The organism is Streptomyces sp. CLCI03 (assembly GCF_053615355.1).
In genome coordinates, this window is record NZ_CM132132.1 from 2,871,921 (window position 1) to 2,981,752 (window position 109,832).

109 protein-coding genes, 2 tRNA genes and 1 riboswitch (1 of these 112 only partly in view) are annotated in these 109,832 nt (G+C 71.5%); of the genes, 56 read left to right on the forward strand and 55 right to left on the reverse strand.

The window, feature by feature from the left end:
* The first annotated feature begins 79 nt into the window (after positions 1-79).
* Genes ACWG52_RS12870 through ACWG52_RS12880 form a run of 3 tightly spaced genes read left to right on the forward strand, consistent with a single transcriptional unit; the run spans position 80 to position 1,882 of the window.
* Complete coding sequence (locus ACWG52_RS12870) at positions 80-1,042, forward strand: zinc-binding dehydrogenase (protein WP_030764417.1); 963 nt, start codon at positions 80-82, stop codon at positions 1,040-1,042.
* Between the two features lie 58 nt (positions 1,043-1,100).
* Positions 1,101-1,310, forward strand: coding sequence for a helix-turn-helix domain-containing protein (locus ACWG52_RS12875; protein ID WP_030013034.1), 210 nt, complete (start codon positions 1,101-1,103; stop codon positions 1,308-1,310).
* A complete protein-coding gene (locus ACWG52_RS12880) occupies positions 1,310-1,882 on the forward strand; it encodes a Clp protease N-terminal domain-containing protein (protein WP_390137924.1) in 573 nt (190 codons plus the stop codon). The genes ACWG52_RS12875 and ACWG52_RS12880 overlap by 1 nt, the downstream gene beginning before the upstream one ends.
* Positions 1,883-2,036: 154 nt before the next feature.
* Here the strand turns inward: ACWG52_RS12880 and ACWG52_RS12885 are convergent, their stop codons facing one another.
* Both ACWG52_RS12885 and ACWG52_RS12890 read right to left on the reverse strand, forming a co-directional pair.
* Positions 2,037-2,936 (reverse strand): PadR family transcriptional regulator, encoded by a 900-nt coding sequence (locus ACWG52_RS12885; protein ID WP_390137922.1) that lies wholly within the window; start codon positions 2,934-2,936, stop codon positions 2,037-2,039.
* A gap of 1 nt (position 2,937) precedes the next feature.
* Complete coding sequence (locus ACWG52_RS12890) at positions 2,938-3,882, reverse strand: DUF4097 family beta strand repeat-containing protein (protein WP_390137921.1); 945 nt, start codon at positions 3,880-3,882, stop codon at positions 2,938-2,940.
* 148 nt (positions 3,883-4,030) lie between these two features.
* Here ACWG52_RS12890 and ACWG52_RS12895 point away from each other — a divergent pair, with 148 nt between their 5' ends.
* A complete protein-coding gene (locus ACWG52_RS12895) occupies positions 4,031-4,846 on the forward strand; it encodes a hypothetical protein (protein ID WP_390166242.1) in 816 nt (271 codons plus the stop codon).
* Between the two features lie 53 nt (positions 4,847-4,899).
* Here the strand turns inward: ACWG52_RS12895 and ACWG52_RS12900 are convergent, their stop codons facing one another.
* The 3 genes from ACWG52_RS12900 to ACWG52_RS12910 all read right to left on the reverse strand — a co-directional run bounded on the left by ACWG52_RS12900 (position 4,900) and on the right by ACWG52_RS12910 (position 7,725).
* A complete protein-coding gene (locus ACWG52_RS12900) occupies positions 4,900-6,024 on the reverse strand; it encodes a CU044_5270 family protein (protein WP_390137919.1) in 1,125 nt (374 codons plus the stop codon).
* Positions 6,021-6,650 (reverse strand): RNA polymerase sigma factor, encoded by a 630-nt coding sequence (locus ACWG52_RS12905; protein WP_390137917.1) that lies wholly within the window; start codon positions 6,648-6,650, stop codon positions 6,021-6,023. Before ACWG52_RS12905 ends, ACWG52_RS12900 begins: the two co-directional genes overlap by 4 nt.
* A 139-nt stretch (positions 6,651-6,789) precedes the next feature.
* On the reverse strand, positions 6,790-7,725 hold the full coding sequence (locus ACWG52_RS12910; protein WP_030711543.1) for a LysR family transcriptional regulator: 936 nt from the start codon (positions 7,723-7,725) through the stop codon (positions 6,790-6,792).
* 209 nt (positions 7,726-7,934) lie between these two features.
* On the opposite strand from ACWG52_RS12910, the gene snpA reads away from it, so the two are divergent.
* A complete protein-coding gene (gene snpA, locus ACWG52_RS12915) occupies positions 7,935-8,603 on the forward strand; it encodes a snapalysin (RefSeq protein ID WP_375939537.1) in 669 nt (222 codons plus the stop codon).
* Between the two features lie 241 nt (positions 8,604-8,844).
* Here the strand turns inward: snpA and ACWG52_RS12920 are convergent, their stop codons facing one another.
* From ACWG52_RS12920 to ACWG52_RS12935, 4 genes are all read right to left on the reverse strand, one after another.
* On the reverse strand, positions 8,845-9,432 hold the full coding sequence (locus tag ACWG52_RS12920) for a dihydrofolate reductase family protein (protein WP_390137915.1): 588 nt from the start codon (positions 9,430-9,432) through the stop codon (positions 8,845-8,847).
* A 156-nt stretch (positions 9,433-9,588) separates the two neighbouring features.
* Positions 9,589-10,182, reverse strand: coding sequence for a GNAT family N-acetyltransferase (locus ACWG52_RS12925; protein ID WP_390137913.1), 594 nt, complete (start codon positions 10,180-10,182; stop codon positions 9,589-9,591).
* Between the two features lie 141 nt (positions 10,183-10,323).
* Entirely contained in the window at positions 10,324-11,376 is a 1,053-nt protein-coding gene (locus ACWG52_RS12930; protein WP_390166390.1) for a family 2 encapsulin nanocompartment cargo protein polyprenyl transferase, read from the reverse strand.
* A complete protein-coding gene (locus tag ACWG52_RS12935; protein ID WP_453128733.1) occupies positions 11,373-12,779 on the reverse strand; it encodes a family 2B encapsulin nanocompartment shell protein in 1,407 nt (468 codons plus the stop codon). Before ACWG52_RS12935 ends, ACWG52_RS12930 begins: the two co-directional genes overlap by 4 nt.
* A 248-nt stretch (positions 12,780-13,027) precedes the next feature.
* Between ACWG52_RS12935 and ACWG52_RS12940 the strand changes: the two genes are divergently transcribed.
* The 3 genes from ACWG52_RS12940 to ACWG52_RS12950 all read left to right on the forward strand — a co-directional run bounded on the left by ACWG52_RS12940 (position 13,028) and on the right by ACWG52_RS12950 (position 15,546).
* A complete protein-coding gene (locus ACWG52_RS12940; RefSeq protein WP_390137909.1) occupies positions 13,028-13,492 on the forward strand; it encodes an RrF2 family transcriptional regulator in 465 nt (154 codons plus the stop codon).
* 138 nt (positions 13,493-13,630) lie between these two features.
* A complete protein-coding gene (locus ACWG52_RS12945) occupies positions 13,631-14,827 on the forward strand; it encodes a globin domain-containing protein (RefSeq protein WP_390137907.1) in 1,197 nt (398 codons plus the stop codon).
* 128 nt (positions 14,828-14,955) lie between these two features.
* The gene (locus ACWG52_RS12950) at positions 14,956-15,546 is read left to right on the forward strand and encodes an N-acetylmuramoyl-L-alanine amidase (RefSeq protein ID WP_390166236.1); all 591 of its coding nucleotides are present in this window, start codon (positions 14,956-14,958) and stop codon (positions 15,544-15,546) included.
* Between the two features lie 81 nt (positions 15,547-15,627).
* Here ACWG52_RS12950 and ACWG52_RS12955 read toward each other — a convergent pair whose 3' ends face one another.
* Positions 15,628-15,822, reverse strand: a complete 195-nt coding sequence (locus ACWG52_RS12955; protein WP_389805895.1) for a superinfection immunity protein — start codon at positions 15,820-15,822, stop codon at positions 15,628-15,630.
* A gap of 232 nt (positions 15,823-16,054) precedes the next feature.
* Here ACWG52_RS12955 and ACWG52_RS12960 point away from each other — a divergent pair, with 232 nt between their 5' ends.
* Positions 16,055-16,963: a 1-aminocyclopropane-1-carboxylate deaminase/D-cysteine desulfhydrase gene (locus tag ACWG52_RS12960; RefSeq protein ID WP_390137903.1), complete on the forward strand. Its 909-nt coding sequence runs from the start codon at positions 16,055-16,057 to the stop codon at positions 16,961-16,963.
* Positions 16,964-16,979: 16 nt separating this feature from the next.
* Here the strand turns inward: ACWG52_RS12960 and ACWG52_RS12965 are convergent, their stop codons facing one another.
* Positions 16,980-18,560, reverse strand: coding sequence for a Na+/H+ antiporter (locus ACWG52_RS12965; RefSeq protein ID WP_390137901.1), 1,581 nt, complete (start codon positions 18,558-18,560; stop codon positions 16,980-16,982).
* Between the two features lie 212 nt (positions 18,561-18,772).
* On the opposite strand from ACWG52_RS12965, the gene ACWG52_RS12970 reads away from it, so the two are divergent.
* The 3 genes from ACWG52_RS12970 (at position 18,773) to ACWG52_RS12980 (ending at position 20,689) form a co-directional block, all read left to right on the forward strand.
* Positions 18,773-19,033, forward strand: a complete 261-nt coding sequence (locus ACWG52_RS12970) for a UBP-type zinc finger domain-containing protein (protein ID WP_033218655.1) — start codon at positions 18,773-18,775, stop codon at positions 19,031-19,033.
* A 205-nt stretch (positions 19,034-19,238) separates the two neighbouring features.
* Positions 19,239-19,652 (forward strand): ATP-binding protein, encoded by a 414-nt coding sequence (locus ACWG52_RS12975; protein WP_033218654.1) that lies wholly within the window; start codon positions 19,239-19,241, stop codon positions 19,650-19,652.
* Entirely contained in the window at positions 19,649-20,689 is a 1,041-nt protein-coding gene (locus ACWG52_RS12980; RefSeq protein WP_030711586.1) for an RNA polymerase sigma factor SigF, read from the forward strand. Before ACWG52_RS12975 ends, ACWG52_RS12980 begins: the two co-directional genes overlap by 4 nt.
* 28 nt (positions 20,690-20,717) lie before the next feature.
* On the opposite strand, the gene ACWG52_RS12985 is transcribed toward ACWG52_RS12980, so the two are convergent.
* A complete protein-coding gene (locus ACWG52_RS12985) occupies positions 20,718-21,176 on the reverse strand; it encodes a hypothetical protein (RefSeq protein WP_030711589.1) in 459 nt (152 codons plus the stop codon).
* Between the two features lie 84 nt (positions 21,177-21,260).
* Between ACWG52_RS12985 and ACWG52_RS12990 the strand changes: the two genes are divergently transcribed.
* Positions 21,261-22,226, forward strand: coding sequence for a diacylglycerol/lipid kinase family protein (locus tag ACWG52_RS12990; protein ID WP_033219071.1), 966 nt, complete (start codon positions 21,261-21,263; stop codon positions 22,224-22,226).
* 324 nt (positions 22,227-22,550) lie between these two features.
* Complete coding sequence (locus tag ACWG52_RS12995) at positions 22,551-22,808, forward strand: WhiB family transcriptional regulator (protein WP_003953983.1); 258 nt, start codon at positions 22,551-22,553, stop codon at positions 22,806-22,808.
* 224 nt (positions 22,809-23,032) lie between these two features.
* Here the strand turns inward: ACWG52_RS12995 and ACWG52_RS13000 are convergent, their stop codons facing one another.
* Both ACWG52_RS13000 and ACWG52_RS13005 read right to left on the reverse strand, forming a co-directional pair.
* The gene (locus tag ACWG52_RS13000; protein WP_390137899.1) at positions 23,033-24,502 is read right to left on the reverse strand and encodes a sensor histidine kinase; all 1,470 of its coding nucleotides are present in this window, start codon (positions 24,500-24,502) and stop codon (positions 23,033-23,035) included.
* A 357-nt stretch (positions 24,503-24,859) separates the two neighbouring features.
* The gene (locus ACWG52_RS13005; RefSeq protein WP_390137897.1) at positions 24,860-25,456 is read right to left on the reverse strand and encodes a TetR/AcrR family transcriptional regulator; all 597 of its coding nucleotides are present in this window, start codon (positions 25,454-25,456) and stop codon (positions 24,860-24,862) included.
* A gap of 84 nt (positions 25,457-25,540) precedes the next feature.
* On the opposite strand from ACWG52_RS13005, the gene ACWG52_RS13010 reads away from it, so the two are divergent.
* Positions 25,541-26,302 carry an SDR family oxidoreductase gene (locus ACWG52_RS13010; RefSeq protein WP_389805905.1) on the forward strand — a complete coding sequence of 254 codons (762 nt, stop codon included), beginning with the start codon at positions 25,541-25,543 and terminating at the stop codon, positions 26,300-26,302.
* A gap of 6 nt (positions 26,303-26,308) precedes the next feature.
* On the opposite strand, the gene ACWG52_RS13015 is transcribed toward ACWG52_RS13010, so the two are convergent.
* The gene (locus ACWG52_RS13015; protein WP_453128739.1) at positions 26,309-27,175 is read right to left on the reverse strand and encodes a leishmanolysin-related zinc metalloendopeptidase; all 867 of its coding nucleotides are present in this window, start codon (positions 27,173-27,175) and stop codon (positions 26,309-26,311) included.
* Positions 27,176-27,407: 232 nt separating this feature from the next.
* Between ACWG52_RS13015 and nagB the strand changes: the two genes are divergently transcribed.
* Positions 27,408-28,193, forward strand: a complete 786-nt coding sequence (nagB, locus tag ACWG52_RS13020; protein WP_390166230.1) for a glucosamine-6-phosphate deaminase — start codon at positions 27,408-27,410, stop codon at positions 28,191-28,193.
* Positions 28,194-28,359: 166 nt separating this feature from the next.
* Here the strand turns inward: nagB and ACWG52_RS13025 are convergent, their stop codons facing one another.
* The 4 genes from ACWG52_RS13025 to ACWG52_RS13040 all read right to left on the reverse strand — a co-directional run bounded on the left by ACWG52_RS13025 (position 28,360) and on the right by ACWG52_RS13040 (position 33,154).
* Positions 28,360-29,841: a glycoside hydrolase family 3 protein gene (locus ACWG52_RS13025; RefSeq protein WP_390137891.1), complete on the reverse strand. Its 1,482-nt coding sequence runs from the start codon at positions 29,839-29,841 to the stop codon at positions 28,360-28,362.
* 8 nt (positions 29,842-29,849) lie between these two features.
* Entirely contained in the window at positions 29,850-30,728 is an 879-nt protein-coding gene (locus tag ACWG52_RS13030; RefSeq protein ID WP_078909183.1) for a carbohydrate ABC transporter permease, read from the reverse strand.
* Positions 30,725-31,744, reverse strand: a complete 1,020-nt coding sequence (locus tag ACWG52_RS13035) for a carbohydrate ABC transporter permease (protein WP_389805911.1) — start codon at positions 31,742-31,744, stop codon at positions 30,725-30,727. The genes ACWG52_RS13030 and ACWG52_RS13035 overlap by 4 nt, the downstream gene beginning before the upstream one ends.
* Positions 31,745-31,870: 126 nt before the next feature.
* Positions 31,871-33,154, reverse strand: a complete 1,284-nt coding sequence (locus ACWG52_RS13040; protein ID WP_390137889.1) for an extracellular solute-binding protein — start codon at positions 33,152-33,154, stop codon at positions 31,871-31,873.
* Positions 33,155-33,443: 289 nt separating this feature from the next.
* On the opposite strand from ACWG52_RS13040, the gene ACWG52_RS13045 reads away from it, so the two are divergent.
* From ACWG52_RS13045 to ACWG52_RS13070, 6 genes are all read left to right on the forward strand, one after another.
* Entirely contained in the window at positions 33,444-34,208 is a 765-nt protein-coding gene (locus ACWG52_RS13045) for a GntR family transcriptional regulator (protein WP_033218639.1), read from the forward strand.
* A gap of 152 nt (positions 34,209-34,360) precedes the next feature.
* The gene (locus tag ACWG52_RS13050; RefSeq protein WP_389805915.1) at positions 34,361-36,580 is read left to right on the forward strand and encodes a carbon starvation CstA family protein; all 2,220 of its coding nucleotides are present in this window, start codon (positions 34,361-34,363) and stop codon (positions 36,578-36,580) included.
* The gene (locus ACWG52_RS13055) at positions 36,580-36,774 is read left to right on the forward strand and encodes a YbdD/YjiX family protein (RefSeq protein WP_033218637.1); all 195 of its coding nucleotides are present in this window, start codon (positions 36,580-36,582) and stop codon (positions 36,772-36,774) included. The genes ACWG52_RS13050 and ACWG52_RS13055 overlap by 1 nt, the downstream gene beginning before the upstream one ends.
* 96 nt (positions 36,775-36,870) lie before the next feature.
* The gene (locus ACWG52_RS13060) at positions 36,871-37,368 is read left to right on the forward strand and encodes a GNAT family N-acetyltransferase (RefSeq protein WP_033218636.1); all 498 of its coding nucleotides are present in this window, start codon (positions 36,871-36,873) and stop codon (positions 37,366-37,368) included.
* 51 nt (positions 37,369-37,419) lie between these two features.
* Positions 37,420-37,541: riboswitch (cobalamin riboswitch) on the forward strand.
* 143 nt (positions 37,542-37,684) lie between these two features.
* Positions 37,685-40,075, forward strand: a complete 2,391-nt coding sequence (locus tag ACWG52_RS13065; protein ID WP_389805918.1) for a ribonucleoside-diphosphate reductase subunit alpha — start codon at positions 37,685-37,687, stop codon at positions 40,073-40,075.
* On the forward strand, positions 40,075-41,091 hold the full coding sequence (locus tag ACWG52_RS13070) for a ribonucleotide-diphosphate reductase subunit beta (protein WP_030385960.1): 1,017 nt from the start codon (positions 40,075-40,077) through the stop codon (positions 41,089-41,091). Before ACWG52_RS13065 ends, ACWG52_RS13070 begins: the two co-directional genes overlap by 1 nt.
* Before the next feature lie 103 nt (positions 41,092-41,194).
* On the opposite strand, the gene ACWG52_RS13075 is transcribed toward ACWG52_RS13070, so the two are convergent.
* Positions 41,195-41,422: a hypothetical protein gene (locus ACWG52_RS13075; RefSeq protein WP_051763104.1), complete on the reverse strand. Its 228-nt coding sequence runs from the start codon at positions 41,420-41,422 to the stop codon at positions 41,195-41,197.
* Between the two features lie 81 nt (positions 41,423-41,503).
* On the opposite strand from ACWG52_RS13075, the gene ACWG52_RS13080 reads away from it, so the two are divergent.
* Positions 41,504-42,469: a helix-turn-helix domain-containing protein gene (locus ACWG52_RS13080; RefSeq protein ID WP_389805920.1), complete on the forward strand. Its 966-nt coding sequence runs from the start codon at positions 41,504-41,506 to the stop codon at positions 42,467-42,469.
* Between the two features lie 14 nt (positions 42,470-42,483).
* Here ACWG52_RS13080 and def read toward each other — a convergent pair whose 3' ends face one another.
* From def to ACWG52_RS13120, 8 genes are all read right to left on the reverse strand, one after another.
* Complete coding sequence (gene def / locus ACWG52_RS13085) at positions 42,484-43,119, reverse strand: peptide deformylase (protein WP_375939584.1); 636 nt, start codon at positions 43,117-43,119, stop codon at positions 42,484-42,486.
* 82 nt (positions 43,120-43,201) lie between these two features.
* Entirely contained in the window at positions 43,202-44,191 is a 990-nt protein-coding gene (locus ACWG52_RS13090; protein ID WP_030011692.1) for a tetratricopeptide repeat protein, read from the reverse strand.
* 131 nt (positions 44,192-44,322) lie between these two features.
* Positions 44,323-45,591, reverse strand: coding sequence for an HD-GYP domain-containing protein (locus ACWG52_RS13095; RefSeq protein WP_453128744.1), 1,269 nt, complete (start codon positions 45,589-45,591; stop codon positions 44,323-44,325).
* Positions 45,588-47,162: an HD-GYP domain-containing protein gene (locus tag ACWG52_RS13100; protein WP_389805925.1), complete on the reverse strand. Its 1,575-nt coding sequence runs from the start codon at positions 47,160-47,162 to the stop codon at positions 45,588-45,590. Before ACWG52_RS13100 ends, ACWG52_RS13095 begins: the two co-directional genes overlap by 4 nt.
* Before the next feature lie 199 nt (positions 47,163-47,361).
* Entirely contained in the window at positions 47,362-47,667 is a 306-nt protein-coding gene (gene rsrA, locus ACWG52_RS13105; RefSeq protein ID WP_030012982.1) for a mycothiol system anti-sigma-R factor, read from the reverse strand.
* Positions 47,664-48,308 (reverse strand): sigma-70 family RNA polymerase sigma factor, encoded by a 645-nt coding sequence (locus ACWG52_RS13110; protein WP_030385954.1) that lies wholly within the window; start codon positions 48,306-48,308, stop codon positions 47,664-47,666. The genes rsrA and ACWG52_RS13110 overlap by 4 nt, the downstream gene beginning before the upstream one ends.
* Positions 48,309-48,596: 288 nt before the next feature.
* Positions 48,597-49,247, reverse strand: coding sequence for an alpha/beta hydrolase family protein (locus ACWG52_RS13115; protein WP_389805927.1), 651 nt, complete (start codon positions 49,245-49,247; stop codon positions 48,597-48,599).
* A 19-nt stretch (positions 49,248-49,266) separates the two neighbouring features.
* Entirely contained in the window at positions 49,267-50,085 is an 819-nt protein-coding gene (locus tag ACWG52_RS13120; RefSeq protein ID WP_389805929.1) for an SOS response-associated peptidase, read from the reverse strand.
* Positions 50,086-50,138: 53 nt separating this feature from the next.
* On the opposite strand from ACWG52_RS13120, the gene ACWG52_RS13125 reads away from it, so the two are divergent.
* The 4 genes from ACWG52_RS13125 (at position 50,139) to ACWG52_RS13140 (ending at position 53,742) form a co-directional block, all read left to right on the forward strand.
* Positions 50,139-50,852: a M50 family metallopeptidase gene (locus ACWG52_RS13125; protein WP_389805931.1), complete on the forward strand. Its 714-nt coding sequence runs from the start codon at positions 50,139-50,141 to the stop codon at positions 50,850-50,852.
* A 64-nt stretch (positions 50,853-50,916) separates the two neighbouring features.
* The gene (gene aroA, locus ACWG52_RS13130) at positions 50,917-52,296 is read left to right on the forward strand and encodes a 3-phosphoshikimate 1-carboxyvinyltransferase (protein ID WP_389805933.1); all 1,380 of its coding nucleotides are present in this window, start codon (positions 50,917-50,919) and stop codon (positions 52,294-52,296) included.
* A gap of 8 nt (positions 52,297-52,304) precedes the next feature.
* Positions 52,305-53,315 carry a ribosome small subunit-dependent GTPase A gene (gene rsgA / locus ACWG52_RS13135; RefSeq protein WP_389805935.1) on the forward strand — a complete coding sequence of 337 codons (1,011 nt, stop codon included), beginning with the start codon at positions 52,305-52,307 and terminating at the stop codon, positions 53,313-53,315.
* Between the two features lie 103 nt (positions 53,316-53,418).
* On the forward strand, positions 53,419-53,742 hold the full coding sequence (locus ACWG52_RS13140) for a DMT family transporter (RefSeq protein ID WP_030711657.1): 324 nt from the start codon (positions 53,419-53,421) through the stop codon (positions 53,740-53,742).
* Here the strand turns inward: ACWG52_RS13140 and ACWG52_RS13145 are convergent.
* Positions 53,708-54,250, reverse strand: a complete 543-nt coding sequence (locus tag ACWG52_RS13145; protein WP_389805937.1) for a TetR/AcrR family transcriptional regulator — start codon at positions 54,248-54,250, stop codon at positions 53,708-53,710. The genes ACWG52_RS13140 and ACWG52_RS13145 overlap by 35 nt on opposite strands.
* Positions 54,251-54,375: 125 nt before the next feature.
* On the opposite strand from ACWG52_RS13145, the gene hisN reads away from it, so the two are divergent.
* Together hisN and ACWG52_RS13155 are read left to right on the forward strand one after the other, a co-directional pair.
* Positions 54,376-55,179: a histidinol-phosphatase gene (hisN, locus tag ACWG52_RS13150; protein ID WP_389805939.1), complete on the forward strand. Its 804-nt coding sequence runs from the start codon at positions 54,376-54,378 to the stop codon at positions 55,177-55,179.
* A 182-nt stretch (positions 55,180-55,361) separates the two neighbouring features.
* The gene (locus tag ACWG52_RS13155) at positions 55,362-55,754 is read left to right on the forward strand and encodes a CBS domain-containing protein (RefSeq protein ID WP_383196603.1); all 393 of its coding nucleotides are present in this window, start codon (positions 55,362-55,364) and stop codon (positions 55,752-55,754) included.
* A gap of 69 nt (positions 55,755-55,823) precedes the next feature.
* On the opposite strand, the gene ACWG52_RS13160 is transcribed toward ACWG52_RS13155, so the two are convergent.
* On the reverse strand, positions 55,824-57,293 hold the full coding sequence (locus ACWG52_RS13160) for a catalase (RefSeq protein WP_390137881.1): 1,470 nt from the start codon (positions 57,291-57,293) through the stop codon (positions 55,824-55,826).
* 130 nt (positions 57,294-57,423) lie between these two features.
* Between ACWG52_RS13160 and ACWG52_RS13165 the strand changes: the two genes are divergently transcribed.
* Positions 57,424-57,840, forward strand: coding sequence for a Fur family transcriptional regulator (locus ACWG52_RS13165; RefSeq protein ID WP_365266712.1), 417 nt, complete (start codon positions 57,424-57,426; stop codon positions 57,838-57,840).
* A 129-nt stretch (positions 57,841-57,969) separates the two neighbouring features.
* Here ACWG52_RS13165 and ACWG52_RS13170 read toward each other — a convergent pair.
* A tRNA-Met gene (locus ACWG52_RS13170) sits at positions 57,970-58,043 on the reverse strand.
* Positions 58,044-58,090: 47 nt separating this feature from the next.
* On the reverse strand, positions 58,091-58,705 hold the full coding sequence (locus ACWG52_RS13175; protein ID WP_386014980.1) for a TetR/AcrR family transcriptional regulator: 615 nt from the start codon (positions 58,703-58,705) through the stop codon (positions 58,091-58,093).
* Positions 58,706-58,794: 89 nt separating this feature from the next.
* Here ACWG52_RS13175 and ACWG52_RS13180 point away from each other — a divergent pair, with 89 nt between their 5' ends.
* Positions 58,795-59,871: an FAD-dependent monooxygenase gene (locus ACWG52_RS13180; protein WP_389805944.1), complete on the forward strand. Its 1,077-nt coding sequence runs from the start codon at positions 58,795-58,797 to the stop codon at positions 59,869-59,871.
* A 208-nt stretch (positions 59,872-60,079) separates the two neighbouring features.
* Here the strand turns inward: ACWG52_RS13180 and ACWG52_RS13185 are convergent, their stop codons facing one another.
* From ACWG52_RS13185 to ACWG52_RS13195, 3 genes are all read right to left on the reverse strand, one after another.
* A complete protein-coding gene (locus ACWG52_RS13185) occupies positions 60,080-61,834 on the reverse strand; it encodes a tetratricopeptide repeat protein (protein WP_389805946.1) in 1,755 nt (584 codons plus the stop codon).
* Positions 61,835-62,143: 309 nt separating this feature from the next.
* A tRNA-Met gene (locus ACWG52_RS13190) sits at positions 62,144-62,217 on the reverse strand.
* A 49-nt stretch (positions 62,218-62,266) separates the two neighbouring features.
* A complete protein-coding gene (locus ACWG52_RS13195) occupies positions 62,267-65,146 on the reverse strand; it encodes a UPF0182 family membrane protein (protein ID WP_389806145.1) in 2,880 nt (959 codons plus the stop codon).
* Between the two features lie 130 nt (positions 65,147-65,276).
* On the opposite strand from ACWG52_RS13195, the gene ACWG52_RS13200 reads away from it, so the two are divergent.
* Positions 65,277-65,846, forward strand: coding sequence for a PPA1309 family protein (locus tag ACWG52_RS13200; RefSeq protein WP_030385939.1), 570 nt, complete (start codon positions 65,277-65,279; stop codon positions 65,844-65,846).
* 36 nt (positions 65,847-65,882) lie between these two features.
* On the opposite strand, the gene ACWG52_RS13205 is transcribed toward ACWG52_RS13200, so the two are convergent.
* The 4 genes from ACWG52_RS13205 to ACWG52_RS13220 all read right to left on the reverse strand — a co-directional run bounded on the left by ACWG52_RS13205 (position 65,883) and on the right by ACWG52_RS13220 (position 69,144).
* Positions 65,883-66,968, reverse strand: coding sequence for a YlbL family protein (locus ACWG52_RS13205; protein WP_389805947.1), 1,086 nt, complete (start codon positions 66,966-66,968; stop codon positions 65,883-65,885).
* A 146-nt stretch (positions 66,969-67,114) separates the two neighbouring features.
* A complete protein-coding gene (locus ACWG52_RS13210; protein ID WP_389805949.1) occupies positions 67,115-67,330 on the reverse strand; it encodes a hypothetical protein in 216 nt (71 codons plus the stop codon).
* A gap of 145 nt (positions 67,331-67,475) precedes the next feature.
* Positions 67,476-67,937, reverse strand: a complete 462-nt coding sequence (locus ACWG52_RS13215; RefSeq protein WP_030010759.1) for a molybdenum cofactor biosynthesis protein MoaE — start codon at positions 67,935-67,937, stop codon at positions 67,476-67,478.
* A gap of 145 nt (positions 67,938-68,082) precedes the next feature.
* Complete coding sequence (locus ACWG52_RS13220; RefSeq protein WP_051773389.1) at positions 68,083-69,144, reverse strand: SDR family oxidoreductase; 1,062 nt, start codon at positions 69,142-69,144, stop codon at positions 68,083-68,085.
* Between the two features lie 297 nt (positions 69,145-69,441).
* Here ACWG52_RS13220 and ACWG52_RS13225 point away from each other — a divergent pair, with 297 nt between their 5' ends.
* Positions 69,442-70,848 carry a zinc-dependent metalloprotease gene (locus ACWG52_RS13225; RefSeq protein WP_389805955.1) on the forward strand — a complete coding sequence of 469 codons (1,407 nt, stop codon included), beginning with the start codon at positions 69,442-69,444 and terminating at the stop codon, positions 70,846-70,848.
* Positions 70,845-71,375 (forward strand): NUDIX hydrolase, encoded by a 531-nt coding sequence (locus ACWG52_RS13230; protein ID WP_389805957.1) that lies wholly within the window; start codon positions 70,845-70,847, stop codon positions 71,373-71,375. Before ACWG52_RS13225 ends, ACWG52_RS13230 begins: the two co-directional genes overlap by 4 nt.
* Positions 71,376-71,453: 78 nt before the next feature.
* Here the strand turns inward: ACWG52_RS13230 and ACWG52_RS13235 are convergent, their stop codons facing one another.
* From ACWG52_RS13235 to ACWG52_RS13250, 4 genes are all read right to left on the reverse strand, one after another.
* Positions 71,454-72,209 (reverse strand): AIM24 family protein, encoded by a 756-nt coding sequence (locus ACWG52_RS13235; RefSeq protein WP_389805959.1) that lies wholly within the window; start codon positions 72,207-72,209, stop codon positions 71,454-71,456.
* A gap of 17 nt (positions 72,210-72,226) precedes the next feature.
* Positions 72,227-72,907, reverse strand: coding sequence for an AIM24 family protein (locus ACWG52_RS13240; protein WP_030011152.1), 681 nt, complete (start codon positions 72,905-72,907; stop codon positions 72,227-72,229).
* Positions 72,908-72,927: 20 nt separating this feature from the next.
* A complete protein-coding gene (locus ACWG52_RS13245) occupies positions 72,928-74,562 on the reverse strand; it encodes a TerD family protein (protein ID WP_453128752.1) in 1,635 nt (544 codons plus the stop codon).
* Positions 74,563-74,736: 174 nt separating this feature from the next.
* Positions 74,737-75,375: a M48 metallopeptidase family protein gene (locus ACWG52_RS13250; RefSeq protein ID WP_371588416.1), complete on the reverse strand. Its 639-nt coding sequence runs from the start codon at positions 75,373-75,375 to the stop codon at positions 74,737-74,739.
* 125 nt (positions 75,376-75,500) lie between these two features.
* Here ACWG52_RS13250 and ACWG52_RS13255 point away from each other — a divergent pair, with 125 nt between their 5' ends.
* Positions 75,501-76,634 carry a ThiF family adenylyltransferase gene (locus tag ACWG52_RS13255; protein WP_390137873.1) on the forward strand — a complete coding sequence of 378 codons (1,134 nt, stop codon included), beginning with the start codon at positions 75,501-75,503 and terminating at the stop codon, positions 76,632-76,634.
* Between the two features lie 72 nt (positions 76,635-76,706).
* On the forward strand, positions 76,707-78,035 hold the full coding sequence (locus ACWG52_RS13260) for an ABC1 kinase family protein (RefSeq protein ID WP_390137871.1): 1,329 nt from the start codon (positions 76,707-76,709) through the stop codon (positions 78,033-78,035).
* Positions 78,036-78,057: 22 nt separating this feature from the next.
* Here the strand turns inward: ACWG52_RS13260 and ACWG52_RS13265 are convergent, their stop codons facing one another.
* From ACWG52_RS13265 to ACWG52_RS13285, 5 genes are all read right to left on the reverse strand, one after another.
* The gene (locus ACWG52_RS13265) at positions 78,058-78,264 is read right to left on the reverse strand and encodes a hypothetical protein (RefSeq protein ID WP_030711716.1); all 207 of its coding nucleotides are present in this window, start codon (positions 78,262-78,264) and stop codon (positions 78,058-78,060) included.
* A 101-nt stretch (positions 78,265-78,365) separates the two neighbouring features.
* The gene (locus ACWG52_RS13270) at positions 78,366-78,695 is read right to left on the reverse strand and encodes a hypothetical protein (RefSeq protein WP_389805968.1); all 330 of its coding nucleotides are present in this window, start codon (positions 78,693-78,695) and stop codon (positions 78,366-78,368) included.
* Positions 78,692-79,063, reverse strand: a complete 372-nt coding sequence (locus ACWG52_RS13275) for a WhiB family transcriptional regulator (RefSeq protein WP_033218581.1) — start codon at positions 79,061-79,063, stop codon at positions 78,692-78,694. Before ACWG52_RS13275 ends, ACWG52_RS13270 begins: the two co-directional genes overlap by 4 nt.
* Before the next feature lie 197 nt (positions 79,064-79,260).
* Positions 79,261-79,584: a hypothetical protein gene (locus ACWG52_RS13280; protein WP_389805970.1), complete on the reverse strand. Its 324-nt coding sequence runs from the start codon at positions 79,582-79,584 to the stop codon at positions 79,261-79,263.
* Between the two features lie 353 nt (positions 79,585-79,937).
* Positions 79,938-80,732, reverse strand: a complete 795-nt coding sequence (locus ACWG52_RS13285) for a GntR family transcriptional regulator (RefSeq protein ID WP_453128756.1) — start codon at positions 80,730-80,732, stop codon at positions 79,938-79,940.
* A 163-nt stretch (positions 80,733-80,895) separates the two neighbouring features.
* Here ACWG52_RS13285 and ACWG52_RS13290 point away from each other — a divergent pair, with 163 nt between their 5' ends.
* The 8 genes from ACWG52_RS13290 (at position 80,896) to traB (ending at position 86,176) form a co-directional block, all read left to right on the forward strand.
* Positions 80,896-81,144, forward strand: coding sequence for a helix-turn-helix domain-containing protein (locus ACWG52_RS13290; protein WP_453128758.1), 249 nt, complete (start codon positions 80,896-80,898; stop codon positions 81,142-81,144).
* Positions 81,145-81,149: 5 nt separating this feature from the next.
* Positions 81,150-81,722, forward strand: a complete 573-nt coding sequence (locus tag ACWG52_RS13295) for a DUF6907 domain-containing protein (RefSeq protein WP_453129063.1) — start codon at positions 81,150-81,152, stop codon at positions 81,720-81,722.
* On the forward strand, positions 81,719-82,093 hold the full coding sequence (locus ACWG52_RS13300; protein ID WP_453128760.1) for a DUF6907 domain-containing protein: 375 nt from the start codon (positions 81,719-81,721) through the stop codon (positions 82,091-82,093). The genes ACWG52_RS13295 and ACWG52_RS13300 overlap by 4 nt, the downstream gene beginning before the upstream one ends.
* On the forward strand, positions 82,090-82,284 hold the full coding sequence (locus ACWG52_RS13305; RefSeq protein WP_326747605.1) for a hypothetical protein: 195 nt from the start codon (positions 82,090-82,092) through the stop codon (positions 82,282-82,284). Before ACWG52_RS13300 ends, ACWG52_RS13305 begins: the two co-directional genes overlap by 4 nt.
* The gene (locus tag ACWG52_RS13310; RefSeq protein ID WP_453128762.1) at positions 82,281-82,571 is read left to right on the forward strand and encodes a hypothetical protein; all 291 of its coding nucleotides are present in this window, start codon (positions 82,281-82,283) and stop codon (positions 82,569-82,571) included. The genes ACWG52_RS13305 and ACWG52_RS13310 overlap by 4 nt, the downstream gene beginning before the upstream one ends.
* Positions 82,568-83,485 (forward strand): hypothetical protein, encoded by a 918-nt coding sequence (locus tag ACWG52_RS13315; RefSeq protein WP_453128763.1) that lies wholly within the window; start codon positions 82,568-82,570, stop codon positions 83,483-83,485. Before ACWG52_RS13310 ends, ACWG52_RS13315 begins: the two co-directional genes overlap by 4 nt.
* A 159-nt stretch (positions 83,486-83,644) precedes the next feature.
* A complete protein-coding gene (gene traA, locus ACWG52_RS13320; protein ID WP_453128765.1) occupies positions 83,645-84,160 on the forward strand; it encodes a plasmid transfer protein TraA in 516 nt (171 codons plus the stop codon).
* A 21-nt stretch (positions 84,161-84,181) separates the two neighbouring features.
* Positions 84,182-86,176 (forward strand): plasmid transfer protein TraB, encoded by a 1,995-nt coding sequence (gene traB, locus ACWG52_RS13325; RefSeq protein ID WP_453128767.1) that lies wholly within the window; start codon positions 84,182-84,184, stop codon positions 86,174-86,176.
* A gap of 160 nt (positions 86,177-86,336) precedes the next feature.
* Here the strand turns inward: traB and ACWG52_RS13330 are convergent, their stop codons facing one another.
* Positions 86,337-86,828, reverse strand: coding sequence for a hypothetical protein (locus tag ACWG52_RS13330; RefSeq protein WP_453128769.1), 492 nt, complete (start codon positions 86,826-86,828; stop codon positions 86,337-86,339).
* A 216-nt stretch (positions 86,829-87,044) separates the two neighbouring features.
* On the opposite strand from ACWG52_RS13330, the gene ACWG52_RS13335 reads away from it, so the two are divergent.
* The 10 genes from ACWG52_RS13335 (at position 87,045) to ACWG52_RS13380 (ending at position 95,852) form a co-directional block, all read left to right on the forward strand.
* On the forward strand, positions 87,045-87,251 hold the full coding sequence (locus ACWG52_RS13335) for a helix-turn-helix domain-containing protein (protein WP_453128770.1): 207 nt from the start codon (positions 87,045-87,047) through the stop codon (positions 87,249-87,251).
* Positions 87,248-87,481: a helix-turn-helix transcriptional regulator gene (locus ACWG52_RS13340; protein WP_453128772.1), complete on the forward strand. Its 234-nt coding sequence runs from the start codon at positions 87,248-87,250 to the stop codon at positions 87,479-87,481. Before ACWG52_RS13335 ends, ACWG52_RS13340 begins: the two co-directional genes overlap by 4 nt.
* Before the next feature lie 298 nt (positions 87,482-87,779).
* Complete coding sequence (locus ACWG52_RS13345) at positions 87,780-88,025, forward strand: hypothetical protein (RefSeq protein ID WP_453128774.1); 246 nt, start codon at positions 87,780-87,782, stop codon at positions 88,023-88,025.
* On the forward strand, positions 88,022-88,918 hold the full coding sequence (locus ACWG52_RS13350; RefSeq protein ID WP_453128776.1) for a bifunctional DNA primase/polymerase: 897 nt from the start codon (positions 88,022-88,024) through the stop codon (positions 88,916-88,918). The genes ACWG52_RS13345 and ACWG52_RS13350 overlap by 4 nt, the downstream gene beginning before the upstream one ends.
* Positions 88,915-90,645 carry a DUF927 domain-containing protein gene (locus tag ACWG52_RS13355; RefSeq protein WP_453128777.1) on the forward strand — a complete coding sequence of 577 codons (1,731 nt, stop codon included), beginning with the start codon at positions 88,915-88,917 and terminating at the stop codon, positions 90,643-90,645. Before ACWG52_RS13350 ends, ACWG52_RS13355 begins: the two co-directional genes overlap by 4 nt.
* Positions 90,646-91,082: 437 nt before the next feature.
* The gene (locus tag ACWG52_RS13360) at positions 91,083-91,283 is read left to right on the forward strand and encodes a hypothetical protein (protein ID WP_453128778.1); all 201 of its coding nucleotides are present in this window, start codon (positions 91,083-91,085) and stop codon (positions 91,281-91,283) included.
* Complete coding sequence (locus tag ACWG52_RS13365; protein WP_453128780.1) at positions 91,280-91,876, forward strand: hypothetical protein; 597 nt, start codon at positions 91,280-91,282, stop codon at positions 91,874-91,876. Before ACWG52_RS13360 ends, ACWG52_RS13365 begins: the two co-directional genes overlap by 4 nt.
* A gap of 261 nt (positions 91,877-92,137) precedes the next feature.
* Complete coding sequence (locus tag ACWG52_RS13370; protein WP_453128782.1) at positions 92,138-92,620, forward strand: phage terminase small subunit; 483 nt, start codon at positions 92,138-92,140, stop codon at positions 92,618-92,620.
* Complete coding sequence (locus ACWG52_RS13375) at positions 92,601-94,250, forward strand: terminase (RefSeq protein ID WP_453129064.1); 1,650 nt, start codon at positions 92,601-92,603, stop codon at positions 94,248-94,250. The genes ACWG52_RS13370 and ACWG52_RS13375 overlap by 20 nt, the downstream gene beginning before the upstream one ends.
* 405 nt (positions 94,251-94,655) lie before the next feature.
* Complete coding sequence (locus ACWG52_RS13380) at positions 94,656-95,852, forward strand: site-specific integrase (protein ID WP_453128784.1); 1,197 nt, start codon at positions 94,656-94,658, stop codon at positions 95,850-95,852.
* Between the two features lie 104 nt (positions 95,853-95,956).
* Here the strand turns inward: ACWG52_RS13380 and ACWG52_RS13385 are convergent, their stop codons facing one another.
* Entirely contained in the window at positions 95,957-98,122 is a 2,166-nt protein-coding gene (locus ACWG52_RS13385; RefSeq protein ID WP_389805972.1) for an ATP-dependent DNA helicase UvrD2, read from the reverse strand.
* Positions 98,123-98,292: 170 nt separating this feature from the next.
* On the opposite strand from ACWG52_RS13385, the gene ACWG52_RS13390 reads away from it, so the two are divergent.
* Positions 98,293-98,553: a mycoredoxin gene (locus ACWG52_RS13390; RefSeq protein ID WP_030011087.1), complete on the forward strand. Its 261-nt coding sequence runs from the start codon at positions 98,293-98,295 to the stop codon at positions 98,551-98,553.
* A gap of 96 nt (positions 98,554-98,649) precedes the next feature.
* Here the strand turns inward: ACWG52_RS13390 and nudC are convergent, their stop codons facing one another.
* The 5 genes from nudC to ACWG52_RS13415 form a co-directional block, all read right to left on the reverse strand.
* On the reverse strand, positions 98,650-99,606 hold the full coding sequence (gene nudC, locus ACWG52_RS13395) for an NAD(+) diphosphatase (protein ID WP_199920688.1): 957 nt from the start codon (positions 99,604-99,606) through the stop codon (positions 98,650-98,652).
* Between the two features lie 53 nt (positions 99,607-99,659).
* A complete protein-coding gene (locus ACWG52_RS13400; RefSeq protein ID WP_453128787.1) occupies positions 99,660-101,072 on the reverse strand; it encodes a dipeptidase in 1,413 nt (470 codons plus the stop codon).
* A 10-nt stretch (positions 101,073-101,082) separates the two neighbouring features.
* On the reverse strand, positions 101,083-104,868 hold the full coding sequence (locus tag ACWG52_RS13405; protein ID WP_453128789.1) for a UvrD-helicase domain-containing protein: 3,786 nt from the start codon (positions 104,866-104,868) through the stop codon (positions 101,083-101,085).
* 84 nt (positions 104,869-104,952) lie between these two features.
* A complete protein-coding gene (locus ACWG52_RS13410) occupies positions 104,953-108,507 on the reverse strand; it encodes a UvrD-helicase domain-containing protein (protein WP_453129065.1) in 3,555 nt (1,184 codons plus the stop codon).
* Positions 108,508-108,708: 201 nt separating this feature from the next.
* Positions 108,709-109,071 carry an MGMT family protein gene (locus ACWG52_RS13415; RefSeq protein ID WP_161291671.1) on the reverse strand — a complete coding sequence of 121 codons (363 nt, stop codon included), beginning with the start codon at positions 109,069-109,071 and terminating at the stop codon, positions 108,709-108,711.
* 167 nt (positions 109,072-109,238) lie between these two features.
* Here ACWG52_RS13415 and ACWG52_RS13420 point away from each other — a divergent pair, with 167 nt between their 5' ends.
* On the forward strand, positions 109,239-109,832 hold the beginning of the coding sequence (locus tag ACWG52_RS13420) for a lysylphosphatidylglycerol synthase transmembrane domain-containing protein (protein ID WP_389805978.1). Its footprint extends 2,280 nt past the window's final position; only the first 594 of its 2,874 coding nucleotides appear in the window; it begins with the start codon at positions 109,239-109,241; its stop codon lies off the right edge, out of view.

Consider the following 109,832-nt stretch of genomic DNA (forward strand, 5'->3'; position numbering starts at 1 on the left):
GCACGGGTGCGACGAAGGCCTCACCCGTGCGGTCCCGAGAGGTCTGGAACCCGGACCTACCGAGCGGTAGCGTCGCCGCATGTTCGCTGCCTACGCCGCCCGAATCGACCGTGACCAGCCGCTGAACGGCCTTGAGCTGGGCGACCGCCCGGCCCCCGAGGCCCGGCCCGGCTGGGTGACCGTGAACGTCAAGGCCGCCTCCCTCAACCACCACGACCTGTGGTCGCTGCGCGGGGTCGGCCTCGGCGAGGAAAGACTCCCGATGATCCTCGGCTGCGACGCCGCCGGGATCGACCAGGACGGCAACGAGGTCGTCCTGCACTCCGTGATCGGCCAGAGCGGCCACGGGGTCGGCCCGGACGAGCCGCGCTCGATCCTGACCGAGCGCTACCAGGGAACCTTCGCCGAGCAGGTGACCGTCCCCGCCTGGAACGTGCTGCGCAAGCCCGCGGAGCTGACCTTCGAGGAGGCCGCCTGCCTTCCGACGGCCTGGCTGACCGCGTACCGGATGCTGTTCACCAACGCCGGGGTCCGCCCCGGGGACTCCGTCCTGGTGCAGGGCGCCGGCGGGGGTGTCGCGACCGCCGCGATCGCCCTCGGCAAGGCGGCCGGCCTGCGGGTCTTCGCCACGAGCCGGGACGAGGCCAAGCGCAAGCGGGCCGTGGAGCTGGGCGCCGTGGAGGCCTTCGAGCCGGGCGCGCGGCTACCGCAGCGGGTCGACGCGGTGATCGAGACGGTGGGCGCGGCCACTTGGTCGCACTCCGTGAAGTCCCTGCGGCCGGGCGGCACCCTGGTGATCTCCGGCGCCACGAGCGGCGACCGCCCCGCGCACGCCGAGCTGACCCGCATCTTCTTCCTGGAACTGAAGGTGGTCGGTTCGACGATGGGCTCGAAGGACGAGCTGGAGGACCTCCTCGCCTTCTGCGCGACCACCGGGCTGCGGCCGGTGATCGACGAGGTGCTGCCGCTGGACCGGGCGCGGGAGGGATTCGAGAAGCTCGCGTCGGGCGACCTCTTCGGCAAGATCGTCCTCACCCCCTGACCCCCTTGGATGTCAACCAGGGTTGACGAACCTCCCGCGTCAACCTACATTGACATCCATGACCGAAGCCACTGATCTCGCCGAGCGGGCCGGTGACCGTGACCCGCGCGTGGGCCTGCGTGCCGTGGCCGCCCTCCGCAGGCTGCTGGAGCAGCTGGAGGCCGTACAGGTACGCAGCGCCCGCGCGCAGGGCTGGTCCTGGCAGGAGATCGCGGCCGAGCTGGGCGTCAGCCGGCAGGCCGTGCACAAGAAATACGGGAGGCTCTGATGTTCGAACGCTTCACCCGCGACGCCCGGTCCACCGTGACCGGGGCGGTCACCGAGGCCCGGCGGAGCGGGGCCGCCACCGTCACCGAAGAACACCTGCTGCTCTCCCTGCTGGCCCTGGGCACCCTGGACCCGCTCGGCGTGGACCACGCGGCGGTGGCCGCCGACCTCACGGCCGCCCGCCGCCGGGGCGGCATGTCCCGTGCCGACGAGGAGGCGCTGGCCGGGCTCGGGATCGACCTCACCGAGATCGTCTCGCGCATCGAGGAGACGCACGGCGAGGGCGTCCTCGCGACCCCGGCGCCCCGCAGGCGGACCCTGGGCGCCTCACTCCGGTCCGCCCTGGGCCGAGCCGACACGGACGACCGCACCGGCAGCTACCACGTGCCCTTCACCGAGGGGTCGAAGAGGGTGCTGGAGCAGTCCCTACGGATCGCCCTGGGCCGCAAGGACCACCACATCGGCACCCTGCACCTGCTCCTGGCCCTGCTCTCCCGTCCCGGCACCGTCGCCGAGGTCCTGTCGGACCACGGCGTCACCTACGACACGGCCGAAACGGCCCTGGCGGCCTGACCGCCGACGCCCGAGCCGCCGGCCGGAGCCCCGCCCTTTCAGCCCCGCCGGCGTCCGCGCCGCCGGACCCCCGGGCGGAGCCCCGCCCTTTCGGCCCCGCCGGCGTTTGAGGCGCGGGGTCCGGGGCGGCGCCCCGGCAGCGCAGCCGCGCGGACTACGACGTGACCCCGAACGTGGTTCCCAGTCGGCCACAGGCGGCTTCGAGGTGCCGGCGGGCCTCGGCCACCTGGGCGGAGGTCACCCCCCGGTCCCGGGCCGCGTCGCGCACCTCGTCGCGGAAGCGGTCGAGCAGCCGGTCGAGGTCCCGGGCCGGATCGCCGGTGGCCGCGAGATCCGCGGCCCACGCCGAGGCCTGCCCCGCCTCCGCCGCGCCCGCGGCCGAGGCGTCGGCCGAGCCCGCGGCAGGCGCCCCGCCGAGCCAGGCTCCCGCCAGGCTGCCCAGCACTCCCCCGGACCTGGCGAACTGCTCCTGCAGCTGGCCCGCGATGCGCTGGACCTCCTCGCGGGCCCGCTCCTGGGCCTCCTTGGCCTGGCGGCGGGCCTGCTGCGCCTCCTCACGGGCCCGGCGGCTCTCGTCCTTCGCCCGGCGGGCCTGTTCCTTCCACTCCTGCCGCGCCTTGCGCAGGTCCTCCTTGGCGGCCTTCCAGGACTCGTCCTCGACCTGGGTCGCCGAGGCCGAGGCCGCGGCCCGCATCTCGCGGCGCAGGTCACCGGCCGCGCCCCGGACGTCGTCGCGGATCTCGGCGGCGAGTTCGGTCACCGAGTCGCGGATCTCCACCTCCAGGTCGGCCAGTTCGCCGCCCCGGTCGGCCAGTTCGGCCCGGCCGGCGTCGGTGATCGAGTACACCTTGCGCCCGCCCTCGGTGGCGTGCGTGACCAGGCCCTCGGCCTCCAGCTTCGCCAGTCGCGGGTACACGGTGCCCGCGGAGGGCGCGTACAGGCCCTGGAAGCGCTCCTCCAGCAGGCGGATCACCTCGTACCCGTGACGCGGGGCCTCGTCCAGCAACTTGAGGAGGTACAGGCGGAGTCGGCCGTGGGCGAAGACGGGCGGCATGTCAGAGCACCTTCTTGTCGAGCGTGAGGGGGGCCGCGGGGCCCTCGGCGTCGGCCTGCGGGCGGCGCAGCAGCGCGATCGAGCCCGAGACCGTGGTCGCCCGCAGGGTGCCCGCGCCGGAGCCGAGGGTTCCGGTGATCCGCTTGGCGCCCATCTGCCCCGAGACCCGCAGGTCCTCGAAGGCGTTCGAGACGCGCCCGGTGGCGGTGTTGGCCTCGACCTTGGCGTCGGCGGGGTGCGGGAGGCGGATCGCGACCTGCCCGGAGACGGAGTTGAGGAAGATGTCCACCGGCTCGGGGGCGGACGGGTCCGCGGCGAGGTCGATGAGCATGTCACCACTGACCGAGTCGGCCCGCACGTTGCCGCCCGAGCCGTCGACCACCGTCAGGCCGCCGGAGACGGAGTGGAAGCCGAACTCGCCGGAGACGGACTGGGCCTCGACGCCGCCGGACACGGTGTGCGCCTTGACCCGGCCGGACAGCCCGACCAGCGTGGCGTCCCCGGAGACCGTGTTGACGTCCGTGCCGCCGGAGATGCCGGAGGCGAAGACGGCGGCGCCGACCGCTGCCACGTGGACCTGCGTGGCGGCGGGCACGGTGAGGGTGATCGCGACGCTGCGCTCCCAGGCCTTGCGGCCGGAGGCGGAACCGGCCCAGGCCTTCCAGGGCTTGGTCTCGAACCACTGCTTGAGGCCCTGGGAGCCGTTCCAGGGCAGGTCCTCGTAGGAGACGGTCAGCGTGCCGCCGTCCTGTACGACGTACAGCGGCGGTCCGTCCACCTCGGTCACTTCCAGGCGGGCCGGTCCCTCCTCGGCGGCGACCACGTTCACCGTGCCGCTCACGAGGCGGACGCGGAGCTCGGTCACCGGCTCCCCGAAGGTGAGCTTCTGCGCTTCGGCGAAGTGCCACGTCGTCGGCGACGACGACTCGGGCGACTGCTCTGCCATGGTGCTGATCCTCCTCGTGCGTTCACGGACCGGGCTCGACGCACGCAACATATCGCGTCTTCTGTTAACACGATATATCGCGGTTGAGGGAAGTCAAGCGCCCTGCCGGAACCTCACCGATCGGTCCGTTTTGCACTATTGTGTGGGCATGTCAATATCCAGGGCCGCGACCGGCGGAATGCTGCTCTGCCGCGCCGAACCCCTTGCCGTCCGGCCCCCGGCACACCTGTTGCGCGTGCGCCTGCTGCTCGCCCCGGCGGGCGCCTGGAGCGTGCTCGTCCCCGAGGACAAGCCCTGGCGGGACGGCCCCGAGACCGTGGCGCAGGTCCTCACGGGCTGGGGCTCGGCGCTCGCGACGGGCACCACCTGGCCGGTCCTGAGCCTGTGGTGGGAGTCCGGCCGGGCCGGATTCGCCCTGGCCGGCGGGTTCCGGCGGTCCGTCGTCCACACCTGGGACGCGGCCGGGGGTCCGTCCGGCGAGCCCGATGCCATGCGGTCCCTGTCGGCGCGGCTCGGCCTGGACCCCGTGCTCGACATGGAGGAACTGGAACGCCTCACCCGCGCCGACCCCGACCCCGCCGTGGACGGGGAGGCCCGGCTGCTCGCGCTGGTCGCCCTGCTCACGCGTGCCGGGCTGGCGCTGCCGCCGGGGCTCGCCCCGGGCGAATCGGCCGACCGGCTACGGGCCGCGGCCCGGGTGGCGCCCGGCGTGGAACCGCTGGAGTGGTCGGGCTGGCGCGACGCGGTACGAGCCGAACTCGACGCGGCGGAACGGGGCCCGCTGGGCCCGTGGGTCCGCGGCCCGCGGGCCCGGCTGCTGGGCGCGGCTCAAGTGGCGGCGGGAGCGCCCCTGCTGGCCTGGGCGGCCCACCGCCGCAGCCCGGGCTGGGCGACGGCGGGGGCGGTCCTGCTCGCGCAGGGGACCGCGACCCTGGCGTACGACCGGGCCCGGGCGCGGCGCTAGGCGCGGCGCCCGGGCGCCGGGGGGTGTACCGGGCCCGGACGCCGGGTGGGTCGTCAGCGGGTCGCGGTCGGCAGCTCCTTCATCCGGTCGACGACCGTCCGGCTCATGACGGCGCTGGTGTACACGACCGTGCCGGGCTTGATCAGGCCCTGCTCGCCGGACTCGCCCTGCACCTGGACGCTGCGCTCGCCGAGGAAGGCGAGGGTCTGGCGGTCGAAGATCCACTCTTCACGCTGGCCGGAGTGCTCGTCGAGCCGGGCGACCGCGATCCCGCTGCGGCCCGCGGCGTCGACCGCGTCGTCCACCGTGACCACACCGGGGATCTTCGCCGCGGCCTTGTACAGCGCGGCCGTGAGCTCGGCCGGCGGATAGCTGCCGCGCAGGAGGTCGCCGATCGTGGTGAACGCCTCCTGGTCGGGGCCTCGGCCGTGGCCCTCGGTCTCCTGGTAGATGCGCTTCAGCAGCACGTCGGGGTCGGTGGGGAGCCCCGCGAGGTAGTTGTAGGTGGGTGCGTTGAGGTAGGGCGTCGGCACGTTGCCCTTCTCGTCGCGCCCCGCCAGGGTCACGCCCTCCGGGCCGGTGTTGCCGGGCTCGATCAGCCAGCCCTTGGTGCCGTCCGGGGAGTTCCACTGGTGGCGCATGTGCAGTTCTTCGCTGACCAGGGTGCTCTTGTCGCCGACGGTCTTCACGTACGTGTTGGCCGTCCTGCTCCCGATGTAGATGAACTGGTCCGCTCGCACCGCCGGGCCGGAGGCCGAGGCGGCGGACGAGGCCAGGGAGATGCGGTCCAGGAGCTGCGGCGTCCCCTGGGGGTCGGCGGCGCCGATCGGGGTGGTGAGCGCCGGGCCCGTCGCCATCGTGGAGCCGGGTCCGTCCGCGGCGCCCCGGTCCACGTAGGACAGGAAGCCGGCGGCGAGCGCGCCGGCCAGGGCGAAGGCCGCGGCGGGCACGAAGAACGCCCGACGCGAGAACGGGCTCCGCGTGCGGCCCGCGCGGGCGGGGCCGGCCGGGGCGGGCGTGGGGACGTCGGCGGCGCGGAGGTCTTCGTGGATCTGGGCCATCAGGCGCTCCTTGTGGAACTGGTGGCGGCCCGAGGGCAGTTCCCGTTCGACGAACGGCAGGAGGGGGGAGTTCTCCTCCTGGCCGGCCGGGCGGGGGCGGGAGAGGTCGGCGTTCATCGGGTTCCTTCCTGTGCGGACCGGACCGCGTTCGTGCGGTCGCCGTATGCCTGTCGGGGGCGAGCCGCGAGTTCCCGCTTTTTCTTCTTCAGTTCCGCATCGGCGAGTTTGCGGAGCTTCGTGCGAGCCCGGGACAGCCGGGAACGGACGGTTCCGACCGGGATGCCGAGGACCTGGGCGGCCTCGGCGTACTCCAGGCCCTCGCCCAGGCACAGCAGGAGCACTTCGCGCTCGGGTGCGCGCAGCGCGCTCAGCTGCCCGAGCGTGGCCGCGATCTGCCGCCGGTCGTCGAGGCGGCCGGCCACCTCCTCGGCGTGGTCGGGCACGGAGCCGGCGCCGGCCGCCGCCGTGGCGGCGGCCGCGGCGGCCCGGTAGCGCCGGTTGCTGCGGCAGTGGTTGCGGGCGAGGTTCGTGGCGATGCCCAGCAGCCAGGGCCGCAGCGAGCCGCCCTCGGCGTCGATCGTGCCGCGCAGCCGCCATGCCTCCAGGAAGGCGGCGGACATGACGTCCTCTGCGGCGGCCCAGTCGCCGGTCATCCGGAAGGCGTGGTTGTAGAGGGTGCGCGCGTAGCTGTCGAACAGCTCCGCGTAGGCGTCCGGATCCCCGGACCGCACCCGGGCTCGCATCTGTGTGGTCACTCCTGTCGGCTGTCCGGCACCCGGGGTGGAGTTCCCGTGACCCGCGTCACGTCCGATGCGGCGGGGTCGGCCGTCACCATGGTCCCGATCCGGAAGCCGCCCCCTGGGGGTGCCTTGCCGCGTGAGGCTACGCCACCTCCAGCAGGGGGCTGGCGTGGTGGTGCAGCCAGGCCCGGTACGGGGGCGTCCGCAGGGCGGCCTCGCGGTAGGCGGCGCGCAGGTCCTCGTAGACCTCAGCGTGCGCGCCGGGTCGGGTGGCCAGCAGCAGGCGTACGGCGAGCGGGTCCCCGCAGAGCGGCCGGATCGCCATGTCCTCGCGCGGCCCGGAGGTCGGCTGGCAGGGGGCGACCGCCTCACCGGAGATGATCAACGAGGCGGCCGTGTGGTAGTCGGCGTGCAGCACCGGCGGGTCGAGTCCGGCTCCGGCGAAGACCCGGCGCAGGCCGTCCCACTCGCCGTCGACCGAGGGGTCGACCATCCAGCGGTCGGCGGCCAGGTCCCGTAAGGAGACGACCGCCTGCCCGGCGGCCGGATGGTCCCGGGACATCGACACGAACTGCGGTTCCCGTTCCATGAGCACGCGCACCTGCAGTCCGGGCGGCACCCGTAGCGGGCTGCCCTCCACCTCGTGCACGAACGCCACGTCCAGCTGTCCCGCGGCGACCATCCGGAGCAGCGCGTTGGCGGAGACGTCCACGACCAGCGAGGTCTCGGTGTCCGGTAGTCGCCGGTGGATCCGCCGCAGCCAGCCCGGCAGCGCGCTGCTGGCGGTCGAGCCGATGCGCAGCCGCGAGGCGTGGGCCAGTTCGCGGGCCTCCGCGACCAGCGCGGCCATCTCGGCGAGGAGCGGGCGGGCCCGGCCCAGGACGGTCCGGCCGAAGGGCGTGGGGCGGCAGCCGGTCCGCTCACGCAGGAACAGCTCGCCGTCGAGGGCCCGCTCGATGCGGCGCAACTGGGTCGTCAGGGAGGGCTGGCTCACGCCGAGTTGCCGGGCGGCCTTGTGCAGGCTTCCGGCGTCGGCGATGGCGCACAGTGCGCGCAGATGCCTGACCTCAAGCTCCATGACCTGAGGGTAGGCCGGTCCCGGTGGACCGCACCAGCCACCGATAGCCCCCCGAATCCCGCCATTCTCACGCTAGTTGGGCTGCCGAAATCTTGCCGATAGGTCCGGGCTATCGGGGAGTGACATCATCCGCCGGGCACGTGGGCTCCCGCAGACTCCGGTTCGAAAGACCACCCCCCACCGCACCGGACGAGTAGGAGCTCCCCCACATGCGCCACTCCCGTAAGGCCATGCTGGCCACGACCGTCGGCCTCGGCCTCGCCGCCACCCTTGGTGTCGTCCCCACCGCCACCGCCGCGCCCGCTCCCGTCGGAAACGCCGTGAGCTACGCCGCGTACGAGCGTTCGCCGGAGAACGAGGCCGCCAACGCGGCCTTCTTCGAGGCCGTTCAGCGCTCGGTCGCCGAGCAGCGCGCCGCCAACCCCGGCGTTCTGGCCGTGACCGTCACGTACAACACCCGCAGTGCCCCCAGCTTCCGCACCCAGATAGCCCGCTCCACGCAGATCTGGAACAGCTCGGTGTCCAACGTCAAGCTGCAGGAGGTGTCCTCGGGCGGGAACTTCTCGTACCGTGAGGGCAACGACTCACGTGGCTCGTACGCGAGCACGGACGGGCACGGCCGGGGTTACATCTTCCTGGACTACCGGCAGAACCAGCAGTACAACTCCACCCGGGTGACGGCGCACGAGACTGGCCACGTGCTCGGTCTGCCGGACCACTACTCGGGCCCGTGCAGCGAGCTGATGTCGGGTGGCGGCCCGGGCACGTCGTGCACGAACGCCAACCCGAACTCCGCCGAGCGCTCGCGCGTCAACCAGCTCTGGGCCAACGGCTTCGCCTCGGGCCTGGGCGCGAAGGATCTCGCCACCAAGGGCTGAGTCACCTCTCCTCGGGGTCCGTGTAGTCACGGCAGTCGGGGTTCCGGCAGGGACCCCGACCCCACACCGGAATGAAGATCCCGAGGGACTTGCGCCGCCTGACCACTGTGTCGACGTGGCGTCCGCACGCCGGGCACGTCCGCTGTTCGTGCCCGGCCTGCGGGGCCACCGTCTCGTGCGTGTGGTGCTGCTGTTCACCGGCCATACCTCCACGGTAGGCCGGTTCCGTGCGTTCGGCGGGTCAGCCCTCGCGGACGGCGTACGTGCTGATGATCTGGCCGCCGCCGAAGGCCTTGACCCCGGTGAGCTCCAGGAGGCGCACGTCGAAGCCGGCGCGGGACATCGGCATACCGGTACCCGCGAAGACCGGGTAGGTCTTGACGATGATCTCGTCGATCTCGTCGATCAGCTGGGTGGCGAGGTCCGCTCCGCCGCAGAGCCAGATGCCGAGACCGTCCCGGGCCTTCAGCTCCCGGACCTGAGCCGTGAGGTCGCCGCTGATCAGCCGGACCTGGGGGTCCGGCGGGGTGGCGAGGGAGCGCGAGACGACGTACTGCTCGGGCAGGTGGCCGTAGGGGCTGGTCACGCCCTGCTTCAGGCCCGGCTCGTAGGTGTTGCGGCCCATGATCACCGCGTCGAAGCGCCGGGGTGCGGCGTCGGCGATGCCGAGCTGTGCGCGCCCCGGGGCCGAGATGGTCTCGGGATATTCGGCCACGAGGTGTCCGAGGAACTCGGCGTCGACGTGGCTGTAGAAGAAATCGCCGTCGCCGTTCGGGGCACCGATGAACCCGTCGACGGAGGTGGCGATGAAGTACGTGAGCTTGCGCAAGCGATTCTCTTCCACTGGGCAGTGCCACCGCACCGGGGCACGTCGAGTAAAGTACTTCGCCTGCAGTGGTTACGCAAGCCCTCGCGCCCCGCCTCGCCTTCCGGAAGGGCCCCGCCTCCCGGAAGGACCCCGCCCCCGAAGCGCCTCGCGCGACCCTCAGGCGCGCGGCTTGCGCCACATCGGCCACATCAGGGGCCCGTCCGGAAGCCGCACCGCCTCTCCCGTGAACTCCCAGCCGAGCCGTTCGTACAAGCCCCTGCTGCGCTCGCTGCTCGCCTCCAGGTACGCCGGCACGCCCTCGCGGTCGCAGCGCTCCAGCACCGGCGCGATCAGCTCGCCGCCGAGCCCCTGCCCCTGCCGGCCCGGTGCGACCGCGATCATCAGCAGGTACTCGTGCTCCTCGGCCGTCGGGTGCACCGCGCCCGTGAGGCGCCCGACCAGCTCGCACCGCTCGTTGTCCGGGTCCGCCACGGCCCGCATCCTGGCCGGGACCTCGTCCTCCCCCTCCGGTTCACCCGCCGGGATCCGCAGCCACAGCGCCGCCGCCGAGCCGTCGGCGGCATAGTCGATCCGGCCTTCCTCCAGCGCCACGTCCACGAAGACGCCCAGGAACTTCTCGTGCACCGCGGCCCGGTGCTCCGGGTCCGGGAAGACCCAGCTGCTCACCGGGTCGGTGCGGAAGGCCTCGTCGAGCAGCCGTGCCACCGCGTCCCGGTCCGACCGATCCGCCTGACGTATCTCCAGTGCCACTGGTCACACCCTTCACTCGTCTCTCAACAACCGCGAGTGATCCTAGAGTTGGCACAGGAATGCGGTAAGGCCCGTTCCGGCACCGTGCGGTACCGGAACGGGCCTCGAACCCCTTCCCCTCGCGTCGCCCCCCCCTCGGGCTCACCTCGTACGGCGCGTCACGAACTCCGCGAGCGCCAACAGCCCGCCCGCCGCCCCGAGGTCCGGTACGGCCCGGGACAGCTGCTGGACCGCGCGTCCCATCCGGTCGGCGGCCTGTGCCTGCGCCCAGTCGCGCCCGCCGGCCCGGTCCACCGCGTCGGCCGCCCGGCGTACGTCGTCCCCGGTCATGGGGCCGGCGTACAGCTCGGCCAGCTCCTTCCCGGCCGCGGTGCCCGAGGTGAGGGCGGCCACGACCGGGAGGGACTTCTTGCGGGCGATCAGGTCGGCCCCGGCGGGCTTGCCGGTGTGCCCCGGGTCCCCCCAGATGCCGATCAGGTCGTCGATCAGCTGGAAGGCCAGGCCGGCCTCCCGCCCGAAGGCGTCCATGGCGTCGACCTCGTCCGGGCCGGCCCCCGCGTACAGGGCGCCCAGCGCGCAGGCGCAGCCCAGGAGCGCCCCGGTCTTGGCCGTGGCCATGGCCAGGCACTCCTCCAGGGAGACCTCCTGGCGTTGCTCGAAGGCGCAGTCCGCCTGCTGCCCCGCGCACAGCTCGATGATGCAGGCAGCCAGGCGTGCCGAGGCCGCCGCGGCGGCCGGATGCGGATCCTCCGCCTGCAGCCGCAGCGCGAGCGCCATCATCGCGTCGCCGGTGATGATGGCGTCCGCTGTCCCGAAGACGGTCCAGGCCGTGGGCCGGCCGCGCCGCCGGACGTCCTTGTCGATGATGTCGTCGTGCAGCAGCGTGAAGTTGTGCGCCAGCTCCACGGCCGCCGCCGCCCGTACGGCCTCCTCGACCGGGCCGGTCCCCGGACCGCGCAGGGCCTGGGCCGCGGCCAGCACCAGGGCCGGCCGGATGGCCTTCCCGGCCCCGCCCGCGGCGGGGCTGCCGTCCTCGCACTCCCAGCCGAAGTGGTACATCGCCACGCGCCGCATCTGACCCGGCAGGCTCTCGACCGTGCGGCGCAGCTGCGGGTCGACCGCTTCCCTCGTCCGTTCCAGCAGGGCCGCGGCGTCCTGGCCCTCACCGGTCGCGATGGCGTTCACGGCGGTCAGCGCCAGCGTCCGATCTCGACGTTCTCCAGCACGCCGAGCGCGTCCGGAACCAGCACCGCCGCGGAGAAGTAGGCGGTGACCAGGTAGGAGATGATCGCCTGCTCGCTGATGCCCATGAAACGGACCGACAGGCTCGGCTCGATCTCGTCCGGGATGCCCGGCTGGTGGAGGCCGATCACGCCCTGCTCGTCCTCGCCGGTGCGCATGCACAGGATGGACGTGGTGCGGGCGTCGCTGATCGGGATCTTGTTGCTGGGGAAGATCGGCACCCCGCGCCAGGCCGGCACCCGGTTGCCGCCGATGTCCACCGACTCCGGGTAGATCCCGCGCTTGTTGCACTCGCGGCCGAAGGCGGCGATCGCCTTGGGGTGCGCCAGGAACAGCTTGGAGCCGCGCCGCATGCTGAGCAGCTGGTCCATGTCGTCGGGGCCGGGCGCGCCGTCGTGCGGCTGGATGCGCTGGTCGTAGTCGGCGTTGTGGAGCAGGCCGAAGTCGCGGTTGTTGAGCATCTCGTGCTCCTGGCGCTCGCGCAGCGCCTCGACCGTGAGCCGCAACTGCTGCTCGGTCTGGTTCATCGGGTGGTTGTAGAGGTCGGCGACGCGGCTGTGGACCCGCAGGACCGTTTGCGCGATGGAGAGTTCGTACTCGCGCGGGCGGGCCTCGTAGTCCACGAAGGTGCCGGGGAGGACTGCCTCGCCCTGGTGTCCGGCGGAGAGCTCGATCGCGGCCTCGCCGTAGCGGTTGGTCTCCCGGTCGGGTCGGGTCCGTACGTCCTCGACGTGCTCGCGCAGCGAGTCGACGCGGTCGGCGAGGAGCTGGAAGTCCTGGCGGGAGAGGGTGAGCGCGGTGCCGGAGGTGGCGGCGCGGGCGGTGTACTCCCAAATCGATTCTTCATCGGCGAGGGAGTCGTCGCCGAAGTACGCGCCGTCGGCGACGGTCGCCAGGACGGCGTCCTCCCCGTAGGGGCCGGGGCCGATCTGGTCGATGCGACCGTGGGCGAGCAGGAAGACCTGGTCGGCGGGGCTGCCGAAGGAGGTGAGCTCCTGGCCGGGTTCGAAGTCGATCTGCCGGCACCGCTGGGCGAGTTCACCGAGGACGTCGAGGTCCTCGTAGTCGCGCAGCAGCGGGAGCTCGCCGAGCTCGGCCGGGATCACCTGGACCTGGGTGCCGGTCTTGATGAACTCCACGACGCCGTTGCCGACCGAGTAGCTGAGCCTGCGGTTGACCCGGTACGTGCCGCCCTGCACCGACACCCACGGCAGCATCTTCAGGAGCCACCGCGAGGTGATCTCCTGCATCTGCGGCGCGGACTTGGTCGTGGTTGCCAAGTTCCGTGCGGCCGTCGTCCCAAGACTGCGCTGCGGTGTCTGGGCCTCGGACTCGGAACCTGCCTGGACCGACATGTCTTTCCCTTTCGATCACTCCATGGATCTGCGGGAGCAGCCTTTCAGTACGGAACGTGGTGGGACCATTACACAAAAGGGTGGGACTACTCCGTGTGGGTGCGGGGCACCCTTTGGGGTCACCCACCCCCCTCATGGGTCACCCCAGCCCCATGCACCCCATCGGTTTCGGCCATGCGCGCGAGGCCGACGCACACCCCGAGGGGTCTAACTTGCATCGGATATGCAAGTTTCCCTACGGTGTCCCCATGCGGCTGACCCGATTCACCGACCTGGCCCTGCGCGTCCTGATGCGTCTGGCCGTCGAGGAGACGGACCTCCCGACCACCCGTGACGTGGCGGCGACCATGGAGGTCCCCTACACGCACACCGCCAAAGTGGTCGCCAGGCTGCAGCACCTCGGCCTGGTCGAGGCCCGGCGCGGTCGTGGCGGCGGGCTCGCCCTGACCGCCGCCGGACGCGCCGCGCCGGTCGGCAAGGTGGTGCGCGAACTGGAGGGTGAGGGCGACGTCGTGGAGTGCGAGGGTGCCACACCCTGCCCGCTGCGCGGCGCCTGCGTCCTGCGCGGCGCACTGCGCAGGGCCCAGGAGGCCTTCTACGCCGCACTGGACCCGCTCACGGTGAACGACCTGGTGGCATCCCCCACGGGGCCGCTCCTGCTCGGCATTTCGAGCAGGGCGCCGACCGGGGTCGGGGGGCCCGGGGGCCCCTGACCCCGGGGCCGACCGAGAACCGCCGCACCCCGACGGCAGTCCGAACAGAAGTCCGCCTTCCGGCGGTCCTCTGCGATCAAAAATACGCATCTTAGATGCAAATTCACACAGTCACGAGCACCACGCGAGGAGTTCCGCATGCTGTCCGAGAAGTCGAGCGCGACCGTACGAGCCACCCTGCCCGCCGTCGGGGCGGCGATCGGCGACATAGCCGAGCTCTTCTACACCAAGCTCTTCGCGGCCCACCCGGCACTGATCCGCGACCTCTTCAACCGGGGCAACCAGCGCTCCGGCCTCCAGCAGCAGGCCCTCGCGGGCTCCGTCGCCGCCTTCGCGACCCACCTGCTCGCCCACCCGGACACCCGCCCCGACGTGATGCTCGGCCGCATCGCCCACAAGCACGCCAGCCTCGGCGTCACCCGCGCGCAGTACACGGTCGTCCACGAGCACCTCTTCGCGGCGATCGCCGAGGTCCTCGGCGAGGCCGTCACCCCCGAGGTCGCCCAGGCCTGGGACGAGGTCTACTGGCTGATGGCGAACGCCCTGATCACCCTGGAGGAACGGCTCTACGCCGAACAGCGGGTGGTCGCCGGCGACGTGTGGCGCGAGTGGACCGTCACCGGCCGGGCGGAGGAGACGGCGGACTGCGCCACCTTCCGGATCGCCCCCGCGGACGGCGCCCCCGCACCCGCCCACCGGCCCGGCCAGTACGTCTCGGTCCAGGTCGAGCTCCCGGACGGGGCCCGCCAGATCCGCCAGTACAGCCTCATCACCTCCCCCGGTTCCGCGGTGCGCGCGATCACCGTCAAGCGGGTGCACGGCCCGGCCGGCGCGGGCCCCGACGGCGAGGTCTCCAACCACCTGCACGCCCGGATCCGCACCGGCGACACCCTGCGGATCTCGGCCCCGTACGGCGACCTGGTCCTGACGGACCCGGTCGCCCCGGTGCTGCTCGCCTCGGCCGGCATCGGCTGCACCCCGATGCTCTCGATGCTGGAACACCTGGCCGAGACCGGGCACGCCGCCCCGGTGACCGTGCTGCACGCCGACCGCTCCCCCGCCGATCACCCGCTGCGGGGCGACCACCGGGCACTGACCCACAAACTGGCCGACGCCTCGGCCCGGTTCTGGTACGAGGAGGCGGCGGAGCCGGGCGACGGCGAGGGCCGCATGGACCTGGCGACCGTCCCCCTCGCCCCGGGCACCCGGGCCTACCTGTGCGGTCCGCTCCCCTTCATGCGGTCGGTGCGCGAGCAGTTGATCGCCAAGGGGCTGCCGGCCGCGGACATCCACTACGAGGTCTTCGGCCCGGACCTGTGGCTCGCATCGGCCTGATGGTTGGCCGGATCGGCTCGCTCACCGTACGAATGCACTAGCCGTGGAAGGGACGCCTCCGCTAAATCTGAGGGTGACGATACGGACACACAGGGTGTCCATCGCGCACCGCAACGAAGGAGGCGGCCATGGCCGCACCCATGTCCGCGGACCGTTTCATCAACGCACTGCGCAACGAAGGCCTGACCGTCGTCGAGGTCGGCGCCTGGCGCACCCACAACCGCAACCACAAGGGCCCCTGGGGGCCGGTGCACGGGGTGATGATCCACCACACCGTCACCCGGGGCACCGCGTACACCGTCGAGCTCTGCCGGGAGGGCCACAGCGCCCTGCCCGGCCCGCTCTGCCACGGCGTGATCGCCAAGGACGGGCGGGTCCACCTCGTGGGCTACGGCCGCGCCAACCACGCGGGCGCGGGCGACTCCGACGTACTGGCCGCGGTGATCGCCGAGAAGCGGCTGCCGCTGGACAACGAGACGGACACCGACGGCAACCGCTACTTCTACGGCTTCGAGTGCGAGAACCTGGGCGACGGCGCGGACCCCTGGCCGGCGGTCCAGCTCGACGCCATCGCCCGCGCCTCGGCGGCGATCTGCCGGTTCCACCGCTGGACGGAACGCTCGGTGATCGGCCATCGCGAGTGGCAGCCGGGCAAGGTCGACCCCAGGGGCTTCACGATGGACGCCATGCGCGCCCGCATCGGCGAGCGCCTGAAGTAGCCGGCCCCACGGCCGGCGGCTCCGGGCCCCTCCCCGGGCCGTCGTCCCCGGCACCACGCCGGGGACGACGACGGAGCACCGCTACCTGCTGCGCGCGGCCATGGCCAGCGCGATCACCCACCCCACGACGGACCAGCCCAGGAACAGGTTGACCACGAGGACGGACCCCTTGTTGGGCACCCCTCGCCCGAACGCGACCGCGGTGGGAATGAAATAGGCCAGGACGATGACCACGAGCCCCACCACACCGAACGGAATCGCATCACTGCTGCCCATGAATTCCCCCATGTTCAACGGATCTGACGTTCCATCATCACTGATGACCCACGACACGTGAAGAACCTCCCGGGCACCGCTCCCACCCCGGCCGCGCCCCGCCACAGCCGGTACGTGGTCAGCCGAGGTACGGAGCGCGGCGACGCTCCGAGAAGTGGCGGGCGCGCGGGTCGGACGCGCGGGTCGGACCCGGCGTGCGGCAGCGCGGGTGGGGGCGGATCACAATGGACGGGTGAAACCGCCCGTGAACGTCGACGTGCTCCTTCGGCCGCGACCGCCGTCGCCGTTGCTGGAGGTCCATGACGAGCGGTTCGCGGAGCGCGGCGTACGGCTCCTGCTGAAGCGGGACGACCTCGTCCATCCGGAGCTGCCCGGCAACAAGTGGCGCAAGCTCGCGCCCAATCTTCGGGCGGCCGTGGCGGGCGGTCACGAGCAGCTCGTCACCTTCGGCGGGGCCTACTCGAACCACCTGCGGGCCACCGCCGCCGCCGGGCGGTCGCTCGGGCTGGCGACGGTCGGGATCGTCCGTGGGGACGAGCTCGCCGGACGGCCCCTGAACGACTCCCTCGCCCGGTGCGTCGCCGACGGGATGCGGCTGCACTTCGTGTCCCGGTCGCGGTACCGCCGCAAGGCCGAGCCCCGGGAACTCGCCCGGCTGGTGGACGAGGCGGGCGCGGGCGGCGCGTACGTCGTCCCCGAGGGCGGCAGCAACGCCCTCGCCCTGGGTGGCTGCGCCGAGCTCGGCCGGGAACTGCGCGGCGCCGCCGATGTGGTGGCGGTGGCCTGCGGTACGGGCGGGACGCTGGCGGGCCTCGCGGCCGGGCTGGACACCGGGCAGCGGGCGCTCGGGGTTCCGGTCCTGGCGGGCGGCTTCCTGGCCGCGGAGATACGTTCCCTCCAGGCGGCCGCCTTCGGGGGCCCGGCCGGCGACTGGACCCTGGCCGAGGACTTCCACCACGGCGGCTACGCCCGGGTCCCGGCCGAGCTGGAGGCCTTCGCCGCCGACTTCGGCGCCCGTCACGGCCTGCCGGTGGAGCGGATCTACGTGGCCAAGCTGCTCTGGGCCCTGGCCGAGCTCACCGCGTCCGGCGCCTTCCCGCGCGGCACGACCCTCGCCGCCGTCGTCACCGGCCGTCCGTGACCGCGCCCGCCCTCGCTCAGCCCTCCTCGCGGTAGGCCGCGGCCTCCTCCAGGTCCAACCGGCGCAGCAGCGCCCGCAGCATCTCGTCGTCGATCCGCCGCTGGTCCCGCAGGGTCACGAAGACCTCCCGCTCGGCCGCGATCATCTCCCGCGCGAGCCGCCGGTAGATGTCGTCCGCCGACTCCCCCGTCTCCGGATTGACCTCGCCCAGCCGTTCCCACACCGCGTTGCGCCGGCGCTCCATGACCGTCCGCAGCCGGTCCGCCAGCGGCGGCGGCAGCGTGCTGTTCTCCGGCTCCTCCAGCAGCTCGGCCAGCCGCTCCTCGGCCGCCCGCGAGGCCTCGCTCTGCGCCTGCGCCTCCGCCAGGGTCTCGGCCTGCACGTCCTTCGGCGGCAGCTTCAGTGCCCGGATCAGCGGCGGCAGCGTCAGCCCCTGCACCACCAGCGTCCCGATGACCGTGGTGAAGGTCAGGAACAGGATCAGATTCCGGTGCGGCACCGACATCGGCACGGAGAAGGCGATGGCCAGCGAGACCACGCCGCGCATCCCGGCCCACCCCACGATCACCGGGGCCTTCCAGTCGGTCTCCGGCTCCCGGTCCCGGATCCGTGGCGACATCCAGCGGGGCACGAAGGTCGCCGGGAAGACCCACAGGAACCGGGCCACCACCACCGCGAGGAACACGGCGATCGCGTACCAGGCCGCGTGCAGGCCGTCGTACTCGCCGAGCCCCTTGAGGACCACCGGGAGCTGGAGCCCGATCAGCGCGAAGACCACGGACTCCAGCACGAAGGCGACCACCTTCCACACCGCCTCCTCCTGGAGCCGGGTGGCGAAGTCGACCTGCCAGTTCCGGTGCCCGAGGTAGAGCGCGACCACGACCACCGCGAGCACCCCGGAGGCGTGCACCCGCTCGGCGGCCGCGTACGCCACGAAGGGGATCAGCAGCGACAGGGTGTTCTGGAGCAGGGGCTCCTTCAGTCGCGTGCGCAGATGGTGGATCGGCACCATCAGCAGCAGGCCCACGCCGATGCCGCCCACCGAGGCCAACAGGAATTCCGCGATCCCGCCCGCCCAGCCGGCGCTCACCCCGACGGCGGCGGCCAGCGCCACCTTGTAGGCGGTGATCGCGGTCGCGTCGTTGACCAGGGACTCACCCTGCAGGATGGTCGTGATCCGGTTCGGCAGCTTGAGCTTGCGGGCGATCGCGGTGGCGGCGACCGCGTCCGGCGGGGCGATCACCGCGCCCAGCACCAGCGCCACCGGCACGGAGAGCCCCGGCACCAGCGCGTACGCCGCGTACCCGACGACGAGCGTCGCGAAGAGCACGTAGCCCACCGAGAGCATCGCGATGGGCCGGACGTTCGCGCGCAGGTCCAGGTACGAGCTGTCCACGGCGGCCGTGTACAGCAGCGGCGGGAGCAGCAGCGGCAGCACGATGTGCGGGTCGAGGGCGTACGCGGGCACCCCCGGCACGTACCCGGCCAGCAGGCCGGCGGCGACCAGCAGCAGGGGCGCGGGCACCGGGGTCCGGCGCGCCAGCCCGGCGACCGCCGCACTGCCGGCGATCAGCGCCACCAGCGGCAATACCTCCATCGAAGATCCACCTCAATCGTCGGCCGCTCGCCCCGAACGCGCGGGCTTGGCCGAGGAGATCCCCAGGACTCGCACGGCGGGAACGTATTCTGTACGAGATCGAGCTCCGGTCAAAGCGTGACGCAACGACACTCCGCCGCATCGCGGCTCCGGCCCGTGCGCGCGGTTCGTCCCGAGACCGAAGGCCGCGGTTCCGGTACAAGGAGAATGCGATGAGCGAGTGCACCCACGTTGCCGAACTGCCGCGTCCCGAACCGGTGCCCTCGGACCACACCTGCCCCGAGTGTCTGGCCCTCGGCAGTCACCCCGTGCAGCTGCGGATGTGCCTGGTGTGCGGGCAGGTGGCCTGCTGTGATTCCTCGCCCCACCGGCACGCCACGGCGCACCACCAGGAGACGGGGCATCCGGTGATGCGGAGCTTCGAACCGGGTGAGACCTGGCGATGGTGTTTTGTCGACGGTTCGATCGTCTGAAGCGGGGTAGTTCAACCCTCCGCCGGTTCCCCTGATTTGGGCCCCGCAGACCCCTAGCCACTGTGCGTACCCATGGGCTTACCATCAGTCACTGGCTCGCAGGCGGGGTGCTCGAAGCGGGCACCAAGAGGGGTGCCGCGACACGATCGCCCGGATCGCGATAGCGTCACCGGCGAACAGAGCTCGTACCACCTTGGAGGTGAGGGTGTCCCAGATCGCAGGCGAGCCCGGGACTCAGGACTTCGTGGAAGTCCGGCTGCCCGCTGCGGGTGCCTACCTGTCGGTGCTGCGGACGGCCACGGCCGGCCTCGCGGCACGTTTGGACTTCACCCTCGACGAGATCGAGGACCTCCGCATCGCGGTGGACGAGGCCTGCGCGATCCTGCTCCAGCAGGCCGTGCCGGGCTCCGTCCTCAGTTGCGTGTTCCGGCTGATCGACGATTCGCTGGAGGTGACCGTCTCGGCGCCGACCACCGACGGGCGCGCACCGGAGCGTGACACGTTCGCGTGGACGGTCCTGTCGGCGCTGGCCGGCAAGGTCGAGGCCACGGTCGAGGAGAACAAGACGGTGAGCATCAGCCTCTACAAACAGCGCGGCGCGGGACCAGGCCCGGCGTGAGCGGCGGGGAGATCCCGGTGCGGGGCGGGGATCGGCCCCGGGTACGGCACGAGGTCGACGGCGGCATCCCGGAGCAGCAGCACGCCCGGCCGCACCCGGCTGACGCGGATGCGGAAGACGGCTTTTTGGACTCGGCGGAGCGACGGGCGGGCCCTATGAGCGAGAACCAGCAGGAACAACCACAACCACCCCAGCCGACCACGACGGGAGCCGAGGCCGAGGCCGCGGCCCCCGTGGTGGTGCCGGTGCCGGTGTTCGCCGCGACCCCGGCGTTGCCGGATCCGCGCGACCGCAGCGGCGCTCGGGCCCTGTTCATCGAGCTGCGGGCGCTGCCCGACGGGTCGGTGGAGAAGGCCGAGCTGCGCAACCGCCTGGTACGGATGCACCTGCCGCTGGTGGAACACCTGGCGCGGCGCTTCCGCAACCGCGGTGAGCCGCTCGACGACCTCACCCAGGTCGCGACGATCGGCCTGATCAAGTCGGTGGACCGGTTCGACCCGGACCGCGGGGTCGAGTTCTCCACGTACGCCACGCCCACGGTGGTCGGCGAGATCAAGCGCCACTTCCGGGACAAGGGCTGGGCGGTGCGGGTACCGCGTCGTCTGCAGGAGCTGCGGCTCTCGCTGACGACGGCCACGGCCGAACTGTCCCAGCAGCACGGCCGCTCCCCGACGGTGCACGAACTGGCCGAGCGGCTGGGGATCTCCGAGGAGGAGGTGCTGGAGGGGCTGGAATCGGCCAATGCCTACAGCACGCTCTCCCTGGACGTCCCGGACACCGACGACGAGTCGCCGGCGGTCGCGGACACGCTGGGCGCGGAGGACGAGGCCCTGGAGGGCGTCGAGTACCGCGAGTCCCTCAAGCCGCTGCTGGAGGGTCTGCCGCCACGGGAGAAGCGGATCCTGCTGCTTCGCTTCTTCGGCAACATGACCCAGTCACAGATCGCCCAGGAGGTCGGCATCTCCCAGATGCACGTCTCCCGACTGCTGGCCCGCACCCTGGCCCAGCTGCGCGACAAGCTCCTCGTCGAGGAGTAGGCGAGCGCGGGAAGAACCGGACGACCGGTTATCGGGCCTGTTCCCCGGGCCCGATACCGAGAGCCTCGGTCGCCGTCGGATTGACCAGGAGCGCCACGACGGCCACCGCGGCCACGGCCAGCGCCACGGCGGCGGCGATCATCGCGCCGCCGGTGCTGTAGAGGGTCCAGGCCACCGGCAGCGCCATCAGCTGGGTGATCAGGGCCGGGCCGCGGCTCCAGCGGCGGCCCAGGCGCAGCCCCCGGGCCGCGATCAGCGGCAGCGCGGCGAGCGCGAGCAGGGTGATCCCACCCGTCTCGGCCTGCTGCGGGGAGTCGGGGTCGCCCGCGATCCCCACGAACAACATGTAGAGCCCGAGGCCGGCCAGGGCCAGGCCCTCCAGGGCGGTGAGCGCGGCGGCCGCGGTCAGCCGGCCGGGCAGCGCGGCGGTCGGGACATCGGCGGCGGGAGCGGGGGCGGGGGCATTCGCGGGCTGCTTCTTACTCACTCCAGCAGGGTAGCGGCGCGGCCCGGACCCCGGAGGGGACGGGCAGTAGGGTCGGCGTCCGAAGGGGTGGGTAGTCTGGCGCTCATGCGTGCACTTCTCGTGGCCAACCCAGCAGCGACCACCACCAGTGCGCGCACGCGCGACGTCCTGACCCATGCCCTGGCCAGCGAGATGAAGCTGGAGGCGGTCACCACCGAGTACCGCGGGCACGCCCGGGACCTGGGGCGCAAGGCCGCGCACGAGGGGCTCGACCTCGTCGTCGCCCTCGGCGGCGACGGCACGGTCAACGAAGTGGTCAACGGGCTCCTGCACAATGGTCCCGATCCGGAGCGGTTGCCGCGGCTGGCGGTGGTCCCCGGCGGCTCCACCAATGTGTTCGCGCGCGCCCTGGGACTGCCCAACGACGCGGTCGAGGCGACCGGCGCGCTGCTGGACGCGCTGCGGGAGCAGCGCGAGCGGACGGTGGGTCTGGGCCTCGCGGCCGGCACCCCGGGTACGGAGGACGAGTCGGTCCCGGCCCGCTGGTTCACCTTCTGCGCGGGCTTCGGCTTCGACGCGGGTGTGGTGGGTCGGGTGGAGCAGCAGCGCGAGCGCGGCAAGCGTTCGACGCACGCTCTGTATGTGCGACAGCTGATGCGTCAGTTCTGGGAGGAGCCGAACCGGCATCACGGCACGGTCACGCTGGAGCGCCCCGGCGCGGACCCGGTGACCGACCTGGTGCTGTCGATAGTGTGCAATACGTCACCGTGGACGTATCTGGGGAATCGTCCCCTTTACGCCTCTCCCGAAGCCTCGTTCGATACTGCGCTTGACGTATTGGCACTGGACCGTTTGTCAACTCCGGCGGTCGCGCGGTACGCGACACAGCTCCTGACCTCCACTCCTGAGCGGGGTCCACACGGCAAGCACGCGGTGTCTCTGCACGATCTGACCGACTTCACCTTGCATTCGAAGGTTCCGCTTCCCTTCCAGATGGACGGCGATCACCTCGGACTGCGGACCAGCGTTCGGTTCACAGGCGTACGCCGTGCACTGCGTGTGATTGTGTGAGTAGAAGGGCCCGGAGGCCTTTCACTCGAACGTTTACGCGCCGGTCCACCCTCACGATGTAGGGCTGTGACCTAGTAGACACCGACGAATCAAAAAAAACTTTCCGGAAGGGGTTGTATCCCCGTCCGAGGTTTGCGAATCTCTTCATGGCGATCGGGACAGCCCGCAACACCCGGCACCCACACAGACCGCCAGAACCCCTCCACGAATCTCTGATTGATCACCCGCGTGAAACCGGGCGGTCGCGCTTCCCTCACGGGGGGATTCGTGAAAGCGTTCACATTCACAAGCAACCTGTTCGCAATACAAGGAGATGGAGCAGCCATGGACTGGCGTCACAACGCCGTTTGTCGTGAGGAAGACCCGGAACTCTTCTTCCCCATCGGCAACACCGGTCCTGCGCTGCTGCAGATCGAGGAAGCCAAGGCCGTCTGCCGCCGTTGCCCCGTCATGGAGCAGTGCCTGCAGTGGGCGCTCGAGTCCGGTCAGGACTCCGGTGTCTGGGGCGGTCTCAGCGAGGACGAGCGCCGCGCCATGAAGCGCCGCGCCGCTCGCAACCGGGCGCGCAACGCCAGCGCCTGACAAACGACTTTCGAGCCTCGACGCGCAGCGCGTAGTACCGAACAAGCGCTCAGCACCGTGCTCTTGGGCCCCGGACCGAATCATTCGGTCCGGGGCTCAGTGCTGTTCGGGGTCCGATCCCGGTCCGCGGGGACCGGATGCCGGGTGACGGCCGGTGACGGCAGCGGCGCCCGGGCGCCGGCCCGACCGTCACGTTGAGTCACGGCATCGCTGCTGTCTCCGTGCTACTTCTGCGGGCTGGAGGGGATGTCCAGGACGACCTTGGTGCCGCGCGGCTCGGCCCGGAGCATGTCGAACGTGCCGCCGAGCTCACCCTCCACGAGGGTCCGTACGATCTGCAGCCCGAGATTGCCGGCCCGCTGGGGGTCGAATCCCTCGGGCAGACCGCTGCCGTCGTCGAGCACGGTGATCAACAGTCGGCCGTCGGTGCGACCGGTTCCGGTGCGGATCGCGGCCACCTCCACGGTGCCCCGCTCCCCCTGGGTGAAGGCGTGCTCCAGGGCGTTCTGCAGGATCTCCGTGAGCACCATCGACAGCGGGGTGGCGACCTCCGCGTCCAGGATCCCGAACCTGCCGGTGCGTCGGCAGTCGACCTTGCCCGGGGAGATCTCCGAGACCATCGCGATGACGCGGTCGGCGATCTCGTCGAACTCGACCCGCTCGTCGAGGTTCTGAGACAGCGTCTCGTGCACGATCGCGATCGATCCGACACGGCGCACGGCCTCGTTCAGCGCCTCGCGGCCCTGCGGCGAGTCCATCCGGCGGGACTGGAGCCGCAAGAGCGCGGCCACGGTCTGGAGGTTGTTCTTCACCCGGTGGTGGATCTCCCGGATGGTCGCGTCCTTGGTGATCAATTCACGTTCGCGACGACGTAGTTCCGTGACGTCGCGGCACAGCACCAGGGAGCCGATCCGGGTGCCCTTCGGCTTGAGCGGGATGGCGCGGAGCTGGATGACCCCGCCGTCGCCGTCGACCTCGGTCTCCCGGGGGGCCCAGCCGCTCGCGAGCTTGACCAGCGCCTCGTCCACCGGTCCGCGGGACGGGGCGAGTTCGGCCGTGATGTTGCCCAGGTGCTGGCCGACGAGGTCGGAGGCGAGGCCGAGACGGTGGTAGGCGGAGAGCGCGTTCGGAGAGGCGTAGGTGACCACACCGTCGGCGTCGAGGCGGATCAGGCCGTCCCCGACCCGCGGGGAGGCGTCCATGTCGACCTGCTGGCCGGGGAACGGGAAGGAGCCGGCCGCGATCATCTGGGCGAGGTCGGAGGCGGACTGGAGGTAGGTCAGCTCCAGCCGGCTCGGTGTACGCACAGTGAGCAGATTGGTGTTGCGCGCGATCACTCCCAGTACCCGGCCCTCGCGGCGGACGGGGATCGACTCGACGCGGACCGGCACCTCCTCGCGCCACTCGGGGTCGCCCTCGCGCACGATCCGGCCCTCGTCGAGCGCGGCGTCCAGCAGCGGGCGGCGGCCGCGCGGCACCAGGTGGCCGACCATGTCGTCCTGGTACGAGGTGGGACCGGTGTTCGGGCGCATCTGGGCGACCGAGACGTACCGCGTCCCGTCGAGGGTGGGCACCCACAGGACGAGGTCGGCGAAGGACAGGTCGGAGAGCAGCTGCCACTCCGAGACCAGCAGGTGGAGCCACTCCAGGTCGGTTTCACCGAGAGCGGTGTGCTGGCGTACGAGGTCGTTCATGGAGGGCACCTTGCGAGCGTACCCCGGGTACGTGCCATGACTTTCCCCACGGCGGTACTCAGGAGTATCCAAGCGGGGCGCGGGCCGCGTACTGTTGGAGGAAGTGACGGGTTTCCAGGCCCCGTCATTGGATGGACAGAACAGAATGGTCTAGTCCACAATTGATTTCAGAACTTCCGCCCTCCCCGCACAGGAGGACGGATCGAGGTAAGCCGCGCGCTCTGCCCTGACCGCGCAGGCACCTCCACCGGCCGTCGGGAACCGCACACCTGTCGGCCGTAAGTACTCCGGGCTACGGTGCCGGGCGGGTCGAGGGTCCCGTCCTGCACCGTGGCCCAGAGGAACTTCTCCGGCCGGTCAGGCCGCGGGCCAGGCCGCCAGGGCCCGCTCCCCCACCGCCTCCAGCTCTTCCCGGCTCGCGCCGTCGCGCGACTGCTGGGACATCCCCTGCAGCACCGCCCCGGCGTACCGGGCCAGCGCCCGCGCGTCCGTGTCCGCCGGCAGCGCCCCCGTGGCCATGTCGGCCCGGATCCGGCTCTCGAACATCACCAGGTTGGCGTTGCGGCGCTCGCGGAGCGCCTGTGCCACCTCGTCCGAGGTGGTGTTGATCGCGGCGCTGATCACCATGCAGCCCCGCGGGTGGGCGGGGTCGGTGTAGATCTCGGCGGCCTCGCGCAGGATGCGGGCGACGGCCGCCCGTGCGGTGGGCTCCTCGGCGAGCGCCACGCTCGCGAAGTCCCCGTACCGGCAGCCGTAGACCGCCACGACCTCGTCGAAGAGCTTGCGCTTGTCACCGAAGGCCGCGTAGAGGCTGGGCGCGCCGATGCCGAGCGAGGCGGTCAGGTCGGCGATGGAGGTCGCCTCGTAGCCACGCTCCCAGAAGGCGAGCATCGCCTTGTCGAGGGCGGCGTCGCGGTCGAAGGAACGGGGCCTGCCGCGCTGTCCGGTCACCATGGCCACATTCTATAGCGGGCGCTAGGGAATCTGATACGTTCCTTTCTGTAGCGACCACTAGCGATTACCGGAGGGGGGCGCGTCATGGGCGTGCTCAAGGGGAAGACGGCACTGGTCACGGGCGGCGGCCGGGGCATCGGACGAGCCGTGGCCGAGCGGCTGGCGCGGGACGGGGCACTCGTCGCCGTGCACTACGGACGCGACGAGGCGGCGGCGAAGGCGACGGTCGCGGCGATCGGGGCGGCCGGTGGACGGGCCTTCGCGATCGGCGCCGAGCTCGGCGTCCCGGGCGACGCGCGGGCCCTCTGGGCGGCGTACGCGGCCCATCCCGACCACACCGAGGGCGTGGACATCCTGGTGAACAACGCCGGGGCGGCGGTCTTCGCGGGGATCGGGGACACCGACGAGGAGATGTACGACCGGGCGCACGCGCTCAACGCCAAGGCCCCGTTCTTCGTGATCAAGTACGGGCTGGAGCGCCTGCGGGACGGGGGGCGGATCGTGAACGTGACCGGCACCCCGGAGATCGCCCTGCCGGCCATCCTGGCCACGGTCATGGCCAAGGGTGCGGCGAACGCGCTGACCCGGTCGCTGGCCGCCGAGCTGGCTCCGCGCGGGATCACCGTGAACTCGGTCGGCCCCGGCATCACGGAGACCGACCTGAACGCCGGCCTCCTCGCGGACGAGGCGACCCGGGCCCACCTGGCCGCCCGCTCCGTCTTCCACCGGGTGGGCACGGCCCAGGAGGTCGCCGACGTGGTGGCCTTCCTGGCCTCGCCCGACTCCCGCTGGGTGACGGGCCAACACATGGACGCGACGGGCGGCCTGCAACTGGCGCTGATCTAGTACCGGTCAGGGTCGGTCGGCGGGGACGCTGCTGGGGACGGTCGGGAGCATGACACCCCTCGGGGGTGCGGTCTCTCCGCCGCCGGCCATCGCGATGACGAAGGGGTCGGGGAGCGCGTAGGGCTCCGCCGCGTCGAGGTCGACCTGGTAGCCGAGGCCCCCGAGGCTCGCCACGGTCAGCCTGCTCAAGGGGTTGCCGGGGCCGCCGATGGTGGGCGACATCAGCTCGTTGCCGAAGACCCGTTCCCGCCGGTGGCCACCGGCGCTGCCCGCGCCGCCGACGTTCGCGACCGGTACGGGAGTGGGCTGCCCGGCTCCGATGAGGGTGCCGAACTCCTTCATGGCGCCGGGGCCGACGAAGGTGGGGTTGGGGCCGGGGAAGTCCTTCAGCAGACCGAAGGCGTCCCAGAGGGTCCCGATCCCCAGCACATGGCCCATCTCGTGCGTGATGACGTCCAGCAGTGAGCCGTCGTCCTCCATCCGTCCCAGGTCGGCCTTGTCGAACCGCATGATGCCCGTGGCGGGCAGACGCGCTCCGGTGGCCGCCGTCTCGCGCCGCAAGCGGATCGGTCCCGCCTCGCCGAGCGTGCCGAAGATCCCGTCGATCACGACGCCCTCGGCATCGATCAAGAGGTCGTCGATGACGACGTCGCCCGTGAAGTCGCGCAGGATCGCGGTCTCCAGGTCACCGACGATGACCCTCGCCCAGCGTTCGGCGGCCTCGGCGAAGACGTCCCGCTGGCCGCTCGTCAGCCCGCCGACGAACCGCACCTCGATCTGGAACGGGAAGGTGGTCGCGGCGAGCAGCTCGGCGCGACCGGCGTCCGCGACAGCCCTGTAGGTCTCGAAGGCGTAGGTGGTGCGCCTTCCCATGACGACCACTCCAATCGCATATACCATGATTTACCTACCAAAACCACCCTAATCACTCATGGAGTTGCAGACAGGGCAATCAACCGGTTGAAGGTTCCCCCGACCTCACCGGAGGCCGGGCGTCCGGATCCGGCCCACCATGGATGACGACGAGGCCCTGTCACGGACGGCGGCCTCTGCTAGATTGGTCTATACCACCCCACGTCATCCACTCCAGATCGGCAGGCCCCGCGTGGAAGTTGTCATCGTCCCGGACGCCAAGGCAGGCGGCGAGCTCATCGCGGAGGCCATGGCCGCCCTGGTGCGGCGCAAGCCCGACGCCCTGCTCGGCGTGGCGACCGGCTCTACCCCGCTGCCCATCTACGAGGCCCTCGCGGCCAAGGTCCGCGCCGGGCAGGTCGACGCCTCCCGGGCCCGGATCTGCCAGCTCGACGAGTACGTCGGCCTGCCGGCCGGGCACCCCGAGTCCTACCGCGCGGTCGTGCTCCGCGAGGTCGTCGAGCCGCTGGGTCTGTCCGAGGCCTCCTTCATGGGACCCGACGGTTCGGCCGAGGACATCGTCGGCGCGTGCGAGGCCTACGACCGCGCCCTGGCCGAGGCCGGTGGCGTCGACCTCCAGCTGCTGGGCATCGGCACGGACGGCCACATCGGCTTCAACGAGCCCTGCTCCTCGCTCGCTTCCCGCACCCGGATCAAGACGCTGACGGAGCAGACCCGCGTGGACAACGCGCGCTTCTTCGACAACGACCTGGAGCAGGTGCCGCACCACGTCATCACCCAGGGCATCGGCACCATCCTCGACGCCCGTCACCTGATCCTCCTGGCCACCGGCGAGGGCAAGGCGGAGGCCGTCGCGCAGACCGTCGAGGGCCCGCTGTCCGCGTTGGTTCCGGCCTCCGCGCTGCAACTGCACCGGCACGCCACGGTGATCGTGGACGAGGCGGCCGCCTCGAAGCTGAAGCTGGCCGACTACTTCCGCCACACCTACGCCGACAAGCCCGCCTGGCAGGGCCTGTAGCCGCACGGGCACGGCAGAAGGGCCGGACTCCCCGACGGGAGTCCGGCCCTTCGCCGTACGGAGGCGCCCGCCCCGGAGAGGATCCCGTGGCCGACACCTGACAACCCCCGCTCCGGAGGTGGTCCGGAGCGGGGGCTGTCGCCCTGGTCAGGGGTACGTGGCGGGATCAGACTCCCGCGATCACCTCGGCGGCGGCGCGGCCGCAGACCCGCGAGGCGCCGTGCGTGGCGATGTGCAGGGCCCCGCGCGGCCGGGCGCGCGGCAGGCCCATCTCGACCACGACCGTGTCCGGTCGGGCCGCGACCAGCGCGTCGAGGGCCTCGGTCATCCAGGGGTGCCGGTGCGCGTCACGGACCACCGCGACGACGGTACGGTCCCCCGCGGCCGCCAACACGTCCCCGGCGCCGGAGCCCTCGGGGAAGACGCCCGCCTCGGTGCCCGGGAGCAGTTCGACGAGTTCCGCCGCCAAGCCCCACGGGGTCTCGTCCCCCACCGCGATGTTCGCGACGGGCGCGAGCGTGGCGACGTAGGGCGCGGTGAGCGGCTTGGTCGAACCGGTGACGAGCACGGCGCGGCGGGCGGCCGTCAGCCCGATGCCGGACGCGCGGTTCCCCTCCGGCCGCGCGTCCGGCCGGGCTCCGCGGGTCCATGCGGCGAGCGCGCGGACGCGGGTGGCGGCGTCGGCGAGGCGCTCCTCGGGCAGTGCCCCCTCGCGGACGGCCGCGACCAGCGCGTCGCGCAGCCGCAGGACGGTGGCTTCGTCGGCGAGTCCGCCGCCGACGCAGATGGCGTCGGCGCCGGCCGCGATCGCCAGGACCGAGCCGCGCTCGATCCCGTACGTCCCGGCGATGGCGTGCATCTCCATGCCGTCGGTGACGATGAGGCCCTCGTAGCCGAGCTCCCCCCGCAGCAGACCGGTCAGGATCTGCGGGCTGAGGGTGGCCGGGCGGGTCGGGTCGAGGGCGGGCACCAGGATGTGCGCGCTCATCACGGCCTTGGTGCCGGCCTCGATCGCCGCCTTGAAGGGGACGAGTTCGCGGGCCTGGAGGGTGTCCAGGTCCACGTCGATGCGCGGCAGGGCGTGGTGGGAGTCGACGTTGGTGTCGCCGTGTCCCGGGAAGTGCTTGGTGCAGGCGGCCACTCCGGCGGCTTGCAGGCCCTGGACGTACGCGGCGGTGTGCCGGGCTGCGAGGTGGGTGTCGGCGCCGAAGGACCGTACGCCGATCACCGGGTTGTCCGGGTTGGAGTTGACGTCGGCGGACGGGGCCCAGTTGAGGTTGACCCCGCACTCGGCGAGCCGGCGGCCGAGCTCGCGGGCGACGCCGCGGGTCAGGTCGGTGTCGTCGACGGCGCCGAGGGCCAGGTTGCCGGGGAAGGAGGAGCCGCTCCGGACCTCCAGGCGGGTGACGTCGCCGCCCTCCTCGTCGATGGCGACCAGGACGTCGTCGCGCTCGGTACGCAGCTGCGCGGTCAGCGCGGCGAGCTGCTCGGGCGAGGTGATGTTGCGGCCGAACAGGCCGACGGCGGTGAGGCCTTCGCCGACCTGCCGGAGCAGCCAGTCGGGGGCGGTGGTGCCCTCGAAGCCGGGCTGGAGGACGGCGAGGGCGTCGCGGGTGAGCGTATCGGTGCGGTGCGCAAGGACAGTCATGGCGGCCGTTATCCCTTCACGGCGCCGGCGGTCATCCCGCCGACGGCCTTGCGCTGGAGGAAGATGAAGATGAGCAGGACCGGGACCGCGAAGAGCGAGGACGCGGCCATGGTGGCGCCCCAGTCGTTGCCGAAGGCCGACATGAACTCGGTCAGCCACAGCGGCAGGGTCTGCGCGCTCTTGTCCTTGTTCAGGATCAGGACCATGGCGAACTCGTTCCAGGCCGTGATGAAGCCGAAGAGCGAGGTGGACATCAGGCCGGGGGCCAGCAGCGGGAAGATCACCTTGCGGAAGGCCTGGCCGCGGGTGCAGCCGTCGATCTGGGCCGCCTCCTCCAAGGTCACCGGGACGGCGGCGATGAAGCCGCGCAGGGTCCAGATGGTGAAGGGGAGGATCATCACGAAGTAGATCGCGGTGAGCAGCGGGAGGCTGTTCAACATCTCTCCGTCGCGGGCGATCATGTACATCGCGATGACCATGACCTCCCAGGGGGCCATCTGGGCCATCATCACCGTGAGGACGAGGCCCTTGCGGCCCTTGAACCTCATCCGGGCGATGGCGAAGCTCGCGGCGAGGGCGACGAGCAGGGCCAGCGCGACGGCGCCGACGGTGACCAGGACGCTGTTGGTGACGTACGTCCAGAAGTTGGAGACCCCGGTGGCCTTGGTGAAGTTGTCGAGCGTCGGGGTGAAGACGAAGACCGGGTCCTTCGTGAGCATCTGGCTCGACGGCTTGAGGGCCGAGGAGAACATCCAGTACACGGGGAAGACGAAGACCAGGGCGAGGAGGAGCGCGCCGAGGTTCTTGACCACGGCGGCGGGGCGGACCGGTCGGCGCTTGCGGAGCTGCTGCGCGGGCTTGGGCGCGGTGGTGGTGGGGCTGCTCACTGCTCCTCCTCCTGCTTCAGGATCAGGCGGAAGTAGAAGGACATGACGACCACGAGGATCAGGATCGTCAGGACGGAGATCGCGGCGGCGAGGCCGTAGTGGGCCTGGCTCTGGCCCTCGACGTAGGCGAAGACCGGGAGGATCTCGGAGGCGCGGTCGGGGCCGCCCTTGTTCATCGCGTAGACCTGGGTGAAGGCCTTGAACACCCAGATCACTTCGAGGAACGTGGTGATGAGGAAGAACGGCCGGAGGTTCGGGAAGACGATCTTCCAGAAGGTCTGCCAGCCGTTGGCGCCGTCCATCCGGGCGGCCTCGTACAGCTCGGCGCCGACCGTGGTCAGTCCGGCGTACATGTTGAGGGCGACGAAGGGGATGGAGCCCCAGACCACCAGGACGGTGACGATCGTCAGGGTGGACAGGCCGGTCTGCATCCAGTTGTGCTGTTCGTACCCGGCGAAGCCGGCGCTGCGCATCACCCAGTTCATGACGCCGAACTGCTCGTCGAACAACCACTTGAAGACCTGCACGGAGGCGACGATCGGCATGGCCCAGGCCATCACCAGCGCCATCGACAGGACCAGCCGCATCTTCTTGCCGAGCCGGTTGAGCAGGATGCCGATGAGGCTGCCGAGCACCATGATCAGTGCGACGTTGGCCGCGGTGAAGGCGAAGCTGCGGGCGACCACGGTCCAGAAGTCCGCGTCACCGATCAGCTGGGTGTAGTTGGAGAATCCCGCGAAGGGGTACTTCCGCTGGATGAACTCGATCTTGTTGATGTCCTGGAAGGACAGGATCACGTTCTTGATCAGCGGGTACAGCAGCAGTGTCGCGAGGGCGAGCACCGCCGGGGCGACCAGCAGGTAGGGCAGCCACCCCGAGGGGAGCGGCTTTCTGCCCCCGCGAGGAGACGTGGGACCGGGGCCGGTCGGGGACGCGGTCTCCTCGGGCCGTCCGGCGGGCTTGTGTGGTGCGTCCTGTGGAGCGGCCGTCATCGCTCCCTGGGAGTGCACGGTCATGGCGTGGCTTCCTCGCGGTTGACTGTGGAGTCAAATGCCCGACCGGGGGCACGGCATGCGGCATGGCGCCTGCCGTGCCCCCGGTGCGATCACACTGCTGGGTGGTGCGGGAACTGCGGAGTGGGGCTACTTGTTGATGCGGTTCGCGATTTCCTTGTCCGCGTCCGCGCCCGCCTTGGCGGCGTCCTCACCGTTCAGGACCTTGGTCATGAACTCCTTGATGGGGTTCGGCTCGGTCTCGACGTTCGCCCAACCCGCGGTGACCGGGGTGATCTTGCCGTTGAGGCCGGCCTTGCCCATGGCCTCGGCGAAGGAGCCGGCGGCCGGGGTGAAGTTCGCGCCGACCTGGTTCGGCAGCAGGGCGCCCTTGGTCTCGGCGGCGTACTTGGTCATCTGGTCCTTGCCTGCGGCGAGGGCCAGCCACTCCTTGGCGAGCTCCTTGTTCTTGGAGCGCTCGGCGATCGCGAGGTTGGAGCCGCCGAGGAAGACGGTGCCGGTCTTGTCCGCGGTCTTGCCCGGGATCGGGAAGTAGCCGAAGTCGGCCTCCTTGCCCGCCTCCTTCAGCGCCTTCTCGGCACCGCCGGCCTCCCAGCCGAGACCGATCCAGGAGGCGACGCCGCCCTTGGGAACGATGTCGGTGGACTGCTGCGGGGTCGCCTCGTCCTTGTCCTTGGGGGCGGTGGAGAAGGACTGGAGCTTCTTGTAGAAGTCCATCGCCGAGGCGGCCTGGGGAGTGGCGAGGCCACCCTTCCACTTGGCGCCGTCCTTGACGGCGAGGTCGCCGCCCTCGTCCCAGACGAAGCCGGCGAGGACGTACCAGCTCTGGCCGGGCAGGTAGATCGGCTGCGAGGCCGGGTCGGCCGCCTTCAGCTTCTCCAGACCGGCGATCCACTCGTCGCGGGTCTTCGGCGGGGTCACGCCGGCCTTCTCGTAGGCCTTCTTGTCGTAGACGACGACGCGGTTGGCGGCGTACCACGGAGCGGAGTAGAGCTTGCCGTCGATCTCGGCCGAGGCGAGCATGCTCTTCTGCCAGGCGTCGGCGCCGAGTGCGGCCTTGTCCTTGGTCAGGTCGGCGAGACCGCCGGTGACCGCGTAGCCGGCGGTCTGCGTGTTGCCGAGCTCCAGGACGTCCGGCGGGTTGTTCTCGGAGAGGGCCGTGGTGACCTTCTCCTGGATGCCGGTCCACTTCTGCTCTTCGACCTTGACCGTGACACCGGGGTGCTTGGCCGAGAACTCCTTGTTGACCTCGTCGATCCAGGCCTTGGGAGCGGAGCCGTCCATCACCCAGACGGTGATCTCCTTGGCGCCACCCGCGTCGGTCTTCGCCTTGTCGTCGCTGCCGTTGCCGCACGCCGCGACTCCGACCATCATGCCCGCGACACTGACCGCCGCGATGAGCTTGCGCTTCACGCCACCCTCCTCAGGGATGCCTGCCTGCACTTCCCTCGCCCGCCGCGGTGACATACGCGAAGTACTGCCGTGGGGCCGGGATCTGATCCATATTGGTTTAGACCAGTAGCTGGAGCTTGGCCTAGACCTTTAGGGGTGTCAAGGGTCTAATGAGCGGGTGCTCGGTCCGTTATCGGACCGACACCTGGGGAGAGAGAAGGCCTGTCCCCCCACTCGTGTCACGATGTGACCGCACATATCGGAGGAGCCGGTGACGGCAGCGAAACTGGAGTCGGGAAGGCGGGCGGCGATGGCCACCGAAGGGGCGACCACGGAGCCGGACGGCGGGGCAGTCACCCGCACGGCACGCGTTCCCAAGTACTACCGACTCAAGCGGCACTTGCTCGACATGACCGAGACACTGCCCCCCGGCACCCCGGTGCCGCCGGAGCGCACGCTCGCGGCCGAATTCGACACCTCGCGGACCACCGTCCGACAGGCCCTCCAGGAACTGGTCGTAGAGGGGCGACTGGAGCGGATCCAGGGCAAAGGCACCTTCGTCGCCAAGCCCAAGGTCTCCCAGGCGCTGCAACTGACCTCGTACACGGAGGACATGCGGGCCCAGGGACTGGAACCGACGTCCCAGCTCCTCGACATCGGCTACGTGACGGCCGACGACACCCTCGCCGGACTGCTCAAGATCACCACCGGTGGACGGGTGCTGCGCATCGAGCGGTTGCGCCTGGCCAGCGGTGAGCCGATGGCCATCGAGACCACGCACCTGTCGGCCAAGCGCTTCCCCGCGCTGCGCCGTTCGCTCGCCAAGTACACCTCCCTCTACACGGCTCTCGCCGAGGTCTACGACGTGCACCTGGCCGAGGCCGAGGAGACCATCGAGACCTCGCTGGCCACCCCGCGCGAGGCCGGCCTGCTCGGCACCGACGTCGGCCTGCCGATGCTGATGCTCTCCCGGCACTCCCTGGACGCCGACGGCGAACCGGTGGAGTGGGTGCGGTCGGTGTACCGCGGCGACCGGTACAAGTTCGTCGCCAGGCTCAAGCGCCCCGCCGTCTGACCTCACCCCTCCCACCCCGCCCGACCTGGCCCGTCGGACCCCGCGTCCTCGATTCCTTCACATACCGGAATACGGACGGGGTCTTACGCTCAGCGGGCGATCCCCCGTAGATTCCCTGCGCTTACGCAGATGATCGACGAGGGGACGAGGTCATGCCTGAACCGGAAGCAACAGGGACAGAACGGGACGCGGCGAGTCCGGGCAGTACGTCGGGCTCGCCTTCTCCCCGGTCCATCGCCGCGTGGGTGCTCGTCGGACTCGTGGGCGCCATCGGCTGGGGCGTACTCGCGCTCTCGCGCGGCGAGGAGATCTCCGCCGCCTGGCTGCTCGCCGCCGCGCTGGGCTCGTACGCGATCGCCTACCGCTTCTACGCGCGCTTCATCGCGAACCGCGTGCTGAAGGTGGACGCCACCCGGGCCACCCCCGCCGAACGCCTTGACAACGGTGTCGACTTCCATCCCACCGACCGCCGAGTGCTCTTCGGCCACCACTTCGCGGCCGTCGCCGGCGCCGGTCCGCTCGTCGGACCCGTACTCGCCGCGCAGATGGGCTATCTGCCGGGCACCATTTGGATCGTTGCCGGCGTCATCTTCGCCGGGGCCGTCCAGGACATGGTCACGCTGTTCTTCTCCACCCGCCGCGACGGGCGTTCGCTCGGCCAGATGGCCCGGGACGAGATCGGCCCCGTCGGCGGGGCCGCCGCCCTGATCGCCGTGTTCGCCATCATGATCATCCTGCTGGCGGTCCTGGCCCTCGTCATCGTCAACGCCCTGGCGCACTCGCCCTGGGGCGTCTTCTCCATCGGCATGACCATCCCGATCGCCGTCTTCATGGGCTTCTACCTGCGCGTCCTGCGACCGGGTCGGGTCACCGAGGTCTCCGTCATCGGCGTCGCGCTGCTGCTGCTCGCCATCGTCGCGGGCGGCTGGGTCGCCGAGTCCTCCTTCGCGGACACCTTCACCCTGGAGAAGGAGACGCTGGTCATCTGGATGGTGGTGTACGGCTTCCTGGCCTCGGTGCTGCCGGTGTGGATGCTGCTCGCGCCCCGCGACTACCTCTCCACCTTCATGAAGGTCGGCACCATCGCGCTCCTCGCCATCGGCGTGGTCATCGCGATGCCCACGCTGAAGATGCCCTCGATCACCGACTTCGCCGCCCGCGGCGACGGACCGGTCTTCGCCGGGTCGATGTTCCCCTTCGTCTTCATCACCATCGCCTGTGGCGCGCTCTCCGGCTTCCACGCCCTGGTCTCCTCGGGAACCACCCCGAAGATGATCCAGAAGGAGACCCAGGTCCGCATGATCGGCTACGGCGCCATGCTGACCGAGTCGTTCGTCGCCGTCATGGCGATCATCGCGGCCTGCATCATCGAGCCCGGCCTCTTCTTCGCGGTCAACTCGCCGCCCGGAATCATCGGCACCACGGTCGAGTCCGCCTCCCAGGCGGTGACCAACTTCGGTTTCGCCGTCTCCCCCGAGGCGCTCGCCCAGGCCGCCAAGGACGTCGAGGAAGCCAGCCTGCTCTCGCGCACGGGCGGTGCGCCGACCTTCGCACTCGGAATGTCGGAGATCTTCTCCGCCGTCGTCGGCGGCGCCGGCATGAAGGCGTTCTGGTATCACTTCGCCATCATGTTCGAGGCGCTCTTCATCCTGACGACGCTCGACGCGGGCACCCGCGTGGGCCGGTTCATGCTCCAGGACACCCTCGGCAACGTGCACAAGTCCTTCAAGGACGTCAGCTGGAAGCCCGGCGTGTGGTTCGCGAGCGCGATCGTCGTCGCCGGCTGGGGCTACTTCCTGTGGGTCGGCATCAAGGACCCGCTCGGCGGCATCAACCAGCTCTTCCCGCTCTTCGGCATCGCCAACCAGCTGCTCGCCGCGGTCGCGCTGGCCGTCTGCACCACGCTGCTGATCAAGTCCGGCCGGCTCAAGTGGGCCTGGGTGACGGGCGTCCCGCTGGTCTGGGACGCCACCGTGACCCTGACCGCGAGCTACCAGAAGATCTTCTCGGAGGACGTGAAGGTCGGGTTCTTCGCCCAGCGCGACAAGTACCAGGCCGGAATCGACGCCGACAAGGTCCTGGCGCCCGCCAAGAACATGGACGACATGCACACCGTGGTCACCAACGCCACGGTCGACGGCGTCCTGTGCGCCCTCTTCGCCCTCCTGATCATCGTGGTCCTCGCGGACGCGGCCCGGACCTGCCTCAAGGCCGTCCGCGACCCGGGCTCGGCGACCCTCTCCGAGACCCCGTGGACCGAGTCGAAGATCGTCGCCCCGGCCGGGCTGATCGCGACCGCCGAGGAGCGGGCGGAGCTCGCCGCGGCGGGTCCGGAGGCGGGCGGCGGACACGTCAAGGAGCCGGTGGCCTGATGAGCGTGCGCAGCGCGCTGGCGAAGGCGCGGTTCTACGTACGGGAGTTCTCGGGGGAGGCCGCGTACGACCGGTACGTGGCCCACGCCCGCTCCCACGACCCGGACGCGGAGGTCCTGACCCGCCGCGCCTTCGAGCGCGCCCGCACGGACGCCCGCGAGGCGGACCCCCGCGAGGGCTTCCGCTGCTGCTGAACCACCCCGCACGCCGAAGGCCCCGCCGCTCCCCGCGGCGGGGCCTTCGTCCGCCCGGCACCCGCCCGTCGGCGCCCCTCCTGCACACTCGACCGCATGGACATGGTGATCAGGGCGGTGCGACCCGCCGAGTACGCGGAGCTGGGCGAGATCACGGCGCGGGCCTACCTCGCCGACGGGCATCTGGACTTCAACGAGGACGACCACTACCTGAACGTGCTGCGCGACGTGGCCGGTCGGGCCGCCGAGGGCGAGGTGCTCGTCGCCGTGCGCGACGAACGGCTTCTGGGCGGTGTGACCTTCGCCGCTCCGGGCAGCCCGCTCGCCGACATCGCGGCCCCGGACGAGGCCGAGTTCCGGATGCTCGCGGTGGCCCACGAGGCGCGCGGCCAAGGTGCCGGAGAGGCTCTGGTGCGGGCCTGCGTCGAGCGGGCGAGGGCGCTGGAGGGGGTGACCGGCCTGGTTCTGTCCACCCAACGCGGCATGGCCGGGGCCCATCGGATCTACGCGCGACTGGGCTTCGTACGCACTCCGGAGCGGGACTGGGCGCCGATCGAAGGCCTGACACTCCTCACTTACCGGCTCAAGCTGTAGCCACGCCGACACTACATGTGGGGGTTACCGCAGAGGGCCGCCCCCACATGTATGCTCATGCCTGCTGTCGCCGCAGGGGAATCCGGTGCGAATCCGGAACTGTCCCGCAACGGTATGAAGTGTCCGGCTACCGGACACCAAGTCCGATGACCTGCCGACAGCGCGCCCGGCTCGACCGAACCGGGTGCCGATTCGTCCGGGCCTCGCGGTTGGGCCGGTGGACGCCATGCGGGGTACGCGTTCTCGTCGCGCCCGCATGCGCCCGCTCGCGCCCCGCCCCGCCGATGACCGGGCCGAGCGAGGGAGAGCTCCCGCCGTGACCATCGCGCCTTCCGCACCGCGCGCCGAGTCCACTTCTGGCGACAACACCGAGGGCCCGGGGGCCACGCTGCTGCGTACCCTCACCGAACTGACGGCGGACCTCCCCGACACCGACCCCGGCCGGGTCGCGGCCTCCGCGCTGCGCGGCCGCAGCTCCGCCGCCGACGACGCCGAACTGCGCGGGCTGGCCACCGAAGCCGCCGCCGGTCTGATCTCCGAGGACCCGGCCTACTCCCGGCTCGCCGCCCGCCTGCTGACGCTGGCCGTGCGCGACGAGGCCGCGAGCCAGGGCTCCACCTCCTTCTCGGCCTCCGTCGAGGTCGGCCACCGCGAGGGCCTCATCGCGGACCGCACCGCCGAGTTCGTCCGTACGCACGCGAGCCGGCTCGACTCGCTCGTCGAGCTGACCCTCGCCGAGGGCGCCGACGACCGCTTCGGCTTCTTCGGCCTGCGCACCCTGCACAGCCGCTACCTGCTGCGCCACCCGATCACCCGTCAGGTCATCGAGACCCCGCAGTACTTCATGCTGCGCGTGGCGTGCGGTCTGGCCGCCGACGAGAGCGTCCAGGCCGTCGAGGAAGTGGCCTCGCTGTACCGGCTGATGAGCCGTCTGGACTACCTGCCGTCCTCCCCCACGCTCTTCAACTCCGGCACCCGGCACCCGCAGATGTCCTCCTGCTACCTGCTGGACTCCCCGCTGGACGAGCTCGACTCGATCTACGACCGCTACCACCAGGTCGCGCGCCTGTCGAAGCACGCGGGCGGCATCGGCCTGTCGTACTCCCGCATCCGCGCCCGCGGTTCGCTGATCCGCGGTACCAACGGCCACTCCAACGGCATCGTGCCGTTCCTGAAGACCCTCGACGCGTCCGTCGCCGCCGTGAACCAGGGTGGCCGCCGCAAGGGCGCCGCCGCCGTCTACCTGGAGACCTGGCACGCGGACATCGAGGAGTTCCTGGAGCTCCGTGACAACACCGGTGAGGACCAGCGCCGCACCCACAACCTGAATCTCGCCCACTGGGTGCCGGACGAGTTCATGCGCCGCGTGAACGCCGACGCCGACTGGTCGCTGTTCTCCCCGGCCGACGTGCCCGAGCTGGTCGACCTGTGGGGCGACGACTTCGACGCCGCCTACCGCAAGGCGGAGGCCGACGGCCTGGCCCGCAAGACCATGCCCGCCCGCGACCTGTACGGCCGGATGATGCGCACCCTCGCGCAGACCGGTCAGGGCTGGATGACCTTCAAGGACGCCTCCAACCGCACGGCGAACCAGACCGCCGAGCCGGGCACCGTCGTCCACTCCTCGAACCTGTGCACCGAGATCATCGAGGTCACCAACGACGGCGAGACGGCCGTCTGCAACCTCGGCTCGGTCAACCTGGGCGCGTTCGTCATCGACACGGCGGACGGCCCGGAGATCGACTGGGAGCGGATCGACGAGACCGTCCGCACCGCCGTCACCTTCCTCGACCGCGTGGTGGACATCAACTTCTACCCGACCGAGCAGGCCGGCCGCTCCAACGCGCGCTGGCGCCCGGTGGGCCTGGGCGCGATGGGCCTCCAGGACGTCTTCTTCAAGCTGAAGCTGCCCTTCGACTCCCCCGAGGCGAAGGCCCTGTCCACCAAGCTCTCCGAGCGCATCATGCTGGCCGCCTACGAGGCCTCCTGCGACCTCGCCGAGCGCAGCGGCCCGCTGCCGGCCTGGGAGCAGACCCGTACCGCCCGTGGTGTCCTGCACCCGGACCACTACGACGTCGAGCTGAACTGGCCGGAGCGCTGGGACGCGCTGCGCGCCCGCGTCGCCGAGACCGGCATGCGCAACTCCCTGCTCCTGGCCATCGCCCCGACGGCGACCATCGCCTCGATCGCCGGCGTGTACGAGTGCATCGAGCCGCAGGTCTCCAACCTGTTCAAGCGCGAGACGCTCAGCGGTGAGTTCCTCCAGGTGAACGGCTACCTGGTGGAGGAGCTCAAGCAGCTCGGCGTGTGGGACGCCCAGACCCGTGAGGCGCTGCGCGACTCCTCCGGCTCGGTCCAGGGCTTCGGCTGGATCCCGGCCGAGGTCCGCGAGCTGTACCGCACGGCGTGGGAGATCCCGCAGCGCGGTCTGATCGACATGGCGGCGGCCCGTACGCCGTTCCTGGACCAGTCGCAGTCGCTGAACCTGTTCCTGGAGACGCCCACCATCGGCAAGCTCAGCTCGATGTACGCGTACGCCTGGAAGCAGGGTCTGAAGACCACCTACTACCTGCGCTCGCGCCCGGCGACGAAGATCGCCCGCGCCGCGCAGGCGGCCACCCCCGTCGAGCTGCCGCAGGCGGTCGCCGACGCCGAGGCGCTGGCCTGCTCCCTTGAGAACCCCGAGTCCTGCGAGGCCTGCCAGTAATGAGCTCCAACGACAACAAGAACCTCCTGGACCCGGGCTTCGAGCTCACGCTCCGCCCGATGCGCTACCCGGACTTCTACGAGCGCTACCGGGACGCGATCAAGAACACCTGGACCGTCGAGGAGGTCGACCTCCACTCGGACGTCGCGGACCTCGCGAAGCTGACGCCCTCCGAGCAGCACATGATCGGCCGACTGGTCGCGTTCTTCGCGACCGGCGACTCGATCGTCTCGAACAACCTGGTGCTGACGCTCTACAAGCACATCAACTCCCCTGAGGCGCGCCTGTACCTGTCGCGCCAGCTGTTCGAGGAGGCCGTGCACGTCCAGTTCTATCTGACGCTGCTCGACACCTACCTGCCCGACCCGGACGACCGCGCGGCGGCCTTCGACGCGGTCGAGGAGATCCCCTCCATCCGCGAGAAGGCGCAGTTCTGCTTCAAGTGGATGGACTCGGTCGAGAAGATCGACCGGCTGGAGACGGCCGCCGACCGCCGCCGCTTCCTGCTGAACCTGATCTGCTTCGCGGCGTGCATCGAGGGCCTGTTCTTCTACGGTGCCTTCGCGTACGTGTACTGGTTCCGCTCGCGCGGTCTGCTGCACGGCCTGGCCACCGGCACCAACTGGGTGTTCCGTGACGAGACCATGCACATGAACTTCGCGTTCGAGGTCGTGGACACGGTCCGCAAGGAGGAGCCGGAGCTCTTCGACGACGCCCTCCAGCAGCAGGTCACCGACATGCTCAAGGAGGCCGTGGAGGCGGAGCTGCAGTTCGGCCGCGACCTGTGCGGTGACGGCCTGCCGGGCATGAACACCGAGTCGATGCGCGAGTACCTGGAGTGCGTCGCGGACCAGCGTCTGGTCCGTCTCGGGTTCCCGCCGGTGTACGGCTCGCAGAACCCGTTCTCCTTCATGGAGCTGCAGGGTGTGCAGGAGCTGACGAACTTCTTCGAGCGTCGTCCGTCGGCCTACCAGGTCGCGGTCGAGGGCACGGTCGACCTGGACGAGGACTTCTAGGGTTCGAGGGTTCCACGACTCCCCAGGAGTTCCGGGGAGTGATCGACCGGGGAGCCGGGATGCGGAGGTTTCCGTGTCCCGGCTTCTCGCGTTCCCCGGTGTCTCAGTGGGCGATGGGGCCCCAGTACCGCCGGGGGGCGGGCCGGAAGGCGCGCCGGCGCGGGGTGGGCGGGAGGCCGCCCGCGCGCTGGCGGGGCAGCCACACGAGCCGGGTCGCGACGGCCCGGATCTGCTGGTCGATCCGCCGGTCGCGCAGGATCCCGTAGAGGCTGGGCCCGAGGACGAGGGCGGCGACGGCGAGGACGGCGAGGTAACTCACGAAGGTGGTCATAGCTCTACTGTCCGCCTGATCGCCCATGATCGACAGTGGCAGTACTGTCACAGAAGACCGAATTACTGCCACACTGGGGTCATGCTGACCAACGTGGCCGTGGCCCTCGTCGACAAAGTCGCCCCCTTCGAGCTGGGGATCTTCTGCGAGGTGTTCGGAATCGATCGCAGTGACATGGGCGTACCGGTGTACGACTTCGCCGTCTGCGCGGCGGAGGAGGGGCCGCTGACCGTGGGCGGGGGCGCCTTCGGCATCACCCCCGCGCACGGGCTGGAGCGGCTGGAGGAGGCCGATCTGATCTGCCTGCCCGCCTCCGGTGACGCGGGCGTACGCATCTACCCCGAGCCCCTGCTCGCGGCCCTGCGCCGGGCCGTGGAGCGGGGCGCGCGGGTCCTCAGCGTGTGCAGCGGGGCCTACGTCCTGGGCGCCGCCGGACTGCTGGACGGCCGCCGGTGCACCACGCACTGGATGCACGCCGCGGCCCTGACCCGGCGCTTCCCGCGGGCGGTCGTCGACCCGGACGTGCTCTACGTCGACGAGGGCCCGGTGATCACCGCCGCCGGCACGGCCTCGGGCATCGACGCCTGCCTGCACGTGGTCCGCCAGGAGCACGGGGCCGAGGTGGCCAACATCATCGCGCGCCGGATGGTCGTACCGCCGCACCGCGACGGCGGGCAGGCCCAGTTCATCCAGCGGCCGCTGCCGCGCACGGCCTGCGACACGGTGGGCGAGGTGATCGAGTGGATGGCCCGCCACCTGGGCGAGGAGATCACCGTCGAGCAGCTCGCGGAGCGGGCGCACATGTCCCCGCGGACCTTCGCCCGCCGCTTCCTCCAGGAGACCGGCACCACCCCGTACAAGTGGGTGCTGCGCCAGCGGGTCCTGCTGGCGCAGGAGCTGCTGGAGTCGACCGGCGAGACGGTGGACGCCATCGCCGGCCGCTGCGGCTTCGGCAACGCGGCCGCCCTGCGCCACCACTTCCTGCGGACCCTGGGCACCACGCCGAATTCCTTCCGGCGCGCCTTCCGGGGCCCGCAGGCCGCCTAGGAGGTCGTCCGGAATCAGGCGTTGGGGACGGTCTCGTAGCGCGGGGTGCCCTCTTCCATCTGACGCAGGGCGTCCTTGCGGTCCCGCTTCGAGAGGCGGTCGATGTAGAGGTAGCCGTACAGGTGGTCGGTCTCGTGCTGCAGGCAGCGGGCGAAGTAGCCGGTGCCGCGCACCTTGATCGGGTTGCCCTGCGCGTCCTGTCCCTCGACCTCGGCGTAGTCCGGGCGGGCCAGCGAGGCGTACGCCGTCGGGACCGACAGGCAGCCCTCGTTGGAGTCGTCCAGCACACGGGCGGCGGCCGGCAGCTCGATCAGCTTCGGGTTGACCACGACACCGGTGTGCCGCTTGCCGTCGTCGTCCGGGCAGTCGTAGACGAAGACCTTGGCGTCCACGCCGATCTGGTTCGCTGCCAGGCCCACGCCCTCGGCGGCCTTCTGGCTGGCGAACATGTCGTCGATCAGCTGCGCCAGCTCGTCGCCGAACTCGGTGACGTCCTTGCACTCCTTGTGCAGGACCGGGTTGCCGACCGTGGTGATCGGACGGGCCGTACCGCGCTGACGGTGGGCGAGCTCGCGCGCCTCACAGTCCTCGGTGTCCACGACGTACCCGTCGTTCACGCTCTCGACAACCTCGTTCTCCTGCTGCGCCATGTCCGCCGTACGCCTTCCGTAAGTCCCGGTCACCGATGGCCGTGGTGGTCACCGATGTGCCCGTACAGCGTACGGCCCCGGATCAGCAGACTTCTTCGAGATCTCGCCACTCGCGGGTGCCAGGGCTGTCCGCGACCCAGCCGTCGAGCAGTCCGCGCACCAGACCGGCCGGTGCCGCGATCCCGCATTCGCGCTCGGGGACCCACAGGGAGCCCGAGCCGGCCGTACGGTGGCCGAGCGGTCCGGGGTGGCCGGGCTCGCTGTGGTCGTGCGGATCGAGGTGCTGCTCACCGTCGCCCTCGTCGCTCGGCATCTCGCTCTCCGAGCAGGTCCGGCACAGCAGACGCACCGACGAGGACCAGTCCTCGGCGGCGAATCCGGCGTCCGAGGCCAGCTGCTCCAGCGCGTCGCGGTCCGCCTCGGTGGCCGCCTCCAGCAGCACCACCCAGGTCGGCACCGGGGACGGCGCCCACAGCTCGATCTCGTCGAACACGGGGTACGAGGGGCCGGCCGCGGTCACCCGCTCTCCGTGCGGGACCCCGTCGTGGAGCACGACCTCGCCCCACCGCCGCCCGGAGGAGGGCAGCGGGATCGACAGGACCTCCAGCCGGGCCGGGTCCAGCCGACGGCCCCAGACCACCTCGGCCTCGCCCTCGGGCGACAGCCGCACGGCGGCGCTGCCCAGTTCCATCCCGACCGGCTCGCCCGCCCCGGCGGCGTCCCCGGGCACCTTCAGCCCGTACGCCTGCCAGGCCCGCCGGGCCAGCGGCCAGTCCTGCAACGCGGTGGCGGCGATCCCGACGTTCCACCAGTCCGGGGCGCCGGTCTCCCGGTCCAGCAGGGCCACGGCGCGCAGCCCGGCGGCCCGCGCCTGCTCCCAGTCGTGCCGGAACTTGTGCAGCAGGGCCAGATTGAACCAGGACTCGGACAGCCAGGGCTCCAGGTCCGCCGCTCTCGTCAGGAGCGCGCCCGCGTCCTCGTACCGCCCGTCGCCGATCAGCGTGAACGCGCGGTCGGTGGCCTGCCGCCACGAAGCGGAGGGCCGATGCCGTACCTTCCCGAAGATCCTCACGATTCCCGCCTGCCTGGGGGCACCTCCCAGCGGTCGCTGGGGAACAACGGTGCAGCCTTGCGGACACTCCTACGGTCCCTCTTACTGGCATCCAACCATGCCCACTCGGACGGCCGCTCATTACCCATGGGTTACCCAGGTGGGACGGGCACCACTCTGCCACGTCCGCCCCTGGCCAGAACCCTTGCCAGGCACTCCACGACCTCCGGCTGGTACGCGTGCCCGGTGCCCAGGCGGAGCCGCTCCAGGGCGGCCAGTGAGCCACCCGGGTGACGGCTCCCGCCGACCAGATCGTCGTACGCATTCACCGTACGCACGATCCGGGCCGCCGTGGACTGTTCCCGGTACGGATCCGCCTGCCGCTCCACCACCACGGCGACCTCGGCGGGCACCCCGGTCCGGCGGGCCACCTCCCCGCCCAGCTCGGCGATCCGACGGGCCTCGCCGTCGGGCAGCCCGGCCGTGGCCCCGTCGGGGACCGGGTCGACGAGGGAGAGCTGCCCGATGTCGTGCATCAGGGCGGCGTACTCCAGCACCGTGAGCTCCCGCTCCGACAGGCCCAGCTCCCGGCCGACGGCGCAGCTCAGGGCGGCCACCCGGCGGGAGTGGCCCGGGCGGGTGCAGCCGGCGATCTCGGTGGCGCGGGCCAGGGAGGTGATGGTCTGGCGGTAGGTGGTGCGGATCGCGGTGATCCGGTGGAAGGACAGCTGGGTCAGCAGCAGGGGCAGGCTGAAGACGGGCAGGGCCCACAGGCCCGCGACGGCCGTGCCGAGCGCCATGACGACCCCGGTGGCGCAGATCGCCGAGCCGATGCCGAGCTGGGCGCGCAGTTCGTCGCGCAGCACCGCACCGTACGGCCGGCCGGTCCGGGCCCCGGTGAGCGCGGCGGCGAGCACGGCGTCGCACAGGGCGGTGAGGCCGAGCAGGAAGAGCAGGAAGCCGACGAGGTACGGGCCCTGGCCCACCCGCTGCTCCAGCCGGCCCGAGTTGTAGAGCGGCTGGAAACAGGCGGCGGCGAAGGCGACCGTGAGCACCCGGCGGGACAGGTGGTCGAGGGCGGGACCCCGGCCGCGGGCGATGTGCGGGACGATCCCGGCGAGGACGGCGGCGACGACGACCGCGACGGTCTGCAGCACCCCGTGGTGGGTGGGCTGCCCGGCGCTCCGGCCGAGCAGGGCGTAGGCGAGGGCTCCGGCGGAGCCGAGCGGTGCGGGGTGCCGGCCGAGGAGGCCGAGGAAGTCCCGGCGGTCGCGGCGGGCGAGTTCCCCGACGGCGATCAGGGTGGCGAAGGCGAGGGCGGCGCCGGGCTCGGCGACGCCGTTCCACAGGGTGTGGCCGAGCGCGGCGCCGGTGAGCACCCCGGCGGCCCCGCGCACGGTCCAGGCGGCGGGGGCCCTCATCCGCCCGCCCCGCCGGCGTCCGCGTCCGGGCCGGACCCGCCGGACCCGCCGGATCCGCCGGCCGGGCCGGGAACCGCGGGGACCCGGCCGGACCGCGGGACCGGTGCGGCCGTCCGGGAACCCTGCTCCGGCATCCCGGGCAGGGCCGACGGCCGCGGGCCCGGGCCCGGTGCGCTTCCGGGTCCGGGTCCGGGTGCGGGTACCGGGCCGGGTACCGGCGGCCCCGGGTCGGCGGCCCCGGCCGGGATCACCTGGAGGTCCTCGTCCGAGGTCACCACCGGGTGCCAGCCGGTCCGGCCGATCGCGTCGACCAGTGCCCGCACCATCGACGGGTCGAACTGCGCCCCCGCGCACCGTTCCAGCTCCGCGAGGGCGACCGGCACCGGGCGGGCCCGGCTGTACGAGCGGGTCGAGGTCATCGCGTCGAAGGCGTCGGCCACCGCCACCACCCGGGCCAGCACCGGGATCTGCTCGCCGGTCAGCCCGTACGGATAGCCGGAGCCGTCGACCCGCTCGTGGTGGTGCAGGATCGCGGACCGGGCCTCGCCGAGGAAGGCGATGCCGCGCACCATCTCGTGCCCGTACTCGGGGTGCAGCTCGATGATCCGGCGCTCCTGCGGGGTGAGCGGACCGTCCTTGCGCAGCAGCCGGGTGGGGACGCCGAGTTTGCCGACGTCGTGCAGGATCCCGGCGATGCGCACCGTCTCCAGCCGGTCCTCGGTCATGCCCAGTTCCCGGGCGATCATCGTGGAGGCCTGACCGACCCGTTCGCTGTGGCCGCGCGTGTAGCGGTCCTTGATGTCGACGGCCTGGACGAGTGCGCGGATGGTGGCCTGGTGGGCGACGCGTTCGCGGTGGTACTGGGCGAAGACCCAGCAGGAGATGTACATCGGCAGCAGGACGAGCAGTGCGGCCGGGGGCCCGTAGGGGCTGCGCCACATGACGGCCATCATCAGGCCGGCGAGGCCGTGGACGCAGTGCGGGGCGAGGGAGGCGGACAGGAGCCCGCGCCAGGCGGTGGCGGCCGGTCGGCGTTCGGCGGCGGCCAGGATGCCGCCGTCGAGGACGGTGAGCACGAGGCAGAAGACGACGGCCGCGGCCGTCGCGGGGAGCAGCGCGAAGGGGAAGTCGGCCGGTCCCGCGGACGGCCCGGAGCCGGTGGAGGGCCCGCCGCCGAGGGTGGCCGGGCCGTCCAGCAGCCCGTAGGTCCGGCCCGCGACCCAGGCGGCCGTCGCCTGCTGCGCGCCGTGCCACACGCGGCGCACCCGGGCGGACCGCCGGCCGGCGGTCCCCGCGAGGCCCCCGGGCAGCGCGACGAGCGCGGCGGCGGCGGGTGGCAGCAGGAGGACGGCGGCGAGCACGACGGGGAAGAAGGAGCCGATGCCCTCGGGCACCCGGCGGCCCAGCAGCGGGCAGACCCTGACGAGTTCGCAGCCGAGGTAGAGCGCGGCGAGCAGGAGCACGGCCGTCCAGGGCGTACCGGAATCCGTGAGGGCGGGGGTGACGCACGCGGCGGCCGCGAGAACGGCGCACAGGATGTATGCGCGCGCCGCCGGCGGAAGTGCCCGCATGGCGCTCTCCTCCCCTGTGCCGTGCACACCGGTCGCCGTATCGAACCGGCACCGATTGGGGAGAATAGGCGGGGCCCGGAGCGCGGTGGGCCACATTTCCGCATTGGGCCATGCGGACGCCCCCGGATTAGCACATTCGGGTGAATGAAGTGCTCTTCCGGGGGCGGCTGTTCAATCGTCCGACCGGTCGGTGACCGGGTCAGCCGGGAGCGGGATTGTCCGCGGTGACGTCGTGGTCGGGCACCGCCTGGCCGGACCTGATCAGTTCGATCCGGCCCATCACCTTCGACCGCAGGTCGGTCGGCACGTCGTCCGACCCGCAGCAGCGCTTCACCAGCTTCTTCACGGCCTGTTCCAGCCCGTACTTCTCCAGGCAGGGATTGCACTCGCCGAAGTGCGTCTCGAACTTCGTGCAGTCACTGTCCGGCATCTCCTGGTCGAGAAACTCGTACAGGTGATCCAGGACCTCAGAGCACTCTGTCTCGTGCGGCTCTCCGCAACTCATGAGCCCGAGCCTTTCCGGTCGTTCGACTCTCCCGCGCCCGCGGGAACCAGCCCGCGCTCACGGGCATAGTCCTCCAGCATTCCGCGGAGTTGACGGCGGCCACGGTGCAGTCGCGACATGACCGTACCGATGGGTGTACCCATGATGTCCGCGATCTCCTTGTACGCAAAGCCCTCTACGTCGGCAAGGTAGACCGCGATGCGGAACTCCTCCGGAATGGCCTGCAGGGCTTCCTTCACATCGGAATCCGGCAGATGGTCGAGCGCCTGCGACTCGGCGGAACGCAGTCCGGTCGACATGTGCGACTCGGCGCGCGCCAGCTGCCAGTCCTCGATCTCCTCCGCGGCGCTGCGCTGGGGCTCGCGCTGCTTCTTGCGGTAGGAGTTGATGAAGGTGTTGGTCAGGATGCGGTACAGCCACGCCTTCAGGTTGGTGCCCTCGCGGAACTGGTGGAAGGACGCGTACGCCTTCGCGTACGTCTCCTGGACCAGGTCCTCGGCGTCGGCCGGATTGCGCGTCATGCGCAGCGCGGCCGAGTACATCTGGTCGAGGTAGCCGAGGGCGTCCCGTTCGAAGCGCGCGTTGCGCTCCAGGGTCGTCTCCTCCGCGTGGCCTTCGTCGGTCCCAGCGACAGGACCCACCTCCTCCGACAGCGTGGCGGCTCCGAAAGCGGATCCGCTCGAATCGGAGAATAGTCGACCTTCCCGGCCCTCCGCCGCCCGAAGCGAGCTGCGCTTGGGCGCCGGCAGCACGGTCCAGTCCAGGTCAGCGGCCTGCCGACGGTTCTGGCTGATGACCTGGGTCATGCGCTCCCTCTCCTCCGACGAGTTCCCGTACGTTCCGACATCCGAGACAACAGAAGCGGCGGGCGGCGCATTCCCGGGCACCGGGCGGTTTTCGGCCTGTGCCGCGACCCGGCCCGCGGCCCCTCACCCGGGGAGCCGCCCGAGCCACTCCCCCACCGCTTCGGTGATCGTCAGGAGTGCCTCCTCCTGGGTGGTGTCCGCCTTCTTCGGCACCGCGAAGCCGTGATCGGCGTGCGCCACCTCCACGAGCTCGTACGGGTCCCCCGCGCTCGGCGGCGGGAACTCCTCGGGACGGCCGAACGGGTCCCGGTCGCCCTGGACCACGAGGGTCGGGCGGCCGGCACCGGTCAGCTCCTCGGCGCGGGACTTCTCCGGCCGGCCCGGCGGGTGCAGCGGGAAGGCCAGCGCCAGCACTCCGGCGGCGCCCAGCTCGGCGGCGGTCCGGCAGGCCACCCGGGCCCCGGCACTGCGCCCGCCCGCGACCACCGGCCGCCCCGACGCGACGAGCGCCGGCCACAGCCCGCGCCATCCCTCGTCCAGCACCTTGGGGGCGGCGGCGACCTTCTTGCCGGCGACCCGCCAGGGCTGTTCGACGAGGGCCACCGTGATCCCGCGGGCGGGCAGGGCGGCGGCCAGGGCCTGGAGGTCGCGGGCCTCGATGCCGCCGCCGGCGCCGTGGCTCACGGCGAGCACGAGCCTCGGCTCCGACGCGCGGTGCCAGGTGATGCGGGCCTCGCCCGCCGGGGTGTCGACGCTCTGGGTACGCGTGGTCATGCGTCCCATCCTGCCCGGGTCAGAAGAGGGTGCCCTCTTCCGGCGCGGCCAGCTCCGTCAGCAGCTCCGGGCCGTTGTTGCGCACGCCGCTCACGGCGGTGGACACCGGGTAGGCCCGCATCAGCCCGCCGGGCGGCGGGGCGAGCAGCTCGCGCAGCGAGCCCTCGGTGTCGGTGTTCGCCGGGTCCAGCCAGGCGTCCCAGCGGTCCGGGGTCAGCATCAGCGGCATCCGCGGGTGGATGTCGGCCAGCGAGCGCGGTCCCTCGGCGGGGGCCACGCCCAGGGGGCCGGTCTCGGCCTCCGTGGTGATCACCGAGCAGGTGACCCACCAGGAGAGCGGGTGCTCGTCGGGCAGGGTCCGGTCGCGCCAGAACTCGTATATCCCGGCCATGGCGAAGACGGAGCCGTCGGAGGGGAGCACGAAGTAGGGCTGCTTGCGGGCCCGCTTCTTCTTGCCCTCCACCTCCAGCTGCCGTTCGTCGTGGGCGGTGACCCACTCGTAGTAGCCGTCGGCGGGGACGATGCAGCGGCGCTGCGCGAAGGGGCGGCGGAAGGACGGCTTCTCGTGCAGGGTCTCCGACCGGGCGTTGATCATCCGGGCGGCGCCGTCGGGGTTCTGGGCCCAGGAGGGGACCAGCCCCCATTTCAGGACGCGCAGCTGGCGAACCGGACGTGGGTGCGAGGCGTCTTTGAGGGGACGGTCGAGGACCACGTGGACCTCTTTCGTCGGCGCCACGTTGAAGTCGGGGGCCAGGGTCTCCTCCGGCTCCCATTTCTCGATGCCGAAGGCCTCCACCAGGTCCTCGGGCCTACGACTCGCCGCATACCGTCCGCACATGGCTGTCACACTGCCATGCCACCCGCACCTCACCGCAAGGAGTCCGCCACCTTATGGACAGCAGCACGACCGCCGGTCTGTGGGACCGGCTCACGGGCATACAGGCCGCGCCCGACCTGTGGCTGGTGATCACGACAGGTCTGGTCGCACTGGCCGCGGTGGGGCCCCGCCCGGTGTGGCGGCTGTCGCGCAACGCGATCACCATCGCGCACGAGGGCGGTCACGGCCTGCTGGCCCTGCTGACCGGGCGGCGCCTGAGCGGGATACGGCTGCACTCCGACACCAGCGGGGTCACCGTCAGCCGGGGCCGGCCGACCGGCATCGGCATGATCCTGACGGCCGCGGGCGGGTACACGGCGCCCTCGCTGCTCGGGCTGGGCGGAGCGGCGTTGCTGTCCGCGCACCGGATCACGCTGCTGCTGTGGGCGGCCACCGCCCTGCTGCTCGTGATGCTGGTGATGATCCGGAACGCGTACGGGGCGCTGACGGTGGTCCTGACCGGCGGAACCTTCCTGCTCGTGTCCTGGCTGACCCCGGCCGAGGTGCAGGCCGGTTTCGCCTATCTGGTGGTGTGGTTCCTGCTGTTCGGCGGGGTCCGGCCGGTCTTCGAGCTGGGGGCCAAGCGCCGGGGCGGCGGGGCGCCCGATTCGGACGCCGACCAGCTCGGCCGGCTCACGCACCTGCACCCGGTGGTGTGGTTGCTCTTCTTCCACGTCGTCGCGCTGTGCTCGCTGATCGGCGGCGCCCGCTGGCTGCTCGCCCTGTGACCGCTCCCTGAGACGGGGCCGGGATCAAGATCTGGCATCGGGGGAAGCCACTAAAGTGGTGGCCATGACCGAGACCCCCGCGCTCCCTGCCCTCTGGCCCGCTCCGCTCGCCGATGGGACCGTCCACGCCACCGTCACGGTGCCCGGGTCCAAATCGGTCACCAACCGGGCCCTCGTGCTCGCCGCGCTCGCCGCCGAGCCGGGCTGGGTGCGCCGCCCGCTGCGCTCGCGCGACTCCCAGCTGATGGCCGACGCGCTGCGCGCGATGGGCGTCGGCATCGAGGAGACCGTCTCGTCCAGCTCCGCCGGTGACGGCTCGGGCGGCGAGGCCTGGCGGGTCATCCCGGCGGCCCTGCACGGCCCGACGACCGTGGACGTCGGCAACGCGGGCACGGTCATGCGCTTCCTGCCGCCCGTCGCCACCCTCGCCGACGGCGACATCCGCTTCGACGGCGACCCGCGTTCCTACGAGCGCCCGCTGGGCCAGGTCATCAGCGCCCTGCGTACCCTCGGCGCCCGCATCGACGACGACGGCCGGGGCGCGCTGCCCATGACCGTCCTGGGCGGCGGGGCGCTGGAGGGCGGCACGGTCGAGATCGACGCCAGCAACTCCTCGCAGTTCGTCTCCGCGCTGCTGCTCTCCGCCCCGCGCTTCAACCAGGGCGTCGAGGTCCGGCACGTGGGCGGCAACCTGCCGTCGATGCCGCACATCCGGATGACCGTGGAGATGCTGCGTGCGGCGGGCGCCCAGGTCGACACCCCCGAGGCCGGGGGCGAGAAGGACGTGTGGCGGGTCACCCCCGGCGCGCTGCTGGGCCGCGACATGGTCGTCGAGCCGGACCTCTCCAACGCGCAGCCCTTCCTGGCCGCCGCCCTGATCACCGGCGGCACGGTGACCGTCCCGGACTGGCCGCGCCGCACCACCCAGCCGGGCGACGCGCTGCGCCGGATCTTCACCGAGATGGGCGGCTCCTGCGAGCTGACCGACGCGGGCCTGGTCTTCACCGGCACCGGCAAGATCCACGGCATCGACGTGGACCTGAGCGAGGTCGGCGAGCTGACCCCGGGCATCGCGGCGGTGGCGGCCCTGGCCGACTCCGAGTCGGTGCTGCGCGGTGTCGCGCACCTGCGGCTGCACGAGACGGACCGGCTGGCCGCGCTGACCAAGGAGATCAACGGGCTCGGCGGCGACGTCACCGAGACCGCCGACGGTCTGCGGATCCGGCCGCGCCGGATGCACGGCGGGGTGTTCCACACGTACGACGACCACCGGATGGCCACCGCGGGCGCGGTGATCGGCCTGGCGGTGGAGGGCGTGCAGATCGAGAACGTGGCGACGACCGCGAAGACCCTGCCGGACTTCCCGAAGATGTGGACGGACATGCTCGCCGGGGACGTCGAGGGTTCCGGGGTGCCCGGAGCGGGTGCGGGAGCGGGAGCGTAGGGCCCGTCATGCGCAGGTACGGCAAGCACACCGACGAGGACGACATCCGCCAGCGCCCGAACCCCAAGGGCAACCGGCCTCGGACCAGTATCCGCCCCAAGCACGAGGACGCCGCCGAGGGCTTCGTCCTGACGGTGGACCGAGGCCGGCTGACCTGCCTGGTCGAGGGCCGTTCGGTGCACGCGATGAAGGCCCGCGAACTGGGCCGCAAGGCGGCGGTGGTCGGCGACCGGGTCTGGATCGTCGGTGACCTGTCCGGCAAGAAGGACACCCTCGCCCGCATCGTGCGGATCGAGGAGCGCAGGTCCGTCCTGCGGCGCACCGCCGACGACGACGACCCGTACGAGCGGGTGGTCGTCGCCAACGCCGACCAGCTGGCCATCGTGACGGCCCTGGCCGATCCGGAGCCGCGGCCCCGGATGATCGACCGCTGTCTGGTGGCGGCGTACGACGCCGGCCTGGAGCCGCTGCTGGTGCTCACCAAGTCCGATCTGACCTCCGCGGACAAGATCCTGGAGATCTACTCGACCTTCGGTCTGAACTACGTGGTGACCAACCGCGAGGAGCTGGCCACGGGCGACGCGGCCGACCGGGTGCGCGAGCGCCTCGACGGCCGGATCACCGCCTTCGTCGGACACTCGGGCGTGGGCAAGACCACCCTGGTGAACTCGCTGGTCGCCGAGGGCCGCCAGCGCGCCACCGGGCACGTCAACGCGGTGACCGGCCGCGGCCGGCACACCACCACCTCCGCGCTCGCGCTGCCGCTGCCGAGCGGCGACGGCTGGGTCATCGACACCCCGGGCGTGCGCTCCTTCGGCCTGCACCACGTGGACCCGTCCCGGGTGATCCTGGCCTTCCCGGACCTGGTTCCGGGTACCGAGGAGTGCCCGCGCGCGTGCAGCCACGACGAGCAGGACTGTGCGCTCGACACGTGGGTGGAGGACGGCCACGCGGACCCCGCGCGGCTGTATTCGCTGCGCCGGTTGCTGCAGACGCGCGAGCGTCGCGAGGGCGACTGACCGTCCGGCGGAGGTCCGGCCGCGTTTGTAGAGGGCTCTGTCTGGATAAATGCATAATCGCACCAAGTGACGCGATGTCACGTTACGCGGGGAGGCATTCGCCATGGCGTGGCTGCTGGTCGTGGTCGCCGGACTCCTGGAGACCGGTTTCGCGGTCTGCCTCAAGCTCTCCCACGGATTCACCCGGCTGGGGCCGACCATCGCCTTCGCCTGCTTCGCGCTCGGCAGCTTCGGTCTGCTGACCCTGGCGCTCAAGAAGCTGGACGTGGGCCCGGCGTACGCGGTGTGGACGGGCATCGGCGCCGCCGGGACGGCGATCTACGGCATGGTCTTCCTCGGCGACCTGGTCTCCACCCTCAAACTCGTCTCGATCTCGCTGGTGATCCTGGGCGTCATCGGCCTCCAGCTGTCCGGGTCCGCGCACTGAGCAGCCTGCGCAGCTCGCCCGGACCGGGCTCCTCCCCCGGGGCTATCACGTAGGAGAGGGCGAGGCGTACGGCGAGTTCGCACGCCTGTGGGCCCTCCCCCGGCGTCAGCGCGGCGGCCGCCCGGTCCCGCACGGCCCGGGCCAGCTCGCCGGGCCCCGGTGCCCGGCGGCCCGCCGCGGGCAGGTCCGCGTCCCAGGCGCCGGTGAGCAGGGCCCGTACGAGGGGCTGGGCGCGGGCCGCCCGTACGATCCACTCCGCGACGGCGGCGAGCCGCTCGGCGGCCCGGTCCGGGGCGGACAGGACCCGGTCCACCCCGTCGAGGTAGCGGTCGGCCTCGCGGCGGACCAGGGCGCTGCCCAGGCCCGCCTTGCCGCCGAACTCGTTGTAGAGGGTCTGCCGGGACACCCCGGCGGCGGCTGCGACGTCGACCATCCGCACCTGAGGCCAGGGGCGCGCCGAGAGAGCGGCTCCTGCCGCCTCCAGCAAGGACTCCCGGGCTGCCGGCATCCGCGCCTCCCCGTTCGGCTCTCCCCGGTCAGAGTTGACGGGTCGCCAGATCCTGTCAAGGGCGCACCCCGGCCGCACCGTGGACGGCATTGGTCGCTCTCCGGGAGTCTCGATACTGTTCGGGCATGCCCGAGTATGACGATGACCTGCGCCTTGCCCTCGAACTCGCCGACGCGGCGGACGTCGCCACGATGGAGCGGTTCCGCGCCCTCGACCTGCGGGTCGAGACGAAGCCGGACATGACCCCGGTGAGCGAGGCGGACCAGGCGGCCGAGGAGATCATCCGGGCCGGCATCGCGGCCGCCCGGCCGGACGACGCCGTCCTGGGTGAGGAGTACGGGCTCCAGGGCAGCGGTCCGCGCCGCTGGGTGGTGGACCCGATCGACGGTACGAAGAACTACGTGCGCGGGGTCCCGGTCTGGGCGACCCTGATCTCCCTGATGGCCGAGGACCCCGACGGCGAGTTCCGCCCGGTGGTCGGCGTGGTGTCCGCGCCGGCGCTGGGCCGCCGCTGGTGGGCGACCCGGGGCGGCGGCGCGTTCGCGGGCGGCGCGCTCGGGGAGACCGCCGCCGTCGGCGTGTCCGAGGTGGGCGAGCTGGGCGACGCCTCGTTCGCGTACTCCTCGCTGAGCGGCTGGGAGGAACAGGGCCGGCTCGCCGGGTTCCTGGACCTGACCCGGGCCTGCTGGCGGACCCGCGGCTACGGGGACTTCTGGCCGTACATGATGGTCGCGGAGGGCTCGCTGGACCTGTGCGCGGAGCCGGAGCTCAACCTCTGGGACATGGCGGCGATCGCGGTCGTGGTCCAGGAGGCGGGCGGCCGCTTCACCAGCCTGGACGGCGTGGACGGGGTGCACGGCGGGAACGCGGCGGCCTCGAACGGACTGCTGCACGCCGAGATGCTGGACCTGCTGCGCCCGCGCGCCTGAGCCCGCCGGCGGCGGCTCCCGGCGCTGTTCACGCTCCGTCGCACGCCTTCTTGTCGGCCCTGCGGGTCCGTGGGAATCTGATACTCCCCACGCTTGTGCGCTTGTGAACCGTTTCTCTTGAGGCGGCTCCTCGGGCGCACCCACCCAGGCGGGGGGACTCACCCCAGGAGGTGGCTCTCTTCATGCTCGTCCGTGACGCCATGAGCACCGTGATCCTCACCCTCGGACCCGCGCACACCCTCCGACAGGCGGCCTGCCTGATGTCCGGCCGGCGCGTCGGCGCGGCCGTCGTCCTCGACCCCGACCACAGCGGAATCGGCATCCTGACCGAGCGCGACATCCTCAACTCGATCGGCGCGGGCCACGATCCGGACCGGGAGTCCGTGGGCGCGCACACCACCAACAACGTCGTGTTCTGCACCCCGGAGGCCACCGTGCAGGAAGCCGCCGAGGCGATGGCCCACGGCGGCTTCCGGCATCTGATCGTGTTGGAGCACGGCGGACCCGTCGGCATCGTGTCCGTACGGGACGTCATCCGCTGCTGGGTACCGGCGCGGCGCACGGTCTCCGCGTGAAACGACGCCGGGCCGCAGCCCTCCGAGGAGGTCCGCGGCCCGGCGTCCTGCGACGGCAAGCGTTCCGAGTCAGCCGCGGAGGGCCTGGACCGCGGCTTCGAGCCGCTTGCCGAAGTCACCGTCCGCCTGGCGGAAGTTGTTGATCGCGCGCTCGACGATGTCGTCACGGGAGACCTTGGCGATGAAGCCGGACAGGTTCTCGATCAGACGGGACTTCTCGTCCTCCGAGTACAGGCGGTAGAGGTTGCCCGCCTGGACGAAGTCGTTGTCCTCGCTGTGGACGGCGGCGGCGTGGTTGCCCGTGCCACCGGTCACGTCGATGGGCTGCCACAGCGGGCGGTCCGTCTGGTGCGGGCCGCCGAAGCTGTTCGGCTCGTAGTTCTTCGCACCCTTGTGGCGGCCGTCGTACAGGTAGCCGTCACGGGAGTTGGTGCGCGCCTCGGTGGCGTGCGGGCGGTTCACCGGCAGGTGGTCGGCGTTGATGCCGACGCGGTAGCGGTGGGCGTCGCCGTAGCCGAAGAGGCGGCCCTGGAGCATCTTGTCCGGGGAGGGACCGATGCCGGGGACGAAATGGGCCGGACTGAATATGCTCTGCTCGACCTCGGCGAAGACGTTCTCCGGGTTGCGGTTGAGCTCCAGCTTGCCGATCTCGATCGGCGGGTAGTCCTCGTGCGGCCACACCTTGGTGAGGTCGAACGGGTTGAAGCGGTACTGGGCCGCCTCGGCCGCGGGCATGATCTGGACCTGCACGGTCCAGGTCGGGAAGTCGCCGCGCTCGATGGACTCGCGCAGGTCGCGCTGGTGCGAGTCGGGGTCCTCACCGGCGAGGGTGTTGGCCTCGGCCTGGGTGAGGTTCTTGATGCCCTGGTCGGTCTTGAAGTGGTACTTGACCCAGAAGACCTCGCCGGCCTCGTTGTTCCACTGGAACGTGTGCGAGCCGTAGCCGTTCATGTGGCGGTAGGACGCCGGGATGCCGCGGTCACCGAACAGCCAGGTCACCTGGTGGGTCGACTCGGGCGACAGACCCCAGAAGTCCCAGACGTTGTCCGCCTCCTGCGAGCCCGTGTACGGGTCGCGCTTCTGGGTGTGGATGAAGTCGGGGAACTTGATGGCGTCCTTGATGAAGAACACCGGGGTGTTGTTGCCGACGAGGTCGTAGTTGCCCTCTTCGGTGTAGAACTTCAGCGCCCAACCGCGGGGGTCACGGACCGCGTCGGCGCTGCCGAGGTTGCCCGCGACGGTGGAGAAGCGCAGGAAGGTCTCGGTCTCCTTGCCGACCTCGGACAGGAACGCGGCCCGGGTCCACTGCGAGACGTCGCGGGTCAGCGTGAAGGTGCCGTACGCACCGGCGCCGCGGGCGTGCACCACGCGCTCCGGGATGCGCTCGCGGTTGAAGTGCGCGAGCTTTTCCAGCAGCAGCTGGTCCTGGACCAGGACGGGGCCGCCGAGGCCGGCGGTCTCGCTGTTCTGGTTGTCGGCGACCGGCGCTCCGGCCTCCGTGGTGAGCGGTCCCTGCGTCACGTGCGCCTCCTGCGTCATGCCTGCGTGTCCTGTCCTTGGCGTTTGCCGTAACCGATCCTACAATGGACTTTGTCTAAGTCAAGTAAGCATCCAAGTCCGCACCGGTTCGGGAGTTACACCGAATCCCCTCGCTGTTAGGCTGATGCCCATGAGTGACCTGCTGGATCGACTTCGCGGACGCGGCTGGCGCATGACGGCGCAGCGGCGCGTCGTGGCCGAGGTGCTCGACGGTGACCACGTGCACCTGACGGCCGACGAGGTGCACGCGCTCGCGGTGGCCAAGCTGCCCGAGATCTCCCGTGCGACCGTCTACAACACGCTGGGCGAGCTCGTCACCCTCGGCGAGGTGCTGGAGGTCTCCACGGACCGCCGCGCCAAGCGGTACGACCCGAACGCCCACCGACCCCACCAGCACCTGGTCTGCGCCCGCTGCGGCGCGATCCGTGACGTGCACCCGGCGGGCAACCCGCTGGCCGACCTGCCGGACACCGAACGCTTCGGCTTCGTCGTGTCCGCGGTCGAAGTGACCTACCGCGGCGTCTGCCCGAACTGCGCGACCGCCTGAGCACCGGCACACGAAAGGGCCCGGACCCCTCGGGGGGTCCGGGCCCTTCGCGTTCGCCTTCGTGCACGCGGAAACGGCCGGAAACGACTCAGGGCCCGGATCCATGGGATCCGGGCCCTGAGCCTTCAGTAGCGGGGACAGGATTTGAACCTGCGACCTCTGGGTTATGAGCCCAGCGAGCTACCGAGCTGCTCCACCCCGCGTCGGTAAACCCAACGTTACGTGAAGGCCCACGGCAGAAGCAAATCGGTTAACCGGCCAGCCCGCGATGCAGGAGCGCGGTCAGCGTCTCCACCACCTGGTCGTCGTCGAGTCCGGCCCCGCCGGTCATGGCGGCGTACCCCAGCATCGAGATCATCGCCCCCATCGCCGCGGCGACCAGCTCGGGATCCCCGGGCAGCTCACGACCCTGCTCGCGCATGTACTCCAGGTGCTCGCGCAGCGGCGCGGTGTCCCCCAGGAGCCGACCCCAGGCCTGCCCCGAGCCGGGCGGTTCGGCCATGGACTTCTGGAAGAGCGCGACCACGACGGGCAGATGGTCGCGGAAGACCCGCCAGGTGACGGCCACGTGCGTCCGCAGCTGGTCACGGTCGGCGAGGTCGTGGTCGCGGGGGTGGTCGTGGGCGCCGACCTCCAGGTCCACCTGGGCCCCCATGTCCGCGAGGAGCGCGTCCAGCAGTTCGTCCTTGCCGGCGAAGTGCTCGTAGAACGAGCCGGTGGACCGACCGGCGGCCTTGGTGATGTCGGTGATCTTCGTCTGCGCGTAGCCGCGCTCCAGGAAGAGCGCCCGCGCCGCCTCCTTGAGCGCCGCCTCCGTGCCGGCCGCCCGCTCCTTGCGCACTCCCACCGCGATCCCCGTTCCCACTTGACGCCGTCTTCTCGGCCTCATCATACTGAACTGAGTTTCACCGAATATGAATTCAGTGAATGTGTATTCAGCGAAAGGGGTCGGGCATGCGTGTGTCAGTCATCGGGGGCGGAGTCGCCGGAGCGGCGAGCGCGATCGCCCTGCGCCGCGCGACCGGCGCGGAGGTCACGGTCCACGAGGCGTACGAGGACCCGGCCGGCCAGGTGGGCTCGTTCCTCAGCCTCGCCGTCAACGGCCTACGGGGGCTGGACTCACTGGGCTGCCTCTCCGAGGTGCAGGCCGCCGGGTTCCCGGTCGCCCTGCAGCGGATGTGGTCCTCCTCGGGCAAGCTCCTGGGCGAGGTGCCGCGCGGTCGGCTCGCCTCGGACAGCCTGCACAGCACGACGCTGCTGCGCGGGCGACTGGTGGAGGTGCTGCGGGCCGAGGCGGTCCGGGCCGGCGCCCGGATCGAGACGGGTCGACGGGTGGTGGCGGCGGACCTGGACGCGGACCTGGTGGTGGCAGCCGACGGCATCTGGTCCGCCACCCGCTCGGCGCTGGACCCGGCGGCGCCCCCGGTGCGGTACGCGGGGCTCTACAGCGTGTCGGGGGTCTCCGAGGGCGTGCACCTGACGCCCGGCACCTACCACTTCGTCTTCGGCCGGCGTGGGGCGTTCCTGTGCGTCCCCGCGAAGGACGGCACGGTCTGGTGGTCGGCCCAGGTACCCGCAGCGGAGCCCCCGGACCCGGCGGAGGTCACCCGGGACCTGCTGGCGGAGCTGTACGGCAGGGAGGAGCTGCCGCTGTCCCTGATCCGGGCGGCGACCCGCGTCGACCGCCCGATGCCGATGCACCGACTGGCGGACGTGCCCGTCTGGCACGACGGACGCACCGTGCTGATCGGCGACGCCGCCCACCCGGTCGGGGCCGGGCAGGGCGCGTCGATGGCGATCGAGGACGCGGTGGCCCTGGCGCGCTGCGTGGCGCAGGAGCCGGGCGTGGCCGGAGCCCTGGCCGAGTACACCCGCGTACGGCGCCCCCGGGTGACCCGGATGACCCGGGCCGCGGCGACCAACCGCGACGCGAAGACCCCGGGCACGGTGCAGCGCCGCGTCAACGACCTGCTGATGCCGCTCGCCTTCCGGCACGTCTACGCCCGCTCCACCTCCTGGCTCTACCGCTGAGAGGTGGAGGGGACGGCTTAGGTCGTCTCTTTCGGATCTTGTCGGTCGAGCCCGGGTCGTCCGGTGCGGTGCCTCGCAAGGCGGAGGGGCGCTCGTGTACCGGACGTACTCGAGTGCCCCGACAACCTGGGGGTCCCCCCGGACGGAGTCTGGGGGATGAGGTGCCGTGCCGGGCGGGCCGGGCCCGGCAAGATCCGGAAGAGACGGCCTAGGCGGAGAGCTCCTCCGCCAGGGCCTCGCGGAGTCGGGCCGCGCGCTGCGAGACCTCGGCCGGGCCCAGCTCCATGGCGCGCACGCACCACTTCTGGCCCTCCGCGAGGTCCCCGTGGCGGGCCGCCAGCAGGCCCAGTCGCAGGGCGGCGCGGCCGTGGCCCGCCACCGCCGCGCGGGTCCACCACAGGGCGGCCTCCGGCTCGTTCCCCTCGCGGGCCAGCAGCAGCCCGAGGTTGAAGGCGCCGTTGCGGGAGCCGGCCTCGGCCGCCTCCCGGTACCAGCGCGCGGCGACCGCCAGGTCACCTCGGGCGGCGGCCAGCATGCCGACCCGCACCTGGGCCCGGCGGTGCCCCAGCTCTGCGGCCCGCTCGTACCACTCCTCGCTCTCGGTGCGCGGGGCGCCGCCCACGGGCTCGCCCAGGGCCACCGGCTCCGGCGGCGGGGCCAGCGACTCCAGCAGCGCGGCCAGGCGGAACGCCGCCTCGGCGCTGCCGCCGCCGGCCGCGCAACGCAGGTGCCGCTCCGCCGCCCGGTCCTCGCCGTCCCGCACGAGCGCGATGCCGACCTGCAGCGCCGCGTCGGTGTGACCGGCGGACGCCGCCCGCTCGTACCACTTCAGCGCCGTGCGGTCCTCGTCCCGGCTGGCGAACAGGATCCCGAGGTTGAAGGCGGCGTCGACGCTGCCCGCCTCGGCCGCCTTCGAGAACCACGGCTCCGCGCCCGCCGCGTCCCCGCCCTGGAGCAGCAGGATCGCCAGCGCGTTGGCCGCCTCGCGGTGCCCGGCGTACGCGGCGCGCCGGTACCACTGCTCGGCCTGCGCGGTGCGGTCCTGTGCCACGCACAGCAGTGCAAGGTTGTACGCCCCGTTTTGATCGCCCGCGTCCATGGCGGTCCGGTACCAGCGCTCGGCGGTCTGGGTCTCGCCGCGGGCCGCGTGCAGCGCGCCCAGCGCGTTGGCCGCGTTGCCGTCGCCGTCCTGCGCCGCCCGGTGCCACCACACGGCGGCGCTCTCCTCGTCACCGGCGTCGCGCAGCAGGAAGCCGAGCGCGCAGGCCGCACGCGCCTCGCCCTGCTTGGCGGAGGTCAGGTACCAGCGCCCGGCCTCCTTGAGCTCGCCGCGCGCCTCCAGCAGGGCGCCCAGGTGCAGGGCGGCGCGCCGGTGCCCGCGCGCGGCGGCCTGCCGGTACCACTGCTCGGCCTCGGTGGGGTCGCCCTTGCGCAGGTGCCGCGCCAGCCGGTACGCGGCTTCGCGGTGCCCCTGTTCGGCGGCAGCGCGGAACCACCGCTCGACACCCTTGTCACCGCGGTGCTCCAGCAGGTCCGCCAGCCCGTAGGCGCCCAGCGCGTGGCCGGACTCGGCCGCCTGCCGCATCCAGTACTCGGCGGCGGGCTCGTCCCCGCGCTCACGGAAGTAGCGGCCGAGGGCGTGCGCGGCGGGGGCCGATCCGGCGACGGCGGCGACCCGCCACCAGCCGGCCGCGTCCTCGGGGTATCCCCGCTGGTGGAGCAGGACTCCGAGGTTGTTCGCGGCGGCGCGGTCCCCCTCGCCCGTGGCTCCCCGCAGGTAGGGTTCCGCACCGTCGAGGTCACCACGGCGCAGCAGCAGCGCACCGAGCACGCTCATGGCTCCGGGGTCGCCCTTGTCGGCGGCCACCCGGTGCCGGGCTTCCAGCTCGGCGTCGCTCGCCGCGTCGGTCTCGGCGAACATCTCCTCAGCGCCGTGCTTGTCCAAGAGGTCCGCATCGGTCATTGCGGTCTGCGCGTCGACGACCGGAGCCGCCCCCTCGGCCTCTGTGTCCGTTCCGGACTCCGCCCTCACAAACCGCCCTGTCTCCAGCAGAGTTGACCTGTCCCCCATAAATCCCATCGTCGCATCACCTGCTACCCGCGTACACCTGGTATGTCGCAGCCAGTGAGGTCACTACAGCGTTTTGTCGACATGCCCACAGTGAGGTAAGTCAAACACGCTCCACCCACAAGTCACCCTCCCCGGCTACCGCGTGTCCGTCCCGGACATGACGAAGGCCCGGATCCCATGGATCCGGGCCTTCATCTTCAGTAGCGGGGACAGGATTTGAACCTGCGACCTCTGGGTTATGAGCCCAGCGAGCTACCGAGCTGCTCCACCCCGCGTCGGTGAAACCACAGTATCACGACGCGGGGTGGAACCATTACCCATTGATCACTGGCCGGACGGTGTGGGCGTCGTCAGCTTCGCCTCGGCTTCGATCGCGCGCTTCAGGGCCGCCTTGATCTCGTCCTGGGCCTTGCCGAAGGCCGCCCAGTCGCCGGCCTGCCTGGCCTTCTCGGCATCCTCGATGGCCTTCTGCGCGTCACCGAGGGCCGCCTTGACCGTGGGGTCCTGGATCGTCGGCGGCGTGACCGTGCCGTCACCGGGCGGCTGGACCGGAGGCACCGGAACCGTCGGCGCCTCGGCCCCGAACACCACGTTCAGCGCCTTCTCCAACGTGTCCTCGAAGGCCGTCTGGTTGCCGTAGGTCACGAGGACCTTGCGCAGCAGCGGGTACTTGAGCGTGGAGCTACGGACGTAGACCGGCTCCACGTAGAGCATCCCGCCGTCGAGCGGCACCGCGAGCAGGTTGCCGTACTCGATCTCCGAGTCACCACCGCGCAGCAGGCGGATGGATTCGGCGATCTTGGGCTCCGACTGGAACTTGCTCTGCACTTGGCTCGGGCCGTCCGGCGGCTTGCTGGTCGGCATCTTCAAAATGCGGATCTTGCCGTAGTCGGGGGTTCCCGGATCGGCGTTGACCGCCATGAAGGCACTCAGGTTGGGCCGCTCGTTCGGCGTGAACGTCGTGGTGAGCGAGAAGACCTGGTCCTTCTCCTTCTGGTCCGGCATCTTCATCGACAGGTAGTACGGCGGAACGGCCGTACCGGCCTTGGTCGTCGGGTCGTCCGGGACCGCCCACGCCTCGCTGCCGCTGAGGAAGGTCTGCGGGTTGGTGACGTGGTAGCGGGTCAGCAGCTCACGCTGGACCTTGAAGAGGTCCTGCGGGTACCGGAGGTGGTCCATGAGCGGCTTGGCGATGTCGGCCTTGGGCTTCACCGTGCCGGGGAACGCCTTCATCCAGGTCTTCAGGACCGGGTCGGCGGTGTCCCACTGGTACAGGTCGACCGAGCCGTCGTACGCGTCGACGGTGGCCTTCACCGAGTTACGGATGTAGTTGACCTGGTTCTCCTGGGCGACCACCGCGCGCTGGCTGTTGGTCAGCGAGTCCGCGGTGCTCTGGCCCAGCGTGGTGCGCGAGGCGTACGGGTAGCCGTTGGTGGTCGTGTACGCGTCGACGATCCACTTGATCCGGCCGTCGATCACGGCCGGGTAGGGCGCGCCGTCGATGGTCAGCCAGGGGGCGACGGCCTCGACGCGCTGCTTGGGCGTGCGGTTGTAGAGGATCCGCGAGCCGTCGCCGATGGCGCCCGAGTAAAGGATCTGCGGTTCGTTGAAGGTGAGCGCGTAGGCGGCCCGGTTGACCGGGTTGTCCAGGTTGACGCCGGAGTCGCCCTTGTAGCTCGTCTCCTTCTCACCGTTGTCGTCCGAGTAGTCGAGCTCCTTCTGCGGCCCGCCGACGATCGAGTACTGCTTCGTCTGCTCGCCGTAGTAGATGCGCTGCTCGAAGTCCGTGCCGAACACACCCTTGGAGGGCAGGTCGGACTGGGTGAAGTCGGGAGCGCCCTCCTTCACCGTGGTGCCCTTGGCCGCGACCACGCCGTAACCGTGCGTGTACTTGAAGTGGTCGTTGATCCAGTTGTTCTTCGGGATGCCGCCGATGTTCAGCTCGCGCAGCCCGATGACCGTGTCCTGGCCGCTGTACCGGTCCACGGCGAGCGTGGACGGGAAGGCGTAGTAGCCCTTGACCTGCTGGAGCTGTTGGAAGGCCGGCGAGACGATGTTCGGGTCGAGGATGCGGATGCTGGCCGTGGAGTCGGCCTGCGGGCGCAGCTTGGTCTTGTCCTCCGTCTGCGGGACGCCCGGATAGTCCGAGACCTCGGAGCCCGCGATGCCGTAGGCGTCACGCGTGGCCTTGATGTTCTTCTGGACGTACGGGGATTCCTTGGCCTGCTCGTTCGGCTGGACCTGGAACTTCTGCACGATCGCCGGGTAGAGCCCGCCGATCAGGATCGCCGAGAGCACCATCAGGCCGAAGCCGATGACCGGCAGCTGCCAGGTGCGGCGCCAGAGCGTCGCGAAGAACAGCACGGCGCAGATCGCGGCGATGGCGACGAGGATCGTCTTCGCCGGCAGGTAGGCGTTCGCGTCGACGTAGCGCAGACCCGTCCAGTTGTCGGCGGCCTTGAAGTCGCTGGACTTCACGGCGAGCCCGTACCGGTCGAGCCAGTAGGCGATCGCCTTGAGCGTGACGAACAGGCCGAGCAGCACCGACAGGTGCCCGGTGGCGGCGGCGGTGGCCCGGGCGCCCGGGCTGGTCACGCGCAGTCCGCCGTACAGGTAGTGCACGACGGCCGCGGCGATCACCGACAGCACGACGGCGGCGAAGCCGAAGCCGAGCAGGAAGCGGTACCAGGGCAGGTCGAAGGTGTAGAAGGACACGTCCATGTGGAACTGCGGGTCCTTCGTACCGAAGGCCACCCCGTTCACGTACATGAGCCAGGTCTTCCACTGGCCGGCCGCCGAGGCGCCCGCGATCAGGCCGACGAGCACCGAGATGCCCAGCAGCAGCCACTTCTTGTAAGGGGCGATGCTCATCCGGTAACGGTCGAGGCTCTGCTGTTCCATCGACATCGCGCTGAGCGGCGGCCGCAGCCGGTGCGCCAGCCAGATGTTGAAACCGACGGCACCGGCCATCAGCAGACCGAAGACGGCGAAGAGGCCGATCTTGGTCCACAGAGTGGTGGTGAAGACGGTGGAGTACTTCACGGAGCGGAACCAGAGCCAGTCAGTCCAGAAGCCCGCGAACATGATGAAGAGCATGGCCAGGACGGCCAGCACGCCCAAGGTCATCAGGAGAGTTCGGGACCGCCGGGAGGGGCGGCCGACTCTCATCCGTGGCCCGGAGGGGCCTCCGCCGCGGTCCGGCATCTGGAAAGCCAAGGTGCGCACCTCGAAAGTCGCTGAGTCTGGTAATGAACGGGCCCCCGATCGTAGAGCCCACTCATGCAACTTACTGAGGCTTTGGTCAGTTCCCGGTAATCGATGGAAAGGAGGCAGGATGTTGCCCATGTCCAACCTTTCGCCTTCCCCCGGCACCCCCATGGCGGCCAGTCCGCTGACCCGCGCCTGCCTCGAGATCGACGAGTACGCGGCCGGCCTCGGCTGGGACAAGCCCGCGCGGCTCTTCGCCCTCGTCGACACCGCCCGGCTCAAGAAGCAGGAGCCGAGGCTGGCGAGCCAGCTCGGTCTCGACCAGGACGACGCGGGCAAGTCCTCCCTCACCCCCATCGAGCAGGACGAGGTCCCCAAGGGGACCCCGCTCGACAAGTTCCTCGGCACCATCGCCTGGCCCGACGCCGTCGTCGGCTGCGCGCTGACGGTGGAGCGGCTGATGCTGCCGCCGTCCGCGGAGGCCTCCGTACCGGAGGGACTGAACGACAAGCAGCTGTCGAAGTGGGTCGCCGGTCACCCGGAGCGGCAGGAGGTCCGCCTCACCGTGGCCGTGCTGCGCGACGGCTCGCGGGAGTCGGCCGTACGGCTGCGCGAGAAGGACTCCTCGACCGAGGTCCTCACCGGTGCGGGCCTGGTGCCCGGGCTGGCCGAGGCGCTGGCGGCGACCTTCTCGTAGGGCGTCGGGGTACGGAGCGGTCAGGGGACGGAGCGGTCAGGGCTTGCAGCTCGGCAGCCCGGCCGCGTCCCCCTTGCTGATCTTCTCCAGTGCCTTCGTGGCGTCGCCGATGGTGGAGACCTTGACCAGGGTCAGCCCGTCGGGCACGTGGGAGGCGGCGGAGGCGCAGTTCTCGGCGGGCGTCAGGAAGTACTCGGCGCCGGCCTGGCGGGCGCCGATGGTCTTCATCTGGATGCCACCGATGGGTCCGACCTTGCCCTCTTCGGTGATGGTGCCGGTGCCCGCGACGAACTTGCCGCCGGTCAGATCCTCCGGGGTCAGCTTGTCGACGATGCCGAGGGCGAACATCAGCCCGGCGCTCGGGCCGCCGACGTCGGCGAGCTTGATGTCGATCGTGAACGGGAAGGTGTGGTCGGTGCCCGCCCGGATGCCGACGATGGCGTGACCGTCGCCCTCCGCCTTGCCCGCGGTGATCGTCACCTTCGTGGTGGCGGGGTTCTCGTTGCCGGCCTTCGCCGCCTCGGCCGCCTCCTTGGCGGGCACGATGGTGAACTCCACCGGCTCGCCGGGCTTGTGCTTGGTGACGAGCTTGGCCACGTCCTCGGGCGCGGTGACGGCGGCGCCGTCCACGGACTTGATCACGTCACCGGCGTGCAGCTTGCCCTCGGAGGGGCTGGACTTGACCACGGTGGAGACGATCACCCGGGCGGTGACCGGGATGCCGAGCTGCTTCAGGGCCGCCACCTTGGCGCTCTGCTGCGACTGGCTGAACTCCTCGGCGTTCTCCTGGGTGGACTCCGCCTCGGTCTTCCCGTTCGGGTAGAGGTTCTCGTGCGGGACGACGATGTTGTCGCCGGCCAGCCACCCGTAGACCGCTTCCACCAGACTCATGTCGTAGTCCGCACCGGTGACGCGGACCGTGGTCATGTTGAGGTGGCCGCTGGTCGGGTACGTCTTGCGCCCCGCGATGTTGAGGACGGGCGCGCCATGCGAGTCCCCGAGCGTGTTCACGGTCGGGCCGGGGCTCATCTCGGAGTACGGGACCTTGATGAACACCCCTGCGCAGAGCAGCGCGAACAGCACCAGGGTGGAAGCGAGCATCGTCGCGGTGCGGCGTGGCATGGATCCGACAGTACGGGACGGCCCTGACGGACGGCCCTCGGGGCCGGTCCGTACGGGGTCCGCGCGCGAAACTCTCAGCGGAATCTCACCGAAGGCGGCGGACCGGAGCGGGCCGGACGCGGAGCGTCATACGGCGTCATGCGGCGTCAGACGGCGTCGGAGGCGGAGTGGGCGGACGGAGCGGAATGGGCGTCGGCCTTCACTCCGGCCTGATCTGCGTTGGCCATGGCTTCGCGGAAGCGTGCGTAACCCGCGAGCTCGGATATGTCACCCTGCGTGCGGTCGCGTGCCGCCCAGCTGCCCCATATCGCCGCTCCGATCGCGGCGAACAGCGGAATCAGCAACCACGCCAAAGACGCCATGGGCCTGCCTCCCTACCCCGAAGTACGTTTCGTTGGTGGCTTCAACGCTCGTGCCCGTGGGGTGGTTACGCAAATCGAGGGCGTGTTGCGCGGCCGAACGGGTGCGAGGCTACCGCCTTCCGGGTGGCGCTCCGTGACCGGGGGTTCAGCAGGCGCCGACCCACTCCTCGGTGCCGTCACTGAACGTCTGGTGCTTCCAGATCGGGACCTCGTGCTTGAGGTCGTCGATCAGCATCCGGGCGGCCTCGAAGGCCTCGCCACGGTGCGGGCAGGACACGGCGACGACGACGGCCAGGTCGCCCACGGCCAGGTCACCGACGCGGTGCACGGCCGCCAGGGCACGGACGGGGAACTTGGCCACGACGCGCTCGGCCACGCGACGCATCTCGGCCTCGGCGGTCGGATGGCAGGAGTAGCCGAGCGAGTCGACGTCCGCCCCGCTGTCGTGGTTGCGCACCGTGCCGACGAAGAGCGTCGTACCGCCCGACGCGTCGTCGCCGACGGCCTGGAAGACCTCGTCGATCGACAGGGCGGTCTCGCGGATCTGGAGCAGCCGGATCGGGTCCGAGGCGGCCTGCTCACCGGGGTGGTCGAAGTGCGGTGCCATGTCTTCATCGTGCCCTAGCCGCTGACACGGCGAAATAGCAGATTCGCCCGGGGCGCGGACGCCGCCTTGGGAGCCTCCTACAGGGCAGGCCCGCGGAACCCCGCGGTCCGCCCGGCCGGACGGCACCCGCGGAGCCGGGTGCCGGTCAGATCCCGCGCCGCTTGCGCGCCAGGCGGACCGCCGCGGCCGCGCCCAGCAGGGCCACCGTCGCGCCGGCCGCGCCGGCGGCCGTGGCGGCGTCCCTGCGGCCCAGCCGGCGGCCCGCGACCGTGTGCCGGCCCGAGACCTCCTGGAGGAGCTCGGCGAGCACCTCCTCGTTGGTCCAGCGCGGCCGCCAGCCCGCCGCGTGCAGCCCGCTGACGCTGACCACCCACGGGTGCATCGTGTAGGCGAGGTCCCCGGCCGGGGACGGGGTCAGGCCGATCCGGTGCAGCCGGGCCGCGGCTCCCAGGGCGACCGCGGACGGGAGCTCCATGCGACGGATGCCGCTCAGCTCCTCGACCTCCTCCTGCTCCAGCCACCCCTCGCAGCCGACGGCCAACTCGCCCTCGACCTTCTCCAGGGCGGCGTACTCCAGGGCGCTGACCAGGTCGTCCACGTGGCAGAACTGCCAGGTGGGGCGGGATCCCGCGACCACGAGGAGCCGCGGGGACTCGAAGTACCGGGTCAGCGCGGTGTCGGTGCCGCCGACCAGGACGGCCGGGCGGATCACGGTGACGTTCAGGCCTGGGTGCGCTCGGGGGGCGCGGCGGCCGAGGCGTTCGATCTCCAGGAGGTCGCCGACCCCGGTCGCCTCGGCGGTGGCGCGCAGCTCGGAGTCCTCGGACAGCGGGATGTCGTTGTCCGGCAGGGCCCCGTAGACCATCGCCGAGGTGCAGAGCACGACCCGGTGCACGCCGGCCGCGGCGGCGGCCGTCAGGACGGTCTGGGTGCCGCGGACGTTGTACGCCGTACGGGCGGCCGGGTCGGTCTCCAGGTCGAGGTCGAGCGCGAGGTGGACCACGACGTCCGCGCCGCGCAGCTTCTCGGCGATCGCGGGGTCCCGTACGTCGAGGATGTGCCATTGCGCGGCCGCGCAGTCCCCGCGTCGCTCGTCGATCGCGACGACCTGCTTGACCTCCTCGGAGGCGGCCAGTCGGCTCACGAGGGCCGCGCCGACTCCCGAGGCGGCGCCGGTCACGGCGATCACCGGGCTGCGCCGGCGCATACCCTCCGGGTTTCGCGGCCGGCGAACGCCGGGGGCGCCGTCACCGTGCTCGGAGCTGTTTTCGTCGTCGGGCATCGCGCGAAACTGCGGATCTGGGGAACTCACCGGGCGTCTCCAGCGGTTGTCTTCAGTAGGGACGCGCCGTGACGCGTACCCACCAGGTGATGTCCATCCTGCCGCAGCCCAGGAGTCGGCGGAGCACCGAGCCCGGATGCGGCCGCGGTGTCTACGCTGGGTGGTGTTGTCGGACCATTGCCCGTCGGCTCCCGCCGGCGGCCCTACGAGCCGAGGAAACCCGTGAGCGACACCCCATTCGGATTCGGCCTTCCGCCGGAGGAGCCGGAGAACGGCGACGATGGCAAGAAGAAGGGCAACCAGGGCGGCCCGGGCGGCCCGGCGAATCCCTTCGGGTTCCCCGGCATGGGTCTGCCGGGCGGGGCGGGCGCTCCCGGAGCGGACAACCCGTTCGCCGCGATGTTCGGTGCGATGAACCCGAACGACCTCGGCGCCGCCTTCCAGCAGCTCGGCCAGATGCTGAGCTACGAGGGCGGTCCCGTGAACTGGGACATGGCCAAGGACATCGCCCGCCAGACCGTCTCGCAGGGCACCGCGGACGGTGTGAAGGACACGAGCGTCGGCATCGCGGAGAAGTCCGCCGTCGAGGAGGCCGTGCGCCTCGCCGACCACTGGCTGGACGGGGTGACCTCGCTGCCCTCGGGCGCCACCACGGCCGTGGCGTGGAGCCGCGCCGAGTGGGTCGAGGCGACCCTCCCGGTGTGGAAGGAGCTCGTGGACCCGGTCGCGGAGCGGGTCGGCGCGGCCATGGGCGGCGTGCTGCCCGAGGAGATGCAGGCCATGGCGGGCCCGCTGCTCGGCATGATGCGCTCCATGGGCGGTGCCATGTTCGGCCAGCAGATCGGCCAGGCCGTCGGCACCCTCGCGGGCGAGGTCGTCGGTTCCACGGACATCGGCCTGCCGCTGGGCCCGGCCGGCAAGGCCGCGCTGCTGCCGCTGAACATCGAGGCCTTCGGCAAGGACCTGGGCGTGCCCTCGGACGAGGTGCGGCTCTACCTGGCCCTGCGCGAGGCCGCCCACGCCCGCCTCTTCGCCCACGTGCCGTGGCTGCGCTCGCACCTGTTCGGTGCGGTCGAGGGCTACGCCCGCGGCATCAAGGTCGACACCTCGAAGCTGGAGGACGTGGTCGGTCAGCTGGACCCGTCCAACCCGGAGCAGCTGCAGGAAGCGCTCCAGGGCGGCATGTTCCAGCCGCAGGACACCCCGGAGCAGAAGGCCGCCCTGGCTCGCCTGGAGACGGCGCTCGCGCTGGTCGAGGGCTGGGTCGACGCGGTGGTGCACGAGGCGGCCAAGCCCCGGCTGACCTCGGCGGACGCGATGCGCGAGACCATGCGCCGGCGGCGCGCCTCGGGCGGCCCGGCGGAGCAGACCTTCGCGACGCTGATCGGCCTGGAGCTGCGTCCGCGCCGGCTGCGCGACGCCTCGCGGCTGTGGGCCTCGCTCACGGACGCGCGCGGGGTGGACGGCCGTGACGGCCTCTGGGAGCACCCGGACATGCTGCCGACGGCGTCCGACCTGGACGACCCGGACGGCTTCGTGCACCGCGAGCAGCTGGACTTCTCCGAGATCGACAAGATGCTCGGCGAGGCCGCCGAGAAGCGCGAACAGGACGGCGACGAGAAGAAGTGAGCCTGCACGAAGACGCGGTCCTCGTCCTGAAGGCGTACGAGGACCAGACGGAGCTGCGCGATCTGTACCTGCAGCACCTGGCGGCCCACCCGGACGGTGTCTACAAGCCCTGCGAGGCCGGGCACGTCACGGGCAGCGCGCTGGTGATCGACCCGGTGCGGGGCCGCGTCCTGCTGACCCTGCACAAGAAGCTCGGCATGTGGCTGCAGATGGGCGGGCACTGCGAGGCCGGCGACCGGACCCTCGCCGAGGTGGCGCTGCGCGAGGCCGCCGAGGAGTCGGGCATCGCGTCGGGGCTGACGCTGCTGGAGGGCGGCCCGGTGCGTCTGGACCGGCATCCGATCCCGGCGCCGTGCAACTGGCACCTGGACGTGCAGTACGCGGCGCTGGCCCCGGCCGGCGCGGTGGCGGAGATCAGCGAGGAGTCCCTGGACCTGCGCTGGTTCCCGTACGAGGAGGTGGCGGCGGTGGCCGACACGTCCGTCGTACGGCTGCTGGAGGCGACCTTGGCGCGGCTCGGCGGCTGAGCCGCACCGCGGCGCGGGCCCGAATGCGCCGAAGGGGCGGTCCCTGGTGGGACCGCCCCTTCGCCGTGCCGGGATGCGTCAGTTCCAGGCGTTGTTCTGGTTCTGCGCGTGCGAGCCGTGCTGGCCCATGCCGAACTGCGCGGCGACGCCCTGGCCGAGCTGGGCGTTCTGCGGCGGCAGCACCTCGCTGGGCTGCACCAGCGCGACGCCGGTGCCGAGGAAGCTCAGCTCCCAGCCCTCGCCGGTGTTGCCGCGGCGCCGCCACACCCCGCTGGAGTGCGTCTGGGCCTGCATCTGGACCCGCAGCGAGGTGGACCAGGCGACGATCGCGTCCGCGTCGACGTTGACGTACTTGTCGGGCGTGACGTGCATCATCAACGGCTGCCCGGAGGTCATCAGCGCGACCTTGCCGCGGCCGGAGATGTTGAGCTGGTACTTGCCCGAGCCGGAGATCCCGTACTGGCTGTCCACCGCGATGACCTCGGTGTGCAGGGTCGAGTCCAGGGCCAGCACGTAGCTGCTGTCGACCGTGAGGCCGTCCTGGTCCACGTCCACGACGTGGACGTACTGGGCGAGGTTGGCCAGGTAGACCGTGCCCTGCCCGGAGCAGCGCATGAGGTCCAGGCCCTCGCCGGTGCGGCGGCGGGCGTTGCGCTGGCTCGTGCTCTGGTACTCGCCGTCGAAGTCGATGATCCCCTGGTAGGCGACCATGGCGCCCTTGCGGGCGAGTACGTCGTCGGAGCCGGTCAGCGAGACCCGCAGCAGCTGCGGGTTCTGGATGGCGTACCGCTCCTGGGACTGCGCCTCGGAGTGGGCGAAAAGTGCGCTCTGCATGATGTGTCCGCTCCCCCTCAGCCCCGGGCCCGGAGCCGGTCGGTGCTGTCCTCGCTGGGCTGTACGACGACGATGCCCTGGCCTGAGAAGGCCATCTGGTAGGCCTCCCCGCTGCCCCGGCCGATCATCGACGAGGCCTTGAAGCTGCGCTTGCCCTTGACCTTGAGATTCGGCGACCAGGCGACGAGCGCGTCGGGGTCGACGTACGTCTCGTCCTCGCCTCGACCGCAGTCGACCACGATCGGGGTGCCGCGGGAGGTCAGGGCGACCCACCCGGTGCCCGCGATCTGCACGTTGAACAGGCCCTGGCCGGCGAACTTGGCGAGACCCTTGACCCGCTCGACGCCCCACTGGAGGTGGGCGTCGAAGGCCAGCAGGTTGGTGCCGTTGACGGAGAGCGAGTCGTTGTTGAGGTTGATGACGACCACGTCGGCGCCGTAGTCGGCCAGGTAGAGCAGGCCGTCTCCGGTGCACTTCATCAGCGGGGCACCTTCGCCGGTGATCCACTGCGAGGCCATCTGACGGACGGCCGGCGGGTTGGGCTCGTACTGGACGAAGCCCTCGTAGGCGACCATCGAGCCGGTGCGGGCGAACAGGTCCTGGCCGCTCTGCATGGCGACCTTGAGCATGGCCCGGCCGTGGTTCTCCATGCGGGCCGTCACGGGGGTCGGGGCGAAGCCCGCGAGTTGCTGGTTCATTGCGTTCATGTCGGGCTCCCTCAGACCTCGTACGGCTGGACGACGATGAAGTTGCCGGGAGCGCCGCGGAACTGGAGGTTCACGGTCTCCCCGCTGTGGCCGGGGTAGGCGTTGCGCCGCAGCCGGACCTGACTGGAAATGATCACCTGTGAGGCGGAGGACCACGCGACGATGGCGTTGCTGTCCGCGAAGGTGGTCGGGGTGACGGGCAGGACCACCGGGACGCCGTGCGTCTTGACGATGACCGTGCCGGTGCCCTGGAACTGCATGGTGAACAGGGCGCCGCCGGGGATGCCGTGGCCCTCGATGCGGCGCACCTCGTGCTGGAGCGACTCGTCGAAGGCGAGGACGGCCTCGGCGGAGACGCAGATCCCGTCGCCCTGCAGCTCGATGGCGTGCAGGTGGGCGCCGTTCTCCGCGAGGAAGACCTGACCGCGGCCGGTGCAGCGCATGAGCTGCATCTCCTGGCCGGTGGCGTTGCCGACGATGCGGCCGGCGAAGCCCGCGCCCTTGTAGCTGAAGTCGACCTTGCCCTGGTACAGGACCATGCTGCCCTGGCGGGCGAGGACGGCCTGGCCGCCCATCGCGAGGTCGACCCGCATGAGCTGCTGGTTCTGCGGGGTCCAGCGGGTGCCCGTGGGGGCTTCCTTGTACGGCTGGAGCGCGGCGGCGAGGCCCGCGCCGGCGGCGGGTGCGCCCTGCGGGGCGTAGCCCGGCTGCTGGCCGGGGACCTGGCCGTAGCCCGGCTGCTGCCCGTAGGGGGCGGGGGCCGGGGCGGGCGGCGGGACCTGACCGGGGTACTGCCCGGGGACCTGGCCCGGCACCTGTCCGGGGACCTGGCCGTACGGGGCGGGGGCCGGCGGGGCGAGCGGCGCGGCCATGGTGGGCGCGGCGTGCACCGGGGCCGGGGCCGCGGGCTGCTGGTACTGCGGCTGCGGGACGGCGCCGGGCGCGGGCACGGGCGCCCCGAAGGACGGCGCGGGGGCCGGGGCCTGCGGGGCCGGGGCCGGCGCGCCGAAGGCCGGGGCCGGGGCCGGGGCCGGGGCCGGGGCCGGGGCGGCCGCCTGCGGCGGCGGGGCGAAGCCGGGCGAGGCGGCGGCCGGGGCCTGCTGCGCCGGCGGCGCCTCCTCGGCGACCTCGCCGCCGAAGTTCCGCAGCAGCGCGTCGAGGCCGCCGTCGAAGCCCTGGCCGACGGCGGCGAAGCGCCACACGTCCTTCAGGTAGAAGTCGCCGAGCATCACGGCCCGCTCGGTGGTGAACTCCGCACCGGTGAACGCGTACCGGACGACCTCTTCGCCGCCGGCCACGATCCGGATGTAGCCGGGGCCGATCTGCGACATCTGTCCGGCACCGTCGATGGTGGCGGTGAAGGACAGTTTGTGGATGGATGCCGGAATGCGGTCCAGCGTCACCCGGAAGGATTCGGTGTCGCCCGACTGCGCACCGAGTTGCTGAATGGACTCTTCCGGCGACTTCGGCTGATTGAAGAAGACGAAGTAACGGTCGTCCGACAGCTGCTCGTTGGCGTCGAGGCCGAAACAGCTGATGTCGAAGGTGAGTCCCGATCCTGCGATCTGGACGCCTACGTACAGATCGGTGCCCGCCGTGAGATCACTGATCTTGGCCTTGTGGCCGCGTTGGAATTCCCTGGCCATGCGTACGACCGTCCCCCATCCCGACTGTGAATGCGTGCCGCTCAGGCTAACGGCAATTGCCGACATCCGGCCAAGCCGGTACCGACCCGGTACAAAACCCTGCGTGCCCCGCGCGGGACGGCCGGCGGGCCGACGGGTGGGCCGAGGGGCGCGCCGGGGGTCGGGCCGGCGGGCTCATTCCTCGCGGGCGGCGGGGACCTTCGGCAGTCGCTCGGCGGCGACCACGCCCTCCAGGTAACCGCGGGCCCGCTCGGTGCGCGGGTACGCCTCCAGCAGTTCCCAGAAGCGGGGTCCGTGGCCGGGTACGAGGAGGTGGGCGAGCTCGTGCAGGAGCACGTAGTCGACGACGTACTCGGGCATCCCCTGGAGCCGGTGCGAGAGCCGGATGCTGCCTTCGGCGGGGGTGCAGGAGCCCCAGCGGGTGTTCTGGTTGGTGACCCAGCGGACCGTGCGGGGGCGGGCCCGGCCCTCGAAGTACTGCTCGGACAACTGCGCGGCCCGCTCGGTGAGCTCCGCGTCCCCGAAGGTGCGTCTGCTCTCCTGCGCGGCCAGCTTGTCGAGCATGACCCCCACCCAGCGCTGCTCCTCCGCCTCGGACATCCGGGCAGGGATGAGCACGACCGTACGGTCACCCTCGCGATAGGCGGATACGGTCCTGCGGCGGCGCGCGCTCCGGCGGACTTCGACGGCGCGCTGCGGTGGGTCGGCGGACACGCCACGACGGTACCCGGTCGTGGTGGCGGAAGTCCCGCCCGTCCGCGGTTCGAACACGAGGGATTCACAGCCGATTTCCGGAACCCTATTTCCCTTCATCTCATATGCCTAATACCTCGCACCTGTGGACAAATTCCTGCGCGGATTCCGGTGTGCGGGCACTGTGGCGGAAGAGCGGGAAACGGACGGTGCGACTGCGCACGGGATATCGAGGGGGACCGGACATGTATCCGAGGGTGAAGCCGGCGTTGGCGCGGGCGTGGCGGGATCTTCAGACGGTTCAGTTCGGGGTGACACCGGCCCACGCGGTGGTGCTCGGCCCCGTGGACACGGCGACGGGCACGCTGATCGACCGGATCGACGGGACCCGGGGGATGGAGCTGCTGCGGACCGAGGCCTCGGGGATGGGGCTGCCGGACGGCCGGGCCGACGAGGTGGTCAGGACGCTGGCGGGGGCCGGTCTGCTCGACGACGCCACGGCGGGCGGACCCCGGGCCCAGGCCCTGCGCGCCTGTCCGGAGACCTTGGAACGGCTGGGGCCCGACCTCGGTTCGCTGTCCCTGGTCCGCCGGGAGCCGGGTGGGGGCCTACGGGGGATCGCGGCCCGCCGGGCGATACGGGTCCGGGTGCGCGGGAGCGGCCGGGTGGGGGCGGTGATCGCCGCGGTCCTGGCGGGGGCCGGGGTGGGCCGGGTCGAGGTCCTCGACGGGGGCCGGGTGGAGCCGGCGGACGTCGCGCCGGGCGGGCTGGACCCCGGGAGCGTGGGTCGGCCGCGGGCCGAGTCCGCGGGCAGGCTGGTGCGCGAGTCGGCCCCGGGGCGTACCCCGCGGGTCGGGGAGGAGCAGGGGGCGGAGCCGGGGCTGGCGCTGGTGATCGTCGCACCCCGGGACGGGCTGCAGGCCTGGGCGCCGGATCCGGACGCCGCGGCGGACTGGGTCGCCGCGGGCATCCCGCACCTGTACGCGGGGGTGTTGGAGGGGACGGGGTTGGTGGGGCCGCTGGTGCTGCCGGGTTCGACGGCCTGCGCGGGGTGCATGGAGCGCGACCGGGTGGACCGGGACGCGGCCTGGCCCAGGATGCTGGTGCAGTGGCGCTCCGCCCACCGCCGCCGGGCGAGCGCGGCCTGCGACCTGGGCCTGTCCACGGCGGTGGCCGGACTGGCGGCGGCCCACGCGTTGGCCTTCCTCGACGGACAGTTGCCCGCCTGCACCGCCTCCCGCTGGGAGGCGGCCCTCCCCGCCCTGCATTGGGAATCCAGCCCGGTCCGCCCGCATCCCGAGTGCCCTTGCGGGGCGGGTGCGCCACCTGAGGAGGCACGGGCGGGGAGCGGCCGGGAGGGCCATGACAGGATGCGTTGAGGCTGTCGGGTCGGCGGAGCCCTTCCTGAATCCGCCGTCAGCGGCGCAGCTGTCTGGGACATGGAGGGGCGTATGTCTGATCTTCCCCGGAAGGCGGTCACCCGGACCGTCAAGCTGGCCGCGCTGCCACTCGGCATCGCGGGCCGGGCCACGTGGGGACTGGGCAAGCGGATCGGGGGCAAGTCCGCGGAGATCGTGGCGCGCGAACTCCAGCAGCGCACCGCCGAGCAGTTGTTCCGCACCCTCGGGGAGCTGAAGGGCGGTGCCATGAAGTTCGGGCAGGCCCTGTCGGTCTTCGAATCGGCTCTGCCCGAGGAGGTCGCGGGACCTTACCGGGCGGCGCTGACCAAGCTGCAGGAGGCGGCCCCGCCGCTGCCCGCGGCGACGGTGCACCAGGTACTGGCGGACCGTCTGGGCGCGGACTGGCGGGACCTGTTCGAGGAGTTCGAGGACAAGCCGGCCGCGGCGGCCTCCATCGGGCAGGTGCACCGCGCGGTGTGGCACGACGGCCGGCAGGTGGCCGTCAAGGTCCAGTACCCGGGGGCCGGTGAGGCGCTGCTGTCGGACCTGAAGCAGTTGGGCCGGTTCGCGGGACTGCTGGGTCCGCTGATCCCCGGCATGGAGATCAAGCCGCTGATCAAGGAGTTGCGCGACCGGGTCGCGGAGGAGCTCGACTACGAGCTGGAGGCCGAGGCCCAACGGACGCACGCGGACGCCTTCGTGGACGACCCGGACGTGGTCGTGCCGGACGTCGTGCACCAGGGCGACCAGGTGCTGGTGACCGAGTGGATGGAAGGGACCCCGCTGTCGGAGGTGATAGCCGACGGCACCCAGGAGGAGCGGGATCGCGCCGGACAGCTGCTGGCCGGGTTCCTGTTCTCCGGTCCGGCGCGCACCGGCCTGCTGCACGCCGACCCGCACCCGGGCAACTTCCGGCTGATACCGGGGGCGGACGGCCGGACGCGGCTGGGAGTCCTGGACTTCGGCACGGTCGACCGGCTGCCCGGGGGCTGGCCCAAGCCCATCGGCAGGTCGCTGCGGATGACGCTGGACGGTGACGCCGAGGGGGTCTACGGGCACCTGTGCGCCGAGGGGTTCGTGAAGGAGTCCGTCGAGCTGGAGCCCGACGCGGTGCTGGACTACCTCAAGCCGATCATCGAGCCCGCCGAGGCCGAGGAGTTCACCTTCACCCGGACGTGGCTGCGTGGCCAGGCGGCGCGGATCGCCGATCCCCGCTCCCCCGCGCACCAGTTGGGCCGGCAGATCAACCTGCCGCCCTCCTACCTGCTGATCCACCGCGTGACGTTGAGCACCATCGGGGTGCTGTGCCAGCTGGGCGCGACGGTGCGGCTGCGGGACGAACTGGACACCTGGCTGCCGGGGTTCGCCTGCGAGGAGTGACGCGCGTGACGGCGTGGGCGCGTCACCACCAGGACGAGTCGAGCCTGCCCTCGATCGCCCGGAGGTTGGCGCGCGCGCAGTCGACGCAGAAGTACTGTCTGGTCCCGTTCTCCACCGAACAGGTCCAGGTGGGTGGGATCTCGCCCGGGGCCTTCGCGCCGCAACCCGTGCAGACGACGGGCTGGGCCTCGGATCCCGACGGGCCGGGGTGGGGAGTCGGCTGGTCCACCTCCAGACGATATCCCCGTCCGGGGCGGACAGCCCCGCGCAACGCACCGGGGGGACCGGTCCGTGCGGACCGGTCCCCCCGGGGGATGCTGCTTTCAGCTCTTACTGCATGACGGCCATGGCCAGCGCGCGCCGGGCGCGCAGGGAGACGCGCTCGGCACGCCGCTGCATGCGGCGGGCGGCGACCAGGCGCACGGCGTGACGCTCGGCGTCCGCCTCACGCATGCGGTCGTCCATATGGGCGCGAGCCAGGGCTTCTGGGATGAGTTGCATTTCGCGGGTCCTGTTCTGACGCGAGGTGATCGCGCCGGCGGTGATGAAGTCTGCGTGGGCGGCGCCGTGGGGCTGCTCGCTCGTGGAGTAGGAGGTCATGAGGGCCTGCTTCAAGGGGTCGTGCGTCAGGGGGCGGTCGATGGTTCCGATGGCGGTCATGCCGCGACAACCGGGTTCTTGCGCGGACGGCCACGGGGCCGCTTGCGGGCGACGACGACACCCTGGACGAAGAGCTCGCCACCCCAGACACCCCAGGGCTCGCGGCGCTCGATCGCACCGGCGAGGCAGGCCTCGACCAGCGGGCAGGTGCGGCAGAGGGACTTGGCGTACTCGACGTCCGCCGGGGACTCGGCGAAGAAGACCTCGGGGTCGAAGGTGCGGCACGGGACGGGTACGCCGAGGTTCTCGATGGCGTCGTCGAGCGCGGTCAGCGCGGTGAGCGGGGTCAAGGTGTGGGCCTCCGGGACTGCGGGCGGGGAGTTCAGTTGGGTCTGCGGTACGGACGGGGCGTGCGCTTCGAGTTGCACGGTGGTTTCTTCCTCGTCTTGTTCGGCTAGTCGTTCCGGCCGGTCGGCCGGGTTCGGCTGGGTTGTGCTCTCACACCGACTGGCAAGGCCAGTCCCGAGACCCCTTCGCTCCGTCGCCCCCGGTCGGGGACAAACAGAAGGGCCGCGGATCCCGGGTGGGGTTCCGCGGCCCTGAAGGCGCCGGCCTGATCATGCGATCAGGCTGGATCACTCCAGGGTTCGAGCCCGCGGAAGGCCCACATCAGGTGGTGCTGCTGCTTCGTCTGCTTGTTCAGGGATCCGGCACCGGCTGCGGCAGCGAATCCATAGGCGCCATGCGTCTGCGCTTCTGCTGCCAGTACTGCCACCGGTGCCTGGGTCGGTCGCTCGTTGCGCTCACTGACCGGAAGGGTCGCCAGGAGGGCGGGGCGGTCGGCGGAAATCGCGGACACACCGGTACCCAGGAGGGAGACGGAACCGAGCAGGCAGGAAGCGTCGACCGAGCGATCGGTCATTTTGGTGAAGGTCATGAAGCTGGTCACTGGTCTCGCCTCCTCTCGGCGTCTCGGGGACTCGGCCCGAGGGCCTGTCCCATACGTATTCGGATAAGTACAGCACGGATCCAGGGCTTCGGAGAAGCCACCGTTTCCGTTGCTAAGAACCTATGGGTCTTCGCTGGGCATGTGCAAACTATTTTTCCGACGAGTTTCGGGGTGGCGTCCGTGAGGGCCCCGCTCCGTCCATCGCACCAACCTAGACGCAGGTCAAAGGGGTTCGGTTGCATCCCAGACGACTAGGTCTGTGAGACACACGTGAGACGGCTGAGCCCCCTCCTAGATCCAGGGAGGGGGCTCATCGTGCGACTGGGGTCACAGTCGGACCGGACCCGTCCACGTCACACCTTCGGAGTCACGGGCTCCACCGGCCACTGCGCCGAGGCGCCCCGCTGCAGCTTGGACACCAGCTCTGCCCGGTCTGCGGGAATCACACGGACGGACGCTTCGACCGCTTGCCCCGTCCGGGCGGAGACACCGACCGTGGTCATTTCCCATACGGGCATCTCCACGGCGATCTGGAGCAGGCTGGCCTCTTCCTTGGCCGGCATACGGACCCGAGTGGTTTCTTCCCACTCCAGGGGGCCGTGGCCGGCTTCCTCGATCCGGTCGAGATAGCCCCCCGGCCCGGTGCTGATCTCTCCGGCCTGCGGCGCCTCCCGGAGCACGTCAGGGTGAATCCAGGCGTCAGCGATCTGGAAGGGCGGTTCGCCAGCAGGGCTGGTGACACGGCGCCGCCGCATCACCTCCTGGCCGGCTTCCAGGCCCAGTCGGTCGGCGACGTCCGAGGGGATGGGCGCAAGCATCCGCTTGGGCTGGCCGTGGACCTCCCACGGTTCATCCGGTCGGCTCGCCGCCGGGAAGACGTAGCCCCGGAGCGGGTCGCGCATGACAGTGGTCGACCGGGCGATCCGCCGGCGCCCCACGGTCCGGTCCTGCACGACGGTGCCCCGGCGCTTGATGACGCGCACGAGCCCTTCCTTGGCGAGGACGTCGACGGCCGCTCGGACCGTCTCCTTGGAGTACCCGTAGCGCTCCATGAGCTCGGCCGTGGTGGGGATGGTTTCACCCGGGGCCCACTCCCCGTCATCGATGCGTTGCCGCAGGTCGGCAGCGACTTCCTCGTATCGAGCCATGGCAGCCCCTTCGTCCATTGTTTGGATTATTCCTAGGACTCCTTGACTTCAGTAGTCCTAGGAATCATTCTAGGGGTACGCAAACGAAAAGCCCCGGCGGGGTGATCGCGGTGTTTGCCCACCGCGCCCGCCAGGGCCTCGCATCCAAGAGTTGAGGTCTCAGATGCACGTTGAGCTTATCTCGCATGCCCTCGAACAGCCCACGGAGAGCGCGCCCCCCTTCAAGGTCAAGGACGTTGCCGGCTTCCTCGGCGTCGACGCGTCCACCGTGTACGTCGCCTGCCGGACGGGCCTGCTGGCCTCGTACCGCGTCGGTGCCGGCCGCGGCACCATCCGCATCCCCCGCTCCGCCCTCAAGGCCTACGCCGACGAGCGCGGCATTCCGGCGGCAGAGCTGGGGGTGGCGCTGTGAACGCGATGCCCGCCGACCTGCCGCGCATGTTCCGTCCGGAGCCGAAGCTGGCCGCGGTCCCGACGCAGCCGACCAGCCGTGAGCGTGAGGCCGTCGAGGCCAAGGCCGCTCAGGCGTCCGTCGACGCGCAGTTCCCGCTCGTCGCCGAGCTCGTCGCCGAACCGGCCCCCCGCACGTGGTCGTTCATCGACAGCACCACCAGCCAGCTGCAGGAGGTCACCTGCCTGGCCGGCTGCACCGTCAACCACGACATGGACCGCGAGACGCCGACGCACCCCTACGACATCTGGTGCTGCACCAAGAGCGAGGAAGTCTGCCTGCCGATTGTCAGCGGCAGCGAGGACGTGCAGGAACTGCGGGTCCTGTCCGCGTACATCCGACAGGAGCCGTTCTCCCGCAACCTGCACGAGCGGGTCCCGCACGCCCAGGTCGAGATCGTCGACGACAACTTCATCGAGGGCCTCGACCCGGACGGCCTGGCCACGGTCATCCTGACCCTCGAAGCCCAGCTGGCCAGCTTCCGTGAGGTCCACGCCCGGCTGACCGCGCTCCGCGAGCAGGGCCGGGTGCAGCTGTGAACGCCCCCCGCACCGTGTCGGTGCGAACCGTCGACCACGGTGTCGTCGAGGTGCCCGAGCCGTCCTGGTGTGCCATCCAGCACCGCGACGACATCCACCGGGCGGACATCCACCACCAGGGCGTCGAGCAGCCGGCCACGATCCACATTCCCGGTACCGGCGACATCACCCTGCTGACTGCGTTCCTCAGCCAGTACCCGTACTCGGAGCACGGGCACCGCGGGGTGTGGGTGGCGGTCGAGATCGAGGGCGAGCACTACGAGTTCGGCCCGGCCGGTCTCGGCGACCTGGCCGCGACCCTCACCGCGCACGCCCTGTACACGCTCCTCCCGCTGCGGGCCCGCCTGCAGTCGCTGCAAGAGGAGCTGTGAGCTCGCACTGGCCGATTCGCCGGCCGACGGAGAACGCCGCACTGCGTTCCGTCGGCCGGTCGGCCCGGCCCCTCCCCAGTGTTCCGGCCCTGATGGCCGCCCTGATCCTCGCGAACCGTGCCTCGGATCGGCACGGCGCCAACCTGGCCGCCCACCGCGTGGTGCGCGTAGCCGAAGGAGTCACCGAATGACCACCGTCCTCGACGTCCTCGCGGTCATCGTCCTGGCCGTCGCCCTGTGGCACATCGTTCCCGAGCTGTGGGCCAGCCGACAGCAGGCCGAGCAGCTGGACTGCTGGAACTGCTCCTGGTCGATCCGCTTCCGCGGCGTCACCCCCGAATCCGCGCGTTACCTCCGCACGCTCGCCGAACAGCACGCGGCCGGCCACATCGAGGACCGAGGCAACGACGGCATGGGCGAGTCCTGGATCTGGGAGCCCGGCGACCGCGACACCGACACGAACGGAGAGGCCCGATGAAGTTCCTGACCGAGACCCGTACCCGCCTCGTCGACCGGACCATCGACGGCACCACCCATCAGGTGTCGGAGCCGTACACGGTGCGCATGCCGAAGCTGCCGAAGGACAGGGACGCGATGGCGCTCGTCGGCGTCTCCGGCCTGGTCCTGGCCCTCACGCTGGTGGCGATCGTCTGGTCGACGTACAGCATCGGGCAGCTGCTCGGCGGTGGCGTCGGCTACGCGGCCGGCATGGTCTTCGACGCGGCCTGGTTGGCCGTCCTCCTGCTGGAGTGGCTGGCCCGCTTCGACCCGGCCAAGCGGGAGTTCCCCCGCAAGGTCGGCTGGGCGCTCGCCCTCGTCGCGGCCGGTGCCATCTTCCTCGAGGGGATGCTGGCCGGAGGCTGGCAGATGGCCGCGGTCGGAGCGGCCGTGTCCATCGTCGCCAAGGTTCTGTGGTGGGCCGTCTTCAAGCACATCGACAAGGATCTGTCGCCGGCCGACTCCCAGTGGGTGGCCGCGGAGATGTCGAAGGCGAACGCCAAGCTCGCGATCGCTGGTGTCCGCCGCCAGGCCGCGAAAGCGGAAGTCGCCGCACGGCTGGAGCTGCTGGCCGCCGAGCGGTACCTGAGCGAGATCGCCGGGCTCGATCACTTTCCCGGCACCGGGAACGTGATCACGGCCGAACAGGTCCGCGAACACGACCACGGTTCGGGGCGTACCGAAGCGCCGTTGAACAGGGCGAACACGGTTCGCGAACAGGTCGAGCAGGGCCCGAACATCTCGCACCTGGCGCGCGTCGAGCTGAAGGCCGGAGCGTCCCGCGAGGAGGCCGTCGAAGCCATCCTCGCCCGCCTCCCGGACGCCAAACAGGCGTCCGTCGAAGCGACCGTGCGACGGGAACGGAACAAGCTCGACCGCGCCGCCTACCGCTGACCCCGACCCCTTCCGCCCTCGGCAGGTGTCTCAGTTTGATACACCCGCCGCACACTCCGTAGCTGTTGGTCACGGACTGTGCATCACGTGTCCCAAACGGGACACCTGCCGGGGGTGGTGGGGGCCGGGATCCACCCGGACCGAGCTGGAGGACATCGAATGCCGATCAACGGGCAGCGCACGAGCAGCAGCACGCGGTCCAACCCTCAGAGCAAGGGCGGCAAGACCAAACACGGGCCGTCGTTCAGCTTCGGCCCGAACATCAACGTCAACTCGACCAAGACCACCACCACGGGCGCCGGCCAGGGCGCCGCCGGTACCGGCCGGTCGCAGTTCATGCTCCCGGACCCGTCGTTCGCGTCCGCGGCCGAGCTGCGGAACTACTGCAACACCCTCCGCGCGTTCGGCGTCCACGCATCCATCGAGGTCACGGTCGCCGCCGAAATCCTGCAGGCCGCCCTGTCCCAGGCCGCCGGACTGAAGGACGACAACATCATCCAGCACAAGCTGAGGGCCCGGAAGGTCGCCCGGAAGCTGAAGAAGTCCGGCGAAGCCCTCGCCGACGCGGCCGCCCTCGCCGCCGCCACCTACGCCGCGTTCCAGCGCGAGTACGCCGACATCATGTCCGCCCGCACCCCGAACCAGCCGGCGCAAGCCCGCCCGTTCCAGTACTGACCCTGAGAGGAGAGCACCGTCATGACCGGTAAGGACATCGAACAGCGGCACGAGGACCAGCTGAAGGGCAGCTCCGACGCGGGAGGCGTCAAGGCCTACCTGCTGCACCGCGCGAAGCCCTACCTGCCGCCGTGGCTCGGGGTCGGCGCCCTCGCCGTCTCCGGGACCGTCGGACACCTCGTCTGGCACGGAGACGCAGCCATGGGGATCGGCCTCACCCTCGGATCGGTCGTCCTTACCGGCGCCACCTGGTGGGCCGGCAAAGCCACCGGGCCCGAGAGGCGCCTGCACTCGGCCATCACTGTCGCCGCAGGTTCCGCCTGGTTCACCTCGGCAGCCGTCTTCACCCCGTCGTACAACGGCCTGGCCGTCGGCGGCACCGTCGCCGCCCTGACCTGGAACATCCGCCAGATCTACCGCCGCGACCCGGACGGCGTGAAGGCCATCGCCGAAGGCTCGGGCCTGCTGGAGAAGGTCGGCCTGGCCAAGGCGATGATGCAGCGCATCAAGGTCGAGCCGAACCGCGTGACGGCGCCGATCGCCCTCGAGGCCGGCGAGCAGACCAACGACGACGTGGCGAAGGCCCTGCCCCGGATCGCCTCCGCGCTGGACCTGCCGACCACCGCCGTCCGGTACAGCCCGGACCCCGCATCGGCCCGCCGCGGGGAACTCGTCGTCGTCCCCATGGACATGCTGTCCGAGATCATCCTGTGGGAGGGTCCGGCGCTGCCCGGTGGATCGATCGCCGACCCGCTCGTCATCGGCCGCTACGACAACGGCGATCCGCTGCAGCTGTGGCTGCCCGCCGACGTCAAGGCCGGCCGCAACGGAACCCACGTCCTCATCGCGGGCATCTCGGGCTCCGGCAAGGGTGATGGAGCACTCAACGTCCTCACCGAGATCCTCTCCCGGAAAGACGTCATCACCTGGCTGTCCGACCCGAAGGCGTTCCAGGACTTCCGGCCGCTGCTGCCCGGCATCGACTGGGCCGTCGAGGCCGGAGCCGGCACCGAAGCCATGGTCGAAGCGGTCCAGGCCGTCATCCCGGCCCGCACCCGGTGGCTCGGCGCCCACAAGTACCGGGCCTGGGAGCCCCGCTGCTTCGACACCCAGAACGACCCGGATCACTCGTGCAAGGCGAACGGCCCCTGTGGCTGTGAGGGCATGCCGTTCCTGGTGGCCTGGTTCGAGGAGGCCGCGAACACGCTCCGCGCCCTCGGCGACGACACCTTCACCGGGATCGCCCAGGAGGCGCGCTCCGCCGGTGTCTCCCTCATCGTCTCCCTGCAGCGGCCGAGCCACGACCAGATGTCCACCAGCACCCGGGCATCGCTGCCGTCCGTCATCTGCTTCGGCGTCGACAAGCGCGACGAAGGCTTCGCCCTCCCCGACGAAGTCCTCGACGCGGGCGCCCACCCGGGCGCCTGGTCCAACCGCCGCCCCGGCTACTGCTACCTCGTCACCCCCGGCATCGACGAGACCCTGTACGCCTCCCCTGCCCGCACATGGCGCTTTACCTGGGACTCCATCTCCATGATGGAAACCCTGGCCGCGTGGGCCGGCCGCCACGGCGCCAAGCCCGACCCCATCACCGCCGGCGGCGCCGCAACAGTCGTGGGCAAGGCGTACACGGAACGGGCACAGCACAAGGAGGAGAACCCCGACGACGAGGAGCAGACCGTGAGCCGCCTGGACGACGAGGACCTCGACATCGACCCGAACGAGGAACTCCCCGACCCACTGCCCGGCGAGGAGAACGTCCCCTTCGGACAGCTGCAAGGTCGCGACCTCAACGCCGATCAGGCGCGCGACGTCCTCGACGCCATCCTCACCGAATTCGAGGAAGCCGGAACCATGGTGATCGGCACCAAGGACGTCATGGAACACGGCGACCGCCTCGGCCGACAGCGCGGATGGGTCTCCGGAGAGCTGCAGCGACTCATCCAGGACGGCCGCCTGGCCATCACCGCCAAACCCGGCCGGTACCGGATCGTGCCCGCCATGGCCGACGCCTGACAGTCCTGACACCTTCTGACGCGTCAGACCGGTCTGACACCCATTCTCCTAGGCGGGAGCGGGTGTCAGGCGGTTCTGACGGTCGGCCTGACACCCGCCTGACACACGAAAGCGGCCCATCCTGACAGGTCAGGGATGAGCCGCGATCTGAGACGCGAAGCTAGGCGTACTTGCCCCGGCGCCCCTGCGGCAGCAGTCCGAGCTCACGAGCCCTCGCCGTCCAGCGCTGGATCGTGCGGGGGGTCACTCCCTCAGCCTTGGCCAAGTCGGTCGCGGGGCCCATCGACGACTGGGCAACGCGCGTGTACCGCATGGCCAGGCGGGCGAAGAACTGGGTGTCGTCCGGCCCATCCGGACGACCGAGCGGACCGTCGTAGGGATCAGGGCCGGCCAACAGGGCCGCCTGAACCCCGGCGACACCGGCCGCGCGCCGATTCCGTACAGCAGCCTCAACGGCCGCAAGCGGGATCGTGCGCAGCTCACCGATCCCCAAGGGCAGCGGACCCGGTACGTACATACCGGTGATCGCCGCCCCGCCCGCCTCGTCGAGACCCATGCGAAGCATGACCCGCCGGCCCGTCTCGGCATGCTCGATCACGTCCCACGAGACCGGATCCTCGACGCCGATCTGCAGGCCGGCGACAGCGTCCAACTGGGTCGCACTGTCCTGGTCGATGGGAGAGGCGACCACGCGCCATGGGGCTGGAAGGTCCTGGTCACTAATCACGGAGCCGACGATACGGCTCCCACCAACGCCAGTCAACGTTCATGGCAACAAGCGACAGTCGCTTGTTGCCATGAGCGACAGAATGCGCTACAACCTAATCAGTCGTTCATGGCAACAAGCGACTCAACTAGGAGAGAGTCCATGGACCCCTCGGCCCTGCAAGACCGCATCGACAAGTACCTGACGACCGCCGAAGTGGCCCGTCGATACCGCGTCGCGGCTGGCACCGTCCGGTACTGGCGCCACATCGGCTACATCCCCGGCGGCGTCAAGCGCGGCCAGCGGTGGCTCTACGACCCCGACCTGCTCGATCAGTGGGACGCCGAGCAGGACGGAGCCGCGGCATGAGGCAGCCCGCCGTGAAGGGTCGGCCAACCCTCGCTGTGATCCGCAGCTGGCCCGCCACCATCAGCATCCCCCAGGCCGCCGAAGCGCTCGGCTGCAGCAAGAGCCACCTGCACGAGCGGATCAAAGCGGGACAGTCCCCCGTCAAGACCATCCCGTTCGGCAGCCGGCACGTCGTCATCACCGCAGACCTCGTCCGCCTGCTGTCCGGGGAGGAGCGAGAAGCCTCATGACCCAGAAAGCGAAAGACCCCCAACAGCTCCACACTGCCAGGGGTCCAGAAGTCTCCGCGCCTAACGGTTCGACCGGCACAAGCGTCTCACACGACCAGGCGCCGCAGGTAGCCGGCCGACTCGACACATACAAGAGCCGCGGCCGCAAGCACCACCGTCAGATCCGAGTCGAACGGTGCCCCGGATGCGGCTACGCCCATCTCCACCGATCGCCCCTGGCCCTGGTCGCCACCATCGCCAAGACCGGCCCCTGCGGCACCGAGTACGTCATCGTGCTCCGCGCTGAGGCGGTGGCCGCATGAGCGATGACCGGCACGTCTTGGACCTCCTACAGGAAGCCCTCGGCCCCGAGCACGCCGAAGAGTCCATCACCCAGAACGGCCACACGGCCCTCACCAGCCTGATCAGCGCCCTCTGCTGGCAGGACGACAACCCCAACCGCGCCGAGTACATCGCCCGGCTCGGCGCACTCCACAAGGACGACGACGAACCCGTGCTCGCCGCGATCATCACGGCCGCCGGCTGGCTGAAGGAGGCGCGGTGAACACCTGGACCAAGGAGCGCGACGGCTCCCGACACGCGGCCTGGCAGTCCGCCTTCCACCAGGCCCTGCAGGCAGCAGCCCGCGGGAACGCCGTCTTCCCCACCCGGAACAAGATCCCCGCCATCCCGTCGCCCCACGAGCGGGGGCACAACTGCAAGGGGCAGTGCGGGCAGCCGGGGCACGGCGTGTACGACGCAACCACCGTCGCCGCTGATGTCCGTCGCCTGTTCGAGCAGGCACCCCGGGCCGATGGATATGGGATCGCCTGCGGCGGACGCATGATCGGCCTCGACCTCGACCGCAAGAACGGCGTGGACGGAGTCGCCGAACTCAACCGGCTCGCCTCGCAGTACGAGTTCAGCGTGCCCCGCACACTCACCGTCTGCACCCCGTCCGGCGGGTTCCACCTCTGGTTCACCGTCCCCGCCGGCGTCACCATCCCCAACAGCGCGGGCCGGCTCGGGCCCGGCATCGACGTCCGCGGTACCGGCGGCTACGTCGTCGGCCCCGGCAGCCAAGGCAGCAGCGGCCAGTACGTACTTCACCCCGCCCTCGGCGAGATCGCTGTCCTGCCCGCCCCTCCAGCGCTGATCCAGCTGATGCTGCCCAAGCCGATCCCCCGACCGGCCCGGCAGTACACGCCCACCGGAGACAAGGCCACCGCCGCCCTCGACGGGCTCGTGAACGTCGTCCTCGGGGCGCCCGACGGTACGCGCAACGACCGCCTGTACTGGGCCGCAGCCAAGGCCTGGGCGCACGTGATGGACGGGCATATCGCGGCCTGCGATGCCGAGGCTGCGCTTGTAGAGGCGGCCGTCCGCCGGGGCCTGGCCGAGGCCGAAGCCCAGAGAACCATTGCGTCCGCACGGCGCACGACTGCTGGAGCGCCATGACCACCGAAGCAACCCTCGAGAGGCCCGACACGGGCGAGCAGGCCGACCCCGCCGAATGGTCGGACACGCGGCTCGTACCCGAAGGGGTACGGATGCCGTCCGGCTACAGCATCAACCACGGCGGTGTGTGGGTCGAGAAGCAGATCTCCAAGGACGTCTTCGTCGACGTGCGGATCAGCTGGGCGCCCCTGGTCGTCCACTGTGTGTACGTCGACCCCATCGGGGACCAGGCCGTGGAACTGGCGTGGGTGGACGGGCCTCGCGTCGTCACTCGTACCGTCCCCCGGTCGGTGGTCAGGCGAGGACGCATCCTCGTCGCCACCCTCGGAGACGCTGGCCTGCCTGTCATCGAGTCCGACGCCAAGCTCGCCGAGCGCTACCTGGCCGCGTTCGAGTCCCTGAACCGAGGCAAGATTCCCCGCGTCCACCTGGCTCGCCAACTCGGCTGGCAGAAGGACGGATCGTTCGTCACCGCGCAAGACACCCCGCACCGGGTCGAGGTCAAGTACGACGAGCAGAAGCCCGCCCTGGCCGCGCACCAGCCAGCTGGGACGTTCGAGGGCTGGCAGGCCGCCATCAAGGGCATGGAGGCCTACCCGGCGGCGCAGATGGCGCTGTACGCCTGCCTCGCCGCCCCACTCCTCGAGCTGGTCGGCGTCAACTCCTTCACCGTCGACATCAGCGGCCGTTCAACCCGCGGCAAGACGACTGCCGCGGCCGGGGGGATGAGCGTCTGGGCAGACCCCAGCGAGAAGGCCGACGGCATGTACTCCTGGCGCACCACGATGCTCGCCGCGGAGAAGCGACTCAACCTCGTCAATGGCCTCCCCGTGGTCTTCGACGAGACCAAGCTGGTCCGGGACCCCGAGATGGTGCACGCCCTGCTCTACTCCATTCCCAAGAACCATGGTCAGGCCCGCGGCGGAGGGTGGCCCTCCGGACTCCCCTGGCGGACGGTCATGGTGTCCACCGGCGAACAGTCCGTGCTCACCTTCACCACCGACCAGGGAGCCGGCGCCCGCGTCCTGACGGTGAAGGAGGCCCCGTTCGGAACGGGCGGCGCCGAGTCGGCAGCAGCAGCCATCGAGGTCCGCGACGGGTGCGCCGAGAACTTCGGTACCGCCGGCCCCCGGTTCATCGAAGCCCTCGGCGAAGCCATCGCCGGAGCGGGCAAGCGAGCCTTGGTCGCCCGGCACAAGGCCCTGACGGAGGCCCACCGGTACGACAGCGACATGTCGGCCCGGCGGGCGCCCTTGGTGGCCTGCCTGGCTCTTGCCGCCGAACTCGCCAGCGAATGGAGCATCGTCCCGTTCGCCGCACCGCAGATGGATGTCTGGCGCCGCCTGTTCGCGGTATCCGACCAGACCGACAACCGCGGCGAGATGGCGCTGGACGTCGTCCGCGAGTACGTCGCCTCCAACCGTCGCGCGCTGTGGGCACCAGGTACGGAGAACGAGCAGCCGTTCAGCGGATGGATCGGCCGTGACCTCCTGGTCGACGAGGAACCCACCATCGGACTCCTCCCCGAGCGGCTGAAGGAGACCCTCAAGAGGGCCGGCTACGAACTCGAATCGGTGATCCCCAGCTGGAGGGAGAGCGGTCTCCTGATCGAGAGCAGCTCCTACCGCCCGGCCTACCTGCTCAACCGCAAGCTCAACGGCTCCAAGGTCCGCATGTACGTCTTCCACCCGACCGTCTTCGCCACCAACGAGGAGGACGGAGAGTGACGTGACCCCGCTCTATCGAGGAAAAACAGCCTCTCTCCTCGCCCCAAGTGCGTACCCCCTCTTACGAGATACATCCTCGCAGCTCAGACCCCACATGAAGGGGGTACGCGGCAGTGCGTACCCCCACCCCACCACAGGCCCCGCAACGGCAGGGGGTACGCAGCGGTGCGTACCCCCATCGACCGAGCAAAGGTGCAGCTCAGAGCGCTTGCCGCCCCCCGACCGTTGGGGGTACGCACTTGGGCTCCACACAGAGAGTGTTTTTCTACGCCCCACAGATTGGAGTAACAGAGCGTGAGCCGCAAGCAGGACAAGCAACGCAGTGGGCGCATGTGCAGCCTCTGCAACAGCCCCTCCGGCTGCCGCAGCGTGTGCGCTGCCTGCAGCCCCAGGCGCGGCACCCGCGTCCACCGAGACAAGTACGCCAAGAGCCGGCAGTGACCCGGCCCCGCCGCCGTGTGCCTCTCGCCTGCCAGGCCTGCGGCACCCCCGTCCGCAAGAACCGGTACCGGCTGTGCGCCGCCGGCTGCGGGGCCCGGCTGCACACGCTCGCCTACGGCCCCTGTACGGACGCGCACGCCCCGATCTGCCCCAACCACCAGCCCCACCCCCAAGCCATCGAAGGGACCCAGTCATGACCCCTGAAGAGATCCGCTCCCGCCTCGACAGCACCGTCCAGCGCATCAACGGGCTGAAGAACCCCAGCGCCCGCGCCAAGCAGACGATGATCGCCCGCGCCTACATCGAGGCGCGCGACGCCCTCGACCAGCTCAAGGCCGATGAGGTCGCCCGGATCGGCCGGCAGCGCCAGCAGCTCGACCGCAAGCTCTTCGGCACCAACGGGTTCAGCCCCGACCCCAACACCGTCATCGCCCGACGCGACGCCAACGACCGAGCAGCCAAGCTCGATACACCCCGAGAAGCCGAGCACGCACTCCGCCGCGCCGAACGGGAAGGCGACCGCATCATGGCCAAGGCCATCGCAGCCAAGGCCGCCGACTACTCCGCCGACCCCAACTGGGCACAACTCCTCAACCAGTACGTTGCCGGCAAGCCCGAGGAGACGGCCACGTTGCAGGCTCTCGTCGACCTGCCCAACACCGACGACGGCGTGTGGCAGATCAGGAAGGCCATCGAGTACAGCGTCGCCACACCCTCCGAGCTGGGGGACCAGATGCCCGAGGGCCTGGCCGCACTGCCCCTCGACGGCGACGCACCGACAGCTGCATGACCCACGAACTCGGCGTCAACGGCATCGACATCGTCGAGCAGTCGACGAGCGTCGAACCCATGGTGCGGAGCCGGCTACCTCGAGCCGCACCAGCGCCGATGCCTCGGCCGGAGCCTCACCGCTCCGGCCGAGGTGGCCAAACGATCAAGGCTCTGACCTGGGGGGATGCACCCCTAGGCGATCTTCCCAGATCGGAGCCGTGTTGCTGTCGTCTGTGGCCCCGGGTCTGGGGCTTTTGGATCTTGAGCTAGGAGGAACGCCATGGCTGGTCGTGGACCCGCCCCGAAGGACCCCCGGCGCCGCGCCGGCCACCGCAAGGACGGTCATCAACAGACGGTGCTCCGCTTCGAGCAGGCCGAGGCGCCCGAACTGCCCCCGCTGCGCGCCCGCCAGGGCGACGAGATGGTCGAGGTGCCGTGGCCCGCGGCGACCCTGGAGTGGTGGGAGATGTGGAAGGCCAGCCCGCAGGCCGAGCACTTCACCTCGACCGACTGGTCGTTCCTCCGGGATACGGCCCTGGTGCACGCCCGGCACTGGAGCGGGGAGTCGACGGCCGGCGCTGAGCTCCGGCTGAGGGTCGCCAAGTTCGGCGCCACCCCCGAGGACCGGGCGAGGCTGCGGATGCAGTTCGCCCAGGCCGACGAAGCCGACTCGAAGCGCCCGCCCGGCTCCTCCGCCGAGGAGCAGTTCGCCGACCTGAAGGTGCTGCCGGGGGGTGGGTCGGATGCCGTGGCGGGGGCCTAGATACGAGGGCGAGCTGCCCACCCTGGGATACCAGGTCATCAACTGGATGCACACCTACCTGGCAGCCCCTGACCGGTCCGAGTACGTGCCGTTCCGGCTGACGCGGGAGCAGGCGCAGTTCGTGCTGAACCTGTACGCCGTCGACCCGCGGACGGGGGAGCGCCGCTACCGCAGGGCCGTCCTGTCCCGGCCGAAGGGCTGGGGGAAGTCGCCGCTGCTGGCCGCCCTCACATGCGCGGAGGCCCTGGCGGACGTCGTCCCGGACGGCTGGGATGCCGAGGGCGAGCCGGTGGGCCGCCCGTGGGCCTCTCTGCGTACTCCGTGGCTGCAGCTGGCCGCAGTGTCCGAGGACCAGACGAAGAACGCGTGGGCGCCGCTGCTGGAGATGCTGCGGGAGGGGCCGGCGCTGGACGAGTACCCGGGCATCGAGCCGCTGGACACGTTCGTGAACCTGCCGCAGGGCCGCATCGAGTTCGTTACGAGCGCGGCGACGTCCCGGGAGGGCAACCGGCCCGTGTGGTGCGTCCTGGATCAGACGGAGGAGTGGCGCGCGTCGAACGGCGGGGTGAAGTTGGCGGCCACGCTGCGCCGGAACCTGGGCAAGACAGCCGGCACGTCGGTGGAGTCCCCGAACGCCTACATCCCGGGTGGCGGCAGCGTCGCGGAGTCCTCGGCCGAGTACTTCAAGCGGATCCGTGAGGGCCGCGCCCGCGACGAGGGCCTGCTGTACGACCACCGAGAGGCGCCCCCGGAGACGGACATGGCCGACCGTGACTCGCTGATGGCCGGCCTGCGACACGCCTACGGCGACTCGGCAGCCCAGGCGGGCGGCTGGGTGAACCTGGACCGGATCGCGGCCGAGGTCTGGGACCCGGACACCGACCCCCAGGACGCGCGACGGTTCTACCTCGGCCAGATCACCCACGCCTCCGACTCCTGGATCACGCAGCCCGAATGGGCCGGGGTCGCGGACGTCGAGAAGACCGTCGGCGAGCGCGAGACGGTCGTGCTGGGCTTCGACGGCTCCCGCCGGAGGTCCCGCGGTGTTACGGACGCTACGGCCCTCGTCGGCTGCCGCGTCTCGGACGGACACCTGTTCCTGCTGGGCTGCTGGGAACAGCCCAACGGGCCCGAGGGCGAGGGCTGGCAGGTGCCCGTGGTCGAGGTCCTGGCCGCGGTCGAGGACGCCTACAAGCGGTACCGGGTGGTGGGCATGTACGCCGACCCGGCCAAGTGGGAGTCCCACGTGGCGACATGGGAGGCGAAGCACGGTCGCCGGCTGAAGGTGAAGGCAACCGTGCAGCATCCGATCGAATGGTGGATGACCGGTGGCCGGGCCCATCTGATCGTCCGTGCTCTGGAGAAGTTCCGCTCGTCGGTCGTCGAGAACGAGCTGACGCACGACGGGTCGAGTGTGCTGACACGGCACGTCCTGAACGCGAGGCGCCGCCAGTCCCGCGTCGGCGCGCAGATCGCCAAGGAACACCCCGACTCGCCCCGGAAGATCGACGCTGCCGTGGCCGCGGTCCTGGCCTGGCAGTGCCGTGTCGACGCGCTGGCCAAGGGTCTCGGCAAGGAGAAGACCGGAGTCGGCACCCCCGGCAAGGGCCGAGTCATCGTCCTGCGCTGATCAACCAAACGGAAGGAGGGCCGTCATGGCCCACAACTGGGGCACGTCCAAGAGGGCCAGCCGGCTGCCGGGGAACTGGCGGAAGATACGGGCCCAGGTGCTCGCCCGGGACCCGGAGTGCCGGATCTGCGGTGTACGCCCGAGCGTGATCGCGGACCATATCGAAGCGATGACCGACGACCACCGGCTCGAGGCCCTGCAGGGCGTCTGTGCGCCGTGCCATCGGGTGAAGACATCCGCTGAGGCCAACGCTGCTCGTGCAGCCGCCCCAAAGCCCGGCCGCCGTCGACCTGAGGAACCCCACCCCGGGCTGCTGTAGCAGCCCCCATATGCACGTCCAACCCCGCTACCCGCACGCAAACTCGATCGCTCGTCCAGGTGGCGGGCGCGACCAAGGAGCACGGCATGCCGGACCCCATCAAGAAGATCACGTTGCGGAACGGCACCGTGCGCTACAGGACCGTTGTCGACGCCGGCCGCGACGAGAACGGCAAGCGGATCCAGCTCACCATCACTAAGGACACGCAGAAGGAGGTGAGGGAGGAACGCGCGCGGATCACACATCAGCGCAAGGCCGGAGATCTGATCGTGCCGAGCAAGCTGACGGTGGCCGAGTGGCTGGACCAGTGGCTGGAGTACAAGCGGCGTGACGTCGAGGAGACGTCCATCACGACCTACGAGCTGAACCTGCTGCACCCGCGGGAGCGCCTGGGCCACATCCGCCTGCAGGAGCTGACCGAGGATCACGTGCAGGAGTTCGTCGACGAGCTGGTGGCCAGCGGTCGGCGCAGCGGCGGGAAGCCCGGTACGCGCCTGGCGGTCTCTACCGCCGTGGTGGTACTCAACCGCCTACGCCAAGCGCTGGCCCGGGCGGTCGTCCGCAAGCACATCTCGACGAACCCAGCCCAGTACGTGCGCGTCTCCCTGGCCGACAAGAAGACCGACAAGCGAGACCGAGCGCGGGTGGCGCCTTGGTCGGTCGCCGAGGTGCAACGGTTCGTAAAGGGGATCGAGCGGGACCGCCTCTATGCGCCGCTTCTGCTGTCCCTGATGGGCCTCCGGCCGGCGGAGGTCTGCGGGCAGCGGTGGGCGGACATCGACCTCAAGGCGGGGGCCGTCGAGATCACCAACACGCGGACGATGATCGGGAACGTCCGCGTCCTCGAGAAGGACACGAAGACGTCCTCCGGCGAACGGGCCCTGCCGCTCCCCCAGGGGCCGCTCGAGGCGCTCAAACGGTTCAAGGCGCAGCAGGCCCGGGAGAAGCTGGCCGCGGGTGAGGGGTACACGGACACGGGTTACGTGGCGGTCGACGAGCTCGGGCTGCCGCTGAACACGCGGCAGCTGCGCGAGTACGCGTACCGGCTCATGGACAGCACCGGCCTGCGGCGCGTCCGCCTGTACGACGCCCGACACTCCTGCCTGACCTACCTGGCAGTGAACGGGGTCCCGGACGTCGTCCTCGCCGCGTGGGCCGGCCACACGAACGCGTCGTTCACGAAGCGCCGCTACGTCCACCCCGGGATCGAGGATCTGCGCTCCGCCGCCACCGCATGGGACGGATTTCACGGGGGCTCCGAGAAGACGTCGCCGCAGGGCTAAAAGGTGATCTTGTGAGAGATTGTGAGAAACGATCTCCGATTCGCCCCACCCGTACCGCCACTGACCTGCACTTATCCCAGATTTGGCAGAAACCCGACGAGTTTCTACGCGTCGTCAGGATGCCCGGACCCGACCTCCTGACCTGCGCAGATGGCCAGGACCTCGGCTCCGTACCGGTCAAGCTTACGACCGCCCACCCCGGAGATCATCGAGAGCTCCCCCGGCTCGGACGGAGCGGCCTCCGCGATCGCCATCAGTGTCTTGTCCGTGAAGACGCAGTACGCGGGCAGGCCTTGCAGCTTCGACTCGGCCGCGCGCCACTCCCGCAGCCGCTCGTAGAGACCTTCGTCCATGTCGGACGGACAGTCCTCGCACCGCATCAGCTTCAGCTCGCCGGCCTCGGTCAGGGTCTTGCGGCAGACCCGGCACAGCACCGGGCCGCGGGGCCCGCGCTTGCGCGGCCCCCGCTCGGCCGCGGAGCCCGCCCGGGCGCCCGGGGCCGCGGAGCCCGGCCGCAGGCCGTTCAGGAAGCGGCTGGGGCGCCTGGAGGCCCGGCCGCCGGGGGCGCGGGAGACCGCCCAGGACAGGCTCAGGTGCACCCGTGCCCGGGTGACCCCGACGTAGAGCAGTCGCCGCTCCTCCTCGACCTGCTCGTCGGTCTTCGCATAGGTGATCGGCATCATGCCGTCGGTGAGGCCGACCAGGAACACGGCGTCCCACTCCAGGCCCTTCGCGGCGTGCAGCGAGGCCAGGGTGACGCCCTGCACGGTCGGGGCGTGCTGGGCGGCCTTGCGCTCCTCCAGCTCGATCGTGAGGTCCGCCAGGGTGGCCCCGGGCCGGCTCCGGGCGAAGTCCTCGGCGAGCCGGACCAACGCGGCCAGCGATTCCCACTGGTCGCGCACGGCACCGGAGCCGGCGGGCGGCTCGCTGCTCCAGCCGGTGGAACTGAGCACCGCCCGGACCTGGGAGCCCAGCTCCACGACATCGTCGAGCAGCGGATCGTTCCCGCCGGAGCGGGCGGCTCCGCGCAGCGCGAGGAGTGCCTTCTGGACCTCCTGGCGCTCGAAGAACCGCTCGGCCCCGCGCAGCTGGTACGGGACCCCGGCGTCGGCGAGGGCCTGCTCGTACACCTCGGACTGGGCGTTGATCCGGTAGAGCACGGCGATCTCGCCCGCCGGGACGCCCGCGGCGATCAGGTCCCGGATCCGGTGGGCGACGCCCTCGGCCTCGGCGGGCTCGTCCGCGTACTCGGTGTGGACGGGGTCGGGGCCGGCCTCGCGCTGCGAGATCAGCTCCAGCCGGTGCTCGGCGGCCCGCCCCTTGGCCTGGTTCAGCAGCCCGTTGGCCAGGTGGACCACCTGCGGGGTGGAGCGGTAGTCGCGGACCAGCTTGACCACCGTGGCCTGCGGGTAGCGGGTGCGGAAGTTCAGCAGGTGGTCGGGGGTGGCGCCGGTGAAGGAGTAGATGGTCTGGCTCGCGTCACCGACGACGCAGAGGCTGTCGCGCTCGCCGAGCCACAGGTCCAGCAGCCGCTGCTGGAGCGGGCTGACGTCCTGGTACTCGTCGACGACGAAGTGCTGGTACTGGGTGCGGATCTGCTCGGCGATGTCGTGGCGGTCCTGGAGGATGCCGACGGTCAGGAGCAGCACGTCCTCGAAGTCGATCATGCCGCGGTCGCGCTTGAGCTGTTCGTACGTCCCGTAGATCTGGGCGATCTCGGCCAGGTCCCGAGGTGCCTCTCGACCGGACTTCAGGGCGGCCACCGGGTAGTCGGCGGGCACGGTCTGGGTGACCTTCGCCCATTCGATCTCGCCCGTGACGTCACGGAGCTCGTTGCGGTCGAGGCGGATCCGGCAGCGCGCGCCGGCTTCGGCGACGAACTGGATCTTGCGCTCCAGGAGTCGGGGCACCTCTCCCCCGACCGCCTTCGGCCAGAAGTACTGGAGCTGGCGCAGGGCGGCGGAGTGGAAGGTGCGGGCCTGGACCCCGCCCGCGCCCAGGGCGCGCAGGCGTCCGCGCATCTCGCCGGCGGCCCGGTTGGTGAAGGTGACGGCCAGCACGCTCGCGGGCATGAGCTGCCCGGACCGGACGCCGTAGGCGATGCGGTGGGTGATCGCGCGCGTCTTGCCGGTACCGGCTCCCGCCAGCACGCACACCGGCCCGCGCAGGGTCGTCGCGACCTCGCGCTGCTCCGGGTCGAGCCCCAGGAGCACCGCGTCCGCCGAGTCGGCGGCGACGGGGAAGGATGAGGAGTGCGTTGCTGCTGTCACCCCGCCATGCTGCCAGGTCTCCTGAGTCGGGCGGGAAAATTGTCCACAGGCAGCACGAATCAGTCGTATCAGTCACACCGGGTGCGTGCGGCCGCGCGTACGGGAATGGCCGCAGGGTCCCGTACGTTCGAGTACTCGGACCACCGAGCCCTCACGAAGGAGAGCGCAGCATGCAGGACACGGGCACCGTCACGATGTACAGCACGACCTGGTGCGGCTACTGCCGTCGGCTGAAGACCCAGCTGGACCGGGAAGGCATCGCGTACAACGAGATCAACATCGAGCTCGACCCGGAGTCCGCCGCGTTCGTGGAGAAGGCCAACGGTGGCAACCAGACGGTTCCCACCGTGCTCGTGAAGTCCGCCGCGGGCAGCGAGTCCGTCATGACCAACCCGAGCCTGGCCCAGGTCAAGCAGGCCCTCGCCGTCTGATCGGCCGCGCGGACCGGGCGAGACCGGAGCACGACGGAGGGCCCCCGCCTCGGCGGGGGCCCTCCGTCGTGTCACGGGCCGAGGAAGTGACGAAGGTTACGCGGCCGCCTTCGGCAGCGGCTCGCCGTACCAGAGCTCGACCAGCCGGGCGGCGATGGAGATGCCCGACGGGGGCAGCACCTCGCCCGACGCGAACGCCGCGCGCAGCTCCTCACGGGAGAACCAGCGGGCCTCCTCGATCTCCTCGCCGTCCACCGTGATCTCCGAGCTGGTGGCGCGGGCCGTGAAGCCCAGCATCAGGCTGTACGGGAACGGCCACGGCTGGCTGGCCACGTACTCGACCTCGCCGACCTTGACGCCCGCCTCCTCCCACACCTCGCGGATGACGGACTGCTCTATCGACTCGCCCGGCTCCACGAACCCCGCCAGCGTGGAGAAGCGGCCCTCCGGCCAGTGCACCTGGCGGCCCAGCAGCGCACGGTCGTGCTCGTCGGTGACCAGCATGATCACGGCCGGGTCGGTGCGCGGGTAGTGCTCGGCACCGCAGCCCGGGCAGCGGCGGATGTGCCCGGCGGCCGCGACCACCGTGCGCTCCCCGCAGCGCGAGCAGAAGCGGTGCATCCGCTGCCAGTTCTCCAGCGCCACCGCGTGCACCATCAGCCCGGCGTCGCGCGGGGACAGCAGCAGTCCGGCCTCCCGCAGGCCGGCCGGGCGGGCCGACTGGTCCATGCGGCCGGGCAGCGCGTCCTTCTGCAGCGCGAAGTACCGTACGCCGTCCTCGTCGGTGCCCAGGAAGTAGCGGTGGGTCTCGGTGACCGGGGCCTCGAAGGCCGGGGTCATCACGATGCCGGTACCGCCGTCGGCGGTGTCGTCGATCAGGACCTGGCCCCCGGAGACGACGAAGACACGGGTCGTCGGGTGGCTCCAGGCCGCGGCGAGCCACGCCTCGTCGAGGCGGTGGTGGGCGGCGCGGTCGATCCCGCTGGGCGCGGCGAGCGAAAGAGGGCGCTCGGTGAGAGGGCGCTCGGTATGGGTGCTCACAGGTACTTCCAACTCCCCCGGTGGTGGGACAGGCAGGCTCGGTACGGCAGGTGTGTGCGTGGGTGTCAGGCGGTGGTGCGGTGGTGGTGGTGGGCGGCCAGGTCTCCCCACAGGTACGCGGTCGTCTCGACGCCCTTGAACAGGAGGTCCAGCTCGACCTTCTCGTTCGGCGAGTGCCAGCCGTCGGACGGCACCGAGATGCCGAGGAAGAGGACGGGCGCGTCCAGGACGTCCTGGAGGTCCGCGGCGGGGCCGGAGCCGCCCTCCCGCGTGAAGCGGATCTTCTCGCCGAAGGCGCGGCCCATGGCCCGGACGACCGACTGCAGGGCCGGGTGGTCCAGCGGGGTCAGGCACGGGCGGGTGGGCGCGCCGAAGGTGATGGAGTGCCGGATCCCGTCGGGGATCCCGGCCGCGACCCAGTCCCGGACGGCCGCCTCGACCTCGTACGGGTCCTGGCCGGACACCAGACGGAACGACAGCTTCACGTGGGCGGAGGCGGGCACGATGGTCTTGCCGCCGGGGCCCTGGTAGCCGCCGCCGATGCCGTTGACCTCGGCCGTGGGGCGGGCCCAGACGCGCTCCAGGGTGGAGTACCCGGCCTCGCCCGCGGCCGCGTGGGACTTGGCCGTACGCAGCCACTCGGACTCGTCGAAGGGCAGCTCGGCGATGAGGGCGCGTTCCGCGTCGGTCAGCTCGGCGATGTTGTCGTAGAAGCCGGGGATCGTGACCCGCCCGTCGGCGTCGTGCAGGGCCGCGACCAGGCGGGCGGCGGCGGTGGCCGGATTGGGCACGGCCCCGCCGAAGGCGCCGGAGTGGATGTCCTGGTCCGGGCCGTGGAAGTCGATCTCGCAGTCGGCGACGCCGCGCATGCCGGTGCAGACGGTGGGCGTGGCCTCGGACCACATGCCGGTGTCGGAGACGATCACGACGTCGGCGGCGAGCTCGGCGGCGCGGGCCTCGACGAGGGCGCGGAAGTTCGGGGAGCCGGACTCCTCCTCGCCCTCGATGAGGAGCTTGAGGTGCACGGCGGGGGCGGCGGCGCCGGTGGCGGCCAGGTGGGCCCGTACCCCGAGGGTGTGGAAGAACACCTGTCCCTTGTCGTCGGCGGCGCCGCGCGCGTACATGCGGCCGTCCCGGACGACCGGCTCGAAGGGGTCGGTGTGCCAGCCGTCGGCGAGGGCGGCGGGCTGCACGTCGTGGTGCCCGTACACGAGGACGGTCGGGGCGTGCGGGTCCTCGCTCGGCCAGTGCGCGAAGACGGCGGGCGCGCCGGGGGTCTCCCACACCTCGGCGACCGGGAAGCCGGTCTCCTTGAGCTTCGCCGCGAGCCATTCGGCGCTGCGGCGTACGTCGCCCGCGTGCTCGGGCTGGGCCGAGACGGAGGGAATGCGGAGCCACTCGGCGAGGTCGTCGAGGAAGGCGGCGCGGTGGGTGTCGATGTACGTGCGGACGACGCTGTCCGGCGGGGTGTCGCTCATGCCCACGAGCCTAGCTGTCCGCCTGATGGTCACCGTCCGGGTCCGATTCGCCTTGGAGGATCCGCTCAAGGCGGGCTCGGTCCGGGAGGTTGCGGGGGCGGATCACGCGCCCGCTGCGGACGTGCAGGAAGGCGGCGGTGACCCGGTCGAGGGGGGTGTTCGTGGCCTCGGCCCAGGCCACGCGGTAGACGGCGAGCTGGAGCGGGTCGGCCTCGGTGGTGCGGCCGGTCTTCCAGTCGACGATCTCGTACGAGCCGTCCGGGTTCTTGTAGACGGCGTCGATCCGGCCGCGCACGACCCGGCCGGCGAGGGTGAGCTGGACCGGGGCCTCCATGCGGTGGGGCGGCCGGTCCGCGTACGGGCTGCGTTCGAAGGCGGCCTTCAGGGAGTCGAGGTCGGCCTCGTCGGCGATCTCCTGGTCGGAGCCGGCGCCGGGCAGGTCGGCGACGGGGTCGAGGACGTCGAGGAACGGCAGGGGCAGCTCGTCGAACCGGGACTCCACCCAGGCGTGGAACCGGGTGCCCTGGCGGGCGGCGGGCTGCGGGGGGCGCGGCATGGGGCGGGCGAGGTCGCGTACGAAGCCCTGCTCGTCGGCGGCGAGCCGGAGCAGCTGGCTCGCGGACAGGGCCGAGGGCAGCTCGACGTCCCGGACGGCCGCGCGGGCACGGCGCAGCTCGCCCTCCAGGGCGTCGAGATCCCGGTCCCAGGAGGCGACGGCGCGAGCCTCTTCGGGCACCAGGTCGCCTCCGGCGGGGATGCGGGGTGCGGCCACCCTCGGGCGCGGGGTCCGCGCAACCGCGGCTGCGGGCGGGACCTCGTCGGCCCAGAGGTCGTCGGAGTCGGGCCCGGCGGGGTGCCGGGCCGGGCCTGCCCAGGCTTCGCCGGACCAGAGGTCGTCGAGCGGCTCGGCGGGGGTGGCCGGGGCGGATTCGTCCCCGGACCCGCCCCTTCCCGGAACCGGGGCGCTGCCCCGGGCCCCGTGGCGGGCACGCATGGTCGCGCCGTCCCCGGGCCCGGCTTCGGCCCAGGCCTCGGCCGCCCAGGGGTCGTCGAAGTCCGGCCCGGCGCCGTCGGCCTCGGTCGGGGCCGCGGGCGCCGCGTCGGCGGTGGGCCGTGCGGGGCCCGGGGGCGGCCAGGCTTCGCCGGACGCGGAGCGTCCGGCGTCGTCGGCCGGGGCCGCGGGCTCGGGGGCCCACGGGTCCTCGGCCGGGGGGTCCATGTCCCAGGGGTCTTCGGCCGGCCACGGCTCCTCGCAGTCCGGGGGCCAGAGGTAGGGCTCCTCCTCCGGGGGCGGGGCCGCGAGGTAGGACTCCACCAGCGCGGCCGCCGCGCGGCGCAGGGTCAGGGAGTACGGGTCGAGCGGGAGGGGCCAGGAGTGGTCCGGGGTGGACTCGCCGGACAGGGCCGGGTTCTCGGCGGTGGGGTCGGGTTCGTCCGCCCAGGCCTCGATCTCGCCGAAACCGGCCGCGCAGTGCTCGTACAGGGCTTCCAGGAACGCCGACGGGCCGCGGCGCTTCTTCTGGCTCGGCCCCCACCAGTGGCCCGAGGCCAGCAGCAGGGAGCGCGGCCGGGTGAAGGTCACGTAGCCGAGGCGGAGCTCCTCCACCGCCTTGTGGTCCTTGAGCGCGGCCTTGAAGGCCTTCAGGCCCGCAGAGGTCCAGGCCGGGTCCCCGGGCAGGGTCGGGGCGTCGCCGCGCAGCGCGTACGGGAGGACCTTCGCGTACGAGGTCCAGGCCTCCGGCGGCTTCTCCTTCGGGAAGGCGCCCGCGCACAGGTCGGGGACCACCACCACGTCCCACTCCAGGCCCTTGGACTTGTGGGCGGTGAGCACCTTGACCGTGTTCTCGCCGCCCGGCAGCGCGTGGTCCAGGCCCTTCTCGTACTGGGCGGCCGTGCGCAGGAACGCCAGGAAGGCCAGCAGCGTGGCCTCGCCGTCCAGGGCGGCGAACCCGGCCGCGACGTCCATGAAGTTCGACAGCGTCTCGCGGCGGCGGGCCGCCAGCGCGTGCGGGGAGGCCGACAGCTCCACCTCCAGGCCGGTGGCGGTCAGCACCCGGTGCAGGACGTCCATCAGCGGGTCGGCGAGCGAGCGCCGCAGGTCGCGCAGTTCCTGCGCGAGGTGCGCGAAGCGGACCCGGGCCTCCGCCGAGAAGGGGAGGTCGTCCGGGGCCTGTCCGGCGCCGTCGAGGAAGGTCTCCAGGGCGTCGGCCAGCGACACGATCTCCGCCGGGTCCACGCCCTCCACGGCCGCCGCGAGCCGTTCGTCCGGGTCGGCCGCGGCGGGCGCGCGGCCCACCATGAGCCGCGCCCGGCGCCCCAGCAGGGCCAGGTCGCGCGCGCCGATCCGCCAGCGCGGGCCGATCAGGAGCCGGACGAGGGAGGCGTTGGCGCCCGGGTCCTGGAGGACCTCGCAGACGGCGACGAGGTCGGCGACCTCGGGCAGGTGCAGCAGCCCGGAGAGGCCGACGACCTCCACGGGCACGTCCCGGTCCACCAGTACGGCCTGGATCTGCGCGAAGTCCCCGGCGGAGCGGCACAGTACGGCGATCTCGCGCGGCTCCGTCCCGGTGCGGACCAGGTGGGCGACGGAGTCGCCGAGCCAGTCGAGCTCCTGCGCGTGGGTCTCCAGCAGGGCGCAGCGGACCTGCCCGGCGGCCTCCGCGCCCGGCGCCGGGCGCAGCGCCTCCACGCCTTCGTGCATGGCGCGCAGCGGGGCGGCGAGGCCGTTCGCCAGGTCGAGCAGGCGGCCGCCGCTGCGCCGGTTCTCGCTGAGGGAGAGCCGGGTGGCGGGGGTTCCGTCGGCGTGCGGGAAGTGCTCCGGGAAGTCGTCCAGGTTGGCGACGGAGGCCCCGCGCCAGCCGTAGATCGCCTGGCAGGGGTCGCCGACGGCGGTCACGGCATGGCCGGAGCCCGCGCCGAAGAGGCCGGAGAGCAGCAGTCGCTGGGCGACGGAGGTGTCCTGGTACTCGTCGAGGAGGACCACCCGGAACTCCTCCCGCAGCAGCGCCCCCACCTCGGGCCGGGTGGTGGCGAGCTGCGCGGAGAGGGCTATCTGGTCGCTGAAGTCGAAGAGGTCGCGGGAGCGTTTGGCGGCGCGGTAGCGGACGACCAGTTCCAGCAGTTCGAGGCGGCCGCGCACGGCCTCCGGGACCTTGCGGAGGTCCTCGTTGGTCAGCTTGGTGTCGGCGAGCACGCCCAGCAGATCGGTGTCGTGCAGGCGCAGGTGCTCCGGCTCGACCAGGTGCTCGGAGAGCTCGCCGTCGAGCGCGAGGAGGTCGCCGACCAGGTCGGGGACCGATTTGGTGAGCGAGGGGTACGGGCCGGGGGCCTCGCGGAGCACCTTCGCCGCGAGCTGGAATCGGGTGGCGTCGGCGAGCAGCCGGGAGCTGGGCTCCAGGCCGATGCGCAGGCCGTGGTCCTTCAGGAGCTGCCCGGCGAAGGCGTGGTAGGTGGAGATGCGGGGCTCGCCGCCGACCGCGTCCGCGTCGGCCGGGGAGGGGTCCGGGTCGGTGACGCCGGCGCTCGCCAGGGCCTTGCGTACGCGCTCGGACAGCTCACCGGCGGCCTTGTTGGTGAAGGTCAGGCCGAGCACCTGCTCGGGCGCGACCGCGCCGGTGCCGACGAGCCAGACGACACGGGCGGCCATGACGGTGGTCTTGCCGGAGCCGGCGCCCGCGACGACGACCTGGGGGGCGGGCGGGGCGGTGACACAGGCCATCTGCTCGGGCGTGAACGGGATCCCGAGGAGCTCCTTGAGCTGCTCGGGGTCGGAGAGGGCGGGCGGACGCGCGGGCACCTGAAAAGGCTAGCCGCCCCCACCGACAGCCCCGACCGGACGACCCGGCCGGACGGACCCGGCCGACCGCTCCGGTCGCCGACCTCACTCGACGGTCTGGCGGCCCTCCGGGCGGGCGCTGCACGAACTGCGGAAGGAACAGTGGTCGCAGTGGCGGCCGGTCGCGGGCGCGAAGCGTTCGTCCAGGACCCGGCCGGCGGCGGTGGCCAGCAGGTCGCCGACCCACTCGCCGTCGAGCGGCTGCTGGGCCTGGATCTTCGGGACCGTGTCGCCGCCCTCCTTCTTGGGCGCGGCCTGGCGGAGCTGGACGAGTTCGGCGCCGCCGGACGCGGGGCGCAGGCCGTCGAAGACCTCGTCGACGGCGCCCTCGCGCACGGCGAGCTGGTACACGGCGAGCTGGGGGTGCCGGTCGACCTCGTCCTTGGTCGGGGCGGACTTGCCGGTCTTGAAGTCGACGACGTACGCACGCCCCTGCGGGTCCGCCTCGACCCGGTCCATGGAACCCCGGATGCGGACGGCGACCTCACCGGCTTCGAGCGTGACGTCGAACTCGTGCTCCGTGGCCACGGCCTCGCGGCCCCCGCGGTCGGTGGTGTGCCAGCGCAGGAAACGCTCCAGGGCGGCGCGGGCGTTGTCCTTCTCCTGGCGGGACTTCCAGGGGGCGTCGAAGGCGAGGGCGTCCCACACCGAGTCGAGGCGTTCCATGAGCACGGCCAGGTCGGCGGGGGTACGGCCGGAGGCGACCTCGTCGGCGAGGACGTGCACGACGTTGCCGAAGCCCTGGGCGGCGGTCGAGGGCGTGTCGGCCTTGACCTCGCGGCCGAGGAACCACTGGAGCGAGCAGGTGTTGGCCAGCTGCTCCAGGGCGCTGCCGGACAGGGCGACGGGCCGGTCCCGGTCGCGGAGGGGGACGCTGCTGCGGGTGGGCTCGTACAGACCCCACCAGCGCTGCGGGTGCGCGGCGGGGACCAAGGGGCGGTCCTCGTCGTCGGTGAGCGCGGCGAGGCGGGCGAGGCGGCGGGCGGCCGCGTCGCGCAGGGCGGGCGAGGCGTCGGGGTCGACGGTGGTGGCGCGCAGCTCGGCGACGAGCGCGGCGACGGCGAGGGGGCGGCGGGGGCGGCCGGTGACGTCGCGCGGGGGGACGCCGAGCTCGGTGAGGAAGCGTGAGGGCTGGTCGCCGTCGTCGGCGGGGGCCTTGACGGCGGTGACGACGAGGCGTTCGCGGGCACGGGTGGCGGCGACGTAGAACAGCCGGCGCTCCTCGGCGAGCAGGGCGCCGGGGGTGAGGGGCTCGGCGAGGCCGTCACGGCCGATGCGGTCGGCCTCCAGCAGGGAACCACGGCGGCGGAGGTCGGGCCACAGGCCTTCCTGGACGCCGGCGACGACGACGAGGGACCACTCCAGTCCCTTGGAGCGGTGGGCCGTCATCAGCCGGACGGCGTCGGAGCGGGTGGCGCGGGCCGTCAACGTGTCGGCGGCGATGTCCTCCGCCTCCAGCTGTTCGAGGAAGTTGAGCGCGCCGCGACCACCGGTGCGTTCCTCGGCGCGGGCGGCCGTGTCGAAGAGGGCGCAGACCGCGTCGAGGTCGCGGTCTGCGTTACGGCCGGCCGCGCCGCCGCGGCGGGCGCTGCGCTCCAGCCGCTGCGGCCAGGGGGTGCCGTCCCAGAGGACCCACAGGGCCTCCTCGGCGGTGCCGCCGCCCTGGAGCAGTTCGCGGGCCTTGCGCAGGAGCAGGCCGAGGCGCTGGGCGCCGCGGGCGTAGGCGGGATCGTGCGCGGTGAGCCGCTCCGGCTCGGCGAGGGCGCGGGCGAGCAGGACGTCGGAGGGCGCGGGCACCTTGACGCCGGCGGCGCGCTCCTCGTCCCGCAGGGCGCGGCCGAGCCGCCGCAGGTCGGCGGCGTCCATCCCGCCGAGGGGGGAGGCGAGCAGGGTGAGGGCGGCCTCGACCGGCTCGCCTCCGACCGCGTCGCCTCCGGTGGGGTCGGCCGGGCTCGCGGGATCAGGTGCCGGGCCGGCTTCGACGGCGTCGGGCTCGCCTCCGGCAGGGGATGTTTCCCGCCCACCCACCCCGACAGCGCGAGCGAGCTCGCCCGGGGACTCGCCTCCGGCGTGGCCGCCAGGCCCCGGCTCGGCCTGCCCCTGCGGGTCGGCCGGGGCCGGGTCGGCCGCGGCCTGCGGACCCGGCTCGGCGTCGGCAGAGCCCGGCTCGGCGGTGTCGGGGGCGGCTTCCGAGGGGTGCGTGAACGGCGGCGCCGCGGCGGCGGAGTCGGTGGGGGGCACGGGGTGCGTCGCCGGTTCGGCCTCGGTGGCCGCGACGCGGAGGGCCGTCAGGAGGGGGGAGACCGCCGGTTCGTGGCGCAGTGGGGTGTCCGCGCCGTCCGTCTCGACCGGGACCCCCGCCGAGATCAGGGCGCGGCGCATCGCCGGGAGGGTGCGGCCACCCGCGCGGACCAGGACGGCCATGTCCTGCCAGGGCACCCCGTCCTCCAGATGGGCCCGCCGCAGGATGTCGGCGATGTTGTCCAGCTCGGCGCCCGCCGTCGGGTACGTGAAGACCTCCACCCGGCCGCCCTCCCGCGCCGGCGTGAGGTTCCGGTGGGCGCGGACCGCCTCGGCCGGCAGGCGCGGGACCGGCATCCGGGTGGTGAGCAGCCGGGTGGCGGCCAGCAGGGCCGCACCGGAGCGGCGGCCGACGGTCAGGGCCTCGACCCGCGCGCCGGGGAACGCCGACCCGAAGTCCAGGATGTTGTTGATGTCGGCGCCGCGGAAGGCGTAGATCGACTGGTCCGGGTCGCCGAAGGCGACCAGCGTGCCGCCCGGGCCGGTCAGGGCGCGCAGCAGCCGCAGCTGCGAGGCGTCCGTGTCCTGGTACTCGTCCACGAAGATCGCGTCGTAGGCGGAGGCGAGGGCCGGCGTGCGTTCCGCGAGGAGCACCGCCCGGTGCAGGAGCTCCGCGTAGTCCAGCGTGCCCTGCATGTCGAGGACGTCCAGGTACTCGGAGAGGAAGGCCGCCGCCGCCTTCCAGTCCGGGCGGCCGATGCGGTCGGCGAACGAGGAGAGGGCCTGCGGCCCGAGGCCCAGCTCGCGGGCGCGGGCGAGGACCGCCCGGACCTCGTCGGCGAACCCGCGGGTGGTCAGCGCGGCCCGCAGGTCGTCCGGCCAGCGGATGGAGCGGATCCGGCGCTGGCCCTCCAGGAGGGTGCGGACCATGACGTCCTGCTCGGGGCCGGACAGCAGCCGCAGCGGGTCGGCGAAGAGGTCGGTGTCCTGGTGGGCGCGGACGAGTCCGTAGCAGAAGGAGTGGAAGGTGGTGGCCTGCGGGGCGCGCGCGCCGCCGAGGCGCAGGGCCGCCCGGTCGCGCAGTTCCACCGCCGCCTTGCGGCTGAAGGTGAGGATGAGGATCCGGGCGGGGTCGGTACCCGCTTCGACCCGGGCGGCGACGGCTTCGACCAGCGTGGTCGTCTTCCCGGTGCCCGGTCCGGCGAGGACCAGCAGTGGTCCGCCGGCATGGTCAACCACCGCCCGCTGCGCTGCGTCCAGCACAGGGGGATCCACCCGTTCCGGCCCGGTGCGCACGAGGCGGTACGCGTCGGGGGTCCGCGTACGCCGCCGTTCGGTGCGGTCGGAGGAAGAGGTGATCACGTGAGGTGCCGGTCCTGGTGGGTCTGCGGGGCGTGGCGGTGGCGGTGCTGCCGTGACGGCTCGGGCGGAAGCCGCCGCGGAAGCCGAAGAGGCAACGCTACGGCAACCGGCCGACGCCGCGCAGTCCCCCCGGGTACCCCGGACGGGCGTTCGGGCCGTCGCCCGATCGCCCGTCCGGGCCTCGCATGGCCGAAGCTGTCAGATGTGAGCCTCGTCGCGTCCGTCGTCCTGTCCGCCGTCCTGTCCGGGGGACCCGTCCCAGCGCGCCCGGCGCATGTCCAGCCGTGGCTCGCCGCCCGCCGTCAGGCGCAGCGGGGTGGCCTCGGTGCGGTAGTGCTCCAGGGCGCGCACCTCGTGTCCGGGCAGCGGCAGGCCGTCCGCCCGCACCACGCGCCACCAGGGCACGGCTCCCCCGTACAAGGCCATGACACGCCCGACTTGGCGCGGTCCTCCCTCGCCGAGCCATTCGGCGACGTCCCCGTACGTCATCACCCGGCCGGGCGGAATACGCTCGGCCACCTCCAGTACCCGCTCCGCGTACGCGGGCAGCTCCTCACTCATTCAGCACATGGTGCAGTACGTCGGCCTCGCTCGGGCGGAGGTCTCGCTTCCGCACCGGCGCGCACCCTGATGCCCCGCCGACCCGTCGGTCCGTGCCACCATCTTCCGGGCGGTGACTGGTGATACGTGATCAAGAAGAGACGGATGTGACGACGAAGGAGCAGGGTGTGAGCCCTCCGGACGGCGCGGCGACCGACGACGGCGCACGCCCTGACGACGGCCGCGTCCCCCGCCCCGAACCCGTCCCCGAGCCCCGTCCGGAGCCCCCGCGCCCCGACGGCGGTGCCGACCGCACCGGCGAGGTCGCGGCCGCCGAAGCCGCGCCCGCCGGGACGACGCCCGCCGAAGTGACGCCCGCCGGGGCCGAGGCCGGTGACGCGCGGCCCACCAGGGCCAAGGCCACCGGAGCCAAAGCCTCCGCGGCCGCGGCCGCGGAGGGCGCGCACGGTCACGCGGCCACGGACGCCGACCGGGTCGAGGTCGACGAACCACTGCTCGCCGCCCGCGTGCACCGGCCGTCCGACCTCGTACGGCTGCTCGTCGGCATCCTCGGGATCGCCGTCCTCCTCGCGATCGCCGCCTTCGCCCACGGCACCACCGTGGGTCTGGAGGAGGACATCAGCAAGGGCACCGGCCAGGCGCCCGCCCTGTTGATCAAGGTCGCCGCCCTGGTCTCCAGCATCGCGGTGCTGCTGCTGCCCGTCGCCTTCGCCATCGAGCGGCTGATCAAACGCGACGGGCTGCGCATCGCCGACGGCGTG

What these genes read in the sequence shown, in the direction of transcription:
- ACWG52_RS12870 (WP_030764417.1), top strand. Translation starts at nt 80, where the DNA reads ATGTTCGCTGCCTACGCCGCCCGAATCGACCGTGACCAGCCGCTGAAC.
- ACWG52_RS12875 (WP_030013034.1), top strand. Translation starts at nt 1,101, where the DNA reads ATGACCGAAGCCACTGATCTCGCCGAGCGGGCCGGTGACCGTGACCCG.
- ACWG52_RS12880 (WP_390137924.1), top strand. Translation starts at nt 1,310, where the DNA reads ATGTTCGAACGCTTCACCCGCGACGCCCGGTCCACCGTGACCGGGGCG.
- ACWG52_RS12885 (WP_390137922.1), bottom strand. Translation starts at nt 2,936, where the DNA reads ATGCCGCCCGTCTTCGCCCACGGCCGACTCCGCCTGTACCTCCTCAAG.
- ACWG52_RS12890 (WP_390137921.1), bottom strand. Translation starts at nt 3,882, where the DNA reads ATGGCAGAGCAGTCGCCCGAGTCGTCGTCGCCGACGACGTGGCACTTC.
- ACWG52_RS12895 (WP_390166242.1), top strand. Translation starts at nt 4,031, where the DNA reads ATGTCAATATCCAGGGCCGCGACCGGCGGAATGCTGCTCTGCCGCGCC.
- ACWG52_RS12900 (WP_390137919.1), bottom strand. Translation starts at nt 6,024, where the DNA reads ATGAACGCCGACCTCTCCCGCCCCCGCCCGGCCGGCCAGGAGGAGAAC.
- ACWG52_RS12905 (WP_390137917.1), bottom strand. Translation starts at nt 6,650, where the DNA reads ATGCGAGCCCGGGTGCGGTCCGGGGATCCGGACGCCTACGCGGAGCTG.
- ACWG52_RS12910 (WP_030711543.1), bottom strand. Translation starts at nt 7,725, where the DNA reads ATGGAGCTTGAGGTCAGGCATCTGCGCGCACTGTGCGCCATCGCCGAC.
- snpA (WP_375939537.1), top strand. Translation starts at nt 7,935, where the DNA reads ATGCGCCACTCCCGTAAGGCCATGCTGGCCACGACCGTCGGCCTCGGC.
- ACWG52_RS12935 (WP_453128733.1), bottom strand. Translation starts at nt 12,779, where the DNA reads ATGTCGGTCCAGGCAGGTTCCGAGTCCGAGGCCCAGACACCGCAGCGC.
- ACWG52_RS12940 (WP_390137909.1), top strand. Translation starts at nt 13,028, where the DNA reads ATGCGGCTGACCCGATTCACCGACCTGGCCCTGCGCGTCCTGATGCGT.
- ACWG52_RS12945 (WP_390137907.1), top strand. Translation starts at nt 13,631, where the DNA reads ATGCTGTCCGAGAAGTCGAGCGCGACCGTACGAGCCACCCTGCCCGCC.
- ACWG52_RS12950 (WP_390166236.1), top strand. Translation starts at nt 14,956, where the DNA reads ATGGCCGCACCCATGTCCGCGGACCGTTTCATCAACGCACTGCGCAAC.
- ACWG52_RS12955 (WP_389805895.1), bottom strand. Translation starts at nt 15,822, where the DNA reads ATGGGCAGCAGTGATGCGATTCCGTTCGGTGTGGTGGGGCTCGTGGTC.
- ACWG52_RS12965 (WP_390137901.1), bottom strand. Translation starts at nt 18,560, where the DNA reads ATGGAGGTATTGCCGCTGGTGGCGCTGATCGCCGGCAGTGCGGCGGTC.
- ACWG52_RS12970 (WP_033218655.1), top strand. Translation starts at nt 18,773, where the DNA reads ATGAGCGAGTGCACCCACGTTGCCGAACTGCCGCGTCCCGAACCGGTG.
- ACWG52_RS12990 (WP_033219071.1), top strand. Translation starts at nt 21,261, where the DNA reads ATGCGTGCACTTCTCGTGGCCAACCCAGCAGCGACCACCACCAGTGCG.
- ACWG52_RS12995 (WP_003953983.1), top strand. Translation starts at nt 22,551, where the DNA reads ATGGACTGGCGTCACAACGCCGTTTGTCGTGAGGAAGACCCGGAACTC.
- ACWG52_RS13000 (WP_390137899.1), bottom strand. Translation starts at nt 24,502, where the DNA reads ATGAACGACCTCGTACGCCAGCACACCGCTCTCGGTGAAACCGACCTG.
- ACWG52_RS13005 (WP_390137897.1), bottom strand. Translation starts at nt 25,456, where the DNA reads ATGGTGACCGGACAGCGCGGCAGGCCCCGTTCCTTCGACCGCGACGCC.
- ACWG52_RS13010 (WP_389805905.1), top strand. Translation starts at nt 25,541, where the DNA reads ATGGGCGTGCTCAAGGGGAAGACGGCACTGGTCACGGGCGGCGGCCGG.
- ACWG52_RS13015 (WP_453128739.1), bottom strand. Translation starts at nt 27,175, where the DNA reads ATGGGAAGGCGCACCACCTACGCCTTCGAGACCTACAGGGCTGTCGCG.
- ACWG52_RS13025 (WP_390137891.1), bottom strand. Translation starts at nt 29,841, where the DNA reads ATGACTGTCCTTGCGCACCGCACCGATACGCTCACCCGCGACGCCCTC.
- ACWG52_RS13035 (WP_389805911.1), bottom strand. Translation starts at nt 31,744, where the DNA reads ATGACCGTGCACTCCCAGGGAGCGATGACGGCCGCTCCACAGGACGCA.
- ACWG52_RS13045 (WP_033218639.1), top strand. Translation starts at nt 33,444, where the DNA reads ATGGCCACCGAAGGGGCGACCACGGAGCCGGACGGCGGGGCAGTCACC.
- ACWG52_RS13050 (WP_389805915.1), top strand. Translation starts at nt 34,361, where the DNA reads ATGCCTGAACCGGAAGCAACAGGGACAGAACGGGACGCGGCGAGTCCG.
- ACWG52_RS13055 (WP_033218637.1), top strand. Translation starts at nt 36,580, where the DNA reads ATGAGCGTGCGCAGCGCGCTGGCGAAGGCGCGGTTCTACGTACGGGAG.
- ACWG52_RS13060 (WP_033218636.1), top strand. Translation starts at nt 36,871, where the DNA reads ATGGACATGGTGATCAGGGCGGTGCGACCCGCCGAGTACGCGGAGCTG.
- ACWG52_RS13070 (WP_030385960.1), top strand. Translation starts at nt 40,075, where the DNA reads ATGAGCTCCAACGACAACAAGAACCTCCTGGACCCGGGCTTCGAGCTC.
- ACWG52_RS13075 (WP_051763104.1), bottom strand. Translation starts at nt 41,422, where the DNA reads ATGACCACCTTCGTGAGTTACCTCGCCGTCCTCGCCGTCGCCGCCCTC.
- ACWG52_RS13080 (WP_389805920.1), top strand. Translation starts at nt 41,504, where the DNA reads ATGCTGACCAACGTGGCCGTGGCCCTCGTCGACAAAGTCGCCCCCTTC.
- def (WP_375939584.1), bottom strand. Translation starts at nt 43,119, where the DNA reads ATGGCGCAGCAGGAGAACGAGGTTGTCGAGAGCGTGAACGACGGGTAC.
- ACWG52_RS13095 (WP_453128744.1), bottom strand. Translation starts at nt 45,591, where the DNA reads ATGAGGGCCCCCGCCGCCTGGACCGTGCGCGGGGCCGCCGGGGTGCTC.
- ACWG52_RS13100 (WP_389805925.1), bottom strand. Translation starts at nt 47,162, where the DNA reads ATGCGGGCACTTCCGCCGGCGGCGCGCGCATACATCCTGTGCGCCGTT.
- rsrA (WP_030012982.1), bottom strand. Translation starts at nt 47,667, where the DNA reads ATGAGTTGCGGAGAGCCGCACGAGACAGAGTGCTCTGAGGTCCTGGAT.
- ACWG52_RS13115 (WP_389805927.1), bottom strand. Translation starts at nt 49,247, where the DNA reads ATGACCACGCGTACCCAGAGCGTCGACACCCCGGCGGGCGAGGCCCGC.
- ACWG52_RS13120 (WP_389805929.1), bottom strand. Translation starts at nt 50,085, where the DNA reads ATGTGCGGACGGTATGCGGCGAGTCGTAGGCCCGAGGACCTGGTGGAG.
- ACWG52_RS13125 (WP_389805931.1), top strand. Translation starts at nt 50,139, where the DNA reads ATGGACAGCAGCACGACCGCCGGTCTGTGGGACCGGCTCACGGGCATA.
- aroA (WP_389805933.1), top strand. Translation starts at nt 50,917, where the DNA reads ATGACCGAGACCCCCGCGCTCCCTGCCCTCTGGCCCGCTCCGCTCGCC.
- rsgA (WP_389805935.1), top strand. Translation starts at nt 52,305, where the DNA reads ATGCGCAGGTACGGCAAGCACACCGACGAGGACGACATCCGCCAGCGC.
- ACWG52_RS13140 (WP_030711657.1), top strand. Translation starts at nt 53,419, where the DNA reads ATGGCGTGGCTGCTGGTCGTGGTCGCCGGACTCCTGGAGACCGGTTTC.
- ACWG52_RS13145 (WP_389805937.1), bottom strand. Translation starts at nt 54,250, where the DNA reads ATGCCGGCAGCCCGGGAGTCCTTGCTGGAGGCGGCAGGAGCCGCTCTC.
- hisN (WP_389805939.1), top strand. Translation starts at nt 54,376, where the DNA reads ATGCCCGAGTATGACGATGACCTGCGCCTTGCCCTCGAACTCGCCGAC.
- ACWG52_RS13155 (WP_383196603.1), top strand. Translation starts at nt 55,362, where the DNA reads ATGCTCGTCCGTGACGCCATGAGCACCGTGATCCTCACCCTCGGACCC.
- ACWG52_RS13160 (WP_390137881.1), bottom strand. Translation starts at nt 57,293, where the DNA reads ATGACGCAGGAGGCGCACGTGACGCAGGGACCGCTCACCACGGAGGCC.
- ACWG52_RS13165 (WP_365266712.1), top strand. Translation starts at nt 57,424, where the DNA reads ATGAGTGACCTGCTGGATCGACTTCGCGGACGCGGCTGGCGCATGACG.
- ACWG52_RS13180 (WP_389805944.1), top strand. Translation starts at nt 58,795, where the DNA reads ATGCGTGTGTCAGTCATCGGGGGCGGAGTCGCCGGAGCGGCGAGCGCG.
- ACWG52_RS13185 (WP_389805946.1), bottom strand. Translation starts at nt 61,834, where the DNA reads ATGACCGATGCGGACCTCTTGGACAAGCACGGCGCTGAGGAGATGTTC.
- ACWG52_RS13195 (WP_389806145.1), bottom strand. Translation starts at nt 65,146, where the DNA reads ATGCCGGACCGCGGCGGAGGCCCCTCCGGGCCACGGATGAGAGTCGGC.
- ACWG52_RS13200 (WP_030385939.1), top strand. Translation starts at nt 65,277, where the DNA reads ATGTTGCCCATGTCCAACCTTTCGCCTTCCCCCGGCACCCCCATGGCG.
- ACWG52_RS13205 (WP_389805947.1), bottom strand. Translation starts at nt 66,968, where the DNA reads ATGCCACGCCGCACCGCGACGATGCTCGCTTCCACCCTGGTGCTGTTC.
- ACWG52_RS13210 (WP_389805949.1), bottom strand. Translation starts at nt 67,330, where the DNA reads ATGGCGTCTTTGGCGTGGTTGCTGATTCCGCTGTTCGCCGCGATCGGA.
- ACWG52_RS13215 (WP_030010759.1), bottom strand. Translation starts at nt 67,937, where the DNA reads ATGGCACCGCACTTCGACCACCCCGGTGAGCAGGCCGCCTCGGACCCG.
- ACWG52_RS13220 (WP_051773389.1), bottom strand. Translation starts at nt 69,144, where the DNA reads ATGCGCCGGCGCAGCCCGGTGATCGCCGTGACCGGCGCCGCCTCGGGA.
- ACWG52_RS13235 (WP_389805959.1), bottom strand. Translation starts at nt 72,209, where the DNA reads ATGCAGAGCGCACTTTTCGCCCACTCCGAGGCGCAGTCCCAGGAGCGG.
- ACWG52_RS13240 (WP_030011152.1), bottom strand. Translation starts at nt 72,907, where the DNA reads ATGAACCAGCAACTCGCGGGCTTCGCCCCGACCCCCGTGACGGCCCGC.
- ACWG52_RS13245 (WP_453128752.1), bottom strand. Translation starts at nt 74,562, where the DNA reads ATGGCCAGGGAATTCCAACGCGGCCACAAGGCCAAGATCAGTGATCTC.
- ACWG52_RS13250 (WP_371588416.1), bottom strand. Translation starts at nt 75,375, where the DNA reads ATGAAGGGAAATAGGGTTCCGGAAATCGGCTGTGAATCCCTCGTGTTC.
- ACWG52_RS13255 (WP_390137873.1), top strand. Translation starts at nt 75,501, where the DNA reads ATGTATCCGAGGGTGAAGCCGGCGTTGGCGCGGGCGTGGCGGGATCTT.
- ACWG52_RS13260 (WP_390137871.1), top strand. Translation starts at nt 76,707, where the DNA reads ATGTCTGATCTTCCCCGGAAGGCGGTCACCCGGACCGTCAAGCTGGCC.
- ACWG52_RS13270 (WP_389805968.1), bottom strand. Translation starts at nt 78,695, where the DNA reads ATGACCGCCATCGGAACCATCGACCGCCCCCTGACGCACGACCCCTTG.
- ACWG52_RS13285 (WP_453128756.1), bottom strand. Translation starts at nt 80,732, where the DNA reads ATGGCTCGATACGAGGAAGTCGCTGCCGACCTGCGGCAACGCATCGAT.
- ACWG52_RS13290 (WP_453128758.1), top strand. Translation starts at nt 80,896, where the DNA reads ATGCACGTTGAGCTTATCTCGCATGCCCTCGAACAGCCCACGGAGAGC.
- ACWG52_RS13295 (WP_453129063.1), top strand. Translation starts at nt 81,150, where the DNA reads ATGCCCGCCGACCTGCCGCGCATGTTCCGTCCGGAGCCGAAGCTGGCC.
- ACWG52_RS13310 (WP_453128762.1), top strand. Translation starts at nt 82,281, where the DNA reads ATGACCACCGTCCTCGACGTCCTCGCGGTCATCGTCCTGGCCGTCGCC.
- ACWG52_RS13315 (WP_453128763.1), top strand. Translation starts at nt 82,568, where the DNA reads ATGAAGTTCCTGACCGAGACCCGTACCCGCCTCGTCGACCGGACCATC.
- traA (WP_453128765.1), top strand. Translation starts at nt 83,645, where the DNA reads ATGCCGATCAACGGGCAGCGCACGAGCAGCAGCACGCGGTCCAACCCT.
- traB (WP_453128767.1), top strand. Translation starts at nt 84,182, where the DNA reads ATGACCGGTAAGGACATCGAACAGCGGCACGAGGACCAGCTGAAGGGC.
- ACWG52_RS13335 (WP_453128770.1), top strand. Translation starts at nt 87,045, where the DNA reads ATGGACCCCTCGGCCCTGCAAGACCGCATCGACAAGTACCTGACGACC.
- ACWG52_RS13340 (WP_453128772.1), top strand. Translation starts at nt 87,248, where the DNA reads ATGAGGCAGCCCGCCGTGAAGGGTCGGCCAACCCTCGCTGTGATCCGC.
- ACWG52_RS13345 (WP_453128774.1), top strand. Translation starts at nt 87,780, where the DNA reads ATGAGCGATGACCGGCACGTCTTGGACCTCCTACAGGAAGCCCTCGGC.
- ACWG52_RS13355 (WP_453128777.1), top strand. Translation starts at nt 88,915, where the DNA reads ATGACCACCGAAGCAACCCTCGAGAGGCCCGACACGGGCGAGCAGGCC.
- ACWG52_RS13365 (WP_453128780.1), top strand. Translation starts at nt 91,280, where the DNA reads ATGACCCCTGAAGAGATCCGCTCCCGCCTCGACAGCACCGTCCAGCGC.
- ACWG52_RS13370 (WP_453128782.1), top strand. Translation starts at nt 92,138, where the DNA reads ATGGCTGGTCGTGGACCCGCCCCGAAGGACCCCCGGCGCCGCGCCGGC.
- ACWG52_RS13375 (WP_453129064.1), top strand. Translation starts at nt 92,601, where the DNA reads ATGCCGTGGCGGGGGCCTAGATACGAGGGCGAGCTGCCCACCCTGGGA.
- ACWG52_RS13380 (WP_453128784.1), top strand. Translation starts at nt 94,656, where the DNA reads ATGCCGGACCCCATCAAGAAGATCACGTTGCGGAACGGCACCGTGCGC.
- ACWG52_RS13390 (WP_030011087.1), top strand. Translation starts at nt 98,293, where the DNA reads ATGCAGGACACGGGCACCGTCACGATGTACAGCACGACCTGGTGCGGC.
- ACWG52_RS13400 (WP_453128787.1), bottom strand. Translation starts at nt 101,072, where the DNA reads ATGAGCGACACCCCGCCGGACAGCGTCGTCCGCACGTACATCGACACC.
- ACWG52_RS13415 (WP_161291671.1), bottom strand. Translation starts at nt 109,071, where the DNA reads ATGAGTGAGGAGCTGCCCGCGTACGCGGAGCGGGTACTGGAGGTGGCC.